A 107,074-nucleotide genomic window follows, 5' to 3' on the forward strand; every position below is an offset into this window, starting at 1 on the left:
ATCGAGCACATGCTCGCGATACTCCGGCTCCCGGCCGTTGGCTACCGCCGCGGGCACCATCCCGAGCGCGTCCTCGCGCGGATCACCGACCTGCTGCACGGCATTGAGCCCGAGGATCCGGACGGGCCCGAGCAGTTCACCGACGACCGCTATTGAATGGAACCGGCGCGGCCACTTACGCGTCCAACCCTGCATGAAGAAACGGCCCTCGCTCCACCCCGCCCCGCGCTGCGAACCGCCAGTCGACAACACGCCGACATTCCACCCGGACTTGTATGTGGTCCGGCAGTGGTTCGAACAACGCGACGAGGACGATCGCGAACTGCGCAATACGCCCTTGCCTTGACTGCCCGTCAGGTCGGCGAGACGTTGAGCCAGCGGGCGAACTCGCCCGTGCTGCCAGTGCTCCGCTTCTCGAGGGCTACCACCGCATTGAGGGTCTCGCGCACGGCCGGATGCAACTTCGTCTGCTGCGGCGCAATCCGGCGAGCCACATTCAGCGATTTCATCGCTTGCTCCGGCTTGCCGGACAGCACCCATGCGCGAGCGATGTCCTGCCACAGATGCCCAGCCCGCGTCTGTGCGATCGACTTAGGCAGGATCAAGGCGGACCCATCGCGAGCGGCTCTGCCTGGATCGCCTGCTTCCAACTCCACTCCGACGGCATGGATCTCGGTGTTGGCCGGACCGAACAAGGTCTCATACGCGCGCGTCTCGAAGCCGAGCCGAGCGCCGATCACGCGGGCCTCCTCGATGTGCCCGCGAGCAGTATCAAGTCGAAGCGCGCGCGACGCTGCCACAGCGCCGGCAAGGTGCGCTGCGCCGATCACTGACAGCGCTTCCTCGGAGTCACCGTGCGCATCTGCAATCGCCCGATCGACCAACATCAGCGCCAAATCGGTGCTGTCCTGATAAACCAGCAGACGAGTGCGCATGACCTTGCCGACTGCGACGGCCAGGGGGTCGTCGGCTCGGGCTGCGGCCCAGTCGTATCTATCGATCGCGGGGATCGTCAGGGACATGAACCCGAAGCGGCGGCACATGCGATCGGCGGCGTTGTATGCACGGCAGAGCAGTTCGAACACCGCAGGTTCCGGGCTAACGTGCATCGCGCCGTACAACTGCCGGATCAACTTGGGGAGCCTGGCCAATGCCAAGCGGCTCTTGCCTTTACGGTCGTAGTCGTCGATCGCCTTCATCGAGGCGCGCAATTCCGGTATGGGCGGCGGCTCAAGCGGACGAACGTACTCGCCCTCGCAGAGGATCGCACGCAGTTCGGCGATGCCCTCCAGCGTTCCTTCTTCCTCAAGGGTGTCGCGATAGGGCGTGCCGTTCAGCACTTCGGGCTCAATACCGAGCACTCGCGCGGCAGCGTTCACAAACCCTGGGGCGGCCGGTTTGCGGCCTTGTTCGACCGCCTTGACCATCTGGATGCTGTAGTCCATTTCCCGCGCTAGTTGCGCCTGGGTCTTGCCGCTTATCCTTCGCTCGTGCGCGATGCGCTCGCCAATGCCTGCCATGCGCGGTGTCGTCTTTCGATCGCAATGGAATCCCCTCCATCAAGCGTACCGGGGGCATGAAGTCAATACCAGTAGCCCTTTGGTGGTACGCGGTAGTCCTTTGGTAGCCCTCCAGCTCTGGGGCAAATGTGAATCTGGTCTCAGCACCCGATGCCGGGCCCGAGCTTCACCGGACCCCGAACCGGCAACGCGAGGCACAACCTAACGCCCCCATTCGACCCAGGGGCCGATGGGCCTCCCCGGCGTCGAGTGCCCTCCAACCACACACGCATCCAAGGGGTATCGCCCAATGCCCGCCGAACAAGTCCTGCTCATCATGGTCGTCGCAATCGTGGTCGTCACCGCGATCGCCGCCATCGTTCCCGGCAAATCCAGACCAGCACCGATCCATAGCGCCGTCGGCCCCTACACCCCCGACGAAGCCCACGTGGTGTGGCAAGAGCACGCAGACTGCGTCATGAACTCCTGCCCCGCCCTGCACACGGCGTACTGGACGCTGGTCGACAGCGGCAAGCTGGTCGCCGACGCGAGGGCCGTCCGATGACCGCGCGCGGGAAGACACCGCCGCGCCCGTCTCTCGCGACGAAGGGCTGGGTGAACGACCACTGCACCAATCCCAGCCTGCCCTCTAATCTCACACATGCCCAAGGCATCCTCGGCCTCCACCTCACCTGCACTCCGCCGTGCCCGCGCAAACGTTCCGCCCAATGGTGGATCGACCGGCACCCCGCGCCCGAGGTGCAGGGATGACCCGCAAGGCGCTCGTCAACGAGGGGTGCGAAGACCCGCATAGCATCGGCGACCGCGGGCAGGCGGAGGGAATCCTGAAGATCCACAAGCCCTGCGTCCCGCCGTGCCCACGCAAGCGGGCCGCGATGGACTTCCTCGGGTGGCAGTCATCGAATGAGGAGCGCTGATGGACGCGCGCGGGATCCTCGACAGCGACGAACTCAAGGCCGCTCGGAAGCACCGAGATGAGTTGGCGCGCAACCTCGCCGAGACTGCGCCGCTGTTGAGCAACTTCGAACGCCGGCTGCTCGCGGTCATGATCGTGGCGGAGTTCATCGCCACCGCATCCGTCGCCGTCATGCGCTGGCGTGAAAGCCGCCGCTCGTGAGCGGCATCTATCCGCCCGCGGGCTGGCACCTGCTCGTCGCGTCGATCGGTGCCCACACCGCTGAGGTAATCCAGTCCTATATGAAGGCCGAGAATGTGGACATCGACGATGCCGTGGCCGACTTGATCGAACTCGGGGAGACCGCGCTTAGGGCACGCCGCACAGCCGACACTGGACCTCGGACCTGATCGCCTTGAACGCACGAAACGCCCCGCCCCTCGCGATTGCGAGAGACGGGGCGAGTTCGTTGGACAAGCTACTCAGGGCGGTGGACAGGCTCGCTCGCGAGTACGACACGCATTGGAACGGTGCCGAACACCTCGCACGATGGGCGCTGCACCCCCGACCGATAAACTGGGTCAGTGACGTTTCAGGTCGGGGACCGAGTGCAAGTCAAAGCAAGTCCGATATCGGTGTTCGAGGTGACCGAGATCGACGTGGACGGCGACCCGCAACGCGTCAAGATCCAAGCCGCCGAACCCGCGCCGGGCCGCTACCCGTTCATCCACAACGTCGACGCCTTGATCGCCGCGGAGTAACGCCGGCAACCAGGCTGCGATTCCCTGGGCATGACGTGGCGATGACGCGTACCGTCACCGCACGGCCATAGCGAGGGGAACGCCTGTCATGAGTACACCGATCTGGAAGCAGACCAAAGTCCTGATCCCCGTAGGCGTGCTCGTAGTGGTGATGGCAGCACTAATTGCAGGGGTTTCGTTTCTCGGATCCCGGCCGATCGACCCAGACGCGGTGATGGTCTCTGCGTGCAAGGAAAGCGCGCTGTCAAAGGTCAAGTCGCCTTCAACCGCTTCCTTTGGTCCGATGCATACCGAACCGTTGACATCGCCCGGCGAGTACACGCATCAGATAACCAGCTGGGTAGATGCCCAGAACGGATTCGGGGCAATAGTTCGCGCAAAGGTCTACTGCCACATGCGCGTCACGTCTGACGGCGACGTGCGCGTTGTATCGACGGTGACCGAACGTTGAGGAAGTTCTCGATCACAGGATGGCGTAGGCCGCCCAGTCGTCCAAGTTGGCCGGCGGGTCACCACCGCCGCTGACTGCGGAGTCGTCCTCGCCGTGAACACCGCAGTAGTGGTTGGTCAGCGGGACCTGCCCGGTGGTGAACGTGCCCTGCAACACCGGCACGTTGTCGAGGAACGCCGTGTACACGGTCCCCCGTGCCTCGATGCGGATCTTGCTGCCCTCGGGCGCCGCGGTCGTGCTGATGATGTCGGCGAGCCCGGTCGCGGAGGTGAACGTCGTACCGTCCCATGAGTACATACAGATGCCGTGTTTGTCCGCGACCCGCCAATAGTGCACGCCACCATGGGAACTCGCCGGATCGGCGCGCACGCACACGCTCACGCTTGAGTGCAGCGGTGCTCGACTGTGCCAGCGGATCCGGGCCTCGCACGCCTGATCGTCGGTCGAGGATGCGTTGACGTGCCAGCCGTAGGAGATCGGCTCCGAGGCGTTCCCGACTGCGGAGAGTTCGTTGGACGCGATATACAGCGGCCCGAATCTGGTGGTCCAGGACGCGCCCAAGCTTGCTCTGGTGAAGTCGTCGCTGGCGAACAGGCTGTACGGGGTGACGTCCTTGCCGACGAAGTTGTCGAGGCTGTGGCTGTTGGTCGTCGAGACCCGCTGCACGTACAGGCCGAGGTAGCGGTGGCTGCTGTCGCCCCACGTCGTATCTCGGTAGCTGCTCCCGTTCTTGACGCCGTTGAGGTACACGGAATACACATTGTTCTCGTCGACCTGAACGCGAGCTGTGTTGCCGCTCGAGACGGTGACCGTTCCGGAGCCGATCGCGGTATAGGTGCCGTTGATGCCGGTGATCCGGCCCAACTGCCAGCCACCGTTGTAGACGCCGAACAGGACCATCTCGGTCATTGCCGCGTTGCAGCGCAACACCGCCCCCGCGACGGCGGTGCCGTTCGGCGCCGACCCCACGGTGAACTCCACCGACTGATACGGGGTGACGGTTTGACTGTTGTAGATCGCGGCCCGACGGCTGGCGGTGGTGCCCTGCACCGCGAGCTGATTGGAGATGATGCCGAGGTCGCCGCCGGTCTCGGTCCAGTTCGCGCCGAGGCTTGTGTTGTTGGCGCGGTTGAAGTCGTCGGTAAAGTACGCACCTGCGGACACCGCTGGCACCAGTGCCGCCGCCGTCGCGGCGGCCGTAGGCAGCGTGATCGATCCACCACCTCCGATGACCGGCAGGAGGGCAGCGGCAGATGCTTGCGCGCGCGGGAGGGTGATCGCCGCGCCTGCTGTGAACGTCGGTACCAGCGCGGCCGCCGCGGCAGAGGGGGCCGGCAGCGTGACGCCAGCTCCGCTGACGACCGTCGGGAGGAGGGCCTCGCCCACGGCGGTCGCAACAGGCAGGGCCACTTGAGCTATCACTGCGACCGACGGGAGCAAGGCGGTGGCGGTGGCCTCTGCGCGCGGTAGCAGGACCTCCCCGGCAACCACCACCTGCACGAACGGCGGAACCGCGCTCCCCGTCGCCTCAGCGGTGGGCAGCTCGATCGTTGCCCCGGCCGACATCTGTGGTGCAACAGCAGCCGCCGCGGCAGTGGCCGACGGCATCGCGACTGCACCGCCAGCAGTGATCGTCGGTGTGCGGGCCTCGCACACCGCTGTCGCGGTCGGCAAGACGACTGCCGCGCCGGACTTCACGTCCGGGACGTGAGCGCCGGCGGTCGCGGTGGCGCGGGGCAGCGTGACAACCGCGGGGGTCGTTCCGTCGAATACGACCTCCTCACCCAGGATGACGTGGGTGACCTGGGCGGTGCCGAGCCGGACGTATTTGGGTGCGCGGCCACCGCCGAACAGAGGCACAGGGACCGGGCCTAGGAGATGGTAACGGTGCAGAGGCCACCGGAGTTGACGGTGGAGCTGAAGGTGGAGGACGTGACCGGGATGTCGGCGTTGAACGTCACGTACATGATCAGCGGGCGCGTCGCGTCGCTGCCGGGGGTGGCGTCGTAGACGACCAGCGTGCGAGCGGTGAAGGTCGCGCCTGGCCCCCAGGAGAAGTCATCGCAATCCAGCTTGAGCGTGTTTGTGGCGCCGTCGTAGGAGATGGTGCAGTTGGCCAGCGTGAGACCGCCTGCGGTGTAGCCCGTGCCGGTGATCTCGCTGGTGACATCGGACTTGTACTGGTGAGTGTCCTGGTCAGGGGTATAGCTCGCGCTGCACAGCATCGCCTTCATGGTGTCGCTGTTGAAGTCGATTTCCTTGTTGAACGCGGAGACGAACGCCTTGCCGTAGAACTTCGCCACATCAGCCATTGGAGAGCCTTTCTCTAGTCTTCAACGACCACGTAAAGGGTTTCGGGGTCGGGTGCGGTGAGCGCCAGATAGGCGGACTCGGTGATGCGTTGGGCGCGTGCGACACCGCCGCTGTTCCGGACAGCAGCGATCTCGTCGCCGGGCAGCACGGGCAGGCCGGCCTCGATCAGCGGCATCAGCCGGATCGGTGTGCCCCAGTCGGGAATCTCGATGGCGTAGGTCTGCATGCCGATCCGGACCCGCGCCGGGCCGGGCTCGAGGTTGCCGGTGGTGATGACACCGTTGATCGGCAGGTACTGGTGGGTCGTGGTCGTGACAATCGCGCTACCGTCGGACTTGTCGCGGATCACGTAGGTGGAGAAGAAGACTGGGTCCTTCTCTGGCGCGCCCGCTAGATCGGTGAGGGTGTCGGTGATGACGGTCACTGCTTGGTTCTCCCGTCAGCTCAGGGCGTAGTAAGGGACAAACCCGTTGTCGAAGCTCAGCGAGCCGTAGGCGATCGAAGACAGCGGCGAGGAGGAACTCCCCGCTGTGGCGTAGAGCGCGGCGGGCTTGAAGCCTGCGGGGGCCGACAGCGGCCAGAATGTGAGCTGGCACAGCGAGTTGCAGGTCTGGGCTACCGAGGTGACTTGCAGTGTGGCCAAACCGAATATGTCGGCCTTCTTCGCCACGATCGAATTGTTCAGCCCGAAGGTATATTCGGTATTGGTGCCGCCAACCGCGGCCTTGATGTCGCCGGTCTGCGCCACCTTGGTCAACAACCCAGACCCTGGGGTCATCTTGTATACGACGAGATAGAAGCCCTGGATACCCAACAGTGTCCAGCTATCGCCGGTGATGAATGAGAAGTTGTTGTAGGTGCGGTCTTTTGAGCATTCGACGAATCCGAGCTCGGTCTTGTTGGCACCGTGACCGGCCGGTTGATAGTCCGGAACGGCGTACTGCAACGTTCCCGACCCGCTTACGCTGTGGTTGTGGGATCCAGCGGAGCTCGTGCTGCTACCGCTGACGCTGTGGGTGTGCGACCCTGAACTGAAGGTCGTCGCGCTGAGGTTCACACCTGATGCTTTGCGGGCAAGCATGATGCGCGGGAAGGTCGAGTCAGCTTCTCTGGTGAATGTGGCCCATAGCGGCGCGCCGGTTGGCAGAACGTTGCCGACTGGATTGTTGATGCTGTTCTGCACGTTGGTAAATGACACCTTCGCGCCGCCGGTGGTGATCGCCTTCACTGATGCTTCGTTCAAATCGGACCCGAATTCGGATCCGACGATGAACGCATCGTCCGGCCGAGACGCGCCGGGGGTGGTCATTCAGATGCAACCCAGCTTGTCGAGGCCGGCGGTGATGGTGTTCGCAGCGGTCTCGCGTAACTTCACCTGCTCGGCCGAGGCCACCGGCGATGGCGGGTTGGCCTTCAGGCTCAGTGCCAGGAATTGGTAGAGCGGGCACAGGATTTCGGTACTGGTCCGCTGCTGCACTTCCCGGACATCCCGCGTGTTGGTGTCCACCTGCCGATAGAGGAATCCGCCCGCGATCAGCACGAGCCCCATAAATCCCACCGCTATCCGAGTGGTGTTCAGTCCCTTCCGCTGTGCATCGGTCTCCTTGCGCTGCTCTTCGATCCTGGTGAGCAGGCCCTCATGCGTATCGAGTCGAGTAGACAGGGCGCCTACGGATTCGGTGAGATTGCCTACAGCGGCAATCAATTCAGACTGATCCGTCATGACCGTCCCTTCGGCAGGGATTGATCTCTGTTTCGAGATCGTTGATGTGGGTGGCCAGGTCGTCGAGCAGCGTCCGCAATTTGCCGACCGTCTCGTGCGTTTGACGGAGGGTGTCCTCGACGTTGTCGTGGTCGCGCTCGTATTTCGGCATCACTGCCGCCGACGATCGTGCATGGTTTCGAACGCCTCCCGAATGGCGTCTGTTGCTCGCACGAGCTCACCGGCGAGCTTGTCGTTGATGAGTCGATTCAGGTCACGCAGTTCGCTTTCCATCCGGTCACCGCGTGTGACTTCTTTTCCGTACGCCGAATCGGCTCGCTGTATTGCGTCGCGGTGCGCGGCCTCGATCCGCTCGATCTCCGCCTTGTGCGCGGCCTCGAGGTTGTTGAACAGTCGGTATGCGACGAATAGTGCGATGACCGCCACCGCGCCTACCGCGCCGTATTGGAGCAACGAGTCGGTCCCTGGTGACACGTCGTTGCCTTGGAGATCAGTCGCCAGCAGCCAGATCAGCACTGCCGGAGTCCTCACCTGCCTTGAGGACTGGCGTTACGGCCGGGCGGATGAGAATTCCCGCGATGATCGGGCTCAGTACCGCGTAAACGGTGACGACCGATTCGATCCAGCTGACGTCGATCTGGTGGCCGAGGACGAACGCGATGACGCCGGTGACTGCGACCAGGGCCGAGCGGATGAGGGCGGGTTCGGGTACGCGGGTGCGATTCACTTAGTATCTCCTTCCAGGCCGAAGCCTTCGAGTCCGAGCTTCTCGCCGATAAGGGCGAGGGCTTCGACAACGGTGTTTCCGCCGAGGGCGTCCCAGCGGGTCGGCTCGCCCGCGCGCTCGCGGGCGCCGGGCCCGACGAGCTGGTCGAGGATCAGCCCGTTGTACTGGTCGACGTACTTGAGGACGTCGCGCACGCTGACTGTGTGGCCGGCCCAGTTCGTGATGGTCTCGTCGAGAAATGCCATGTCGGCTCCATTTGGTTGTGTGCCTGCGTATTTCGCGACGGCGGCCGTGAAGGCATCCCAAGGGAAACCGTCGCCGACGTCGGTGTGTGTGCCGATCCCAAGTCCCGCGGTGATGGCGTAGTGGTCGGCGATCCCTGCTTCTCCGCGGCCAAGTTCGTCGGGGGTGATGACCCGCGGCGGGATGCCGTATCGGCGGCAGTCCTTCACCGCGAGGTATGCGGCGATGTCGATCGCCGGGCCCATGTTGTCGAGCCACTGTTGTCGCGACCAGCCCGCGCGGGATCCGGCGAAGCACAGGTTGATCGCTCGCGGGTTGGCGTTGAGCACGGACCATGAGGAGAGGTCGGTGTCTACGACGTCGACTACCTCGTCGTTGTCGACGGTGTAGTGGTAGGACACACCAGAGTTCGGGTTCTGCAAGAATCCCGCCAACGACTGTGCGGTGCCGTTGCCCTCTTGGGTGTGGAGGAGGAACCAGATCGGCTTCGATCCGCCGCGTGGGCTGCAATTCGGCGAGACGTCAGTTTCGTCCAGCTCAAGGAAGTCGGGTTTCACGGAGTCTCCGATCGGTCGGTCGGCCGACCATTGGCCGTAGTCGGGCTTGAGGACTTCGTTCACGTCGACACCGACGCCGCCGACGGTGCGTTTGTCGATCTCGATCTGGTGCAGATGGGCGGCTGCGTGGTGGCCGTTGCTCGCCGGGTCGCCGGACCAGTTGTGTTGCCAGAACCAGCGGGCCGCGTCGTCTTCCAACGCCCAGTCGATGCACCTCGCGTTGCCGTACATGCCCGTCCACTCGAGGCCGACGACCGATGCCCAGCCGCGCAGGAAGGGGGCGATGTAGGTGTTCCACTGCCCTAGATCCGGGTTCGCGTCGACGGGTGCGTAAATCGGTCGCCGGTCTGGGCCACCGGCTTCGTAATGCAGCCGGAGAGCGATCTCGGCGTGACGACACCCACCGTCGTAGCCGCCGAACCAGTCGGAGGTGGAACCCTTGCCGTACTGGTAATTCGACACGATCTCGAGCCCTTCGGCACGCAGCCGGTCGCAGTAGTCACGGCGCAGCGGTTTCGCACCGAAGTTCGCGCCTGGACGGGACTCCGAGACGTAGCCGATCACCCCCGCGTATCCAGCTGCCTTGATCGCCTCGGGGTCGATTAAGGCAGCTGAGAAGTCGAGCAGTTGCATGGTCACCCCTTGTGGCGCTTCAGGATTCCGTTGCGGGCTTGACCGTTTCGTTCGGCATAGAGCACCCGCCCCCGTTCGACGTCGTCATCGAGGTCACGCAGGTAGGCGTTCACCTCGGTGACCGAGTGGGCGGCCGGGTCGAACCGCGGCGGCTCGTCGAGCGCGTCGACCACTTGCGCGGTCGGCTGCTCGGGTTCGGGTTCGTTGATGCGGTAGCCCTGATATCGGAGGCGTTCGACGACGGCCTCCCGCTCGCGGACGGTCATCGAGGCGGGGTCTTGGATCACGACGGGGTCCGGTTCGGCCTCGCCGACCGGTCCCCAGTCGCCGAGGCCGTTGAACGGTGTCTGCTCGCCGCGGTAGGGGCGACGCAGCGTCTTCGTCGCCAGGTCCGGATCGATAGGCGGGCAGCCGACTTCGGCGAGATGTTTGGAGATCGCGCGGGCGATCGCCTCCGGCCAGACGATCCGGTTGCGGCCGCCGGCATCGGACCCGAATCCCACGGGAATGAACTGGAGTGCGTAGAGGAACCGTTCCTCTGGGTTATCGGGGTCGCAATCCTCGAGCCGCCAGATCTTGCCCACTACAGCACCCCCAGATCGCGGGCGATGGACGCGACTTCTTGCAGCATTTCCAATGCTTTCTGCACGGGGTCTTCGGGTTCGCGGTGCCCGATGGTTATGTCCCAACGCGGCGTGGTCTTGCGATCCCAGCTCAGGGTGAGTTCGGTGATGCGATCGACGTAGACCTTCCCCGGCGGACCCCAGTCCTGCACGGTCGTACCGATACGTGTGCCGAGGTAGGCGTTGCCTTTGCCGCGCTGGCCGATCCGCAGGTTCTCCACGCCGTCGGCGACGGTGACCTGGTGGGTGGTCTGCTCCCGGGTCCGCCACATCCCGGTGCGTAGCGCGATCAAGGCCGACAAGGTGTAGGCGCGGTCGGCGCCTTCGCACCAGGTTTCCTGGTAGTGGCTCCAGCCCAATCTCTGCGCTCTTCCGATGTCCTGCCACTTCATGAACGCCAGGAACACGTCGGTATACAGGGGTTTCAGCAGGGCGTCGACCATGCCGCCGATCGGTGGCACGAACAGTGCTGCGGCGATCAAGTCGCCGAGCATGTTGATCGCCGCGCTGATGAGCTCGTTGACGCCGGGCATGCTGTGGCCGCCGGTGACGAACTCGGTGTCGGTCGCGGGCTTCCAATGAAACGAGTTGGATTGGATGCCCGTGCGGTCGCCGTCGCGCAGGATGATCCCCGGCGCCGAGGGCACCGTGCCATACCAGCCCGGCTGGCCGTACTCAGCGGGGAACGTCGGGTCGTCGATGACATCGACGCCCTGGGTCATGCCGTCGGAGCCGATGGAGGTGAACGCCCGGATCAGGCCGTCGAAGATGTTGCCGCCGAACGAGGTTTCGGTGTCCCAGCCGGAGTTGTCGACGAGGTCCCAGACCAGCGTGCCGTGCCGCAGGTTCGCGCCCGGCCACGGTGGCGGGTCGCCTTGCAGCCAACGCCGCGGCTCCCACGTCAACTGGCCATCCGCGACAATCCGTTTGCCGGCGTCGTGCATGTATTTGAAGCGGCTATGGAAGATCGCGAATTGCGAACTGTCCGAACCGATATCGAGCGGGGCGACGACCTGCGACCAGGTCGACTGGTTCAGGTTGAACCACTGGCTGGCGTCCATCGGATCGTCGGGCAGCGTCCACAGGTTGCCTTCGAGGCGAAGGATGTTCAGGAACAGGGCGAGCTTGAGGCACCACTTCGCTGGGCCGAACAGGATGAACAGCCGCGGGAACTGGATCTCTGGAGGCAGGAACGGGTTGCTGTAGGCGAGGATGTGCTTGAGGTGCTCGTAGTCGCTCTTGAACGTCGCGCGGACGATGCGCCGGCCGTCGGTGTCCTTGGCGAGCTCGAGGTCGTCGAGCATCCCGCCCCAGCGGGCGCCGTCTTTGTCGACGGTGACGAATACGTTCGCGGTGGAGCGGGCGTCGTGGTCGGTCAGCCACCGCGACAGGTAGTAGTGCGACGGGAGTTCGATTGTGCCGACGCCGGTTTCGTTCTCCGGCAGGGTGAATTTCGCGCTGATCTCGTTGTGGACTTCGCCGACCAGAGTCCAGTTGCCGTCCCAGATCTGTACCAGTGGCGGCTTGATGCGGCGATCGTGGTCGCGGGTGAGGCGCTCGGCGATCTCGCCGAAGACTTGATCGAAGTCGATCGTTGCGACGGTTGTCATTCGAGCCCCCAGGGTCGTGGCCATGGCCGCGGGCACAGCACCTGGATGCCGGTGCCGGCCGGGGCGCCGGTGACGGTGACGGGAACTTGCGTGGGCGGTGTGCCGCCGGGCAGCGAGTAGGCGAACCGTTTGCCGCCCATCCGCTGATAGAACTGCGTGTCCAGGCTGGAGTTGAATTGGCCGTTGAGCGCCATCTTGTCGGTGTCGACCAGCAGGTGTTCGTTGAGCAGCAGTGGCGCGAGCTGTACCTTGCGGGTGGCGTCCTCGGTGGCGCGGTCGTATTCGTCGCTGCCCCACGAATAGTCCGGCAGGGTGACGACCATCCCCGCGTGCGAGGCCTGGATGCGCCACTGCGGCCAGATCTCGTAGTCGGCCGGCAGCGGGTTGGACACGGTGACGTAGCCGGTCTCGGTGCCGCCGCCGGTGGTGTCGGTCTGCGTGATGAACGTCGACACGGCCGGTGTTTCGATCCAGCGCGGGTAGGCGCCGACAACCGGGATCAGCAGCAGCCCATACTGTTCGGAGTCCGGATCGTTGACCGCCTTGATCTTCATCTTGGCGCCGAGGCGCACCGGCAGGCACCGGCGCGAGTCCGATGTCGACACCCACAGCTTGGAGTCACGCTTGAAACTCCACGCTTTGCGGAACTCCGAATCGACGTAACGCCAGGGCTTTTGGGGTGTGCCGTAGACGTGGACGGCGAGGATGAAGTCGTACTTCTCCTCACGGATTCCGCCGTAGGTCGCGCCGACCTCGAACGCCGTGCTGTTGTACAGGGCGGTGACGGGCGGGTCGTACATGCCGTCGAAGTCGAACCCGGCGTCCTCATCGGCCAACGCCACACCGCGGTCCCACTGCCCCACCCCGGCCAGTGGCCACAGGTCGTTCGGGCTGCCGCAGCCCTCGAGCTCGATGAGGGTTCCCTGGGGCGGATCGATCATGTGCGGGGCACCAGGCCGCGGACGCGGTCGCGTTGGTCGATCTGCATCATCTTCCATTCCCGCTGGAACTCGCCGGCGGTCATGCCCGTGTACAGGTTGTCGATGCGGACGCTGCCGTCGATGTTCGGGGCGACTGGCGGGCGGGCGGTCGCGGCGGCGCGCAGCTGGCTGCCGTTGAGCACCCATTCGGTTTCGCCGCTGGTGTTGATCGCGGCGGTTCCGTGGGGCAGCGGGCCGCCCTGGTCGCGGATGACCGCGGGGATGGCGAGGGTTTTCATCATCTCCTCGAGCCAGTTCGGGGTACCCGGAACGACGGGGCCTTGTGTGGCGAGCTCGTCGGCGCTGGGCGATGCCGGGGTCGGCTTGGACTTCGCGGTGTTCTTCTGGCTCTTCTTCGCGTAGTCGCCGGCGATGCCGATCGCGGCGCCGGTGACGCCTTGGATGTCGCCGCCGAGCCCGGTGACGTTGAGAACGTCGCTCACCTGTCCGGTGACGAATGCCTTCGCGGCATCGCCGAGCAGTTCGACAGGGCTGCTGTAGCTGCTGCCGGATCCGGACGCACCGGAGGTGTCCTCGTTCTGCTTCTTCTGCTCGGCGGCAAGGGCGTTCATCGCCTTCTGGAGGTCGAGGTCGGCGGCGCGGCGCTCGTCCTCGCCTGCCTCCGGATCGGCGTAGACGTCATCGCGGTCGGCCTTGGCGTTGCGGATCGCGATCTGCAACTCTTCGAGCCGGATCTGATCGTCGGTGAGGTTCCCGGTCAGGGCCGGCGCTTCCGCGACGGGACCGCCGGTGCTGTTCGCCTCGTCGCGTTTGCGCTCGAGTTCCTGAATGCGGAGCTCGGCGCGCTGGACATCGATCTGGGCTTGCCGCTTGTCGTCCGCGGTCTTCTTCGGATCCTTGAGATCCTCGTCGCGCTGGATCTTGGCCTTGTTCAGGCTCAGCCGCGCCGACTCCAGCTCGAGGTCATCGCTGGCGTCCCACTTCGACGCGCCCGCACCGGACTTCGATCGGGAACTGCGGCCGCCGGAGGAGGATTCGGGCGGATTCCACTGCGAGGTCGGGAGATAGAACTTCAGCGGCAGGTTTCCGCTCGACGCTGGTTGTGCTCCCGCACCGACGCGCACACCGTTGGAGCCCGACTCCAGCGGCGTTCCGGCGAGGGTGCCGGCCATGTGGCTGTACTGGCCACCGCCACCGCGGTAGATGCCGATCGACAGCCCGCGCCCGGTCGGGTCGAGTCCGCCCTTGAATTCCAGTCCGGCGAAATCAGATTCGGTCGTGAACCAGCGCGTACGCGGGTCCAGCCCCTTCAGCAGGGCGTAGGCCGCGGAGATGAACCCGGAGCAATCCCAGCTCGGGTTTCCGGTGCCTCCGTACTGGTACGGCTTGCCGGACTCGCCCCGCAGGAATCCCATCGCCCGGCTGAGTGCGATACCCCCGTCGGCCATCTTCGTGAGGCCGAACCCGAAGTGGCCGGCCACCTGGCCGAGGATGTTCACCGACCGGGACCGCTTTGCGGGGGCGAGCGGGATGAACGCCTCTCCGCCGGTCTCCGGCTCTGATACCTGATAGAGCCTGGTCTGAGGCGTCCATACTGTCGCCTGACTTGGCAGGTTGTCGATCCCGCCGTCGGCGCGCGGGGCGATCGGGATGTCGTCGACGTTCTCGTGCAGCTTCTGCAACGTCGAGAGCGGTAGGCCCTCGTATTGGAGCTTGACCTTCTGGGTCTTGTCGGGCAGGTTCTTCGCGATCAGCTCGTCGAGCTTCGCGTTCACCGCGGGGACGTCCGGTGCGGAGACGTGGATGACGCCCGGCTTGCCGTTGACCTGATCGATCAGCGCACCGGCCTCGGTGAGCCGGGCCTTGGCCTCGTCGGTGAGTGCGTCGATGGGGATGGTGATGCCCTGGGCGTTGGTGCGAAGCAAGCCTTCCATGACAACGAGCTGCTGCTCGACGCTGTCGGCGCCCTTGAGTTGCGCGAGGATCTCGATGTCGCGGGGCAGCAGGCCGAGCTGCTCGGCCATCACCCGCACCTGGTCGGCGGTCAATCCGCTGGCGTTGGCAAGCTCCTGGAATTTCTCGCCGTTCTTGGCCAGGATCGGGCCCATGTCCGCGCCGGATTCGGCGACACCGATGGTCGCATCCCGGATCGCGGTGAGCTCGTCGTAGAGCAGTTTGCCGTTCTCGGTGGCGGTGTTGACCTGACCGTTCTGGCCGATGAGTGCCGCGCCGAAACCTTGTGCGGCATCCCAGGTTTCGGCGGTAGCCTTTGCTGTCTCGCGGACCTGCTCGTTGTATTTCGCGAGTGCTTCCTGCGCGGCGATCGGCTTGCCGGAGAGAATGTCGAGCGCGGACTTCATCGCGTCGACCCGGTCGGCCGCAGACGCGGATTCATCCGAGAGGGTCTTTACCGCTTGGGTGAGCGTGGCGAATCCTGGCGTCGTATTCTTCGCGACCTCTTGGGCTTTGACGATCCCGTTCCGTAGCTCGGTGAGCTGGGCCACCGCGAATCGTCCGTCGACGCCCATGGCGTTGAGCTTGGTGGAGAGGGTGTCGAACTTGGACTGATCAGCCAGGGTCGCGGCGAGTTCCTGATCCGACATTTTCAGGTCGTCGATCAGCTTCTTCGCCCCGGCCCACCGGTCGGCGTACCAGTCCTTGTCATAGGCATCGCCCAGACTGAAAGTTATTGTGCCCTTTGCCTTCTCGAAGAACCCGGACTTGTACTTGCCTGCCTCGTCCAGGCTCTTCTTCATGATGTCGATCTGAGACACCACATTGCTGACCGCCTGGTCATTGAACGCACCGTCGTTGATCGAGAAGATCTCCGACAGTTCACTGCGGGTTTTGGTGAGTTCGTTCAGCGACGCCTTCATCGCCTTCGCGTGGTCTTCACCCTTCTTCATTTCCGACCACAGCTGATAGATGGCCACGCCAGCGGCGAGCACACCGACCACCAGCGGGCCGCCGAGGAGATTGACCAGCCCACCAGCTGCCGCGCGGGCGCCGGTCGTGGCGGCGGCGACGGTTCCTTGTGTGCGCGCGAAGGTGGAGGCCGCGGTGGCGGCGTTGAGGTAGGAGGTTTGCATTCGGGTGATGACCGGTGCGTGTGTGCCGAGCTGGGAGACCGCGGACCCGAACCGGCCGAGGCCGACCGCTCCCATGCCGGCGACTTGCACAACGCGCCCGGTGGCGGTGGCGACCGCGACGGTGGCGGCGCTGAAGGCGCGCATCGCGGCGACACCCGAAGTCAGCCAAGCGCCTAGCGCGGTGGCGCGCAGCGCGACGAACGCCGCGACAGCTGCATACACCACCGGTGGGAGGTCAGTGAACCAGCCGACGACCGGGCCGATCGCGTGCCCGACGTCGACCGCTGTATCCGCGGTGGCATGCAGAGCGCCGACGATCTTCGGGGTGGCCTCACCGATCTTGTCGGCGGCGCCGGTGGCGAAACTTTCCAGCGGGCCCTTGACGAGGTCGTAGATGCCGAGCGCGAGCACCTGGGCGGCGTTGGTCGCCATCTGCATCGCGCCGGGCAGCCCTTGCATCTTCGCCGCGGCGACCGCGGCCGCCGAGCCTTGGCGCGACATCGCGTTGTGCAACTGGTCGTAGCCGGCGACGCCCTTCTCCGCGGCGATCGCGGCCAGGCGCATCGCGTCGGACCCGAACAGGGTGGCGGTCGCGGCCTGATACACCTCGGGTGTCATCCGTCCGGCGGCGGCGTCGAGCTGCTCGAACATCGCGCGCAGTCCAACGAACTTGCCCTGGGAGTCGTAGACGGTGAGGCCGAGCTGCTTGATCGCGGCCTGCGCGGGTTTGCCCTGGTCGGTGAGCGCGAGCATGGCGGTCTTGAGCAGTGTGCCCGCGTCCGAGCCCTTGATGCCGGAGTTGGCGAACAGGCCGATTGCCGTGGCCGCGTCTTCGACGGTGAGGCCGAACTGGTGAGAGACCGCGCCGGCCTGCTGCATCGCCCATGCGACATCGGTGATTTCCGCGCTGGAGGCGTTGGCGGTGTTGGCGAGGACGTCGGCGACCCGGCCCGCATCGGAGGCTTGGAGGCCGAAGGCTTGCAGTGCCTGGCCTTGGATGGTCGCGGCCTGGGCGGCGTCGATCTGCGCGGCGGCGGCCAGCTGGAGTGACCCCTTGGCGGCATCCATGGACTGCTGTACCGAGAACCCGCCCTTGGCGAGCTCGGTCATCGCCGCGGCGGCGTCCGATGCTGAGGTTCCGGGCAGGGTGACGTCGGAGCCGAGCTGTTTGGCGCGCTCGGAGACCTTCGCCATCTGGTCGGCGGTCGCGCTGGCAACGGCTTTCATCGTGTTCAGCGATGTGGTGAAGTCGTTGCCGATCTGGATGATCTTCCCGAACGCGACGGCCGCGCCGCCGCCGACAGCGAGGCCGATACTCGAGCCGATTGCGCCGGCGGCGCCGAGGGCGGGGGCGAGGCCGCCGCGCATCTCCGGGATGAAGCGCCGCAGGTCGGGCGCGATGAGGATGTCGATCCGTCCACCGGCCATGGGCTCACCTCCCCGCTTCTGCGCGTGACCTGTTGAGCAGGTCGAGTTTCGATTTCGGTTTGTCGTCCGGGATCCGATAAGGCTGCTGCGCGGCCCGATATCGCTCGATCAGTTTGGTGGTGATCGCTGGGTCGCGTTGAGCGACCGGGGCGAGGATCGGCAGCGGTGGTGGCCGGATGCCGTGTTTTTTGCGCAGTGCTCGCTCCCGCACGACTTCGGGGTCGTCGTGATCGGTTGTGCTGGAGACGTATTCGAAGTTGACGTCGAAGTCGGTGCGGTCGACCAGCATCGCGAGATTCTCACTATCGCGGGCCGCGCGAGCGTCGCGGTCCTCGGCGTCGACGATGAGCGCGGCGACGTCGGTGAATGGCATCGTCGCCAACGCGACTCGAAGGTTTACTCCGTGGTGGTGTTGGACTCTGGCGAGGGTTGCGCCCCAGCGGGATTCGGACCGTAGCCCGGCAAGGGCGCGAGCAGGTTTCCCTCATACAACTCGCTCAAGTTGATGAGTTTGTTGAGGATCTTTGACGCGTACTCGGCCGTTTGCTGCCCGATGAACGCCCACAGACCCGCGCCGTCGGTGGTGATCAGCTCCAGCACCTGCTCGAGCTGCGCCGCGCCGACCAGGCGATGGAACTCCACCGCCTGGTCGCCGGAGAATCCGCGCAGAACTTCGCACTCGATCGTGCCGACCTTGATTGGCACCGGAGATTTCTCCTCGGTACCGAACTCGGCCAGGATGTCGATCGGTTCGGGGGCGGGGACCGCGGCCAGTTTCGGCCGCCGGGCAGCCGCGGGCATGGTGCGCCGCGCGGCTGCCTTCCTCGGTGTGGTCGCTGCCATCAGGCCGGGGCCACCGTGACCGAACCGGTCGGGGTCAGCGACGCGCCGGTGGAGGACAGCACGCCGGGCACCGCGATGGTGACGACGTAGTTGCCGGCGGTGCCCGTCACGTCGACGTTGCCCGAACCGATTGTCGACAGTCCTTCGAGTGCCGACTCGACCGCGCTGGGGGCCGCGTTGTAGGCGAGGCCGGTGGCGGTCTGGCCGTTGAAGGTCAGCGGGAAGCTGCCGGCCGTGGTGCCCACGGGCACGGTCACGGTGAACGACACCTGCAACGGGTTAAACGAGGTCAGCGGCACGAACGGCTCGAGGGCGAGCAGCTCGAACTCGAACCCGTCCAGGTCTTCCTTGCCGAAGGTGCGCGGCGGCGGCGTGGTCAGGGTAACGCGCGGCGACCAGAACGCCTGGTTCGCTTCCTCGTCACGCAGCACCAGCAGGATGGCGAAATCTTCGTCGTCGCCCTGATTCCAGCGGAACACGCCAGGGGAAACGACGGAGACCGAGCCGCCCTGCAAGGTGGTGAGCGCGGTGGCGACCGAGTAGTCCACGGCGCGCAGCTTGACCCGCTCCTCCGAAGGGCTCTTGATGACCTTGTACGGTGCCAGCCGCCTGTTCCATACCCGTTTCGGTGAGACGTCGCGGGTCGGGGTGAGTTCGAACCCTGCCTCGATACCGCCGTAGGCATCCCAGGTCAGGGAGCTGGTTACGGGGTTGGTGGCGAATGGGTTGGTGGGGATGCCGGTGCCGGTCGGGGCGCGGTACGCATCCCCGTCCAGCCACACATAGGCCTTGTCGGGATCGGCGTGAGTGCTCACGATGCCTCCATAACTGTGCAGTGCTCACGCGGGTGAGCAAGGGGTTTCAGGTGGTGCGCGGGGCGCGCAGTTTCATCTCGAGGCGCACCAGCGCGCGATACAGCGGCTGATCGGGCCCGCGGGTGGTGTCGATGCTGCTGATCGGGCCGTCGGTCCAGCGCGCCGTCCAGGCCGAGGCGCGGAACTCCTGGGCGCGGGCACGGGCGAGCAGGGTTGCAGCCATCGCGGCTATATCCCACGCGAGTTCCTCGGGATCGGTTGTGCCGCCGAGGATCTCGATCTTCGGCGTCCACACGTCGATCTGGATCAGTGGCTTGCGCAGCAGCGGGTCGACACCGACATTGCCGGGCGCCCGGATTGTCACGAACGGTCCGGTGATCGGGTCCGGCGCTTCGCGCGTCGTCACCGAGGAGGCGGGCACCAGGGCGGTGAACTCCGGCTGTGCGATCAAGAACATGCGTGCCGCGCCGGGGGCGAACGGCACCGGCTGGGTCGTCATCCGCCGAGCCCGGTGTTGGCGGTGAACGCACCGCGCTGGTTGTATTGCGCCAGTTCCCGGGCCGCGTCGGTGAGGATCGCGTGCGCTGGGGTGTCGATGGTGCCGAACTCCTTGATGAACGCCAGCGGGTCGTTGTCGACGAGGAACACGTCGTCGCCGTCTTCTTCGACGCCGACTCCGTCGCGGTAGGCGCCGCTGACGACGGGGGCGAGCTGGCGGGCCTTCGCGGCCGCGCGTTTCGCCATCGTCTTACGCTCCGGCTTGGAGCCCTTGCTCGCCTCCCGATGGGTCTGGGCGGCGAAGATCTCCAGCCGAGCTCGCCCACCGCCGACCTCGTTGGCGCTGACCATCAGCTCGGCGAATCCTCGCCACGCCGCGGCCGCTTCACCGTCACCTCAGCCGGCGCTTCGCTGGCAGTTTCGGTCGGCGCCGCAACTTCGGTGGGCTCGCCCGCACGTTCGCGTTCTTCCCGCTTGCGGTACGCCTTGCTGTGTTCGTCGGCGTAGTGCTTAACGCCGGTTTCGGCGTCGATCCATGACTTGATCACAGGAGATCACTCCCTCATATCGGTCGAATGCCGCACGATCGCGGCGACGTAGGCAGGTCGGCGCGAGCCCGTCGCGGGACGGCGCACGCGGGGCGTGCCTTGCACGGTGACGGTGCCGTTCACCTCGACGAGGTCCGACACCGAGGCAGGGCCATCGAACCGCCAGACATCGCGCCGGGAGGTTCCGCCGGGCAGCCCCGGCATCAACAGCAGGGTCAGGCGTTCGCTCACGTGGCCGTCGACGAACTCCTCCGCCTGCTCGGCGACGAGGTCCCGTTTCTGCAACAGGCCCCACCACGGCACAAGAACCGGATCGCCCGGAATCTTGTTGCCGGTCAGCGGGTCTGTCGTCGTGGGACCTGGCCGGAGCAGGGTCCAGCGCTCGGGAAGACGGTTCACGCTCGCGGGCCCGGCATGATCGTGAATGCGTCGCCAGTGTTCGCGTCGTCGATCAGATCTTCCACGTCAGCGTCGGAGACATAGACCAGCGGACGCCCGGAATCGCTCACGGGCTCGTACTCGGTGGTCCACTCCGGATACTCGGTGCGTCGCACACCGAGGCCGCGGCGGAAGATCGACAGGGCGCGGATGACAACGTCGGCGCCGACACCCTTCACCAGTTCGGGATCCAGTGCGCCGGAGGCGATCCGGTCGTCGATCTTCGAGACCTTGTTCCGGATCTTCGCCGAGGCGATCACGATGAACCGGTTCACCTGAGTGAGCTCCGGCTCGGCGTAGGTCTCGCCGGAGATCTCCTGGACGTCGGTGAGATCAAACAGCGGTGTTGCCATCGTCCGATTCGGTCGCGTCGGTGATGGCGGCCAGGATGTCGGCCTTCTTCGTGGCGTCGCCGAGGTCGATCTCTCGCCGCTCGGCGTGCGCGCGCAGCTGCGCGACTGTCCACGACTCCGAAGGTTCGTCGTCGGGCTCGGTGTCCGACTCGGTTTCGGTCGCCCAGACCGCGGGGTTGCTGATCTTCTTGACCGCCCAGCCTGGCACGGTGTCGTCCGGGCCGAACACATGAGAAGCGCCGTCGTCTCCGTGGACGTGCACGTAGGTTGCGAGCTTCTTCATCAGAGCACCTTCACGACCATGGTGGCGTTGGGGTTCAGCAGCAGCGGCAGCGCGATGCCGGACGCCTTGGTCCAGCGGGCCACCGGATCGTTGTCCATGTAGGAGCCGATGACGAGGCCTGGCGCTTCGGCGGCGTCGATGCCGTATTCGGGCTCGATCGCCTCCGCGGTGGTGCCCCACTGCGTCTCTCCGAGCCGCGACCCGTTGGTGTACAGGATGCGGTCGTCAGGGATGAGCCGAGCCGTCGCGCCTGCGGCGTCCTCGACCTGAGCGTCGAAGATCTCGAACGGCGGATGCCCGAACGCGGTGAACAGCGCGTTCACCGCGTCCACGGTCACGATGCCCGACGTCGAACCAGGCGGCAGGGCCATGGCGCGGATCTTGTCCTGGCGCATGAGCGTGGACATGACGCGCTGGCTGGTGATCGCACGGGTCGGGTTGGACGAGTTCGTCACCCGGTAGGTGCTGAACCAGGACTCCTGGTCGATGACCGGGTCCGCCGCGCCGCCGCCGGTCACGCTCCACAGCACCGACGCTGTGATGGTGTGGCCGGCCAGCCGCTGGAAGTCGGCCTCCAAATCGAGGCCGTTCTCCGCCAGGGTGACCTTGCCGGTGACCAACGCCTGCGCCTTGGCCATGATGATGCGGGTCCGGATCGCCTGCGCGAGCTCGACCGCGTCCTGGAAGATCAGATCCCGGATCGATTCCGACGCGTTGCGCAGCCGCAGCCGGTCGTATTCGCCGAGTCGCCGCTTCTCCGACAGCGGAGGGAGCTCGCCGGAGACCCGCGCGATTCCCTTCCGGCCGGAGATCCGTGCCTCGGTGTCCCACGACCGGAACTGACCGGCCTTGCGCAGTCCCCGCTGAGTGGTGTTCGCACGGAACTCCACGTCGTCGACCGCAGTGTCGGGCAGCAGATCGTCGACCAGGGTCAGGTCGTTGATGGGCTGGTCGCCCAGCGCTTCGCGGACATAGCCGGTCAGCTCGCCGGGGGTGACGTAATCGCTATTGAGCACGAGTGCCATGACTTACGCCTCCTCTCAGAAGTAGCTGATGGCCTTGGCCGTAGCCTGGCCGGCAGCGTTGACGGTGTGTGGGCACTTGGCAGCGAGAACAGCGCCGTGCCAGAGCAGCGCGCCGGCGACCTTGGTCGCGCCGGTGGGAACTTTGACCGGGGTCAGCAGGTGACCGGCGATCACAGCCGCGGATTCGTCACCGGCGGTGAACAACCCGTACTTCCCGGAGCCCAGCTTCTTGAGCGCGAACCCGGACTTGAGCCAGCCATCCGGATAGTGGGTGCCGGCGGTGAACGTCGTCAGGTCCAGGGTGATCGTGCGCGCACGATCGGTACCTTCGGCCGAGGCCAGCCAGTCCTGGTTGTCCTGCGCGAAGGTCTCGTTCTTGACGGTCAGATCCATTGCTACTCCCCTCCTTCACATGGGGGTTGAGTCACTTCTTGATGCCCTTTCGGGCCTGGTAGGCGGCGCGCCCCGCAGCGAGCGACCCGTCCTGCTGAACTTCTCCACCGCCTTGGCGGCGGTCCGGTTTCGGGCCCGGCGGCGGATCGGCCGGGCCTGCGGGTGCGGCCGGGATCAGCTTCTTGAGGTCCTCGGCGTCGGCGAGCAGTTCCTCGAGGGTGGAGCCGTTGAGACGGCCGGCCAGGGCCAGCGGGATCTCCGACTGTGCTGCGGCCTCGTATCGGAGCGCCTTCGCGGCGTCCTTCTCGAGTTCGGCGATCCGGTCGGCGGTCCGCTGAGCTTCGGTCTTCTGTGCGTCCTCGAACGCCTTGACCTTGGCTTCCAACGCTTTCTGCGCCTTCTCAGCCTCGCCGCGCAATCGCCGCTCGTCCTCGAGCGCCCTCTTGCCCCCCTCGCCGAGCGGTTCGTCCGCAGGTGCGGGGGGTGTCGTGGGCGCGGGTGGGGTGGTTGGGGTCGTGCCGGGGTCGGGAGGATCGCCCTCCGCTGCTCCGCGGATCGGCCAGATCGGTGCGCCGTTTCGGCGCAGCCCGAGCGCTGTCCCGAATATCGGATGCACGGGCAGGGTTGCGGTGTTCAATGGGTCCTCCATCGCGGGGGATATCCGCCTGGCCTCGCGCGAGGCGGAAGTCTCGGCTACTGGATGTAGCTGTAGGTGCGCAGCAATTCGAGGGCTTGCGCGCGGTTCTCGGCGATCTCGTAGATCGCTTCGGGCATCAGCCGCGGTGTGGTGCGCGCGGTGCGTCCTCGTCGCCGGAGCGCGGCGCCGGCGGCACCGCGGCGGGTGGTGCCTTCGCGGGTGGTGAGCAGCTGGCGGCCGTAGACCTCAGTGCGTTGGGCGCGTCCGCCGATGATCGTCAGCCCTCGCCGGGCGTTGACGACTTGGTTGATGTCAGCACCGTCCCGGATCGCTTGTGCGCCAGCGACAGTGAAGACTCGCCGCTGCTCGACCTCGGTCAGGGACTCGAAGTACTTCTTCGGGTCGGTGCGCTGGTCGTCGGCGTGGTCTTCCCGGGACGGGATGTGGCGGCAGTTGCATTTCGGATGCCGCCGGAACCCGCTCGACCAGTGGTAGTAGCGGCCGGCCAGCACCACGCAACGGCTACACGAGGGCGGGGTCAGCATCCGCACGTACCCGACGCCGAGCCGGGACACGATCCCGATGCCGGTGGCGGCCCGGCCGGCGTCGGCCAGTTCGTTCTGGATCACGCGCCGCACCTCGAGCCCAGCGTCCTGCCATGCCCGGTAGGCGGGCATCCCTTCCGCGATGCGCGCCCGCGCGCCGATCACCGACTGGGCGAGCAGTCCGTCGATAGTGCGCCCGTCCGCCGTGACCCCCACCAGTTGCACGGGGTTCGGTGTGGCCAGGCGAGGTGCGCGGATGTTCTGCTCGTCCAGTGCATCCCCGACGTAGCTGTCGGCTCCTCGCACCGCGGCGGCTTGCCCGGCGGTGACCGTGGCGACGAGCCGGTCGACGTTGCGGGCGAACCAGGCGTCGAAATCTTTCGGCGGGGTCCGTGCCCAGGTCTTCGCGATCTCGTCGATGGCGTCGACCGCGGCTTTGCGCTGTGCCCGGTCGAACTCGGCCGCCGATTGCAGCACCACCGGCTACTGCGCCAGGACGCCGACCGGTAGCCCGGTCTGTGGATCGTCGGGTTGCGGCTGTGACGGATCGTTCGCGAGCTCCCGCTGGATGCGGGCGACCTCGGGGTCGATTGCCTCGTTCTCGAAGTAGGCGCGCTCGCGCTTCTTGCGCGCTTCTTCCCAGCCCATCTCGTCCCAGGAACCCTCCCGAGACAGCACCGGCGTGCCGCCGTTGAGTTTGACGATCGCGTCGGCTTCCTCGGCCTTCGTCGGCGTGGCCGGGTCGCGCCATTCGACCGCGATCGGCTCCCCAGCGTTCGGCCATTCCCCCGTGCGGAACTTCTCGTACAACCCCAGCACCCAGCCGAGCCCGACGCCGAGCACCGTGTTCTTCTCCTCGGCGTTGGAGATGACACGGGACTCGTCGGCCCGGATCGCGCCCTCCGCAGCGGGATTGGCGGTGTTGGCACCGAAGTACCGGAACGGAAGGCCAGTCACCGAGCTCGCCAGTTCGGCGTACATCTTGACGGTGTTGTGGAAATTGGACAGGTCCGCGCCCGCCAGCTGTCCGATCGAGACGTCTTTCGAGGACTTCTGGGTCGCCCACAACGCCTGGTAGTAGGACTGCCACGCAGGTAGTGGGTTGCCCTCCTTGTCGACGAAATCGCCCTTGCTGACGCCGATCGCGTATCGCTTCGGTACCGCGACCGTCTCCACGCCGTACTGCAAATCAGTCAAGGTGCGGGCGCAGGCGTCGGTGATGGGGATGACATCGCGCATCTCCGTCGTTCCGGCCCGCCACTTCCCCAGTCGCCGGCGGTTCAGGAACAGCACGACCGGAACCCTGCCGAGATTGTGCGGGTCGACATCGGCGTCGCCGCCGACCTCGTCGATCTCCCAGCCGCTGCTAGTCATCGACAGCTGAATTGTCTTGTCGGGCAGGAACAATGTCGCCACCCACGTGCCGTCCTCGTCCTGATATTTCCGCAGCGCCGCCACCATCCGGCGCTTGCCCTGGTTGACCAGGCACGCCATTTGCAGCGGCGATTCGACCGTAATCAGCGGATGTTCCTTGTCGTCTTCGTTCGCGCCGACCGCCGCGAAGCAGCGCCCGAAGATCATGTTCTCTTTCGCCAGGATCGGCACCTCAGCCGCGAGGTTGTTGGCCGTGAACGCCTCCTGGAGCGCCGGATCGGCGATCTCGCTACCCGGCCGGTAGATGCTCTTGACCTTCTGGCGGCGAGCCACCTCGTCGACGTAGGAACACGGCCAGTTCACCACCAGCTCGAACATTCGCAGTTCCTCAGGAACTGCCAATCCGATGTGCTTGAGCCGTTGCGCGCCTTCGTAATACGCGTCGTGGCGTTTGTCGGCCTGGAGCTGGTTGGCCATCCGGCCGATCAGCTTGTTGAGCAAGGTGCGCTCGTCGTCGGTGAGCTTCGTACGCAAGACGATCGCCACGCTCACCTCCTCCTCAGCTGAAACAGAACATGCGGCCGTCGACGTCTTCCCAGCCCGCTTCGCGCGCGTCCGCGGCGGCCTCGTGGGCGAGGATGGACGCGATCGAGGCGTCGATCTTCTGGTGGTCTGTCGGTTTGCCGAGCACGTACTTGTCGCCTGGCTTGGGCACCTTGATGGCGTTCCTCATGTGGGTCTCGGTGATCGGGCACCCGTCGTGGCGGATGCGGGTCTTCATGTCGATCTCGAAGCGCCGGATCGCGTAGTACATCGGCGTGATGCGGTTGGTCGCCCACTCGAACACGTGCTCCTCGCCGTGGGCCAATGCCCAATCTCCACCCTCGGAGCGCCAGTCCTGCGGGTCGAAATACAGCCTCGCCACCGCGTAGGTGGTGAAGATGTGCTCGATCGCCGCGTGGACCTCACCTCGCGGGATCCGCCCGTTCCACTCGGCGGGGTTCCAGATCGCGGGCCGCTTATCAGGCCCGTAGCGGGGGGTGAACTGGAATCCGTCGCGTGTCTCGCAGCGCAACGCCGACCAGTCGTTGTTCTCCGACCCGTCGAATCCCGCACAGATCGCGGTGCCCGGTGGCGGGTTAGGAAGCCAGAGCTTCGCCATACCGACCGTCCCACAACCCGTCCGGCAGCCAAGCGCCGGCCCGCGCGACCAATCGGTTGCCGAAGAACCGTTCCGCCTGTGCCGGGTCCAGCTCGTTCAGCTCGAGGGCCTCGGCCTCGATGGAATCGAGGTTCACCCACGGGCTTCCGTCGTAGACGTAGCGCAGGATCTTGCGGCGGTCCCGCTTGTTGCCCCACGACAGCCCCGCGGGAGGCTGGCGGAAGAACTTCCAGATGTCCGTCGCCCGCGACTCGTAGGTGCGCTGCGCCGTGCTGTTCTCGGCCGGATCCCAGGCGTTGCTGGTCTCCATCGTGCGGCCATTCATGCCGGCGGCGCCGCGGCGTTGGTGCTCGGCGATGGCGACCATCTTGTTGCGCTTGGTGTACAGGCCGGTCTCGTCCTGGAACGCGAAGGAGATCGGGTTTCCGACTCGACCGGTCGCCGAGGACGTCACCGCGTCGATGCGGTCGAAGTCATCGCCGCCGACATCGCCCATGATCCGGATGAAGCCCTCACGCACGGCCATCAGATCCGACAGTGGCCCCAGCTTGATCATCGCCGTCAGCGGGCGGTAGATGTTGCCGACCTGGTCTTCATTGGTCGCGGTGAGCTGGATAACCGGGCTCGGATGGCGCATCGCCATCGGTTCACCCGGCAGATAGTCATACTCCCAGCCGCAGCCACAGCCCCAGTCCGCGCACGCCCAACCGTCCCCCGGCCTCGCCCAGCCGAGAAACTCCGCCGGGCCGACCGCCTGAATGCAGGCCATCGACGCCGTCCACGGACCCTTGCCGGTCTTCTGCGGTGCAACGATCTGCGCCCGGCGATAGACGAACGCCTGGTTCAGCAGCGGCTCATCGGGACTGCGCCACTGCGCGCCCGAGCGGATCCGACAGAAGTTCGCCGAGTTCCAGAACTGCCAGTCGCTCCACACGAATTCCGCGCCGCGGCGGTAGCCGTCGGGGATGCAGCAGTGGCGACGGACCCACGCCTCGCCGATGTCGCCGAGGGTGGGGAAGTCGACGAGGTAGCCGTCAGTCGGACCCACCGGCCACCGGCCTCAGCCGACGTTCCGGCGCGCCCGAGCGCGGCGCGTTCGCCTTTCTGTCCGCGCGAGCCGCTGCCACTTCGTCCGCGGCGATCGCCCAGCCATTCTCTTTCAGGCCGGCCGGAGTGAGCCCGATCTGATCAGCGAACCGGTGCAGCGAACCGCGGTCCGATGCCATCGCTTCGTCCGATTCGCAGATCACCGACGTCCGAACCCAGTGCGCCACAGCCTGCCAGCGCCACGACTCCTTCGACCACGCGACGGCCTGGGGAGTCGACCACGCCCATTCCCACAACTCGGCCTCGCGGTCGCGCACCAGCTCGGTCGACTCCTCGTCGACGACCTGCCAGCGGGCGCCCTTCTCGCCGTACTCCCACCGCATCACCCGCCGCGGCGACAGCGGAAATTCCGGCGCCGGCTCGGCGTACCCCTCGGCGGGAAGGGTCACGTACTGCAATCCGCGCCGGTCCGATCGGCCGGACTTCGGGTCGTGCTGCGGCCCTGACCGGTTACGTGCACCACCACGCATAACGCACCTCCTCGACAGCATCGCGCCGTCCTCGAAGATCCAGCAGCATCGCGCCGCTGGAATCGGCTCTGTTCGACCACGCGGCCGGAGCTTGAGCCGATACGCTCCAGCCGTGAAACTCGCTCTCGCAGGGCTGCTCATCGCGACGTCGGCCGCGCTCGCCGCTTGCGGTTCCGACAAACCAGCCGCGCCGGCCAGCGCTAGTCCCACCGCCTACACGTGGGCACAATTCGCGGCCGAATACCAGACCGTCCTCGCAACAACATGCGACGACAGCAACCAGCAGAAGTGGGTGCTATGCCTCGGCACCCAATCCATCGGCGTCGAGTCAATGAGCCGGGCCGCCGCTTCCCTGCCCGCTGGCAAGGGCCGCGCTGACCTACAAGGCGTCCTCGACAACTGGAAGCAGGACTACTCCGAATTCCAGCGCAGCCGCTGCGAGGGATCCGCCGCGACCAGCGATATCACGTGCATCGGCAAAAGGGCCACACTGCCCACACGGTTCTCCACCATTCAAGCGATCGTGAAGCGCGAGAACCGCTGACCCACAATCCATTTCAGCTATCGAAGGGTTACCCTTCGGGTGGACGCGCTGCCCTATTCGGGTGATGCGAGCCAACGCCCGATTAAGACCAGCCGGTCCTAATGGGGTGAAGATGCTCGAGGCCCCCGCAATCTGAACCCTCCGCACCATCGAGCGCCCTCCCCGAAGGTGGGCGGCCGGCCCCTGTCAAGGGGCACCCCCCTGGTCTTGATGAGGTCTCGTCCGACTTCACCCCATTAGGACCGAGCGGTTCGGTCTCGCTATTCGGGTGTTGTCGGCCTTCGCCGCATTAGTGGTTACCGATCGGCTACCAATCACGTGGCGCTGGCCATGTCATCCCTGTGGATAACGTTGCAGCTGTGGATAACTCGCTAATCAGGTGTTGGTGATGAACGCCTGATTAGCGATCACCCTTGGACGAGTTGCATGCTCGGCACAGCACCTGGAGCGGTCCGTCGGGCCGGCCACTGTTCGCGATGGCGTCGACATGGTCCGCGGTCAGGTCCGTCGCCGGGTGTGCGGGGCGCTGCCATCCGGGGCACCAGTTGCCGTGCTTCCGCTTGTGGTCTGCCACTGCGGCTGCTCGGCGTTGGCGTTCGGCGTGGGTGCGCGTCGCCTTGGTGGGTGTGGTCGTGCGGTAGTGGCGGTCGCGTTCGGTGCGGTGCTTGGGGCATCGCGGCTCTGCTTGGATAGCGGGGCATTCGGGCACCGCGCACACCCGCTTGGTGATGCGGGCCATGACCTACGGGTTGGTCGTGCGGATACGGATGCGGTTCACCCGTACATCCTCGGGCTGGTAGTGGATGGATTCGGAGGGGACGACGTGGATGATCGTCTCGCCCTGCGTGGTGACCTCTCTACCGATCTCGCTGTAGCGCTGGTCGTTGAGGATCCAGTCGTTGAGAGGCTGCACGGGCTGCTCAGCCTGCCGAGCCGGTCACCGCGCCGATGATGGCGCGCGGGATGGCGAAGCTGTTCCAGGAAATGACCTCCCAGAGAACGCCGAAAAGGAATCCAGCCATTGTTAACTCCTGTCACGAAACATACCGGCGGATGGATTGCGACCAGCAACGATGCAGCCAATGCGGGTCAGTGGTTGGTGATGCCGAGGCGGTCGAGCAGGTACTGCACTACTCGCAGCACGCATGCGTCGATCCAGTCAGGCATCAGCAGGGACCAGTTCCCAGCACGGCCGGCAGTACGGGACCGCGGTGTAGACCTCGGGGTCCGGGTCGGAGTCGAGGTAGCCGATGTGGTCGCCCACGTTGATCTCGACGGTGCAGTCCTGCGACTTATCCACAGGAGGACAGGCGCATTCGGTTTCTTCGTGGGCGATGACGAGGTCGGACTTCGAGGTCATCGGTCACCCTCCAGTACGAATCGGCCATCGTTGGAGGCGCTTGAGATCCTTACGCCGTCGAGCCACGGTGGCGGCTTGCGGGACCAGCCGCTGTCGGCCTTGAGGTTCCAGTCAGCGTCCCAGAGGCGCACGCGCGGCCTAGGCCGGTGGCCTCCGATGCTGTACGCCCAACGGCGCAGCAGGGAGGCGAGGCGGTTACGCACGCGCCAGTGCCTGCAACTCGCAGAGACGAAGGTTGGCATCTCGCAGATCCAAGGCTGCCTCGCAGCTTCCATCCTGCGCGTCTGCTATGCGGTCACGTTCACGCACCAGATCGGCAATGTGGCAGTCCAGCAATTCCTGGTGATCAGGGAGGCCGCGCCGGACCCCGTCCGCCAGCCACCGGGGGAGCCTCACCACAGCTCCATGTACAACGGGATGGCCTTGTACACCAGCGGGGCTGGGTGGCACCACGAGCGGATCAGCGCGGCAAGATCGAACATCAGGACTCCCGCTGGCTGGCGAAGTAGTCGTAGGCCGCCTGGACGTCATCGGCGAGCGGGGTGAGGATCTGGTCGATAACGGTGTACAGGTCCATCAGGACTCCTCGACGTTGAGGGCGGCCACGCGGTCTGCTGGCGTGGGCATTTCGGCCAGGCACAAGGCTCGTGCTCTGGCAGCACCTGCTGCGGCGACATGTCGTCACGCTTGTACAGGTAATGCGCGTTGATGCGCCTAGTGTTGGGCACGTCGACTCCTAAACAGTCGGCCAAGCCCCCGGCCTGTTACAGCAGGCGCGGGGGTCATTTGCTTCAGGTAGAACGCGGCGTCAGGATCGTCCGGCAGCGTGCCGGGTTTCCTTCTCGCACTGCGCAACATCGCCCAACCGGTAGAGCTTCCGGTTGCGGCCATCGATGCCGACGGCATGAATCCTTTTCAAGGACGCCCACTTACGGATAGTCGCTGCCGTGACTTGAAAGATTGCGGCTGCTTCCACGGCCGTGAGCTTCGAATCCACCCCATCGGTCGTTAGGACGGCGTTCATGATCGCCTCCGAAAACGACGAAACCCCCTTGAATCAGAGCTCAAAGGGGTTTTGGGCATGCCGAACTAGTGGCACAAGTGTGAAAGTACCAGGTGACGCACCCGATTGTCATGCTGCGTGGTCGCTGGCGAGGAGCGTGTCCAACACGACGCGCGTGTAGAAGGGGTAATGCTGCTCCTGGATGGCGTGGCCGCAGTTGCCGCAGTCGATCACGTCGCGGCCTACGTCGACTGCCCGGAACAACGTCCGCAGCTCGCAGACAGGACATGGGGTGGGGAGCAGTTGGCGGGGTCGGGTGAGGCCGAGGCGGGACCTGATCTGTCCGTGGAGGTCACGGATATCGACGGCAGCATCCCCACCGAAGCTGGAGGCGGCGAGACGGTCGATACGGCATTCCAGGTAGTCCCAGGCGGCCCGTACACGCACGTTCTCTGCCGTGGCGGGCAGTGGTGGCCGGGTGTCACCGAGGTGCTCAGCGAGGGCGTCGTGGTGTTCGTTGAGGACGCCGGCGATCAACGCCGAGGTGTCGGAGGCCCATTCGGCGGGGTGGCCGAAGACTTGGCGGCCGCGGGCGATGCGCTCCTGCGGGCGTCTGGCCGGGGTGGGGAGGTTGGTGGACAGGTGCACCCAATCCATCACCAGCCAGCCCAGCAGGCGGGTGAAGCGACGCTGGCACGGTTCACACATGCCCAGGGAGGTGAGGACGGGGTCGCCGTGGAGGTCGGCGCATCCCGGGTACGTGCACGGACTGATCCCCATCGAACACCTCGCTGCCACTCGAAATAGCCGACCAGTTGCGAGAGTAGCGATTTCCGGTCCCGATCTCGAGTCGCCGCGCACGCGTTCGGGGTCGCGCAAACGATCGCGTGCGAATTGCCCTAGATCGGCACACCGCCCTCGCAGAACTCCTGGATCGACATGTACATGCGATCCGTGCCTTCCACGGTCCTGAAGCCGTAGCCCTCATATAGGTTTCTGAGCCATGCCTCATTGTCCATGGGCTCGATCACGATGTAGACGCCGCCGATGATCCGCATAGCCTCGATCGCCATGTAGATCGCATCGCCCACCAGGTCGAGGCTCAGCCCCTGGCCCTGGAGCGATTCATCCAATGCGAGCTTGCCGATCAGGACCCCGTACACCTCTTTGGCGAGGAATTGTCCGCTCGGCTTGAGGCGTTTCCACAGGCTTGCACTTTCAGCTTCTCGGACAACCGTGGGCAGCAGAGTGAAGTAGCCGACGACCATTTCGCCACCATCATCGACGAGCACATACGTGCACGACACGCCAAGTTCCTGGTCCTTCAGCGCCCGCTTTTCAAGCCACTCGTTCATTCGCGGCTTGCCGCAGTCGAACCAGCTCGTGATGTGCTCTGCTGTTATCCGTTTCGCGTATCGAGTCAACGCCGACGGTCAGCTGCCCGCAGGATCGCGGCGCGGAGCTTTGGGCTCGGGACCGCGTTCGACTTGGCCATCTTCTCTAGCTGGCCAGGCTTGACGATCGTCACGTCAACTTTGCGCGACCCCTCGTGGGTTGTTTCCTTGGCCATAAGGCCACGATAGCGTGCGAATGTCACGGCAATGTTGTAACGCGCGTAACACTCCGAATGGTCCGATCTTCACAATCTCGGCAGAGCCCCGGTGGACTCCTCGTCGAGTCCGGCCGACAGCCGGGCGAGGGCAGCCTCGATATCAGCCACTGGTCTTGCCTCTCCTGATGCGGTCGAGGTGCTGGCGGGAGTAGATGCCGCGGCGGACGAGTTCAGCTTGGATGCCGTGCGGGCCGGCCTTGAGGATCTTGCGGATCCATTCATGTTCCGCCTTCAGGGCGTCCTTCGCTGCTTCGTCGGCCTGTTCCCTCGCTGCCTTGAGTCGTTCGAGCTTGGCCATGGCCCCCTCCAGGTCATCCATGAGGAAAGGGTATCCCTCGGGTTGCATTGCCTCCCTAAGGTTACTTCATGACTCCCCAGGGTTGCAATTGCCTCCCTAGGGTGTCATACTGGAACTATCAGCAGGACAGGCAAGGAGATTCAGATGACCGACATGGTGACGAACATGATCTGCGGATGCTGCACCACCTCGATCAGCCAGATACCTGCCGACTGCCACACCGCGCGCCGAATTCTCGACCGCGTCGTGAAGATTCAGAGGAATCCACTCGACCGATGCGACGACTGCGCCACCCACGACGTTTACAGCGCGCCGTGCGTCCCCGCCGACTTCGAGCGTCCGCACTGCCGGTGTGGATGCGCCGATCGCCAAGACAATGGAACACGGGGCAATGCCGCTGCCTAGTCGTTTGCATCGCGCCCAACGGGGGATGGGCGCGATGCAATCCACTCGGCACCGATCTTGATTGATGGGGCGCGGGCACAACCAGGCGTGCCCAGGACGACAGCGTGGTCGCCCGTGCAGCCCCGAAAATCCTTGCCTGCCATGCCCAGCCGAACCGAGCCCCACCACGCCGCGCCATGAGCAGCCGCGCCTAGCCCAGTCAACGCCTGGATCCTACCTGCTGACGAACTCGATGCGCAGCGGTGTACTCCACGTCGTTGCCGAACTTTTCGGGGTCCGCCGCAGCCGAGTCCTCGCACCAACCACGATGGTTGTCCACGGGCTCACGCTCATCCCAGATACCGCCCGCCGTGGTGTAACGCGGGACGATCGTGGGGGTCATGCGCTTGGCGAGGACGACGTACCCGAGTGGGGGACGCTGCGCGGCCTCCAGTTCGGCGACCCGGGCGCGGGCGGCTTGCAGCTCCCGAGCTACGCGCTGCTGAACACCAGGTGCCCATACGGCACCCGGGTTGATGACGAGAATCCGGAGATCGTCGTCGGACAAGGGCGCTGTCTCACTCATCGGCCGTCTCCGTCCTCGGGGAGTGGGCGGCGGCGGTGCGGATCGCCTTTAGGTTCGACTCCTCGAGCGAGGCAAGCCGGGCAGATGTCGCCGAACTTCTGGGCGACGAACCAGCCCCGCTCCTGGAACAACTCCAGCGGCGGCTGCGTTCTCGGGAAGGGCTCGGACTGGGTGGTGCAGCCGTCTTGGTCGCACCTCATCACCCAGTCATGGTTGGTGTTGCTCACCCAGTCGCGGGTCACTGGTCGCCGTCCTCGGGGAGTGGCCACGTCGTCGTGGCCGGGCACACCGCGCACCCGACAACACCGGGCGGGGTATCGACATCGGCCTGCCAGGCATGAGCGCCGTTGATCTCTATCGACGGGCACCGCGCCCCGGGGAGTGGGAGTTCGGTCCATGGCGGGATCGGCGCCGACACCGGGACAGCGGTCACCGGCTGCCCCTTCTTGCGTTGCTGGGCTCGCATCTCCAACGCCAGCGCCACCGCCCGCCCCTCACTGTGGGCGTGGTCGCGGCGCAACTGCCCCTCATGAGTCCACTCACAGCCGTAGCGGGTACCGAGGAGGTCGGAATGGGGGATGACCAGGAACTCGGCGAGGATGGCGTCCGCATAGCCTTCGAGGACCCGGTCGCATTCTCGGCAGCGTCGCGTCTCGTAGTCGCAGTCCCCGCAGTAAGCACCACGCTTGTACAGGACCTCAGCGATCTCGTCGCGGATGTCGCTCATCGCTCCTGCCCCTTCGGGTCGAAGGTCTCCAGCGCGGCGAGCATCGCCGCTTTGTCGGCCCCGAACTCCGGGCCGGCCGGTTGGCTCCGCGCGATCGCCTCGGGGTCGACGCGCTTGGACATCCGTTCCACGGTTTGCTGGATACGGTCGGGATCGTTGCTCATTCGGTGGGCCTCGCCTTCTCTGCGAGCCGCCAGCCGATCGAGCCACGCACCCACCGACAGCCACACGAGCACTCGACGAGATCGCCACGCGCCCGGTCTATGGCGTCAGGGAGTACACACGCATGGATCGGCAGGTCACCCAGCATTGCGTTCAGTTCGCTCATTCGGTGGGCTCCTCGGTGATGTCGGCAGCCTCGCGGTCGAACAGCTGGAGAACAGCCAGGTACTGGGCTGCGAAGTAGGGGCGGGTCGCTTGGATGAACCAGCGTTCGACCTCAGCGCGACCGACGTTCCGGCTGGCAACGGCCAGGCCTTGGCCGCCCCTCAACCGGATACATCCCTCGCTGTCGCGTCCGGCGCGGAAATGATCCGGGTCGGCTGACACCATCTCGGCCGCCATCGTCTGGGGTGTACGCGCGATCTCGGTGACCGTGTAGTGCCGCCACGGGTCGTTGTGCAGCGTCTGCCAGTGACGGCGGGACTCCCACAGCCTGGCGATCAGGCGGCGGTATCGAGGTGTCCGGTAGGCGACGATCGCGTCGAGCAGCTCGGTGTTGCGCAGGATGCCGTGCGTGACCGCGAGGGTGTCGAGCTCGAGCCCATCACGTGTCGAATCCCAAACCTGACCCATGAGTGCGTGGACGAGTGCCGCACGCTGCCCATTGCTGACCGCTGGCTGCTCCGTGGGCGGATGTTGGGCCAGCTCCCACCAATCCGTTCCGGTGAGCGCGAACTCCCACACGCTGCGGTCGCTGGCGGTGTGCCGTTCACCGCGGCGGGGCAGTGCCGGGAATCCGAAGTGGCCGACGGCGAATCCTCGGTCCATCGTCCGATACCACCCTGCGGGCTGGTTCGCGTGCGGCACAGGGCCGCCCATGCGCCCGTCTGGCTGGCCCGTGGCGGCGTCAATGGGTGGCGTCTTGGGTCGTTGCTGGGGTGAGTGACATTCGCAGCGGCAGGGGTGCTTACAGGTCTTGCACTCCAGTCGGCAGTCGCCGTGCCGCTCATGCCAGCAGTACGTCGACAGGTAGTCGTGGACACGACGGGTTGTTTGCGTCATGCCACGGCCTCCGGGGTGATCGCCTCGATGTACGCCGCGAACATGGCGTGCACCCGATCCCGCACCACGCCGAGCTCTGCCACCGTCAAGCCCACCCGGCCCGGTTGACCGTTCAGGATCATCTCCACCTCGACATGGGAGACACCGCGAGCGAGCTTGGCGGCGATCACCTCATGGGCGGCCGTGTCGATGTCATTGGGTGACAGGGTCATTCCGACACCATCGCCTCAGCCGACTCACGCTCGAGGTCACTCTCGGTGGCCTCGCCGCGTGGCGTCATCACCCGATCCCAGATGGCCATGGCGGTGAGCGCATCGCCCATCGCTGTGTGTGCAGCGGGATGCTCGATCTCGAACGCGGCGGCGCAGTCGGACAACCCGCCGACCTCGCGGCCGAAGTGTCCTGCCGACAACGACTCGACGCAGCGGAGCCGGTGATGCCATGACGGGCACAGACCATGGCGGCGCAGCATCGCGGCAAGGGTCTCGGTATCGAAGTTCGGGACCGCGCCAACGATCTGGGCACCGTGGGTCCAGCGGGCGATACGCATCGCGGCCTGATTCTTCGGCAGCACGCGGGCACGCCAGTCCGCCTCCTCCCAAGCCTCGCCTGCCGCTGAGTCGTTGCCGCTGGCGGCGGAAACCTGACGGCCGAGTGGATGGCGATCGTAGAAACGCCCGATTTTCAGGCCGAATGGGTCGGCAGTCGTCAGGTCGATATCGACGAAGAACTGGGTTTCGCGTTGGCCGTGCTCGTCGCGGCGCACCATCGCCACTTCCCATGCCTTGCGGTCGGGATGGACGCCATCGGTTTCCGTATCCAGGAATACCAGGGGGACAGTCACTTTCGGTTCTCTCTTTCGATTGCTGCTCGTGCTCGGGCGGACGGTTCCCGCTCGGCGTAGTCGTGGACATCGGACCGGGTTATCGCCAGATGTGGTTTGCAGGCAGGGCATGGGATGGGGCGCTGCTCGTCGTCGGTACCGAGCCAGCCCCGGCGGCAGCGTGGGTCACGGCACTTCGGCGGATCGTGTTCGCCGTAGCGATCAGGCATGGTCTGCCACCGCCCCGAAGCCAAGGTCCAACGTGGGGTCCGACCTGATCTCGCGGTTGGACCACACCACCTCAGTGCGGGCGCCGAGAGTGGCGTTGCCGTTGAAGGCGGCGATCTCCACCCGTGACCACCCAGGAAGGGCGTCGTCGTACAGGTCGGAGGCGTAGCCCGACAGCACCACCGAGGCGCGTGCCCGGAGCAGCGCTTCGAGCAGCTGCTCGTGCTCGGCGGCGGACGGCATCTCGTGCGCGTAGTTGGTGCCGTTGCGTGTCGTCCCGAGATACGGCGGGTCCACGTACAGGCACACCTCGGGGAACCGGCCATATGCGTCGATCACCTCGAGCGCCGGCCTGCATTCCAGGCTCACTCCACGCAGTCGCTCGGCGGCGGCCGCGAACCGCGCCACGTATCCGGCGAGGTAGTCCGGCATCGACGAGCTGCTCCCCGCGGGGTCGATGTAGAACCGCCAACCGGTCTTCTTGCCGAGCAACCCGCTTCGTGACTGTGTCAGCCGCGCCCATACCCGCCGCGCCACCTCGAGATCGTTGCCTGCTTCGAGGTCGCCCGCCGCGGCGTACTCAGCACGTGAGTGCGGGGTCAATGCACAGACGCGGGCGAGGTCGGTGGGGCTGTCGCGCAGCACCTTCCAGAACACCATCAGTTCGTGATGCAGGTCGTTGACCGTCTCGAACTTCGCGATCGGTTTGGCGAGCAGCACCGAGAGCGAGCCAGCGAACGGCTCGACGTAGTGCTGATGCGGCGGCAGCAGATTCACGACCGCCGTGGCCACGGACATCTTCCCGCCGTAGTACGGGAACGGTGGCCTCATGACTGGCCCGCCGATGACCCAACGCCGCGAGAATCCATGCCTGCTCGGGCACGCGATACGAAACGTGAGATTCGCTCCCAGGGTGAGAAACGTCTTACGTAAGTTCCGTCCGTCCGTCCGTGCCATTTAGGCATCGCCGAATCAGGCAGTGCTTCAGGCAGCTGCTTGTTGGATGCTTGATGCATTGCTTAATCCGTCCCGTTTCGCTTGGCCCACAACGCGTCAGCGCCCTTACGCCCGCGCTCGCTTAGCCGCTGTCTTCGCGCTTCGTGCTCATCGCTGGAGAACTGGTAGTCCTTCCAGCCGTGCACATCCCAGCCCCCGCCATCGTGCTCGTCCCAGAGGTCAGCGGCGACAAGCCGTTTGACGTCTGCGGCTGTCCCTCCGATGACCCGCAGAGCAGCCTTGGGGATGTAGCCATCGAGGCCGTGCTTGCCGCTATAGGCCATGCCCGCGAGGTGCACGACGATCGCCCGGTACTGCTTGTCATCCATCAAATCGAGCATCTTCGGATGGTCAAAAGTGCTGGTGTCGAGGCGTATCCACGGAAGGCCCATCAGCGCACCGCCTCATTGACCGCGTGCGCAAGCTCCGCGGCCAACCCACGGTCGAGGTAGGCCGATGTGTGCTGGCCGTCGACGAGATACCCGCGGGCATACGCAACAGCACCGGTCCAGGTGCGCCAGTTCTCGATCGACCACCAGCGTTGCCACCGGCCACGCACAGCCCGCTCCAGCAGGTCTGCACCCCACCGTTGGGCATCGCCCGGCGAGGCGAGGGACATGAAGGTGGTCAGGTCGGCGATCGACCGCAGCGGGTTGCCTTCGGGCAGGGACGAGATCGGGTCGCCCTCGGCCGCGACCCACCACACCGGCGTGGCCCGGTTGGCGAACATGCCGTCGATAGGTCGCTCCCCCGCGATCCCATACCCGGATGCCATCGGCGCATCAGGGATTCCGGCGCCGCGGGGAAGGAGGGGGTCCGCGATCAGAGCGCACCCGACGATGGGGTCGGTGGGCCAGCTTCGCCAGATCTCGGCAGCTACGTCGCCGGCTATTCCCGCGCCCTGGCTGTAGCCGCCGATGATCACATCGTTCTCGCCATCTTCGACGGCATCGAGCAGCACTCGTCGGCCAGCGGCGACGCTGGCCGCGTAGGACATCGTCGTGCCGTACGCGGCGGGGTATCGCAGTGGGACGAACCGGAACCGATCCGGATCCAACGCGGCGCCGAACGTCGAGCTGATCCCGTCAGGTCCGGTGCTGAATCCTGTTCCCGGAAGCCAGAAGACGTCGATGGTCATGAAGCGGCTCCTTCGATAGAGGCAGGCGACTCGGCGTGCAGGACAGCGCGCAGACGCGCCCCGATCCACGCGCCAACAGCGGGAGATACCGCGTTGCCGAAGCCGTCGCATTGATCCCTTGCCGATCCCCACACCACGAACTCGCCGGGCTGGTCTGGGAAGGTGGTGTCGAAACCGCACCCGCGGCCTACCTCGTGCGGACCCAGCATCCGGAAGTGGCAGTCCTCCACCGCCAGCTCGGCCAGCGCCGCAGCCCACTCGGCAGTGAGAAGTCCTGGTATCTGATCGGATGTCACAGTCGGCATCGGTTCGCAGCTGACGGTCGGAGTCGTGTTCCGGCGGAACGGAACAACACCGGCCATCAAGCTCAGCGTCTCCGACGCGACCGACGTCGGCAGCGGCTCGCCGACGCTGCGGGGGCCGCCCTGGTAGTTGTTGACCGCGGCGAACAGCATGGCCAGTTCGTGTGTCGAGGTGACCGTGTCCATGGGCTGGCTGAAGTGCTTGCCGTCACCGTTGTGCCGATGCGCGGCGAACACCGCTCCCGCCGAGAGCAGAGCCGTCTCCTGCTGGCTGGTTTGCGTAGCTAACGGCTGCCAGGGATGACGCTCGCTCCCGTGCACACCCTTGGCGGGCATGAGGATCGCAGGGAATTCAGCGAACCGCTGCCGACACCGTTCGATCCGTGCCATCGTCGCCGGCTTCAGCGGCTTCGATCGGTCCCCGATGCGAGCGCCAAGACTGGTGAGGTCCAACGCATGCAGCGACGGGCTCATCGGTGGCACGACCTCGCGGCGGCACCGCGGGCACCGGTAGTCGTATTGGCGGCCGTAGTTCACCGACCCGCTCGGCGGGACGCCCGTGCGCCACGTCCACACCGCCTCGACCGGCTGCTCGCAGTAGGCGCACCACGAGACCGGGCGATGCTCCAGGTCTGGGACCGGGAGACGCCGATCCCACATGGCGATATAGAGCCGGTTGCGGGACTGCGGCACACCGAAGAACTGGGAGTTCAGGTACAGGACCTTGTATCGGTAGCCCTCATTCTCGAATTGCCGCAGCCACCACCGATACGTAGACCCATCACCGACCTTCGTCCTGCCGGGGAGCGCGGGCCCCCACGACGCCAGCTCGGTGGTGCATTCGACCAGGATCAGCCGGGGGTGATGCTGGGCGGCGTAGTGCAGCACACAGTTGGCGGTCGCGCGGTCGCGTTCGGACCGGGTGACGCGCTCATCGAAGTCGGGGTCATCCAGGTCGAACAGTGAAAGCCCTTGCCGGTACGCCTTTTTCGTGTTGGCCTGCGAGTGGTTCACGCAGCTGACACCCGCGACGAGCAGATCGGCGGCGGGGAGGTCGCGCGCCGAGTGGTAGTCGGAGGAGTCCGGGTCGACGAGGTCGGCGATCCAATGCTCGGCATCCGGGTGGTTGGCTTCGTGCACCTCGACCTTGTAGGTGTTGTGGTTCGCGGCCATGATCGTGGTGAAGCCGGCCACCTCGATGCCGCGGGTGAGGCCACCGAACCCGCTGAACAGATCGACAGCGATCAGTTCGTCGTGCCGGAACCGGCGCCGCCGAGCGGCGGGCCGATGCGTTGCGGTCCGGGTCGGCGCGCTCACGCGTCACCCCCGACCGGCTGGACGCTGCCGTCCTCGGCGAGCAGCACCACGCCGTGCAGCGCGGAACGGATCGGCCGCATCCCGGGAATCTCCCACGGCCGCAGATGGAAGCCCTCTCCCCATGCCTCGTCGGGGTGGGTGGTCGCCCAGCCATGGCATTTCGTCGTGCCGTCGCCGCAGAGCCGGACACAGTTATCGGGAGACCATGTTCCGCCCTGACCTTGGTTCCGCAGGTGGTGAGTGGAATTGCCTGGGCCGCCGCATCTTTCACATCGGCCACCGGACCTGATCCCGATGAGACGCAGGGTCCGGGACTTGCCGGGTGCCTTCACCTTCAGCCGGCGCGGCTGCTGCTTCGGCCACGATCGGCGTGTGTGACGAAGTACTTCCCGCAGTGGGGGATTCACACTCATCGACCGGCCTCGATTCGATCGAGTTGGCCGCGAACGAAAGCCTCGATGTCCTGCTGCTGGTATCCAGTGAGCGGTACGCCGGTTTTTCGGGCGGCGATCAGGTTCGCCATCCGTTGCTCGTCTGCGAGATAAAGCAGGGCGTGGACATTCGCCGCGGCGAAGTCACGGGCGTTCAGCGCGGACTGAGCCGCCTCCCGATGGCTACTCACGCGCCATCACCGCCGTAGCCGGCCAAGCGCATCGCCTCGATGGCCAGCTTCGCCCTGGTCTGCAACGATGACCGCTCCGAGCGACGCTCCTCGACCATGTCGGCGCCGTACTTCACCTCGATCTCGGCCAGCTCCGCCTTGTACTGGTCTTCGTTGGTTTGGTCGTCGACCCATTCCGCTCGAGCCTTGTCGGAGCTCCGCGGTGCGGCGGCCCGCGCGTGGGCACGGGCCTCGCGCAACGCCTTACGCGCGTCGGCCTGCTCCACGCGAAGCCTCTTCAGCTCCAACGCGGCGCGGCCGCCGGTGGCCTCCAGGCGCCGGAGGTTGCGGGCGATATCAGCGAGGTTGAATGCCTCGTCCAAGTCGCCGCTCATGAGGTCGCCGCCGCGGTGTCAGGGGCATGCTCGGCGGGTGGCTCGCTATCGGGTTGTGTCTCGCTGAAATCCGACGGCGCGAGGTCGATGACCTCGGCGTTGCTGCGTTCGGCGACACGTTCGCGCAACAGATCGCTGCCGTCGCGCTCGTCGGCGTCAACGGCCGCGATGAACCCGGTCGACTTGGGCAGCAGCTTCGCCAGCTGACGCACCGCGGTGTTGTGAGTCGGCACCATGTCCCAGCCAGCGAGATATGTCCGGGTGGGTGAGTCGACGCCGATGCACCGTGTGGGCACAGAAGCGATGCGCTCGATGTTCTTGACGGTTCGGTAGTTGGCGATGGTTCTGCTGCGGAACCTGTTCGCCTTCTTCGTCAGGGTGAATGGGCAAACTGTCGGCTGCCACATCACGATGTACGCCTTGGCGGTCTTCCCGAATCCCTTCTTGATCTGGACGTTTCGGCTGACTTGCTCGCCCAGGCTTCGGGCCAGCTCGGCGACGGCATCGGCCAAGTGCTCGTTGGTATTCGTGAAATAGACGCGACCGCGCGGTGCATCGATGCAGCCATCTGCGTCCATCAACCCCCGCAGTATCGCCAGCCGCTGTTCAGAAGAGGCGCGTAGATAGGTGCCTGGTACGTGCTTGTGCCCGAGCACTCCGAGTTCGGCGAGGGCCTTCGAAAGGTTGCTGCGAATTCCTATGTTGGCCGCACCGTTTCGCGGATCAAGCCGCACCTGACCGACCACGTATCCCCCCCGCTCGATGCCAGCGCTCACTTCCTCCACCTCACTGACATGGACCGTGACCCTGGCCGCGCCGGTCGAGCCGTCACCGAGCCAGAACCCAAGCGTCCACGGATCAACGGGGAGCGCGCTCGGTGGCAAATCCAGCGGTGCCACCACGGGCATCGTCACCGGCTTGCCGGCCTGCTTGGCATCGAACAGTTCGCAGATCTGCAAGGTGTCCCAGCGTGTGCGTCCCCGCTTCCAGCCGACACGAGCGAGCCAGTAGTGCTCCTCGTCGCACACGATGGACTGGCCGTTGCCGAACGTCACTCGGTAGCAGCCAATGTTCTTGACAGGGCTGGTCTCTCGAACGCGCACCGGACGGCCGTCCATGTCGATGACCATCTGACCTTCGACGAGTTCGCCCATGGTCGCCCACCCGTTGGGCGTTGGAATCGGGGTATCGACCGCGAGCCCTTTCCGTTCCATCCAGCGTTGCGGGTCGGGGATATCACCGGACGAGCCGACCTTGCCGCGGCGCAGCACCTTGACCTCGTCGGGTGAGAGGACGACGAACGGTGTCGCGCCGCTGGTGAGCCTTGCCAACGCGTAGTAGTCGATGACCTCACCACGGTCGGACTGGCGGGAAGGCTTGTGGTGCAGGAAGGCGCTGGTGCCGTACTGCCAATCGAATTCGTCGGCCTCATAGACGGCGTGCGCGGTGAGGTCCAAGGCGAGGGGGTGCTGATAGAACTGCTTGCTGTAGCCCTGGTATCCGATGATGAGCTGGCACTCGACCCACCCGCGGCGCTGTTCCTTGTCCCACATCTTGTACGGGACGAGGTAGCACTCGTCGTTGACGCCGGGCTCCAGCCCGAGGGCCGCCGCGGTGAGCAGCGCGCCAGCGAACGACTCCGTCGAGCAGCCGGCGAGCTTGGTGTTGCGGCGCAGCACCGTCATGGCGTGGCGGGCCATGCGGTCGGCATCCATGTGCTTGGGCAGGGCGCGCGCCATCTGGCCGCGCAATCCGTTGATGAAGTGCGCCATCGTGGTGACGGCGTCGTCGTTCTGTTCGACTTGCCCTTCGCTGTTGGGCCGGGTGCCGCGCTGGGCGGCGTTCTGACGGGTGCGGGCTGCGAGGTCTCGACCCATGATCATCCTTCGTTTCTGGTCAGGGGGTATGCCTTGAACACCTGGCTCTGGTACTTGCGCCACAGCTCGGGGTCCTCGGCGCGAAGCGCCGCCGAGTCGATGACGTCGACCTTCTTGCGGTAGTGCGCGGCGGCGTCGGGTTCGGCTTCTTCGAATTTCTTGGGTGCCCATGTGCCGCCGATGATTTGGGCGACGGTCTGGTTGTCGACGGTCAACCGGTTTGCGCCCTGCATCAGCAGCCGGGACGCGCTCTCGGCGCGGCGCTTCATCGCATGCCCGGCTGCTTCTTGCCGTTGGCCGGCTTTCCACTCCGCCGCCAGGTCATAGGCTTGGGCGATCAGGTCGGGGTCGGTCAGCTCGACCGCTCGGTCCTCGACCGGCCAGCGCCGCCGCAACGCGGCGAGCGTCGCGGTCGACGGATCAGCTGGGGGCGGGGTATCGGTGAGGATGTGCTCGTGCCAGAGCTGGTCCTCTTCGGCGTTGATCGCCTCGATCAGTTCGGGGTCTCGGTCGACGCGGGCGATCCGTAACCTGTTCCCGCCGACCAGCCCGGCGACCCACGCATGCGTTGCGCCGGTGACCGCCATGTTGTGCTGGCACTGCAACTCGGCGTGGTCGGGGACTTGCCCGTCCCAGTCCGGTGCCATCCACGACCCGGTGTTCTTGCACTCGATCACCGCGTTGTCAGATGCCCAGCCGTCGAGATTGGCTTGCTGCCATGGCCTTTCGAGCGACCGCAGCGTGCCCAGCAGGCCGAAGGTCAGGCCGAGCCGGTTCATCGCCTCTTCGCGGATGACCGGCTCGAGCAGGTTGCCCCACCGCATCGCCTCGGATTCGTCCACCGCGGACGCCCGGCCGGTCTTGTCCTCCCACACCGTGTACGGGCTGGCGTAGCTCGACATGCCCATCACCGCGGAACAGTCCGACCCGCCGATGCCTTGCCGTCGCACACGAAGCCACTGGTCGCGGTCGGCATCCTGCGCCAGCACCTCGACGCAGTGATCCAGGTAGATGCCGCTCATCGCCGTAACTCCTTGTCATCGCGCGGGTCGTACTGGTCACGCCAGTAGTGCGCCGGGTCGGTCGGAAACAGGTGCTGTCGTTCGGTCGGGGGCGCGGGCCGGCACGAGCAGATCTGGCGGTCGAGGTCGCAGTGCTGGCAGACGTCGCTGGTCAAAATCCCTCCCTGATGAATGCGGCGATCTCCTCCCCCGCGGTGCGGCCGAACGACGCGGCGAACCCGTCCTTCTTGACGTCATCGACAGCGATGAACACCCGGCCGCCGTAGTCGTGGGTGACCGTCAGCACCGAATCTCCGTCGCGCCACGTGCGCCGCCACGGCTCGTCCTCGCGGATCGGCTTGGTCACGACGCCACCCGGGCAGGAACAGGAATCGCACAGATCCGGTCTGCGATTTCCTTGGACACGTGCAGCGGCAGCTCGCCCTTCTTGCCGGTGAACAGGTGCCACATGGAGTGCTTGGACATGCCCACCTGTGCCGCGATCTGTGTGCGCGGGATGTCCGCGGCGTTGAGCGCCAGGATGTGATCGCGTACCGGTCCGGCGTCCACCAACCCGCGGCAGGTCGGGCAGATCCGATAACCCCGGCGCGTGATGAAGACTCCGCCGCAGTCGCCGCAGGTGAACTCCAAGTACTCCGCCTTCGGTGACACCCGGCCCAGCGCAATCCGCAGCCTCGTACGTTCCGCTCGCCGCGACATGTCGAACCCCGCGCGAATCCCGATCCGTTCGTCGGCGTCATCGGCCTCAGCCCCGCACAACCGCCACACCGGGCAGCCCTGACAGATCCTCTTGGCGTCCGGCGCCAACGCCGGCGCGAACCACATGTCGGGGTCATGCTGGCGACACGCTCCGCGGCCTTGCCATCCCGCGGTGACCTCCGAATCGAAGGCCACCTTGTTCACGTTGAAGCCGGTCATTGCCGCCTCCCGTCGTGCTTGTCGCACAACACCTGGCCGTGGGATTGCTGGACCAGCGTCGATCGGCGGGTCACGATGACCGGGTCGGTCGGGCACATCACGCACGCCACGTCGACCACGGCCGCGTCGGCGATGTCGAGGTTCGCGTCACAGCGAGCCCGCACCCGACACGACGGGCAGTGGCACGGCTTCTTCTTCGTGTGCGTGATGTCCAGATATGACTGGCCCATGAGGATTTCGCGGACCGTGGACTTGTGCCCGTACCGCGCGACGATGTAGGCCATGTCCTTGCCCATCGCGTGTAGGCGGACGATCTCGATGGCCTGGTCGTCGGTGAATACACGGGTGCGCCCCATTACAAACCCACCTGCCGATCCACGTACTCGTCGTGGCCGCGGTCCCACGCAGCGGTGTCGTCAGGCTCGTCGTCTTCGGGTTCGGTCTCGAACGGGTAGATGTCGGCGAGCGCGGTCCACACGATCGCGCCGAGCACGAACCCCGCGGCCGCCACGCCGGCCAGAGAGACCCCGCCGGTAAGTACGCCGAGCCATTGCCGGGTCATGACCGCACCTCCGGACCGAGGGTGGCCAAGGCGGGGCCGGTGATGTTCGCCAGCTCCACACCGAGGTCGGCCAGCTTCTTGTCGCGGTCCAGCATCAACCGGTCGGCCTTGCGGGCGATGGCCCGTAGGGCAGCGATGTGGGCTTCGTCGGCGGCGATGTGCTGCTGCGCTCGGACGACGAGATCGTCCGTCCCGCTGCCGAATTCAGTACGGGGGGTGTCCATCATGCTGGCGCCTCCGCCGGATCGGCCCGCAGGATCTCGAGGATCCACTCGACGAGATACGAGGTCGGGGCAGGCATCCACGGGCGGGGGTCGACCGCCCTGACGCGGCCATCATCCGCCGACCAGGACAGCGCAAACTGTCGATCGTCCTGAGTAAACAGCGTCGCGAGGCCTACCCGGTCTATCACCCAATTGTGTTCCAGCGCAGCCTTTTCGATTACCGTGCGCTCGGTCAGCTCAGTTGCCATCGTTGCCTGCCTCCATTCGAGACGGATAGGTAGCCACCGGGTCACGGCGACCACAGTCGATGCACGCGCAGATCACGGCACCGGTGTGCATGTGCGACGGGTGATGTGTTGTGCGCTCGAAGAAATGGAAGAACGGCTCACGCCGCATGGCGGACCTCCTCGCGTTCCCAGCCCGCTTCCCGCAGCACCCGCGTGTGGTCGGTGCCGACCATGCAGGCCAGCAGATGCCACGACAGCAGCAGCCCGGTCTCGTCGCACGGGTACACCCCGACGTCGTGACTGCTCGCGTGAACCAGCACGTAGTTCGTCACGCCGTGCAGGTGGATGGCCGGCGGGTACACCGCATACACGGCAGCGTGGCCGTCGAAGGTGTTGTGTTCGGTGTGCGGGACAGCGGTGGTCCGATAGGCGGAGCCCGTCATGGCGCACCATCCGTGCACTCGGCGTAGCCCGGGCCGTCACCCCAGCGGTAGGGCTCCCAGTCGTGGCCGTCCGCCACGATCACCGGGCCGGTCTCGTGATGGAACATCCGCGAGAACCAGCCCTCACCGAACGACTCGATGAACCGGTCCGCGATGTGCGGGTGCGGCAGATGCAGGTGGCGGGTCATGGCGTCACCTCGGCGAGCAGGATCGGCTCCCACAGAGCGCGGACGGTCTCCGCGCACTCGGTCAGCCACGCCCGCACCTCGGGCTCGTCCGCTTCGGTAACGTTCACATACAGCGACCGGCAGAACGCCTTGCGCTGCAACATGAAATAGAGCTTCAGCTCGTGATGCTCGGTGCGGCCCTGCTCGTCGGGGTAGAACTGCGGGAACTCAAGGTGCCATGCCGTCCAGTCCCATCGGTACAGCAGGTTGTAGTCCCGGTCGGCGGCGTAGAAGCTGTTGTCGTCGGCCTTGAACGCAGCCCAGGACGGCACCTCCTCGTGCACGACGATGCCGTCGGCTTCGTGCAGGTAGGGGGCGTACAGGTAGTTGCCCTCGTGACACTTGTACGGGTGGTCGTATTCCCACAGGTGCTTCATGCGGCACCGGCTTCCGGCCAGCCGAGCACGATGGCCCGCAGGTCCCAGCCGATCTGCCACGGCCGCGACTCGGCCGGGTTGTCTTCGAGCAGGGATTGCAGATACCGCCACCGGTCCTGATCGGCGATCAGCGCGAACGTCCTGCCGATCTCCCACTCAGGGCTGCCGGCTGGATAGGTGAGCAGTGCCGCTACGTAGCGCAGCAGGTCATCCAGGTTGTCCTGGTATTCCACGATGCTCATGACTGCACCTCGCCGAGGTCGGCGCGAATCGCGTCCTGCACCAGGACGATGGCGGCGCGCACATCGTCATCGGAGATGGACGCGTCCCCCTTGTTGAACAGGATGTGCCGGAGGATGTCATCGGTGTCAGCGCTGAACGGCAGGTTGCGGTTCCAGTCCTGTTCGACGGCGAAGCCGATGCCGAGGGTCCAGAACTTTCGAAAGCCGACGATCGCCTGGTGCTCGCCGAGGCGGACGCGATACGCCCAGTAGTTCTCGTCGATCGGCGGGGTGATGTGGACGGCAGCATTGCCAGCATTCAGCGCGGGCTGGTCGCGGCGCTCGAGGATCAGGTCGGTCATGACTGCGCCTCGTATCCGAGCAGCGCCAGGTCCTGGGCGGGGGTGCCGTGACGTTTGGAGAGGAGGTGGCCGGAGCCGAGGAGACGGCACAGGGCGTCGCATCCCCAGATGCCACCGAGGGTCACCATCGCGTACCGGTCTGTGCGTCCGTCGTGGCGCAGGGGCGGGGTCAGCTCGTAGCAGGCGGCCAGTGGGATCGTCTCGTTGTCCTCGTTGTATGCGACGCCGGACATCGGTCTTGCGGTGCCGGGCGTGGGCAGGGTTGTGGCCATTCGGGTAAACTCGCTTCTCGTGTGTTGATGGATCTGTCGGCCGTCGGGCTCCCACCCGGCGGCCAGTCCTCTGTTCAGGGGACGTTTGGAGCACCCCCCGGACCGCGGGCATCGCCAGCACGTAGCGGTCCGGGGGATGTGACCTCACCGCAGGGGTCGGTTCGATCGACCTGCGACGAGGGGGTTTCGGGGGTGTTGCGCCGCCAGCCATTTGCGAGGATCAGGTCCGCGATCGCCTTCAGGTCCAACAGGCAGAGCGCACAGGAGCCGTGGTAGATGTGCTCGTTATGCGCGGTGCGCGGCCATGATCGCCACGGGTTCGTGTACAGCAGGTCCACCAGCTGGTCGCGCTCCCGCTGCGCGTTGGCGCGGCGCACGATCTCCGCGCCGACCTCCACCGGTACCGACTCACGCAGTGCGCGAGCCTGCGGGGTGCCGAGGGAGCTCGCCTCGATCTGCGCGTGGATGTCCGCCGTCAAGCTGGCGTCGGCCGCCGCAGCGGACTCGGCGAAGAACTCCGCGAAGTCATCGGCGATGTCGTGGCTCATCGCTGCGGCTCCCGCCACTCGAACCAGAACACGATGTCGTAATCGCGGACGGTGACCTTCAGCCAGTCGTCATAGTCAGGCTTCTTCGGATCCCCGGTGAGCTCGACATGCCTGCTTGCTGCCATGGCGATCGCATCGCGGATCTCACCCACGACCGCGTAGTTGAACTGCTCAGTCGGCACGATCCACTCGTAGACGGTGCTGGTGAGGACCCGACTGGTTACGTTCGTCATGGCTGCACCTCGTTGTCGTATGTGGTCGCCTCGACCTGCTCGGCCATAAACCGCATCTGGTCGGCGCGCATCGCTTGGAACGTGACGGAGTCCGGGTCTGGCCGGTAATGCGGGTTAGGTCGGGACGCGTCCTGCGGGGGCACGGCACAGGGGGATATGCCGCCGCTCTCGCTCGCAGGACGCGCCCCGGTTCCCTCGGCGGCGGGGTGATGAGGGGTTGCCGCGCCGAGGGAGTTCGTGGAGCGAGGCTGCTCCTTGTGGATGGCCTTCGCGACGAGGATCGCCAAGGGGAGGTTCGCAACCAACGCAGCGAGGATGATCAGCAGGGTGGTCATGACTTGACCGCCCGCCGGTTCCGCTTCAGTTCTTGCGTTCTACGGAAGTACGCGGCGGAGACCTGCGCCTCCGTCGGCACCTTCTCCTCGCCGTCCTCTGGCCATTCGATCGCGGCCGAGCGCTGGATGATGCATCGCGCGCCGAAGGACTCGATCAGGTTCTTGCGCTTGACCGCTGGCCCCCGAGATCGCCATTCCTTGTAGGTGGTCGGCCAGAAGAACTCCGTCGATCCGCGACCATGGGTGTCAGTCCAGTACTCGTCTGGATCCCAACCTTGCGGCTCCCAATCCGGGTCCGGCTCACCGCAACGTGGATCCCTCTCGTCCGCGATGAGTGCGCCTTCGGGATACTCGACGATCCGCACGCGGTACAGGAATCTGCCGATCACGCTGCATCACCACCGTCGAGACGCAGCTGCATCGGCAGCCCGCACCGGCCGGCGATCTGCAACGCGAACTGCTGGCGCACATACAACGTCGTGCGCACCTGCCCGTTGTGGAATCGGGGGGCGTTGTGCTGCGGCCGCGGATCGAACCAGTCGATGAACTTCGCATACGCCCGGTACTCGTACTCTGTGACCTTGCGCTGCTCGGACTCCGACCAGCGCTCACCGATCGACACCCGATAGATCAGCTTCTTCTCCAGCAGCAGCGCGAACGCTTCCGGCTGAGTCAGCCCGAACTGTGCGCCCCACACCTTCACCGTGACGGCGTCACCGTTGGCGACGTACCGATCGTGGTAGGCGATCGCGGGCGCGGCGGATTCGAGCGCGGCGGCCAGAACCACCTTCTCCTCTTCGATCTCCAGCACCATGCGGGCGAGGTCGGCCTTTGTCACAAGCTCCGCCTGGCGGCGGGGATCGATTGAGACGGCCTCGGCCTCACGGGTGCGGATCGCGAAATACTGTTGCGCCGCAGCGATTTTCGGTTTGCGAGGGTCGCCGTTCATGAGCACCATGTACGCACCGAACCGCGACAGTTCGTAGTCCTCGCTCTGAACGCTGCCGCCCTGTGGCCGCTCGACCAGCTTGCTGGCGTCGGCAACGTGGCTGGTCAGATCAAGATTCTGGTTCGCGATGGCGATCTTGGCGCGGTCGATGGCGGCGACGAAGTTCCGCCACGTCTCGTACTCGACGAGCTTGCACAGGTCGCGGGCCAGCCAATACTCAGTACCGTTAGGCCGAGTGCGACGTATCGCGTCGAACGGGGAGCCGCCGCGCGCCATCAGGTCGGCACTCATCGGGCACCTCCAGCCTGGAGGCGGCGCCGGCTGCGCGAACTGAGCCCGGACGGGTCCGCCTCTGGTGTGATCACCGGTACGGCCATCGAGTCGATCGCGGCCTGAATGTCGTCGTCGGAAACCCGCCAGAACCGGCCCGCCTTGCGGCCGGGCAGCTTACGAGCTCGCAACTGCTTGACGTACCAGTCCTCCGAGCGTTGAAGACGCTCAGCAGCTTCGGCCGTGGTGTAAAGGCGGGGAGTCATGCCGCCGCCCCCTCATTGCTCGCCAGCAACTCAGCGGTGCGGCAGTCGAGGGCGTGGGCGATCAGACCGAGTTCCCTCACCTTGAAGGAGCCCACGGTCAGGCGACGGGTGAGTGCTCGGGGCGTTAAGCTCACGGCAGTGGCTAGGTCGTCGAGATTCACGCCAGCGACGGACATTTGGCGGAGGACGTTCTCCGTCACCGTCCTGTCGGTTTTGTCCATACGGACTAAGATATGATCCATATGGACTAAAGTCAATGGCTAACGCCGGGTTACGAAACCGTCACGACGGATTCGCCACACTTCAGCGCGAGTCATTGACGTTTGGTCCATACGGACCCAAAATGACCACATGGACACCGAGGAGCTCGGCCGGCGGATCGACAAGGCGATCGGGGAAGAACTCCGCGCACACCGTCAGAAACAGAAGCTTTCACGGGCGGCGCTGTCCGACCTCAGCGGCATCAGCGCATCGACGATTCAACGCGTCGAGGAGGGACAGCGCTCGCCCGATGCTCAGCAGCTCACGAAGCTGACGGCCGCACTCGGCCTCAGTCTGCGCGACTTCGTGAACTCGGCCTTGCGGGACATCGAGGGCGCGAGCGGTCCAGAGAAACCGTCTCCCACATCGCAACGGGGTTAACCCCTAGCGAGATCGCCCCCACTATCAGGTCTGTCACCGTTGGCACTCCGCGCAGGATCCGCCACGCCGCGTCCACCCCGACCATGCTCCTCAGCTGATCCAGGGGCTCGGCGCACAGCATCGCCATGACTGCGTTCGGTCCCGCATACTCCCGGATGCGGGACGGGTCGCTCGGCGACATCGGAAGTGGAAGCCAGTTGGTATACGGCACACTCTCATTCATGCATTGACTCAGTTCTAACCGTTCCCGCCGCTAACGGTGAGCCCCGACAGACCCGCTACGCCCAGGTTGCTTTGTGTAACTATGCGTACGCGGGGACGCATGGCCTTCCGTTCGGCCCCTCCCCGCGTCATGCCGTGACGTCCGACCCGCGACGCCCCGCAACGTCCCCGGTCCGAGAGCGCCGCAGGGAGCGCAGCCGCCACGGCTGGTTCCCTCATCGGATGACCAGTTATCTACGGGTGCTTGGTAGTCGCTACGTCAACCAATGAAGTTTCCTACTGTAGTTATCGCAGGCCGGGAGGCATAGAGGTTTGGATGGTTTTCCTCCTCTAAATCCCGACCGCACGGTCTGCTAGATGGGACGCAAATCCGTAGCTAGCCTTCACTTTTCAGCTCATCGCGAGACGCAGACGATCAAACCCGCCGGTCTGACTTGCGATTACACAGTGTCCATATCGGGCGTTTAACGTACCTGCAATATTGCGTTGTCACAGATGCGCCGCTGTTGCAGCAAACATCCGGCGGAAGATAACAACTCGCTTACGTAGTTGAATCTGCAACCTTATTGAGAGCCTTCGCAACCGCTGCCGACGCCCGATGCCCGGACCTCCGATCGAGATGCCCGTACACATCGACCGTGGTCTTGATGCTCTCGTGACCCAGATGCGCGCTCACATCGGTGATCTCGGCGCCGTTGTTCAACATCCACGACGCGCACGTGTGCCGCAGGTCGTGCGGGCGGGGCTTCTTCCCGATCCGCTCGGCCACAGCCTCCATAGCAGGCTTCCACGCCAGGTTGTGAAACTGCTGCGGGATGATCCTCTTGTCGTTCCTCGTGCGGAACAGCAGTTGGTCCTTGCCGCGGCCGGCCAGTTGCAGCGCGTCGATCGTCTTCGTGGGCACGTTGATGGTGCGCCAGCCGCGCTTGGTCTTCGGGCCGCCGAGCTTGTATTCAGCTGTGCCGGTGTACTTCCACGCCTTCGAGATCCGCGCCGTGTAGAACGTGCCGCCCTCATCATCGACGTGGGTATTGATGTCGCCGACGTGGATCGCTGTCGCTTCGCTGTAACGCATGCCGGTCGTGACCAGCCAAAGCACCATCGGCTGCCACCGCTTCGGGACCGCGGCGTACACGATGTCGAATTCCTCAGGCTCGAGGAACACGCACTCGTGCCGGCGCTTGGGGAGTTTGGTGGAGTCGCAGGGATTGAACGGCATCAGCTGGCGCCGCACCGCCTCCTTCAAGCACCCGCTGAGGAACCCGTGTTTGTTGGCGATGGTCTTGGGCGAGAACCCGTCGGCCTCCTGCTCGTTGACCCACTGCTGCACGACCGAGTTCTGATCGGCGTCGGCGGCGCACAGAGCCGTGAGCGGGAGGTCTCCCATCGCGGGTCCGATGTCGTTGACCATGTACCGCCTGTACCGGTCGGTGGTGGCTTTCTCTACGCCGGTCCGGCCGGAGATGAAGGTCTCGGCCCAGTTGTCATTCAGTGTGACCTCACGTGGCCGCGCGGTTCGCCGAGCCGCGCCGATGAGCTCTCGGGCGCGATCGGGCCCGTGCTTGTCGAGGACTTTCTGCCAGGCGAGGGCTTTCTCGTGGTCGTCGAAGGTCAGCGATGCCTGCACACGCTTGCCCTTGGCGGGATCGAACTCCCGGAAGCAGACCGTGGTGGTGTTCGCGTTGATTCGGAGAGTGGACATCCGGGCGGCTCCGTTCGGAGCCCGTTCACTGCCGTTCGATTCCCCCGAAGAACCGTCGGGTGTTGATACGGGACTGTTGATGGGCTATTCGGTGATGCCGAATTATAGCCCTGACCAGCCACCTAATGGTGGAGCTAAGGGGAATCGAACCCCTGACCTTCTCGATGCGAACGAGACGCGCTACCAACTGCGCTATAGCCCCGTGCGGCTCCTGGGAACCGCGCTGTGTCACTGTAGCAAAGGTTGCCGCGAGACTCCGAATCGGGCGGTTCACCTGGGGTTATTCGGAGTTACGCGGCGGTGGTTATTCGCCTGCGGCGCGGCGCATGTCGCCGCCGCCGGTGCGGTCGCGCAGGGCGCGGGCGGTGGCGGGGTCGAAGGGGTCCAGGTGGTCGAACATCGGGTCTTCGTCGTCGGTCTCCAGGAGGGCGGAGCGGCGGCGTAAGGCGCGGGCGGTGTCGCGGTCCATGGCGGCGCGGGCGGCCTGGGATTGCCTGGGGCCGGTGGGTTCGCCGAGTTGTTCGGCGCGGCTGAGGCGGGCGGCGCGGCGGCGGCGGATGTCCTCTTCTATGCGTACCTGCTTGCGCAGGTAGGTGAGGTAGCCGATGAGGACGACGACGGCGAGGCCGCAGCCCGCCCAGAAGTTCGGGGACATGGCGACGGCGAGGCCGCCGCACAGCAGGCCGGCCAGCACGAGGCCGAGGACGGCGCGCTGGCGGAAGGTGTAGCGGGCGGCGCGGGCGATGGCGTCGGCCTCGGGGTCGTAGCCGCCGCGGCCGCGGCGGGTGGGGACGTAGTCGAGGTCGTCGGGGTCGTAGTCGTCGCGGGTGCGGCGGGCGGTGTGCTCGGCTTCGTCGTCGAAGTCGTCGTACTCGACGCGCGCGGGGGCGGTGGAGGGTGCGGGGGGTATCCGGGCCGCGACCGGTTCGGTGCGCTCTTCGCCCACCTCGTCATCATCGACGGTGTCGTCGATCCGCGCAGCGACTTCGTCATCGGAATCGGCTTCCGCGCTTACGGTTTCGTCGTCGGACGGCTCGGCGTCCGGGTCCGCCGGTGCTTCGTCGTCGAGTTCGGTGTGGTCGAGCTCGGCGTCAGCGATGTCTGGATCGGGGTGGGATGCCGCGGATTCGGCGATCGCCGGTAGGTCACCTTCGGTGACTGGTTCGTCGGCCGGTGTTGTCATCCGGTCCTCCGCATCATCGCTGTGGGCATGCTTTCTCTGTGCGCGGCGGGGCCGCCAGTTGGGATCGGTTTCGTGGCCTGCGGCCGGTCCACTCTTGGTGCGCCGCTTGGAATCTCCGCGGACGAGCACGCGGGTGGCGAGGGCGGCGTCGGTGGTCCGCCGGATCCTCGGGTGCCGGTCGGCGAGGATGGGGAACAGGACGAAGACCCAGAGCACGACCAGTCCGATCCACAAGATTGAATTCGGCATCTCGGTCAGCACCTCCGTCCCGGCCTGGTTTGGTCCGTTCGGCCGGCGAGCGGTGCGCAGCACGCCCCGCGTCCGTCCGGCTTCCGTCCGTCGCTGCGGCATGGATGCCGGTCGCCTCGCAGGCTCCCTGCCGAGGGTGCAGGACGCACCTCCGACGTCCGTAGGTTAATTCCGGGACGCGCCGAGATACGGCAGGCGCGCCGTGCACATACGCCACACCTGTCACAAAGCCACCAATTCCTCCGCGCGTCGGATGCGCCGGGCGTGTCCGTATTGCGCGGTTATCCGGGTAGAACGGCCCGACCTTCCCGTACCAGCCGGTCGACGACGGTGCCCATGAGCTCCTCGACGGTGATGCCGACCAGCAGGTGATCGCGCCAGGCACCGTCCACGTCGAGGTAGCGGCGCAACAGTCCCTCCTCGCGAAAACCGACATTGCGCAGGACCGCTTGGCTGGCCAGGTTTTCCGGCCGCACGGTCGCCTCGACCCGGTGCAGCCCGATCGGGCCGAAGCAATGATCGAGCCCGAGCGCCAAGGCCGCGGTCGCGACTCCTTGACCACTGAGATCCTTGGCGACCCAGTAACCGATCCAGCCCGAACGCAGTGCGCCGCGCACGATATTGCCGACGGTCAGCTGCCCGCTGAACGCGCCGTCCACCTCGATCACCAGCGGAATCATCGCGCCGCGCCGAGCCTCGGCCTTCAGGCTCGACCACAGCGACGGCCAGTTGGACGCGTGGTTGCGCGCCTCCCAGGCACCGCGGCCGGTCGGCTCCCAGGGTTCCAGATGCGCCCTGTCCTGCAATCGGATTCGGCTCCACGCCGCGGCGTCGCGCAACCGCACCGGCCGCAGCGTCACCTCCCCCGCGCCGACCCGGATCGGGCCGAGCCGCGCGGGCCAGCCGGGATGCTGGGTGACCCGGAACACGTTCATCGCCTCCACGCCTCAGCCGCGCTGTGCGAGGAAAGCGACCCGGACCTCGTCACCGGTGCGAATCTCGGTGTCGTCGGGATCTATCACGATCAAGCTGTTCGCCTCGGCCAGCGTGGCCAGTAGATGCGACGAGGCGCCCGCGCCGCCGCCGAGCGGTTGCACGAGGTAGTCGCCGGTGGCCTCGTCGCGCATGAGCTGCGCGCGCAGGTAGCCCTTGCGACCGGCCATCGAACTGATCGGCGTGATGGTCCTGGCCATGATGATCCGGCGCATGGGATGCCTGCGCCCCAACGCGATTCGGATCAGCGGACGCACCATCACCTCGAACACGACCAGCGCGCCGACCGGGTTGGACGGCAACAGGAAGGTGGGCACCTCGTCGCGCCCGAGCCGGCCGAAGCCCTGCACCGAGCCGGGATGCATGGCGACGCGGGCGATTTCGAGTTCGCCGAGCCCCTCCAGGGCCTCGCGCACCTGATCCGACGCCCAGCCGCCCACCGCGCCGGCGATGACGACGACCTCCGAGCGCACCAGCTGCCCCTCGACCACGTCGCGCAGCCGGCGCGGATCGGCGCTCACGATGCCGACTCGGTTGACGTCCGCGCCCGCGTCCCTGGCCGCGGCGGCGAGGGCGTAGGAGTTCACGTCGTACACCTGGCCGGGGCCGGGCGTGCGATCTATATCGATGAGTTCGCCGCCGACCGAGATCACCGACAGCCGCGGCCGCGGATGCACGAGCACCTTGTCCTGCCCGACCGCCGCTAGTAGTCCCACCTGGGCCGCGCCGATGATGGTGCCCGCGCGCACGGCGACATCGCCGGGCTGCACGTCGTCGCCGATGCGCCGCACGTAGTCGCCGCTCCGGACCGGCTCGTAGATCTTGATCTTCGCCCGGCCGCCGTCGGTGAAGTCCAAGGGCAGCACGGCATCCGCGAGGGTCGGCAACGGCGCACCGGTGTCGACCCGGACGGTCTGGCGCGGCTGCAACCGGATCGGCTGGCGGGATCCGGCGGTCACCTCGCCGACCACGGGCAGCGTCAGGTCGACGAGTTCGTCGTCCTCGTTGCGTATGTCGGTGCCCGCGGCGGCCACGTCCACGCTGCGCACCGCGTAACCGTCGATCGCCGCCTGATCGAATCCGGGCAGCGGTCGTTCGGTGACGACGTCCTCGGCACACAGCAGGCCCTGGGCCTCGGAAATCGCGACCCGGACCGGCCGAGGGGCGACCGCCGCGGCGGTCACCTTGATCTGCTGATCCTCAACCGAGCGCATCCAGCCCTTCCTGATCTCTCCGCACACCTGTGATTCCACCGCGCGATTTCGCTTCGGCACAACCATTTCGGCGCACGTGATGGTGAACCATCATTGGTACCCGACGGCCCACTATCGAGGAAACCCGACGCCTCAGTCGTAGGTCGTCAGCTGCGGATCCCAGTCGGGACCGAGCCGATGCTCCAACCACTCCCGGAGGGCGGGGCCGTATTCGTCGCGTTCCAAAGCGAAATCGACCGCAGCACGAAGATAGCCGCCCGGGTTGCCCAAATCGTGGCGCGACCCACGGTGCACCACGACATGAACGGGATGACCCTCGGCAATGAGCAGCGCGACGGCGTCGGTGAGTTGCAATTCCCCGCCCGCGCCGGGCTCGATTCGGCGCAGCGCGTCGAAAATGGCGCGGTCCAACAGGTATCGGCCGGCCGCGGCGAAGGTGGACGGCGCATCGGCGAGCGCGGGCTTCTCCACCATCCCCTTGACCCGCAGCACATTCGGATTCACCGCGTCCGGCACGGTCTCCACGTCGAACACGCCGTAGGCGCTGACCTCGTCCTTGGGCACGTCGATGGCGCACAGCACGGTGCCGCCGCGCTTGCGCCGGACCCGGCACATCACGTCCAGCACGCCCGCGGGCAACACCAGGTCGTCGGGCAGCAGCACGGCGATCGCGTCCTCGTCGTCGTCGAGGACCGCCTCGGCCTGCGCGACCGCGTGGCCGAGGCCGAGCGGTTCCTCCTGCACGACCGAGGTGACGTCGAGCAGACCCGGCGCCTTGCGCACCTTCTCCAGCAGCTGGAACTTGCCGCGCTCGGCGAGGGTGCCCTCCAGCACGAGGTCCTCGACGAAGTGCGCGACGACGCCGTCCTTGCCCGGCGAGGTGACGATCACCAGCCGCTGGGCACCGGACTCGGCCGCCTCGGCGGCGACCAGTTCGATGCCGGGGGTGTCGACCACCGGGAGGAGTTCTTTCGGCACCGTCTTGGTCGCGGGCAGGAATCGCGTTCCGAGCCCGGCGGCGGGCACCACGGCCGTGCGAAAGCACGACTCCAGCGGTGCGTCGCCGGGTTGTCCGGCCTTTGCTGTCATGCGCATACCCTATCCATCGTCGCAGCCCCTGACTCGGCGTCGAGCCGACCGGTAGTCCGGTCAGCCTATGGTGATCGCCATGGAGATGCCCGGTGAGCGCGATAAACATGCATGGCGCACCGAAATTATTGCTCGACGGGCGGCGATGACCGCCGAAGAGCAGGCGATGAACAGCCTCGCGCTGGTTGCGGCCGTCGGGCGGCTGGCGGTGCCGGAGTGGGTTTGCGCGTATGTTCCGGTGCGCGGCGAACCGGGGTCGACGCAAATGCTGGATGCCTTGCGCGCGGCCGGCGCGCGGGTGCTGGTGCCGGTGACCGGACCACCCGGGCCGCTCGATTGGGCGGAGTACACCGGCCGGGACAGCCTGCGGCGAGCCAGGTTCGGTCTGCTCGAACCGGTCGGCGAATCACTGCCCGCTACCGCGATCGCCTGGGCGGAGCTGATCTTGGTACCGGCGCTGGCGGTGGATCGGCGCGGGGTGCGGCTCGGGCGCGGGGCGGGCTATTACGACCGGACGCTGTCCGCGGCGCGCCCGGACGCGCGGCTGGTCGCGGTGGTCGGGGACGCGGAACTGGTGGACCAGTTGCCCGAGGAACCGCACGACTCGCGCATGGGCTGGGCACTCACGCCGGGCGGCGGACTGCAACGCCTTGGCGAAGATCACGTCCCGGAATGAAAGGTAGATTGGCAACGTTGGCACTGTCGGCTGTAGAGTGCCAGAGGACTAACTCGCGGAGGATGCTGTGCCAACTTACTCGTATGCGTGCACCCAGTGTGACAACCGCTTCGACATCGTTCAGTCCTTTTCCGACGATGCGCTGACGGTGTGCCCGGAGTGCTCCGGGAAGCTGCGCAAGCTGTTCAATTCGGTCGGCATCGTGTTCAAGGGCAGCGGTTTCTACCGCACCGACAGCCGCGGCGGGGCGTCCACCGCGAGCGAGCCGGCGAAGTCCGACAACGGCTCGAAGGAGTCGAGCCCGTCGACGTCGTCCAGCTCGGATTCCGGCGCGTCCAACGGCAGCAGCACCTCGGCCAGCACGGCCGTGGCCAGCTGATTCGCCGAGTTATCCACAGCCCCTCAGTTATCCACAGCTAGCCCTTTTCCTGGGCTGACGGGTGTGGCCGCGGTCATAGGATCCGGCCATGACTCGATCCTTCGCCGATCTCGGTACGCGCTTGCCGATGTGGCATCGACCACACTGGGCGGACAGTCTGCTGCTGCGGCGACTCCTCGCGGTCGGCCTGGTATTCCTGGCGGCGGTCTTGTTCCTACGTGGCGGCCCCGGCGCGGAACGAACCTCGGTCGTGGTCGCCGGGCACGATCTCGCGCCGGGACATGTCCTCGAAGCAAGTGATCTTCGATCGGCTCCCCGCGAATCCACCGCATTGCCCGACGGCGTCGTGCGGGACTCGTCCGAGGTAATCGGCGCCACCTTGACCGGGGCGATGCGCGGCGGCGAGGTATTCACCGATATCCGCGTCGTCGGACCGCGCCTGGCCGCCGTCGCGACGGGTGCGCGCGACGCGCGAATCGTGCCTATTCGGCCCGCCGACACGGCCGTCGCCGAAATCCTGCGCGCGGGTGACCGAGTCGATGTGGTCGGCGGCGAAGAGCAGGGCGCGCGACCCGCCCGCACGCTGGCCACCGACGCCGCGGTGGTCTTGGTGTCCGGCCCCGGTGACGGACGCGCCACGAAAGAACGCGTGGTCTTGGTCGCAATGGACGCTGAACATGCCACAGTTGTCGCGGCGGCATCTCTGCATACCGCGCTCACCGTTGTCTTCCATTGAGTTGTCCGCACATTTGCCATCAAGGTCAACTAGCATCGGCGATACCACGGGCGTCGACCGCCGAGCACGACTTGTCAGCTCCACACGTAGAGGAGATATCGGCAATGCTCAAGGGTTTCAAGGATTTTCTATTCCGCGGAAACGTTGTCGACCTGGCGGTGGCGGTGGTCATCGGCACCGCGTTCGTCGCGATCGTCACCGCATTCACCAATGGCATCGTCAACCCGATCCTGGCTGTATTCGGCGGCAACAATGAACTCGGACTCGGTTTCCAGCTCGTTGCCGACAAACCAGCGACCTTCGTTCAGGTCGGTCCGATCATCACCGCCGCGATCAATTTCGTGATCATCGCCGTGGTGTTGTATCTCGTGCTCGTGCTGCCCGCGCTGCACGTGAAGAAGCGGTTCAGCAAGGAGGCGGTCGAACTCAGCGACACCGAGCTGCTCATTCAGATCCGCGACCTGCTCGCCGAGGGGCAACGTAGCGCGGGCGGTAAGCACGAGTCCTGAAAGTGTTTGTGCGGGAACAGGAAACGGGCCCGCCGCGGTAGCGACGGACCCGTTCACCTCGAGCTGGTTGATATTCGATATCAGCCGAGGCTGAAGGGCATGCCCCACAGGACAACCCAGGTGATGACGTTGTCGGTCTCCACCTCGACCTTGACGAACGAACGAGCCTGCGCGTAGCCACCGCAGCCGGACAGACCGATGGTCTCGTCGGCCCAGGTGGTCGAAGCGCTCGCGCCCTTGAAGGCCCAGCTCTTCTTGTGCGTCTCGTTACCGAAGTCGTCGGCCTTCTCCCGGTCGATGACGTAGAACGAGGTCGCCTGGCCGGGGCCGAGCGACAGGTTGGCGCCGGTGGTGGCGCCGATCTTCGGGCTCTTGCCTTCCCAGTCGGTGCCGGCGGTCATGCCGCCTTCCGCGCCACCGCCGTCGATGTTGACCTGGCAGCCCACGGTGTAGCCCGGGATGATCGCGCCACCCTTCGCACCCTGGATGTCGACCGACGCGGACCCGGAGACCCACGCGTTGCGGTGCACCGGGGTCGAGCCCATGGACGGGCTGATGTTGGCCGATTCGCCGGTCAGGCGGACCGTCACCACGGTGCCGTCGGACAGCGTCTTGACGAGCTCGCCGCCCGGCAGCGGGATGAAGGTATCGGCGTTGGCGGCACCGGTGGAGAACAGCCCGACCGCCATCGTGGCGGCGGCACAGAGCCCGGCCGCCCGTGCGAGTTTCTTACGGTTGATCATTTTATGCGTGTCCTAAGGGATCGAATTCGCTTCAGCGAGAACAGAGATGACGGATCCGGCGCGCTCAGCCGATGCTGAACGGCGCACCGTAGAGGGTGGTCTTGGAGTAGTTGTCGCCGATGATCTCGACGACGGTGTAAGACCTGGCCTGGGCGTACCCGGCACAGCCCTGGATCTCGATCTCGGCGTCTTGGTACTCGACCGAGTAGACGCCCGGCTTGGTGATGTCCTTGCTGTCGATACCGACGAACTTGACTTGTCCCGGGCCCAGTTTCAGCCCGATGGAGCCGCCCGCGGTGGCGCCGCTGAGATTGATGCCACCGGAGACACCCGCGGAAATCGCGTTGTCGGCGATGCTCACCTGACAACCGACGATGTAGCCGGTGTTCAGCTGCGACGTTCCGTGGGTCGACGAATTGTTGGTGCCCGGGGCGCCGGTGGCGCCGTTGGTGGGTCCGGCCTTGCCTTCGGGCGTCACGCTGACATCGGCGACGGCGTTACCCGACACCCACACCACGCGACCCGCGCCGTTCGCCGACAGCGACGGCGAAATCAGGGCGTGCTCGCTGTTGCGCGAGATGGTGACGCCGGGTCCGATCTTCTGGCCGTCCGGCAACGGCACAAAGGTATCGGCGTTTGCGGCGCCGGTCGAAAGCAGGCCCATGGCCACGGCAGCCGCAGCGCCGGCGCCCGCGATGCGGACCCCTCGATGCAGACCCCTGGTGCGGATCTTGCTCATACTTCCCCTCATCAGGTTCTAGCGGTCGACCTCGGGTTGTCGAGGCCGAGTTAACCCCTTTCAGGTCGGCGTCACCTGGTGGAATGTTCTGTCCATCAAGTGAATTGCCGTCCATCCCGTCATAGGACGATCTCGGGTGGGGCTTATGTTATTGGTTTCCGCCGGAGTTCTCAGAGATTTCGAGTATGTTACTGCGAATATGTTCGCCAAAAATGTTGGGGGACAAGACGTTTGCACACGAAACTAGCCCGTCGCATAGGGCGCGACGGGCTGGTTTCGTGAACGTGCGAAGTGCTTACTCCACCGGGATCAGCCGAGGCTGAACGGGGTCCCCCACAGCGTCACCCAGGTGACCACGCTGTCGGTTTCGACCTCGACACTGACGAAGGCACGCGCCTGCGCGTAGCCGGCGCAACCGGTCAGGCCGATGGTCTCGTCGGCCCAAGTCACCGAGCCGCTGGTGCCCTTGAACTTGTTGCGCTTCTTGTGCGCCTCGTTGCCGAAGTCGTCGGCCTGCTCGAGGTCGAGCACGTAGAACGACTTGGACTGGCCGGGGCCGAGCGACAGGTTGCCGCCGCTGTTGGCGCCGACGCCGCCGGTGACGTTCTGGCCGTCACTCCAGTCGACATTGCCCTCGACGCCGCCGGTGGCGCCGCCGCCCGCGATGTTGACCTGGCAGCCCACGGTGTAGCCCGGGAAGATCGCGCCGCCGGCGGCACCGGACAGCTCGACCTGCGCGCTGCCGGAGACCCACGCGTTGCGGTGCACCGGGGTGGAACCCATGGACGGGTTGATGTTGGCGGATTCGCCGACCAGCTTGATCGTCACCACGGTGCCGTCGGACAGCGTCTTGGTGATTTCACCACCCGGCAGCGGGACGAAGGTATCGGCGTTCGCGGCGCCGGTGGAGAACAGGCCCAAGGCCATGGTGGCAGCGGCGCCGACACCGGCCATCCGTGCCAAGTTCTTACGGTTGATCATTTGTACTGCCCCTCGAGGGATTGAGTTCGCTTCAGCGAGAAGATTGTTCGTGGATTCGACGGACGTCAGCCGATGCTGAACGGCATCCCGTACAGGGTGGTCTTCGAGTAGTGGTCGCCGATGATCTCGACCACGGTGTAGGCCCGCGCCTGGGCGTAGCCCGCGCAACCCTGGATCTCGATCTCGGCATCCTGGTACTCGACCGAGTAGGTACCGGGCTTGGTGATGTCCTTGTAGTCGATCTGCACGAACTTGACTTCGCCGGGACCGAGGTTCAGGCCGATGGAGCCGCCCGCGGTGGCGCCACTGAGGTTGATGCCGCCGGAGACGCCCGCCGAGATCGCGTCATCGGCGATGCTGACCTGGCAACCGACGATGTAGCCGGTGTTCAGCTGCGACGTTCCGTGCGTCGAGGAGTTGTTGGTGCCCGGGCCGCCGGCGGGGCCGTTGGTCGGACCGGCCTTGCCTTCCGGGGTGACGGAGACATCGGCGATCGCGTTGCCCGAAACCCAGACAACCCGGCCTGCGCCGTTCGCGGACAGCGACGGCGAAATCAGCGCGCGCTCTCCGGTACGACTGATGGTCACGCCCGGGCCGACCTTCTGACCGTCCGGCAACGGCACGAAGGTGTCCGCGTTGGCAGCACCGGTCGAAAGCAGTCCCATGGCCACGGCCGCGGCAGCGCCGACGCCCGCGACGCGGACACCGCGGCGCAGACCGTTGGTGCGGTTCTCGCTCATACTTCCCCTCATCAGGTTCAAACAGTCAACCTCGACCTTCGAGGTGGACAATGGTCCTCTCAGGCCCAGCTCAGTGTGTCGTTACTTTGTTGCCGACGTGTAACCGGCTGTAAGTTCGGCGCAACGGGTAGCTGGCAACGGAACCGAGCCAGGTTCCGCCGGGTGACCACGTACGTGCCGACCCGGGCCTGCGGGGTCCAGTTGTGGGTTGGCTCGTGGCGAACATTAAACGCTAGGTAACGGCGCTGCAACGTAAGCTTTCGTAAAGATCAATGTGATGTAGATCACATTCGTTAACGTGCGCATTACCCTTGACGTGCGGAAATAGGTGACGGAGACAGTCGGACCGACCGGCCGGTGCTGACGAAGTCACTAAAGCGTCAACCGCTGAATACGGGCCAGGGCCGTACATATATCGATGGCATAACTCGGATCTGAAACAATCACAAGTAAATTACGGTTAGCCAAACTTATCAATACGTAGCTACTACGTAGATTTGGGCATTCAACCGTGATGCGGCGGCTTCTGCGCGCGCAGCCATTCGTCGGCGGAAGACTCGTTTCCGGAGTCATATCCGCGTTCGTCGCTCGTGGTGTCTGGGAGGGCGTCGCCGAAAATCTCGGCGAGACGCGCCGCATCCCTCGCCCGGCGAGCGGCCGGACGAGGGATGTCGTCGGAAGAACCGGAATCGGTGATCAGTCGACCAATCCGGACAGCTCGCCGATGACCTTGCTGGCGAGCGGGCCGAGGGTGGCCATGCCGTCGCGCACCGCGGCCCGGGTGCCGGGCAGGTTGACCACCAGCGTGCTGCCGGAGATGCCGGCCACGCCGCGGGACAGGCCCGCGTCCAGCGAACCGGCCACCCGGCCGGACGAACGCAGCGCCTCGCTGATGCCGGTCAGCTCGCGATCGAGCACCTGGGAGGTGGCCTCGGGGGTCACGTCGCGCGGCGACATGCCGGTGCCGCCGACTGAGATGACCAGGTCGACACCGCCGATCACCGCGGTGTTCAGCGCGTTGCGGATCTCGACCTCGTCGGCCTGCACCGACACCGACGCGTCGACGAGAAAGCCTGCCTCGGTGAGCAGCTCGGTGACCAGCGGGCCGAGCGAGTCAACACCTCCATGCGCCGTTCGATCATCGACGACCACCACCAGAGCACGCCCCGCCACCGGAGCATCGATTTCCATGGTGCTAACCGTAGCGTCTATGCCGAGAACCTCTGCGGCGGTGTCGAGCAGCGGCGTGCGGCCGCCTTGCAGCACGCGCATCATCTGCCACCGTCCGCGGGCGCACCGGTGAGGGTCACCTCGACGGTCTTGGCGTTGTTGCCTTGGGCATCGGTATAGGTGACTTTCACCTTGTCTCCTGGTTGGTGCGAACGGACCGCGGCGACGAGCGCGTCGCCGGTGGTGATGCTGCGGTCATCGAGCTTGGTGATGACGACACCGGACGGAATGCCCGCCTTCGCGGCGGGGCCGTCGGCGGTGGACTCCATCACCCTGGCGCCGTTGATCGAATCCTGGGCCTGCGCCTGGATCTTGACGCCGATCTGCGCGTAGGTGGCGTGCCCGGTCTTGATCAGCTCGTCGGCTACCCGGCGGGCCTGGTCGATCGGGATGGCGAAGCCGAGGCCGATCGAGCCGCTCTGCTGGCCTGCGCCCGGCTCACCCGCGCCGAGGCTGGCGATGGCGGTGTTGATGCCGATGAGCTTGCCGTTGCCGTCGACCAGCGCGCCACCGGAATTACCCGGGTTGATCGCGGCGTCGGTCTGGATCGCGTCGATCACCGGGTTCACGCCCGCGGCGCTCTGCTGGCCCTCGCCCTGGGTCGACACCGGGCGGTTCAGCGAGGAAACGATGCCGGTGGTCACGGTGCCGGCCAGGCCGAGCGGCGAGCCGATCGCGACAACCGGCTGGCCGACCTGAAGGTTGGCCGAGGTGCCGAGGTCGATCGGGGTCAGGCCGGTCTTGCCCGCGACCTTGATCACGGCCAGATCGGAGACCGGGTCGGCGCCGACGATCGTCGCGGGCGCGGAGCTGCCGTCGGAGAACAGGACATCCATCTTCGCGCCCGGACCACCGCCCGCGGCGACGTGATTGTTGGTCAGGATGAGGCCGTCGGAGGACAGCACCACCCCGGAACCCTCGCCCTCGGCGCGGCTGCTGGCCACCTTGATCATGACCACGCTGGGCAGCACCTTCTGCGCGACCGCCTGGGTCGAGCCGGCCGGTGCGTTGGAGACGTTGTTGACGTTCGGCTTCGGCTGATCGAGCGCGTTGGTGATGGTCGAGCGCCCGTTGTCCGAATGCGTGGCCAGCGCGCCGACCGCGCCGCCGACGCCGCCGCTGACCAGGGCCAGCGCGACCGCGCCGATGACCAGGCCGGTGCGGACCGGGCGCTTGGCGGGCGGCTGCTGCACCCCGAGCGGGGCACCTTGCTGCGGCTCGAAGGGCGGCTGCGCGTGCTCGAACGGGGCGCCGTAGTCCGGGCCGGGGAACGGCTGGGTGTGCTGATGCGGGGGCGGATACGGCGGCGGCGCCCCATACGGCTGATTCGGCGCCTCGTACGGCCCGAAGCCGGGCCCCTGCGGTGCGTAACCCGCCCCATACGGCGCGCCGGCGGGCCCCGTCGGTGCGGCCGGGATCTGATCGGTCGGGTTGGGCTGATCCGGTGCGGCGTTCGCCGTCTCCGGCTCGTCCCGCCGGTCCTTCGAATCCTCGGTCATGGACTCCTCGTTTCTCCTCAGCGTCTGCGCCAAGCTTGACGACGACTACTGAGAGCGGACTGAGACCGTGCTATCAATTGCCCGAGACCTGTCGACCCACCGCTCGCGGTCTCGCCGAGGCTGCGCACACCCCGACCCTGCAGCTTTCCAGCCAACAGGGTACGCAACCGGACTGCCGCGCGCCTGTCTCAGGCCTCGGCCGGGCGCCCGGCCTCGCCCGGCAAGACGATCCGGATCCGCGCGCCGCCGCGCCCGGACGCCTCGATGGTGATCGTGCCGCCGTGTTTCGTCACGACCTGCTTGACGATCGCCAAGCCGAGCCCCGAACCGGGCATCGACCGCGACGCGGTGGTCCGGTAGAACCGCTCGAACACCAACTCGCGCTCGCCCGGCGGAATACCCGGCCCGGCGTCGTCGACGGTCAGCTCGAGCAGACCCCGCCCGGTCTCGCGCATCTCGACATAGACCTGAGCGCCGGCCGGACTCCACTTCGCGGCATTGTCGAGCACATTGAGGATCGCCCGCTCCAAGCCGGCCTCGTGCCCGTAGACGAACCAGGGCCGGATCGCCGAAACGAACACCACCGATCCGCGTCGACGCCGGGCGCGCTCCAGCGCTCGCTCGGCCACCTCACCGAGATCGACTCGCTCGTAAACGGTTTCGGGCGCGTCCTCGCGAGCCAGGTCGACCAGGTCGCCGACCAGGTTGGACAACTCCTCGATCTGCGCCATCACATCCGAACGCAGCTCGGCCATGTCCTCGTCCGGAATGCGCGGTGCGCCCGGCCGGCTCGAAGCCATCAGCAGTTCGGTGTTCGTCCGCAACGAGGTGAGCGGCGTCCGCAGTTCGTGCCCGGCGTCGGCGACCAATCTGCGCTGCCGGTCCCGGGATTCGGCCAACGCGCGCAGCATCGTGTTGAAACTCTCGGTGAGCCTGGCCAACTCGTCGTCGCCGGTCACCGGGATCGGGGTTAGGTCATCGGTGCGCGCGATCCGTTCGGTCGCCGCGGTCAACCGGCCGATCGGCCGCAATCCGGTGCGCCCGACCGCGGTTCCCGCCGCGGCGGCCAGCACGACGCCGCAACCACCGACGACGAACAACAGCCAGGCCAGCCGATCCAGCACGTTCCGGGTCGGCTCCAGCCGCTGCGAGATCACCAACGTCGCACCCTGATTCGTGCGCAACGCGAGCACGCGCTGATTGGCGACCGTGCGCAACGACGAATTCAGCTCGCCGTGGAAGACCGCCATCTCCTGACTGCCGACCGGCGGCTCGGTCGCTTGCGGCGGCGAGTACGGGCCGATGTCCGGAAAGATCAGCGCGATGCCGGTGTCCGGATAGAACGCGGTCGCCAGCACCAGGTTCTGCAGATTGAACCCATAGGGATTACTGGCGATCACCGCGCTGGCTCGGCTGCGCAGTTCGGTATCGACGTTCGCGTACAACGCCCGCGCGACCAACGCGTAGGCCGCGATCGAGGTCACGGCCACGGCGATCGCCACCACGGAGGCAGCCAGCAGCGTCACCCGCCAACGCAACGACACCGAACGGGTGAGGGGGATCGGGGGCCGCATCTCGGTCGGGTCGGGTGGCCGCTGCGGCGGCCGTTGCCCGAGCCCGGCGACCACGGGCCGCTTGGGAACTGTTCGCGCCATGGCCTTCCCCTACGGGGGCGTCTCCCGCAGCACGTAACCGACGCCGCGCACGGTGTGGATGAGCCGGGATTCGCCCTCGGCCTCGGTTTTGCGGCGCAAATAGCCGATGTACACCTCGAGCGCGTTGCCGGAGGTGGGGAAGTCGTATCCCCAGACCTCTTCGAGGATGCGGCTACGGGTGAGCACCCGGCGCGGATTCGCCATCAGCATTTCCAGCAGCGAGAACTCGGTGCGGGTGAGACTGATCCCGCGCTCGCCCCGAGAAACCTCGCGGGTCACCGGATCCAGCGACAAATCGGCGAACGTCATTGCCTCGGAAACCTCGCCGGGATCGGCGGTCGTGCGTCGCAGTAGCGCACGCAAACGCGCGAGCAATTCTTCCAACGCGAAGGGTTTCGGCAAATAATCGTCGGCGCCCGCATCGAGTCCGGCAACCCGCTCGGACACCGAATCCCGTGCCGTCAAAACCAAAATCGGAAGATCGTCACCGGTGCTGCGCAGGCGCCGGCAGACCTCGAGCCCGTCCATCCGCGGCATCATCACGTCGAGCACCAACGCGTCCGGCCGCTGACTCGTCGCCTTGTCGAGCGCGTCGACGCCGTCCACCGCGAGGTCGACGGAGTACCCGTTGAAGGTCAGTGACCGGCGCAGAGACTCGCGGACGGCGCGATCGTCGTCGACTACCAGAATGCGCATGCGACCAGTTTGACCGTATCGACTGAGAGGCGACTGAGAGGGGACGCTCGACACGCCGCGTCCGCCTCCGCCCGGCCGACCGGCGGCCAGCACTCGATCAGCTATCCGCGATCTTCCGCCGTATAGATCAGTCGTCCAGGAACTATGTAGACTCACAAACTCTTACAACGCGAAACCTGTTCCGCGTAGCCATATTCGGCCACGAGCAGACCTGGTGCCTCGGATTGCCGACGGCCAGTCAGCACGGTATGTTCCGTGCGGTAAAAAGAAGACCTTGAGTTGGTTCTCGGCGGGTTGATCCAGACAGCTCCTAGACAGCCACCATTCGGGGACCATGCGCGAAGTGGAGGCGACGGAAGCGGAATGGAAGCTGCACCGCGTTCCTGGCAATTCAGCCTGTCCAACCTGTCGGTCACGCGCAAGGTCGGCATCGTGCTGTTGCTGCCGGTGCTGCTCGCCTCGGCCTTCGCCGGACTGCGGATCAAGGACGAGCTCGGGGTGATCTCGAAGCTCGACGCGGCTACCGAGCAGGCCCGCATCTTGCGCCCGATCCTCGAATTCAGCCAGGCCACCGAGCAACTCGCGATCGCGGCGGTCAACGCCCGGCCGGAGGATCCGATCGATACGGTCGCGGCCAAGTTCGACCAGTCGGCCATCGATCTGGAAACCGCGCTGCGGACGAAGAAGGTCGACGACAGCACCACCAAGGAACTGCCCGCGGCCATCGCGGTCGCCCGGACCATGCGCAACGGACTGCGCACCTCCTCCCCCGCCACCATCGGCGGCCAGGTCGACGAGGTCGGCACCCGCATCATCACCGCGATCTCGGTCTCCTCCTCGATCGAAGAGATCGTCATCCAGCGCTACTTCCTGCAGCTCGGCCTGATGACCAACGCCTCGCGCCTGCTCACGCAGGAGCAGATCATGTCCGCGACGGCCAGCGGCGGCAACAACCCGGCCGCGCTGGCCGGCATGCTGACCACGCTCGGCGCGGAAATGATGCTCACCTACTCCTATCCGCAGATGAGCCCGTCCTCGGCGACCAACGCGCAGGTCCTGATCGATCAGGTGCAGACCCGCATCGGCGCGCTGAGCCAGAGCCCGAACAGCCTGGGCAGCAACGGAGTTATCACCGATTCGCTGCACACCAGTTCCGAGGCCTACCGCCAGGCGACCACGGTGCTGCTGAACACGATCGACGACAAGCTGGCCGACCGGACCATCGAACTGCGCAGCGCCGTGCTGCGCGACGTCGCGATCGTGATCACCACGCTGCTCGCCGGCCTGGCCCTCGCGCTCGGCGTCGCCCGCTCGCTGGTGGTGCCGATTCGCCGCCTGCGCCACGACGCGCTGCAGGTCGCGCACGTCGATCTGCCGAACGAGATCGAGGTGGTGCGCACCGGCGGTGCGACCCCGAAGATCACCCCGGTCGACATCCGCACCACCGAGGAGATCGGCCAGCTGGCCCGCGCGGTCGACGACATCCACCAGGCCTCGCTGCACCTGGCCGCCGAGCAGGCCCGGTTGCGGGTGCAGATCGGCAGCATGTTCGAGACGCTCTCGCGGCGCAGCCAATCGCTGGTCGAGCAGCAGCTGGCGCTGATCGAGGACCTCGAGCACGACGAGGACAACACCGAACGCCTGCAAAGCCTGTTCCGCCTGGACCACCTGGCCACCCGCATGCGCCGCAACGGCGACAACCTGCTGGTGCTCGCCGGTACCGCGTTGCGCCGCGGCCAGCTGCACCCGGTCCAGCTCTCCGACATGCTCTGGAGTGCGGTCTCGCAGGTCGAGGATTATCAGCGGGTCGAGATCGGCGCGGTCCCGGACGGCATCGTGGCCGGCGAGCCCGCCATCGACATCGAGCATCTGCTCGCCGAGCTGATCGACAACGCGCTGCGCTACTCGCCGCCGACCACGCCGGTCACGCTGTCGGTGGCGCGCGCCGTCGACGGCGGCTACCTGATCGAGATCATCGACCGCGGCCTCGGCATGTCGACCGAGGACCTGCGCGCGATCAACGACCGGCTGAGCTCCGGTGGTGAGGTCACCGTCGAAACCGCGCGCCGGATGGGCCTTTTCGTGGTCGGCCGGCTGGCGAAACGGCACACCATCACCGCCAACCTGCGCCGCACCTCCACCACCGCGCAGCAGCCGGGCGTCACCGCGAGCGTGCACCTGCCCGGCGCGCTGGTCGCGCCGCCGCTGGACGCCACCGACCCGACCGGCAAGCCGCTGGAGCTGACCGGCGACTACGAGCTGCCCGCGCAGCCGCGCACGCTGGTGCCGGTACCGAGCCTGCCGCAGCACAATTCGCCGCGGTTCGAGGTGTCCAGCACCGGTCTGCCGCAGCGCAGGCCCGCGATCCGGGTCGCCGAGCCGCCCGGGCAGCCCGCCGTCTCGGTGCCCTCGCGGACCAACACGCCCGACACCGATTCCGACACGCAGCCGCCGACCGAGCCGTGGTCGATCAACACCCCGACCGACGATCGCTCCCCCTTCGGGCCGCCGACGGTCGGCGTGGCCGGCAGCGGCCCGACCCGTCCGGCCGACGAGGAACGGCCGACCGACTTCTGGGCCGAGTCCGAGGCGAACGGCCCGGAACCCGAACCGACCATCCCGCAGCAGCGGGTGCCGCGCGAGTCCGAGCAGCCGAACGCCGGGCGCGAACCGTCGCGCACCACGTCACGCTCCGGCCTGCCGATCCGGCGACCGGCCGCGGTGCCGGAACCCGAGCCCGTCCCGCCGCGGGCGGTCGAGCCCGCGATGGTGACCTCCGCGCGGCTGCAACCGGTGGCCGGCGCCTCGCCGACCCCGATCTATCAGCGCATGGTGTCGGAATGGCTGGTCGAACCCGCGACGTCGCAGACCGCGGAGACCACTTGGACCTCACCCGCCGACGTGGGCTGGTCGGCCGCCGAAGAGGCGACCCATCCGACGCCGACCGGCCGCACCAGCGGTGGACTTCCGATCCGAACGCCGGGCGCGCAACTGGTCCCCGGCGGCTTGGCGCAGGCAGACGAATCGGGAGCCCGTGATCCCGAGGAGATTCGGAACAACCTGACCAGGCATCTCAGTGGGGTCCGCAGTGGGCGGGCCAATGCGCAGTACGACGACGGAGGGCTTGCATGACAGACGCGAACAGCACCACGGATGAGAACCTGAACTGGCTGGTCGCCAGATTCACCCGGGACGTACCCGGCGTGTCCCATGCGGTGCTGGTCTCGGCCGACGGCCTGCTGCAGGCGACCAGCCCGCACCTGCCGTCCGATCGGGCCGAGCAGCTCGCGGCCGTCACCGCCGGCCTGGCCAGTCTGTCGATGGGCGCGGCGTCGCTGTTCGACGGCGGCAAGGTGATGCAGTCGATCGTCGAGATGCAGCGTGGCTATCTGCTGGTTATGAGTGTGGGCAACGGATCTCATCTGGCCGTGCTCGCCAACAAGTCGCACGACATCGGCCGGATCGGCTACGAGATGGCGCTGTTGGTCGACCGGGTCGGCACGGTGGTCACCGCCACCGCGCGTACCGCGGTTTGAGCGGGAGATGTCCAATCCCTACGGACCTGGACCACGACCGACCACGCGCGTCCGACCGTATGCCCTGACCTCGGGGCGCACCGAACCGGCGGTCGACCTGCCGCTGGAAGCCGTTATCGAGACCCTGTCCTACACTGCGCATCTCGACTGGCCAACCGGTGATGTCCGCACGGATATCCTTAGGCTCGGCACACATCGGCTTTCTGTTGCCGAGATCGCCGCTCACCTGGATCGTCCGCTCGGCATGATCCGGGTGATGATCGGTGACCTCGTGGTCGACGGCACTGTGCGTCTGCATTCGACACTGACTGACGAGGCGAGTTTCGACGAGCGCCGTTCTTTGATGGAGAGGACTTTGCGTGGACTCCGTGCCCTATAAGAAAATCGGGCCCGACACCAACCCCGGCCAGGCCGACGGGGACAACCGGACCGCGTCCACGAAGATCGTGGTCGCCGGTGGTTTCGGGGTAGGTAAGACAACATTTGTCGGCGCGGTGTCCGAGATCGTTCCCCTGCGGACCGAGGCCATGGTGACCCGGTTCTCCGACGGCATCGACGATCTAGCGGAAACGCCGGAGAAGGAAACCACCACGGTCGCCATGGATTTCGGCCGGATCATCCTGCCGGGCAACCTGGCGCTGTATCTGTTCGGCACTCCGGGCCAGCGGCGCTTCTGGTTCATGTGGGACGACCTGATCCGCGGCGCGATCGGCGCGGTGGTGCTGATCGACACCCGCAGGCTGGAGGACAGCTTCGCCGCGGTCGACTTCTTCGAAGCGCGGCAGCTGCCGTTCTTGGTGGCGGTCAACCGCTTCCCGAACGCGCCCCGCTTCCCGATCGCCGAACTGCGGGAGGCGCTCGCGGTGCGCGAGAGCGTGCCGATCGTCGACATCGACGCGCGCAACGCCAACGAGGTGCGCCAGTCGCTGGCCGCGGTGACCGAGTACGCCATCCAGCGCCTCGCCGCGCAGGAACGAGAACAGGCTGTTCTTTGACTTATTTCAGCATGGGCTACTGGATCATCGGGTTGTCGATCGCGGTCTCGCTGGTCGGCGCGCTGGTCGGGTTCAGTTGCATCCGGCAGTCGACGAAATCGGTGACGCCGAAGTTCCGGGTGGTGTGGCAGGCGTCGGCGGCGGTCTCGATCGGCGGGATCGGGGTCTGGCTGCCGGTGTTCGTCTCGATGCTCGGGGTCACGGTGCCGGGTAGCCTGGTGCGCTACGACGTGTGGAGTGTCGCTGCGGCGGCGGTGATCTCGATCCTCGCGGTGTGGGCGGCGCTGGTGCTGATGGGGCGGACGCTGCACATCGCGCGCCTGATCGGCGCCGGGGCGGTGATGGGCGGCGGGTTCGGCCTGATGCACTATCTGGCCTTGGACGCCATGCACATTCAAGGTTCGACCTCGATCCAGCCGTGGACGTTCGTCGGCGCGGTGGCGATCGCGGTGCTGCTCTCGCTGGCCACCCTGTGGTTCACCCAGCCGCGGCGGCCGCTGGCGCTGCTGGCCGCGGCGGCCCTGGTGTTCGCGGCCGGGATCGCGGGCATGCACTACACCGATCTGGTCGGCGTGGAAATCCACCTGGCCACGGCCAATTCGACGCCACCGGGTGAGGATCTGTTCGGATTCTTCGTGCCCGCGTTCGTGCTCGGCATGCTGTCGCTGGCCATCCCGATCAGCGCGATCCTGATCGCGCCGGACCGGCGCACCTCGGCGCCGGTGCGGGTGCCCGCGACCAACTCCGCGTTCTGATCCGCGGCGCCGGTTCGGCCCTGCCGCGGTAATCCCTCGATTTACAGTGAGAGACATGCGTTTCGGTCTGGACTACGCCGCGGCACGTCCGGGCGGCGCGGCCATCCGCGCGGCGAGTTTCGACTTCGTCGTCCGGTATCTGTCCGACGGTGGCGTCACCTTGCCCGGCAAGTTGCTGACCCCGGCCGAGGCCGACGATCTGCGCGCCCACGGGGTGTCGATCGCGGCGAACTGGGAGACCACCGCGACGCGCATGCTGGACGGCTACGGCGCGGGTGTGGTGGACGCGCGCGCGGGCCTGGCCCAGGTGCTGCGCTGTGGGGGCCGGTCGGATCGGCCGATCTATTTTTCCGCCGATTTCGATGTGACGCCGCAGGATCAGCAGCGGATCAATGCCTACCTCGACGGCGCGGCGACGGTGCTCGGCCGCGCGAATGTCGGGATCTACGGCGGATATTGGTCGGTCAGCCGGGCGTTGGACGCGGGCAGCGCGAGCTGGGCGTGGCAGACCGATGCCTGGTCCGGCGGCAATGTGGAGGCGCGGCGCAATCTCCATCAGACGTTGCGTCAGCAGGTCGTCGGTGGTGTGGTCTGCGATGTGAACGAGGCCGGGACGACCGATTTCGGTCAGTGGGATTTCTTTGCACAGGAGGACGCCGACGTGACACCGGAGCAAGAGGCAGTGCTGCGTGATATCCAGATCCAGCTGCGCGGGCCCGGCCTGACCGGCTGGCCGCAGCTGGGTGACGCGGGCGGTCCGGGTCGCACACTGGTGGACGGGGTGGCGGCCGCGCTGGCCCGGATCGGCGAGCTGGAGGGCGAGGTCGGCGAGTTGCGCACCGAGATCAGCGAATTGGAGGCGACGACGGCCGACCTGGCGGCGCAGGTGCAGCGGCTGAGTGGCCGGCATTGGCCGTGGCCGTTGTCGTTGATCGAGGGACCGGCGGCGTTGGTGGGTGAGCAGTTGGCCCGACTCGAGGCGATTCTGCCCGACTTGCCCGGTTTGCCGGGACAGGGTACGAGTACGCAGCACACATCCAGTAGCGATGCGGTGGATTCGCGTTCTACGCGGTGACGTCGGCTGGTGCGGTGAGTGGTTCCGCATGCGCGGGACAGAGGTGCCGCGGCCGGGATTTTGGCGATGAGCGGGTTCTCCCAGGAACCGGAAGAACCCGCCCTCTCGCACGAGGATACTGACGTCCGGACACGTTCGCATCACTTCGCGGAGACTTTTCCGACTACCAAAAACCAACCAACAGTAGGTATTTCGCCCGGTAGCTATCGGGGCGCAATCGCATCGTGCACGAGGTGGCAACGTCGCCCTGACCAGGCCGGTAGCCAATCGATTGCCACAGGTTTCGGTGTCGCGGGAAAGTTGGTCATCAACCCGCCAGGACGGACCGATTCGGCCGACCGGCGCGTTCGCCTTCCGCGACAGCACCGTGCGAGTTATCGTCGGCTGGCACATGGCGCTCACTGGGCGCCGCACATCCAGGTTCGTTCGAAGGAGTTCGCATGGCCGTCAACGTGGTGCTCGACAAGGCTCTCGACAAGGCGTACGAGAACAAGTCGCTGAACGAAATCCTCTCCGCTCCGCCCTCGGCCCTCGCCGGTCTCACCGAAGCGCACGACAAGCAGCTGCTGGACGCGCTCAAGATCAAGACGATCGCCGATCTGGCCAACAACAAGTACTTCCGGCTCGCCGCGACGCTCGCGGACCTCGCCGCCAAGGAAGGCTGAGCCGAAATCTCAGCTCCGAGATAAAGAGAGCGGGCCCGCGGCATTCGTCGCGGGCCCGCTCTCTTTTTCGTTCGTCAGAGCCGATCGAGGTCGATCAGTCCGCGGCGCACCGCCGCGACCAGTCGGCGCGGCACCTTGTGCACCACGCCGGCGACGGTCACCGGCACCAGATCCGGCGGCGTCGCCTTCCACTGCGCGCGCCGGCTGCGGGTGTTCGACCGCGACATCTTCCGCTTCGGGACGGCCATCTCAGCCCTCCCCGCGGCGCGGGCGCTTGCCGTACTTGCGCTCGAACTTCTCCACCCGGCCCTGGCTGTCCAGCACGCGGTGCGCGCCGGTCCAGAACGGGTGCGAGTCCGACGTCACGTCGACGGTCACCAGCGGGTAGGTGTTGCCGTCCGGCCACTGCACGGTGCGCGCGCTGGTCACGGTCGACCGGGTGAGGAACTGCTTGCCGGTGCCCGCGTCCTCGAACACCACCGGGTGGTAGTCCGGATGGATTCCTGTCTTCATTTCGCTTCTCCTCTCGGGCTTTTCACGTCTTCGATGGGCAACGCGGTATCGCTGCTCTCGCAGGGGTCGGCGTGCCACGCGCCGAATGGGTCCTCCCACTGGGCGACTCGCTCGGGTGCGCGTTCGACCAGGCGCAGCTCGTCGTCCTCGACCAGCGCCCAGTGCAGCGCCGCGCGGATCTCGTTGGGGTCGGCGTCGTGCACCAGGATCACCAGGGAGATGTCCCGATCGCCGAACTGGTCGTCCCAGCGCAGCGCGGCCATCGCCCGCCGATCCGGATCCGCCTGCGCCAGTTCGGTTTCCGACATGGATGCCAGCCAGCGACCCGCGCCGCCGACGCGCAGGCCGCCGCCCGCGGACTCCAGCCAGGTCACCTCGTCGGGCTGGGTGGCGAGCCACATCCGGCCGCGCGCGGTCACCACGCCGTCGAAGAGCACGTCGAGCGCCTCGTGCAGCCGGGCCGGATGGAACGGCCTGCTGGCGGCGAACTCCAGCAGGGCGACGCCGTAATCGCTGCTGAGCGGCGGCTGTCCGCGCAGCAGCGGCGCGTGCGCGTCGAATACCTTGCCGCGGCGGGAGTTTGCCGGAATCCGGGTCAGCAGGGCTTCGATGCGGGCCGCGGTGAGCAGCTGCGGATCGTCCACCCAGTCCACCGGCGCATCGGGGACCAGCCGGGCCAGCACCGCCGCCAGCTTGCCGCGATCGACGTCGCCACCGGGCAGCACCGCACCCAAAGCGATTACGGCATCGGCGAATTCGACCTGACCGACGGCGACCTGCGCGACCGTGCGCTCGTCGTCCGCCTTCGCCAGACCGCGCTCGGCGAGGGTCTCCTCACCGGTCGCGTCGGCGAGCCACGCACCGGCGTCGAGGAAGGTCAGCACGGCCTCGACGCGCACATCGCGCCCGGCCGGTCCGTCGACTCGGCCCAGAATCCCTTCCACCACAACATGTTCGATGGCATGACAGACCGCCTCGGCCTCGAACGCCGGATCCAGCGCCAGCACGATGCGCTCGACCGAATCCCGCGCGGCGAGCGTGCGCAGCAGCGGAAGCAGGTCGATCCGCAGCGTGCAGGACACACAGCCGTGCGCGAGCTCGAGCACGTCCGAGGTCTCGTAGGTCGCGCTGCGCACCGTGCGATGCACGATGCCCTCGCGCAGCTGGCCGAGGTCGTGATGGACGACGACGGTGCCGGGCGCGTCACCGCACAGCGCGGTAGCCGCGTGATCGGCGCCCGCCGCGGCCGGTCCGGCGAATCCGGCGAGCACCACGACCGGTGTGCGGCGGTCGGTCTCAGGTGCGAGCACTGACAGCACCCCTTTCGATAACGATTTTCATTTGCGTCAACGCAACGGTACATTGTCGATCAGCCGTTGTCGAAAATGATTGTCATCTACCGGAGGGAGTCCGCATGTCGGCCCACTGCCAGGTCACCGGGCGCAAGCCCGGGTTCGGCAAGTCCGTCTCGCACTCACACAAGCGCACGAATCGGCGCTGGGACCCCAATATCCAGCGCAAGACCTACTTCCTGCCCAGCGAGGGCCGGCGGATCACGCTGACCGTCTCGGCCAAGGGCATCAAGACCATCGACCGGGACGGGATCGAGGCCGTGGTGGCCTGCATCCGGGCCCGGGGCGACAAGATCTGACCAGGAGAAAGCCATGGCATCCAAGTCGACCGAGCTCCGCCCGATCGTCAAACTCAAGTCCACCGCGGGCACCGGGTACACGTATGTGACCAGGAAGAACCGCCGCAACGATCCGGACCGGATGGTACTGCGCAAGTTCGATCCGGTGGTGCGCAAGCACGTCGATTTTCGCGAGGAGCGCTGACATGGCGAAGAAGTCGAAGATCGCCCGCAACGCCCAGCGCGCGGCCGTCGTCGCGCGCTACGCCGAGCGCCGGGCCGAGCTGAAAGAACTCATCCGCAAGCCCGGCACACCGGCCGCCGTGCGCGCCGACGCCCACGCTGAGCTGCGACGACAGCCGCGGGACGCCAGTCCGGTACGATTGCGCAATCGGGACGCCGCTGACGGACGACCGCGCGGTCACCTCCGGAAGTTCGGATTGTCCCGTGTGCGTGTGCGCGAGATGGCGCACCGGGGCGAGTTGCCCGGTGTGCGCAAATCGAGCTGGTAGACAACCACCGTTCTCGTACGAAGGATCCGTATATGGCAGTCAAGCGAGCACCGTCGAAGAAGGTTCGCGCCGAACAGGCCCGCCGTCCGAAGAAGAACCCGCTCATTGCCGCAGGCATCGAGAAGGTCGACTACAAGGACGTCAACCTGCTGCGCACGTTCATCTCCGACCGCGGCAAGATTCGCAGCCGCCGGGTCACCGGGCTCACGCCGCAGCAGCAGCGCCAGGTCGCCGTCGCGGTGAAGAACGCCCGCGAGATGGCGCTGCTCCCCTTCACCAGCCGGTAGCCGCACTCTCCCGAACGCGAACGTGGGACCCCGCATGTTGCCGGGGTCCCACGTTTTGTCTTGCGCCGCAATAAATTACGGGATGGTCAGCACCTGGCCGGGGTTGATCAGGTCCGGGTTGTCGATGCCGCTCGCGTTGGCGATCTCCTGGTAGCGGTTGCCGTCACCGTAGAAGCGCTCGGCGATCGCCCACAGGGTGTCGCCCGGCTCGACCGTGTAGGTGCGCACCTCGGGGGCCGGCGGCGGCGGAACCTCTTCGGCGGCAGGCGCCTCGGCGACCGGCTCCGGCTCGGGGGCCGAGAGCGGGTTGTCCGACTTGGTGTTCGAGGCCCACAGCGCGCTGCCGTCCTTGCCGTACAGCACCACGTTGCGGTCGGCCTGCACGACCAGCCGGTCCGCGTCCTTGCCGTTGGTCTCGGTGGACCAGGCCGACGCGTCACCCTTGTACACCACGAAGTTGCCGTCGTCCTGCAGCACCGCGCGGTCGACACTCTGACCGTGAGTCAGGGTGGACCACACCACATTTCCGTCCGGCTCGGACAACACCAGGTTGCCGTCGTCCTGCAAAGTAAGGGTGTAAGCACCACCCTGCAGGGACTGACCCAGTCCGAGTTCTTCACCAACGCGCAGTGTGTCGCCCACGGTTCTTCCTTTCGAAGGTTCTGAAGAGCATCCGACAATCGACACGCGCCGAAGACACAGGCGCGCATCTAGGCCCGAAGATACTGGTCTGGAGGGGGTTACGGAGGGATTACGCGCATGGTTCGCCGAAAGTTCACTGTGGGGTGTGTCCTATTGCCGTGTCATGTTCGATGTGAGATGGCCGCGGGAATGCCCACTAGGGTGGTCGGCATGAGTCGGATGTCGGGCGGACGTAGTGCCGCAGCTGTTGCCCTTGTGCTCGGGTGCCTCGCCGCTACGGCGTGTGGCGGATCGGATGATGCTGCGCCGCAACCGAAAACCAGCACGAGCACCAGCGCGGCGCCGAGCACGCCGACCGAGGACACCGGCGGCAATCGCGGCCGGGAGTTCACCGCCGACCCGACCATCGTCAGCCCGCGCCCGATGGCGTTCAGCTCGTGGACGCGGCTGGCAGACGACCGGATCGCGGTCAACTTCCAGACCGGCACGCCCGAATGCTACGGCGTGGACGCGACTGTGCGCGAGACGGATTCGGCCGTCACCGTCGAGCTGCGGTCCGGCACCCGGGCCGACGCGGTGGGCCGGATGTGCACCATGAACGCGGTGTTCGGCTCGCTCGAACTGACGCTGAAGACACCTTTGGGCAACCGGCCGGTGCTCAGCGCGGCGTAGGCCGCGGGTTCGCTACGCCGGAGGTTCGCCGACGGCGTCGGCCAGCGCCGCGAATTCGAGGTAGCTACCGGCTTGCGGTGGACCCCAGGTCTGCTGTGCGGTGACCTTCAGCGGCATCGTGATGGCGGCGGCGATCCGGTCCGGGGTCTGCACCGTCGGGTCGTCGCACCAGACGAACAGGCCCGAGCCGAGGTTGTGCGTGTTCTGGTCCGCCGTCAGGCGGGTGCCGTCGACGAACAGCGTCGGATCCCAGATCTGATAGGCGACGGGCGGCGGCACGTTGCCAGCCGCGGTCGGCCCGCCCGCAACGTAGTAGGTCGGCGTGAAGGAGGCGTTGCGGAGTTCGTGCCCCGAGGCGATGAGATCGGCTGGGCTGCGCGCGTTTCCGAAGAACGGCAGGGGCAGTTGCGGGATGCCGGCCCGACTCCAGTAGTCGACGACGATGTCCCGGCCGATGGCGAGAGTGCCTGCGCCGGTGTGCAATCCGTCGTTCCAGATGCGCGGGCGTTTGCCGTGCGCGCGGACGAGGTCGGCACCCCAGTTGATCAGGCCGAGGAAGGCGTCGACGGGCTGGGCCTGCGGCCCGTAGGTGGCGCGGGCGTACTCGCCGATCTGCGGGTACTCGTCGAAGCTCGCGACCCGGGCGCCGTCGAGCAGGAACTCGTCGGCGCCGAGATGCCAGTAGGGGCCGGGGAACAGCGGCAGGAACTCGTCGAGGATGTCGCGCATCAGGTCATAGGCGCGCGGGTTCGCGATATCGATGGCCGCGTCGGAGACCCGGCCGCTCGCGCTGCGCAGCTTCAGATCCGGGTGGGCGGCCAAGATGCCGTTCATATGACCGGGGAAGTCCACCTCGGGCATGATCTCGACCTGATACCTGGCCGCGTACTCGACCAGGTCGCGGATGTCCTGTTTCGAATAGTGCTGCGCGGCGGTTATTTCCGGGTGCCGTTCGCTTTCGAGGCGGAACCCGAAGGTGTCCGAGAGGTGCAGGTGCAGCAGGTTCAGTTTGAGGTAGCCCATGCGGCGGATCTGCGCGCGCAGCAGATCGACCGGCATGAATTCGCGGCCGACGTCGAGCATGAGGCTGCGTTCGCGATACTGCGGCCAATCCGTCACGGTGCCACCGGATATCGTGGTCCGCTGCCGCAGTAGTTGCAGTGCCGAGCGGGTGGCGTAGAACGCACCCGCGAGGTCCGTGCCACGCAGGTCGAGGGTTTCGCCGATCGAAATCTGGTATGCCTCAAGCGTTTCCGGCGCTCCGGGCACAGTGCCGGTACTGAGCACTATGTCACCGGGATTCCCCGACGAACCAGCCTGCGCGACAACGTCATTGCCGGTCACCGAATGCAGTGCCGAAGCAAAGTCCGCAGCGGCGGCGCTTAATCCGTCCCCGTACAACACCCGCGCATGCGCACCGAGCGAGAACCCGGCCCCACCAGGATTCCACGCTTTCACCGAAGGAACAGTCTGCGGCACCCCCGGCTCCGCCTGAGCCGACTGCAGCCCACTGATCGACCCCGCCACGGCAGCGACCATCACAACCACCCCGGCAACCACCGCACGAATCGACATGCGGCCACTGTACGAAACCAACGCACCCACCACGCGCATTCGCGCCCAGCCCCGCCGCCGCACGCCACGCCGACGGACCGGCGTGGCGTTCGGGGTGGAGCAGGTCAGTGGGCGAAGTGGCGGGAGCCGGTGAGGTACAGGGTTACGCCGGCCTCGCGGGCCAGGTCGATGGTCTCCTGGTCGCGGACCGAGCCGCCGGGTTGGACGATCGCGCGGACGCCCGCCTGGATGAGCTGCTGCGGGCCGTCGGGGAACGGGAAGAACGCGTCCGAGGCCGCGACCGAGCCCTTGGCCCGATCACCGGCGCGCTGCACGGCGAGCTGCACCGCGTCCACCCGGTTGACCTGACCCATGCCGACGCCGACCGAGGCGCCGTCGTGCGCGAGCAGGATCGCGTTCGACTTCACCGCACGGCAAGCGCGCCAAGCGAATTCGAGATCGGCGAGGGTCTCGGCGTCGGCCGCGGTGCCGGTGGCCAGCGTCCAGTTGGCCGGATCGTCGCCCGCGGCGTCGAGGATGTCGCGCTGTTGCAGCAGCGCGCCGCCGCTGATCGGGCGCAGCTCGGCGCCCGCGCGCCGCGGCGGCTCGGCGATCAGGATGCGCACATTCTTCTTGCGCTGCAACACTTCCACCGCACCGTCGGCGAACGCCGGGGCCACGATCACCTCGGTGAAGATCTCCGCGACCTGCTCGGCCATCTCCACGGTGACCGTACGGTTGGCCGCGATCACGCCGCCGAACGCGCTCACCGGATCGCAGGCGTGCGCCTTGCGGTGCGCCTCGGCGATGTCGGCGCCGATCGCGATGCCACAGGGGTTGGCGTGCTTGATGATCGCGACGGTCGGCGCGCTGTGGTCGTAGGCGGCCCGCCAGGCGGCGTCGGCATCGGTGTAGTTGTTGTACGACATCTCCTTGCCGTGCAACTGCCGCGCCTGCGCGAGGCCGAGACTGCCGTCGTTGTTGGTGTACAACGCGGCCGCCTGATGTGGGTTCTCGCCGTAGCGCAGCACCGCGGAACGCTCCCAGGTGCCGCCGAGCCAGGTCGGGAACTGCACGCCGCTGTCCTCGGCCGGCGCCGCGACGCCCGGCGCGAGCACCGACGTCATCCAGCTCGCGACCGCCACGTCATAACTTGCGGTGTGCTGGAAAGCCTTGGCCGCCAACGCCGTCCGCTCGGCCAGGGTGAACCCGCCGGACTTGACCGCGCCGAGCACCTCGTCGTAGTCGCCGCTGTCGACGACCACGGCCACCGACGGATGGTTCTTCGCCGCGGCCCGCACCATCGACGGCCCGCCGATGTCGATCTGCTCGACGCACTCGTCCGGGCTCGCGCCGCTGGCCACGGTGTCGGTGAACGGGTACAGGTTCACCACGACCAGCTGGAACGCCTCGACGCCCAGCTCCACCAGCTGATCGAGGTGCTGCTGCTTGCGCGTGTCGGCGAGGATGCCCGCGTGCACCCGCGGGTGCAGCGTCTTCACCCGCCCCTCGAGGGTCTCCGGGAAGCCGGTGAGATCCTCGACCTTGGTCACCGGGATGCCCGCGTCGGCGATCTTGCCCGCGGTCGAACCGGTCGAGACCAGCTCGATGCCCGCGGCGTGCAGACCGGTCGCGAGCTCGATGAGCCCGGTCTTGTCGTACACGCTCACCAGCGCGCGCTTGATTTCCTTGCGGTCACTCACCGGATAACTCGCTCATCTGGGATAACTGCCTTTCGTCCGTCGGAAACAATGCCCCGCGTGGCGACGGCGGCGACGACCTGCGCGAGCAGCCGCCGTTCCACCACCTTGATGCGTTCGTGCAGGCTCGCCTCGTCGTCGTCGGGCAGCACCGGCACCGCCTCCTGCGCGAGGATCGGCCCGGTGTCGACGCCCGCGTCGACCAGGTGCACGGTCGAGCCGGTGACCCGTACCCCGTAGGCGAGCGCGTCGCGCACCCCGTGCGCGCCGGGGAAGGCGGGCAGCAGCGCGGGGTGGGTGTTGATGATCCGGCCGCCGAACCTGCCGAGGAAGGCGGGGCCGAGGATCTTCATGAACCCGGCCGAGACCACGAGATCGGGTGCGTAGCCTGCGACCGCGTCGGTCAGCGCGGTATCCCAGGCGGCCCGGTCGGGAAAATCGTTCAGCGCCACCTTGAAGTGTGCGACGCTCGCGGCGTCCGCGTGCTCGGTGGCCGCGCAGTTCCGGTCGACGCCGACGGCGACGATCTTCGCCGGGAAGCCGGCGGCGGCCGCCGCGTCGAGCAGCGCGCGCAACAGCGATCCGGTGCCCGAGGCGAGCACGACCACGGTCGCCGGGGCCGCGGCGGGGGTCCACGAGGCGGGCGGAGAGGTCAGGGCTCTACTCCTGCGAGTCGATCGGATGGCGGACGGAAGAGCTCCGCCGGGTTAGAGCCTAACGACCGTCTACCCGGTCACTTTCCGGCAGGTCCGCCTCGACCACCTCGGCATCGACGATGTCGGGTGTGGTAATCGGGTGGGCCGATCGCATGGTGTCGATCGAGGTCTGCTCCTCGACGAGTTCGCCGTCCAGCGCGACTTCCAGGTCCGGGCCGTCGTAGTCGGCGTAGTCGTCCTCGAAGTAGTCGCGGTTGTCCGCGTAGTCGTCGTCGGTGTAGTAGTCGTCCGCGTAGTCGTCGTCGTAGTAGTCGTCTTCGTCGTACGGATCGGCGTAGTCGCCGGGCGGCGCACCGTACGGGACGAGGAACCAGCGCGCGAACGCGAGACCGACGTAGCCGGGGATGGCCAGCCACGCGAAGGTGAGCAGCAGGAAGATCGGCAGGTCGAGCCCGATCCGTCCGAACGTGCCCAGGTCACCGCCCGCGACCACGCCGAGCAGCGACAGCGCGACGGCGGCCAGGCCGGCCGAGCACAGCGTCGCCCAGGGCGCGCCGATCCGGTCGGTCGAGCTGCGCGCCAGGTCGAGTCCGCCGAGCACGCCGATCGCGGCCGGGATCAGCAGCAGCACCGGCCACCAGCCCGCCGCCGGTCCGGTCGGCACCGCGGCCATCAGCGGCACCGCCGGAATCGGCCCGCCGACAACGGAAAACACGCCGAACGACGCGGCCCCGATCTGCGCGCCGGAACCGACCAGCACGCCCACCGCCAGCACCACGAGATTCGGCAGGTAGGCCAGCGAGAGCAGGGTCAGCCCGAGCACCCCGGCGGCGTTGCCCGCGCCGTGGTAGGTGTCGCCGATCCGCGGGATGTGGAACAGGAACGAAATCACGATGAGCGCGGCGGCGCAGCCGAGCAGGCGCAGCATCGCCCGGCCCGCGGCGTACATGCCGGAGATCGCCCATTCGGGCAGGCGCAGCAGCACGAACAGCTCGCGCCGGGTCCTGGTCGCGATACCGCCCAGCGCCGCAACCAGATACAGGCTGCCGACCCAGGCGAACGCGGCGAGGGTGTTCGGCGGTTGCAGCGCGACGACGCCGGACGCGTCCTCGGCGACCGCGAGGCAGATGGCGGTGATCAGCAGCGGACCGGCCAGCGCGGCGCCGACGATCCAGCCGAGATCGGCGCGCGTGCACCCGGGTTCGACGGCGCGGGCGCATTCCCGGCCCGCCAGCCAGACCAGCAGCACGGTCGGCAGCAGCGGCAGCAGGCCGAGCGAGGTCTTGCCGATCACCAGCGGAACCTGGTGCGCGCCAAGCCATCCCGCGGCGATTGCGCCGGAGGTGCCGGCCAGGTTACTGCCCGCGGTGAGCAGCGTCGCGAGGACGAGCACGATGATCGCGGTCAACGCGTAGGTGGTCGGACGGCCGGCGACCAAGACGAGCACCCTGGCGCGTTCCGGGGTCAACGACAGAAACCCGGCCTCTTCGGGCTCGGGGTGCGGCTCGGGCACAGTGCGAGATCCACCTGTCCGGCGCGCGAGCGAGTTTCGAGACGAGCTCACGACCGCGCCTCGCTGACGCTCGGCTCCGTCGTGCGCTCAGGCGCGCGGCATCCCTGACTCACTCGCTGACGCTCACTCATGACAATTCAGCGTGGCAGCTCCCCCGGCGCGAGCGGGTCAGGCGCGCCGCAGGAAACCGCGCGCCGGGGGAAGGGGATCGCTACTTGTTGTCGTCGGACGGACGGAACGCCTGGGTGGCATCGTTGGCCGGGTCGGCCCCCTGCTCGCCACCGAACGGCTGGCCCGGCTGTGCGGGCTGCTGCTGGCTCGGCTGCGCGTAGTTCGACGAACCGTACGGCGACTGCTGGGCCGGCTGCTGCGTGGAACCGAAGTGCTGGGTGGCTCCCTCGTCCGGGCGCGGCTGCGCGGTGCTCGGCGAGCCGTACGGCGAAGCCGGTTGCGCCCCACCGAAAGCGGTGGTCGGCGGCTGCTGGCCGTAGGCGGGCTGCCCGTAGGCCTGACCCTGCTGGCCGTACGCGGGCTGGCTCGGCTGGCTCTGGCCGTACGGCGAAGCCTGCTGTGCCGCACCGTAACCGGGCTGCTGACCGTACGGCGACTGCTGGCCGTAAGGCTGCTGCCCCGGCTGGGCCTGGCCGTAGCCGGGCTGCTGGCCGTAACCCTGCTGGCTCTGGCCGAACGCCCCCGGCTGCTGCTGGCCGTAGCCGCCGCCCTGGCCGAACGCGGCCGGCGCGCTGGCCGGTCGCGGTGCGGGCGCCTTGATCAGGCCGGCCTCGAACAGCACTGCGCCGACCGCGACCACGGCCTGCGCGAAGGACAGCACCAGCAGGACGTACGCGCCCCACTTCAGCTCGATGCCGTCGGACAGCGTGAAGGAGTGCAGCAGCAGTGCGAGGAAGCCCGCGAGCGAGGCCGCGGCGGCCGCGCCCGTCCAGCTCTGCTTGGGCAGCACCGACAGGCCGGCGAGCAGTCCGCCGAGCAGCAGGATGGCGAGCAACGCCGCGCCGCCGGCCTCGAACAGGCTCGCGGTCTCGCTACTGGCCACCCGGGCGCCGCCGAAATCGACCGCCTTGGTGCCGACATAGGGCAGGAAACCGAGCAGGAAGTTGATCACGCCGAGCGCCGCGACACCGACCACCAGGAAGAACGGCAGCCCCTTGGCCTCGGCGCCGGTCGCGCTCGCACCGGAACTGGCACCGCCCGCCGTCGAAGGTTGGCTGGACGGGGTGGAGGGCGCGGGTGTGTTGTACCCGGAGCCCCCGGACGGGTATGACATGTCGTCGTCTCCTAGGTCGAGTCATACGTGGTCTTCAACTGCTGGATCTGCACCTGACGCTACTGCACACATCCGTCCAGGTCACCCTTAACCAGCCCCTCTCAGGGCCTTATCAGCCCTTCCCGGCCAGGTCGCGAGGGGTTTGCCGGCTGCTAGCACCACCATCCGGAAGGGCTTTCGGGAGAATGCGTTCGGCCCGGAGCCACGCGGTTGCGGGTGCTCCGGGCCGAGGCGGATCCGGGTCAGTATCGGGGGACGAGCTGCCAGGCGCCGTAGCTGCCCACGCAGTCGAAGTCGGGCCATTCGCCGTGCTCGACGCCCTGGTTGCCGCGGGCCAGGCACTGGTGCTCGTATTCGAACGGGCCGCGGTCACCGGGCGCGGACGGGATCGCGGAGCCACTGTCGAACGGACCCGCGAACGCGGGGATGCTGGTGCCGAGCAAGGCCGCGACGAGCAGTGCGGCGGCCGTGACGCCGCGAGCGGCGGCAATGCGGGTGGAGGTCATGGTCTTCGCTTTCTTCGCTGGTGTGGTGCGTTGCGAAACCAGACTCCAGGGCGGCCGTCTCAGCGTGGTTTCATCCGCGTCTCATGCCGAAAGACCCGGCGTGACCAGCCGATCCGTGTAGCGCTGCCAGCCGAATCCGGCCGCGGCGAACTCGGCGCGGACCCGTTCGAGCAGCGAGTGCGCGCCCGCGTCGTCGCCCTCCGCGCGCAGCAGCGGGACGGAGATCGCGCGGGCGGCCAGCAGCGGCACGCCGCCGGGGGCCGCGGCGAAGAACTCGTCGAGCAGTTGCCTGGCGGCGGCGGTGTCGCCCTTGGCGAGCAGCACGTCGGCGAGGTCGATGCGGGCCAGGCCGGTCGCGTCCTCCTCGTGCGCGAGGGCGGCGCGGCAGTACGACTCGGCGGCGTCGAGGCTGCCCGCGGTCAGCGCGGCGGCGGCGCGGGTGAGGTCGTTGAGCGGCAGGATCTGCCGGTCGTCCAGGCGGCGGGCGTAGCGGTCGGATTCCTCGGCGGTGGCGAGAGCCTCGTCGATGCGGCCGAGACCGAGCAGGGCCTTGGCCTGGTTGCTCAGTCCGCGGGAGAGGCCGTGCTCGTCCTCGTAGGCCGCGTCCACCTTGCTGGATCGGGTGTAGGCGGCGAGGGCTTCGGCCGCGTCGCCCGAATACAGCAGGGCGGTGCCGAGCGCGTCGGCGAAGGACGAGCCCTGGGTTTCGCGCACGGCCAGCCGCTCACCCTCGCGCAGTCGGGCGACGGCCTCCGGCAGCCGGCAACGTTCGATGTCGACGATGCCTTGGTAGTAACGGACCGTTTGGGCCAGTTCCGGGTCGTCGAGCGGGGCGGCCAGCTCGCCTGCCTTGGCCAGTTGGACGGCCGCGGATTCGAGGTCGCCGGTCATCAGGGTGTGAAAGCCGTAGTGACTCAAGGCCTGTGCGAGTTCGTGTGCGGCGATATCGGCCGCGTCGGTGAGCGCCGCGTAGTGGCGTTGCGCCTCGCGGAACCAGGCTCTGGCGAGCCAGGGCACGTGCATCTCGACGGCGAGCCGCAAACCATCTGTGGCCCTTGATGTTCCGGGCGCGCGTTCCAGGGCGGCCACAATGTTCGGCCATTCCGCGAACACCGCGGCCACCGATTCGGCCGCGGCGAAATCGTCCGGCGTGCCGATGGTGCGCACCAGGTCCAGGCACCACAGCAGGTGCTGGGCGCGGAGCTCCTCGACCTCGTGCGCCTCGGTCAGCCGGGCCAGCGCGTAGTCGCGGACCGTCTCCAGCAGCGTGAAACGTCTTGTCGCGCCGTCGGTCTGCACGGTGACGAGGTTGCGGTTCACCAGATCCGCCACGGCCGGCGCGACGTCGCCGCGCTCCAGCTCGCCGTCCGGCACCACCGCCTCGGCCGCCTCCAGGGTGCACCCGCCCGCGAACACGCCGAGCCTGCGCAGCACCGCCCGCTCCCGCTCGGCGAGCAGTTCGTGACTCCAGTCGAGCGCGACCCGCAGACTGGTGTGCCGCCCGCCCGCCGCGCCGCGCGCGCCACCGACCAACAGCCGGACCCGATCGTCGATCCGTTGGGCCAGTTGGGAAATCGTCAAGGTTCGGGTGAGACCGGCGGCCAGCTCGATGCCCAGCGGCAGCCAGTCCACCGCCGCGCAGATCGCCACCAGTTCGTCGCGCTCCGCTGCCGTCACCAACCCGTGCAGTCCAGCGCGTTCGATGAACAGTGCTACGCCCACACTGCGATCCAGCGGGCCGAGCGGATACACCGACTCCCCCGGCACGCTCAGCGGCTGCTGCGAGGTGACGAGAACGCTGAATCCATGTGCTGCCGTTACCAATTCGGCAACCGATCCGAGCACATGCTCGGCGTTGTCGAGGACAAGCAGTGTGCGCTCGCGCTCGGCGCCGCCGTCCAGCGCGTCGATGATGCCGGGCAGCGGGCCATTCGGATCGATCGAGCCGTCGGCGGCCAGGCCGCCCGCCTCGAGTGCGGCGGCCACCGCGGGCAATACGTCTTCGGCGCGACCGAGCGGCGCCAGTTCGACGAGCACGACCGGGCGGCCGGACTGTCCGATCGATCGCGCGAGTTCGGCGGCGAGACGCGACTTTCCACTGCCCGCGACGCCGACCACCGTGGTCAGGCCGGGCTCGACGAGACGCGTGGTCAGCGTGGCGAATTCGCGACCACGGCCGACGAAGCTGGTCATCGGGGTCGACACCACCGGAGCGGACCAGGACTGCGGTTCGGGCTGCACCGGATCGCTACCGACCGGCGCGACGTCCGGCTTCGCCACCTCGGACGCGACCGGCGGGGGCGAGGCGCGCAACGCCGGATCATGGTCCAGGATCCGCAGTTCCAACGCGCTGGTGTCCGGCGCGGGGTCGACCCCCAACTCCTCGGACAACGCCCGCCGCAGCCGCGCCAACCGCTCCAGCGCATCGGCCTGCCTGCCCGTGCGATACAACGCCAACGCCAACAGACACGACAGCGGCTCATGCAACGGATGCCGCGCGACCAACCCGGTCAGCTCGGTCACCACCTCGCCCGCCGCGCCGAGCTCGAGATTCGCCTCCAGCCCCGCCACGGTCAGCGAGAGCCGCCAATCATCGAGCCGCTCGCCCTCGGCCGCCGCGAACGGAATCGTCCGCAGGTCGGCCAGCGCGTGCCCGCGCCACAGCGCGAGCGCCTCCCTGGCCGCCGCCGCGACGGCCGCGTAGTCACCGCCGCGCCGCGCGGTATGCAGCCGCTGCGCCGCCGCCTCCGCGGCCAGCAGATCCGCCGCCGACACGGTCGCCTGATAACCCGCGGGCGTTCGTCCGATGACGTTCGCCAACGGCCCGAGCGCGGCCCGCAGGCGCGACACCACCACGCGCAACCGCTGCACCGGCCGCTCGACCTCGGCCCCCCACAAATCCTCGGCCAGTCGTCCATCCGGCACCGGTACCCGGTTCGCCAAGGCCAACCGCACCAACACTGCCCGTTCCAGCGGCCGATCGACGGTCACCGCGACACCGTCGGCCCACGCCTGCACTGGACCCAACACCAGCACATCCACGCTGACAAGCATGCACTGTCCGGCGGCCCGCGTCTGCTCGCAGGCGGTGAAAAAAGCGCACTGAACCGAACATTCGGCCGGCTCGTATCTCATAGGCGGGCAGATGCGTCTCCCGCCGACGGAAATGCCGCGAATGGTTGGTCAGGATGCTCGGCCACTGCCCAGGCCGAGCCCACCGCCACACATGACGAAGGCCGCCTCTCTCGAACCAGGGGCGGCCTTCGTTCGGGTGGATGGACCGGCCCGCGGGCATGACTAAGGCCGCCCCCCGATTCGGAAAGCGGCCTCGGTCAGTACTGCGGATCAGGCGGTGACGCTTGCCTTCTCCAGGATCTCGCGAGCCAGCGCGGCGGTCTCGGACGGCGTCTTGCCGACCTTCACGCCCGCCGCCTCCAGCGCGTCCTTCTTCGCCTGGGCGGTGCCCGCCGAGCCGGAGACGATGGCGCCGGCGTGGCCCATGGTCTTGCCCTCGGGGGCGGTGAAGCCCGCGACGTAGCCGACGACCGGCTTGGTGACGTTGGCCTTGATATAGGCCGCGGCCCGCTCCTCGGCGTCGCCGCCGATCTCGCCGATCATCACGATCAGCTTGGTCTCCGGGTCCTTCTCGAACGCCTCGATGGCGTCGATGTGGGTGGTGCCGATGACCGGGTCGCCGCCGATGCCGATGGCGGTGGAGAAGCCGAAGTCCCGCAGTTCGTACATCATCTGGTAGGTCAGGGTGCCGGACTTGGAGACCAGGCCGACCGGGCCCTTGCCGGTGATGTTGGCCGGGGTGATGCCGACCAGCGCCTCGCCGGGGGTGATGATGCCGGGGCAGTTCGGGCCGATGATCCGGGTCTTGTTGCCCTTCTCCACGTTGTAGGCCCACGCGTACGCGGTGTCCTGCACCGGGATGCCCTCGGTGATGACCACGAGCAGCGGGATCTCCGCGTCGATCGCCTCGATGATGGCGTCCTTGGCGAACTTCGGCGGCACGAACGCGATGGAGACGTCGGCGCCGGTCTCCTTGATCGCCTCGGCGACGGTGCCGTACACCGGCAGCTCGACCGCGTTGCCGTCCTTGTCGGTGTGCGCGACGGTGGTGCCCGCCTTGCGCGCGTTGACGCCGCCGACGACCTGGGTGCCTGCCTTCAGCATCAGCGCGGTGTGCTTGGTGCCCTCGCCGCCGGTGATGCCCTGAACGATGACCTTCGAGTCTTTGTTGAGGAAGATAGACATTTCCGGATTCCTTACTTGGCCGCTGCCAGTTCGGCGGCCTTGTCGGCGCCTTCGTCCATTGTCTGCGCAAGCGTGATCAGCGGGTGCGCGGCGTCGACCAGAATCTGGCGACCCTCGTCCACCTTGTTGCCGTCGAGACGGACGACCAGCGGCTTGTTCGCCTCGGCGCCGAGGATCTCCAGCGCCTTGACGATGCCGTTGGCGACCGCGTCACAGGCGGTGATGCCACCGAAGACGTTCACGAACACGCTCTTGACCTGCGAGTCACCCAGGATGACGTCGAGGCCGGCGGCCATCACCTCGGCCGAGGCGCCACCACCGATGTCGAGGAAGTTGGCCGGCTTGACGCCGTTGTGGTTCTCGCCCGCGTAGGCGACCACGTCGAGGGTCGACATGACCAGACCGGCGCCGTTGCCGATGATGCCGACCTCGCCGTCCAGCTTGACGTAGTTGAGGTCGTTCTCCTTGGCCTTGAGCTCCAAGGGATCGGTCGCGTCCTTGTCCGCGAAGGCCTCGTGATCCGGGTGCCGGAACTCGGCGTTCTCGTCCAGGGTGACCTTGCCGTCGAGGGCGAGGATCTCGTCCTGCGGGGTGCGCACCAGCGGGTTGACCTCCACCAGGGTGGCGTCTTCCTTGACGAACACCTCCCACAGCTTCTGGATGGTCACGGCCGCGGCGTCGAGCACGTCGGCGGGGAGGTGGCCCTGCTCGGCGATCGAGCGGGCGAAAGCGAGGTCGACACCCTTGACGGCGTCGACGGCGACCTTGGCCAAGCGCTCCGGCTTGGTCGCGGCGACCTCTTCGATCTCCATGCCGCCTTCGACCGAGCACATGGCCAGGTAGGTGCGGTTGGACCGGTCGAGCAGGAAGGAGATGTAGTACTCCTCCGCGATGTCCTTGGCTTCGGCGACAAGGATCTTCTTGGTGATGTGGCCCTTGATATCCAGGCCGAGGATGTTCTGCGCGTGCGTGAACGCGTCGTCCGGGGTGGCGGCGTACTTGACGCCACCCGCCTTGCCGCGGCCACCGGCCTTGACCTGAGCCTTGACCATCACCGGCTTGCCGATTTCCTCCGCGATGGCGCGGGCGTCCTCGGCCGTGTCCGTGACGCGGCCCTCGGACGAAGGCACTCCGTGCTTAACGAAGAGCTCCTTCGCCTGATATTCGAAGAGATCCATGTACTCACCGTCTCGTCTGCGTTGTGATGACAACGTCTTTGTTGGCGGCCCGACGTCGGAAGCGGGTCGGGTCGGACTCTAATCAGTCACATGGACGGCCAATCGGCCACGTTCATCCTAAGTGGCGCAGGTCACGGGCCGATACGCGCGGCGGGAAAACCGCTGGCCAACACTACTCGTCAGTAGGTTGTTGACACCTCGCCAGGTAGAGCGTCAGAACCCACGGACACGGCCGGATCTACTACAAAACGTCGTGGATCTACCCGCCTCGCGTCCCCAATGCACAGATAGATATTCCGTGGTGTTACCGTGATCAATCTCACATGTTCGGACAGATAGGCCGCAGCGCTTGCGGACCCTGCAATCGTTTCGTTACCGTCATTGCGGTCGATGTCACAGCACGGTCACGACTAGGAGGACGGCAAGCTTGACGCAGCACAGCACTCCGCAGATGGAGAGCCGTTCCGCAGACGACTCGTCGACGCCGCTGATCAGCTGGCCGTTCGGCCCCGCGAACTTCTCCCGCTTCACGATGTGGCACAGCCGATGAACTATCGCTCCGCCCTTGTTCCTGAACATCGCGCCCAGTCCGGACATCGTTATCGCAACGATGACGAGGCGTTCGGCGCGCAGGCTGCGCACGGCAGGCCGGCCGGTCCCTCGGTGGATCGGCAACGGAACTCGCTGTACAACGCCGCGCCCGCTCGGCCGCAGGACGACTACAGCGCCGCGCCGCACGCCGACTACGGCACCGCCGCGCCGCAGGACTACAACTTCCACGCCGACTCCGGGTACGGCGACTCCTGGTCGCAGCAGGATTCGTGGGCACCGCAGGACTCCTGGTCCGACGGCGGCGCCTGGAATGCCGGCGAAGCCTGGGGCGAGAACGACTACCAGGCGCCGGACACCGGCTCCTGGGCTCCGGAAGAGTCCTGGGCACCCGACACCGAGTCGGAGAGCCCGGCCACCCCCACCGTCATCCCCGGCCGTCGCCCCGCCAAGCGCGGTGGCGCACACCGGCTTCCGGCACCGCCGGCCGCGCTCAAGGGCCGCGCCGCGGTCGCCGCGGTCGCCGCCGGTGCCGTGGTCGCCGCCGGACAGGCCGCGTTCGCCTCGCCCGAGCAGCCGTCACAGGCCGTCGACTACGAGGCCGCCGGGCAGATCCACGAGATCGCCGCGCAGTCCGTCAGCCTGGCCGACCCGAGCGCCTCACCGGAATCGCCGCAGGTGCTCAATGTTTCGGGCGCGATCAACCCCGGCGCCTTCAACGACATCCTGCAAAAGGGCCAGAAGTACGCCGAAGACCTGGCCGCTCAGGAAGCCGCGAAGCTGCGGCCGCTGTTCACCAAGTTCGCGGCAGGCACCTTCACCTCCGGCTACGGCGCCCGCTGGGGCGTGCAGCACCTCGGCGTCGACATCGCGGGCCCCATCGGCACCCCGATCGTCGCGGTCGCCGACGGCACCGTGATCGAGGCCGGCCCCGCCGCGGGCTTCGGCATGTGGGTCCGGCTGCTGCACGACGACGGCACCGTCACCATCTACGGCCACATCGACACCGCCACGGTGTCGCAGGGCCAGCGGGTGATGGCCGGTGACCAGATCGCCACGATCGGTAACCGCGGCTTCTCCACCGGCCCACACTGCCACTTCGAGGTTTGGTTGAACGGGTCGGACAAGATCGATCCGCTGCCGTGGCTCGCTACGCGAGGTATCAGCCTCGGGTCGCAGCGCGACTGAGGTTTCCGCTGCCCTCCGGGAGGGTTTGGCGGGAATGATCACGCGCTTGCGGGCGTGAGTCCTGTTCGCAGACATGGTCGGGCTTCGCATAGAGGGCGGGGCGCTGTCAGGTATGCGAACGGACAAGCCCGTGTGCGAAGCACCCCGTGGCCACACCAACAAGCAGGTCCCGATACGCGTTCGCGGGGTTGAGCTGGGGTTCGCAGACGTGGTCGGGCTTCGCATAAGGGGCGGGGTGCTGTCGGGTATGCGAACGGGCAAGCCCGTGTGCGAAGCACCCTGCGGCCATGCCAACAAACGGGTCCCGATACGCGTTCGCGGGATTGGTTGGGATTCGCAGGTCTGGTTGACCTTTCACATAGGCATCGGCTGCTGCTAGGTGTGTGCGAAGCACCCTGTGGCCACGCCAACAAGCAGGTCCCGATGCAGACTCGCGGGGTTAGGGGCAGGTTCGCAAGGCTGGCTGATTCCTCACATAGGCATCGGCTGCGTCTGCGTGTACGCGAAGCACCCTGTGGCCCTGCCAGCAAGCAGGTCCCGATGCGGGATCACGGGGTTGGGCGGGTTCGCAGGGCTGGTTGATCCCTCACATAGGCATCGGCTGCGTCTGCGTGTATGCGAAGCACCCTGTGGCCCTGCCAACGAGCAGGTCCCGATGCGGGATCACGGGGTTGGGGGCAGGTTCGCAGGGCTGGTCGATCCTTCACATAGGCATCGGCTGCTGCTGGGTGTGTGCGAGGTGAAGTGGGTGTGTGAAGGTGGCCGTCGTTGGTGGCGGGACTCGGGGGCTCGGGGTGGGTGACGATGCGCACGTGTTGTTCGGTGACGGTGGGGGCTAGCGTTTGAGTTATGGCACGTACAACGATGTACACCCAGTTCATTGCGCTTCCAACGGAACTCGTTTGGGGGGTGTTGGCGGATCCGACGCGGTGGCCGGAGTGGAATCCGGGTGTTACCTCGGTGCGGCTGCACGGGCCGGTCGCGGTGGGCACGACGGGTGACTACCTGCCTAGGGGGCGGGTCTACGAGACAATGCACGGGCGCACGGCGCCGCCGTTTGTGCTCAGCACGCTGGTTCCCGGACGGGAACTGAGCATCGAACAACCGGAACCGGTTGGGCGGATGCGGATGACCTGGACGTTGACGCCGCGCGACGGCGGGACCGAGATCACCCAGGCGCTCACGTTCAGCGGGCCGTCGGCGGCGGTCGCCAGAGCGGTGGTCGGGTCGCTACTGGAGCACGATGCGCGCGTTTGCTTCGCCCGACTGGCCCAGCTGGCCGGACTCGAACCGGCGAAGACCGCGCTCACCGCTGTAATCGCCGGTGGCACAGGCGCATTGGGTAAGCACATCGCCGCCGACCTGACCTGCCGCGGGCATCGGGTGACCATCCTCACTCGGCGCCGCGACCCCGGACTGCCGTTCAACCAGGTCGAATGGGACGGAAAATCGGTGGGCAATTGGGTTGCGGCGCTGCGTAATCCGGGACCTACCGCGATTATCAACCTGGCCGGAAAACTGGTCGACTGCCGTCCCAGCAAACGCAATGTCGACCAATTGCGGAGCAGCCGAGTCGATTCCACCCGCGCGCTGGTCGACGCGGCCGCCATCCTCGACCACCCCATCGACTACTGGGTGCAGGCCAGCACCACCGCGATCTGGTCGGACGCGGGCGAAACCCGGTGCACCGAAACAACTCCGCTGCCGGTGGGCCTGCCGCAGATGACCGGCGTGGCCGAGCCGTGGGAGCGGGCGTTCGACGGCGCGAACGCCGCTCACTCGACCATCCTGCGCACCTCGATCGTGCTCGACCCGCAGGCCCCTGCGCTGAAACGCCTGGGCCAGTTGACCAAGGCGGGCCTCGGCGGCCGCGTGGGCCCGGGTGACCAGTGGTTCAGCTGGATTCACGTCGAGGACTGGCTGGCCATCGTCCGCGCCGCCCTCGGCCTCGACCCGCAGGTCACGCTGCCGGACGGAATCCTGGTTGCCGCCACCGACTTCCCGGTGCGCAACCGGGAACTGATGGCCGCGCTGCGCAGGCATCTGCACCGCCCGGCGGCCCCGCCGACTCCGACGGCGATCCTGAAGGTCGGTGCCGTCTTCCTCCGCACCGACCCGGCCCTCGGCCTCACCGGCCGCCACGCCACCTCGGAAGTGTTGCGGGAGAGCAACTTCACCTTCCGCTACCCGACCCTGGACGAGGCCCTGACCGACCTGCTGCCGCGCTGAGCGAGCACCGCTAAGGAGCTGCGGGGATCGCCAACCCGATCAGCGCCACAACTTTGGCCACTTCCAGGCCGATGTACCAGAAGTGCGCATGCGACCGCGGCAGTTCCTCCCCGGCCAGCACCCGGTCGGCCCGGCGGCTCAACGGCGGCCGCACCAGCAGGACCTGCGCGGCGAGCAGCACCACCGCGACGGCCAGCCACGCCCAGGTACCGACGGCCGGCGCGACCACCAGCGTCGCCAGCACCAGCAGCACGGCCAGCACCGTCTCGACGACGTTCAACGCCCGGAACACCAACCGCCCGATGCCGAGTCCGAGCGCCACCGTGATCCCCGGCGCCCGGAACTTCAGCGGCGCCTCCAGGAACGAAATGGCCAGCACCATGCCGAGCCAGAGCATCGGAAGCAACCACAGGACGTGCTGCGCGACTGAGTCCACCGGGCGAACCCTACGGAACCCGTGCGGTCACAGCTTCACCAATGTCCGGCTGTACTGCGGGATCAGGCGGATCTTGCCCGCGCTACCGAAGTCGATGGTGACCGTGGCCAGCGGCCCGAAGCCCTCCGCGGCGACCACCTTGCCGAGGCCGTACTTGTCGTCGCTCACCCGATCACCCACGGCGAGAACGAGATTGGCGTTGTTGCGCGCGGGCGCACCGCCGGGCGCGGGACGCCGCCCACGCTCGCTACGAATGCCCGGCCGCTGCTCGGCCCACCCGTCGCCGCGGGTCCAATCGCGTTCCATCCGGTCGTCGTCCCCGCGCCGGCGCATGCCGCGGGTCGCCGCGGAACCGGTCGGCTCCAGCCGCCGCCAGTCGATCAGGTGATCCGGAATCTCTTGCAGGAAGCGGGATTCCGGATTCGACACCGGCTGCCCCCAGCCGGAGCGCACCACCGCGCGGGTCAGGTACAGCCGCTGCCTGGCCCGGGTGATGCCGACGTAGGCGAGCCGGCGTTCCTCGGCCAGCTCGGTCGGATCGCCGAGCGCGCGCATGTGCGGGAACTGACCGTCCTCCCAGCCGGTGACGAACACGACGGGGAACTCCAGCCCCTTCGCGGTGTGCAGCGTCATCATGGTCACCACGCCGGTGCCCTCGTCCGGGATCTGGTCGGTGTCGGCCACCAGCGAGACCCGCTCCAGGAACGCGGCGAGCGAGCCGGGATCCGGTTCGCCCTCGGCCGCCTCCGGCACCAGACCCTCTTCCCGGGCCGCCTCCGCGTTGTTGTGCGCCTCGGAACTGAATTCCCGTGCGACGCTGACCAGTTCGTTCAGGTTGTCCAGCCGCGCGCCGTCCTGCGGATCGTCGGACGCCTCCAGCTCGGCCCGGTACCCGGTGCGTTCCAGCACCGCGTCGACCACATTGCCGACGTCGGGGAAGTCCAGGTTCTCCTGCACGCCCGCCGCCCGGATCTCGTCCAGCAGATCGAGGAATCCGGCGATCTGCCGCTGCGCCCTGGTGTTCAACAGCGCGACCTTGCCGTCGGCCGCGTCCCGCAGCGCGGCGGCGAACCCGATCCCGCGCTGATCCGCGTGCACCGCCACACAGGCCTCGGCCCGATCGCCGATGCCGCGCCGCGGCGTGTTCAGGATCCGGCGCACGCTCACCGCGTCCTCGGGGTTCTCCAGCACCCGCAGGTAGGCGACGATGTCGCGCACCTCCTTGCGCTCGTAGAACCGGACGCCGCCGACCACCTTGTACGGCAGCCCCATCCGGATGAAGATCTCTTCCAGCGCGCGCGAGTTGTTGTTGGTCCGGTAGAACACCGCGACATCGCCGTAGTTGGCCTCGCCCTGATCAACGAGCTTGTCGATCTCGCGCGCCACGAACGCGGCCTCGTCGTGCTCGTTGTCGGCGACGTACCCGGTGATCAGGTCGCCCTCGCCGGAATCGGTCCACAGCTTCTTGTCCCGCCGGTTCTCGTTGCGCGAGATCACCGCGTTGGCGGCGGACAGGATGTGCTGGGTGGAGCGGTAGTTCTGTTCCAGCAGAATGGTTTCCGCGTCCGGGAAGTCGCGCTCGAACTCCTCGATATTGCGGATGGTCGCGCCGCGGAAGGCGTAGATGGACTGATCCGCGTCACCGACCACGCACAGCTCGCTCGGCGGCGCCTGATCCTCGGTCTGCTCTTCCCGATGGTGACCGACCAGCTCGCGCACCAGAACGTACTGCGCGTGGTTGGTGTCCTGGTACTCGTCGACCAGCACGTGCCGGAACCGGCGGCGGTAGTACTCGGCGACCTGTGGGTGATGTTGCAGCAGCGCGACCGTCTCGCCGATCAGATCGTCGAAATCCAGCGCGTTCGCCGCGCGCAACCGCCGTTGATATTCGGTGTAGACCCGCGCCACCAAGCCCGGCAGTTCGGTTTCGTCGGACTCGGCATCCGCGACCGCCTGTTGCGGGCCGATCAGCTCGTTCTTCAGATTCGAGATCGCGGTCGACAGGAGTCGCGCGGTGTATTTCTTCGTGTCGATGTCGAGGTCACGACTGATCATCGTGAGCAGTCGCCGCGAATCATCGGCATCGTAGATGGAGAAATTCGAATTCAAGCCGGGCAACAGCGCCGCTTGCATGCGCAGGATGCGTACACAACTGGAGTGGAACGTGGATACCCACATGTTGTTCGCACGCGGACCGACCAGTCCGATCACCCGCTCCCGCATCTCCGCAGCAGCCTTGTTGGTGAAGGTGATCGCGAGGACCTGGCCGGGGGTCACGCCCCGCGCGGCCAGCAGGTAGGCGATGCGGCGGGTGAGCACGGCGGTCTTGCCGGAACCGGCGCCGGCCACGATGAGCAGCGGTGCGCCACTGTGCACAACGGCGGCGCGCTGCTGCGGGTTCAGGCCGTCGAGCAGTTGCTCGGCTTCCGCGGCGCGCCGACGCTCCCGTTCGACACGCCGCTGTTCGAGTTCGGTGGCCGACGGCGGTGGTTCGGGGACAGCGGCCCGCTGGGGTTCCCGCACCGCACGCACCTCCTCCACAGGCCCGACCGCTGCATCGGCGTTACCACCGGTGACCTGCGGTTTTTGCGTCGAATCCGGCTGCAGGGCGCGACCGGCCTGCGTCTTGGGAGCCACCGTGATGTCCATCGCCCATCCACGCTACCGGCGCACACCGACAGAGTTGAAGCCCCGGGTCATGTCCATTGCGGATCGGCGCCGCTCCGGTGAACGGCGGGCGAACTCGCCAGGTGGGCGCCGCGCGGAAACCGGGTCCGGCTTCTCAGCAGATTCACAAAAGGAAATGTTTTGCATACCTACCGGCCCGTGGCAGACTGGCGACATGATGAGTGCCCGCGCGATACATCCGTTTCGGTTAACGACCGGATATCGTGATCGCGGCCCCTCTATCTGAGCGCACCATCCTGGGGGACAATTCGATGGCCCTACCAGGTCTGTTTCACGGTGAAAGAACCGATCGGTAACGAGCCGGGCTCACCCGCCGATCCATGTTCTGACACGAGGAGATGAATGATGAGCACCCCCGCCACGACGACCGGGTCCGATTCGGCGTTGCCGCAGAGCGACGCGGAGATCGACAAGCTCCGTAAGGAGATCGATCACCTCGATGCCGAGATCCTCGCCGCCATCAAGCGCCGCACGGAGATCTCCCGGATCATCGGTCGTACCCGAATGGCCTCTGGCGGGCCCCGCCTCGTGCACAACCGCGAAATGAAAGTGCTGGAGCGATTCAGCGAACTGGGCCAGGAAGGCCACACGCTCGCGATGCTCCTGCTGCGCCTCGGGCGCGGCCGCCTCGGCCACTGACGGCCCCCTCCCCTGTCGGCCGCTACCCGCGGCCCTAGACCCATGCGGCAAAAAGAACGACAACCGCATCCCCAAGGCCGCCCCGGGTGTTCATCACCCCGGGGCGGTCGTTTCGTCTGCGCGCCCGCTCAGCTGAGCGCGATGTACTTGGTGGAGAGGTATTCCTCGATGCCCTCGGTACCGCCCTCGCGACCGAAGCCCGAGGCCTTGACGCCGCCGAAAGGTGCTGCGGGGTCGGAGATTACGCCGCGGTTGACGCCGACCATGCCCGACTCCAGGCCCTCGGCGACGCGCAGCGCGCGGTCCAGGTCCCGGGTGTAGACGTAGCTGACCAGACCGAATTCAGTGTCGTTGGCCGCGGCGATGCCCTCCTCCTCGGTGGCGAAGCCGACGATCGGCGCGACCGGGCCGAAGACCTCCTCACGCAGGATCCTGGCCTGCGCGGGCACCTCGCTGAGGATGGTGGCCGGGTAGAACCAGCCGGGCCCGCCCGGCGCCTTGCCGCCGAGGCGAACCTTCGCGCCGGCCGAGACCGCGTCCTCGACCAGCTCGCTGACGATATCGAGCTGCTCCTCGTTGATCAGCGGACCGAGCGTGGTGCCGTCCTCGGCGCCAGGGCCGAGGACCACGCTGCTCGACATCGCCTCGACGAACTTGCTGGTGAACTCCTCGAGCACGCCGTTCTGCACGTGGAAGCGGTTGGCCGCGGTGCACGCCTCGCCGCCGTTGCGCAGCTTGGCCAGCATCGCGCCCTGCACGGCCGCGTCGATGTCGGCGTCGTCGAACACCACGAACGGCGCGTTGCCGCCGAGTTCCATCGACGTGCGCAGCAGCCCGTTCGCCGACTTCTCCACCAGCTTCTTGCCGACCTCGGTGGATCCGGTGAAGGTCAGCTTGCGCAGCCGCGGATCGTCGAGCAGCGGCTGGGTCACCGCGCCGGAATGGCTCGAGGTGATCACCGAGAGCACCCCGTCGGGCAGTCCGGCCTCGCTGCACAGCTTGGCCAGCAGCAGCATGGTCAGCGGCGTCGCCGACGCGGGCTTGACGATCATCGTGCAGCCGGCCGCCAGCGCGGGCCCGATCTTGCGGGTGCCCATCGCCAGCGGGAAGTTCCACGGCGTGATCGCCAGGCACGGCCCGACCGGCTGCTTGTGCACCATGATCCGGCCGGTGCCCGACGGGGCGTGCAGGTAGCGCCCGTGCACCCGGACAGCTTCCTCGCTGAACCACCGGAAGAACTCCGCGCCGTACTTCACCTCGTTGCGGCTCTCGGGGAGCGCCTTGCCCATTTCCAAGGTCATCAGCAGCGCGAATTCCTCGGCCCGGGCGGTGATCTGCTCGAAGACGGTGCGCAGGATCTCGCCGCGTTCGCGCGACGGGCGGGCGGCCCAGTCGGCCTGCACCGCGACGGCCGCGTCCAGCGCGCGCACCGCGTCTTCGGGGGTCGCGTCGGCGACCTCGGCCAGCACCTCCCCGGTCGCCGGGTTGTGCACCGGGAACGTGCCGCCACCGGTGGCGGCCACCGGCCCACCGATCCATAGCTGCGTCGGGACGGATTCGAGAACTTCGCGTTCGGACACCATGAATGCCAGCGTAGGCCGCGCCGCGTCGGTTCTCACCGAGTCCGCGGGGGTGTTTGCCGTGCGCGGCGGTCGAGCGGTGAGTAACCTCGGCGAGCGTGAGCAGCGACATCACCGCGACGGCGGCCTGGCGGAAACTGCACGAGCACTTCGACGCGATCGCGGGGCGGCACCTGCGGGAGCTGTTCGCCGACGATCCGTCGCGCGGCCGTGCGCTGACCCTCGACGTGGCAGACCTGCACATCGATTTCAGCAAGCACCGCGTCACCCGGGAAACCCTGGACCTGCTCGTCGAATTGGCGCGCGAGGCGCGGGTCGCCGAGCGCCGGGACGCGATGTACCGCGGCGAGCACATCAACACCTCGGAGGACCGCGCGGTCGCGCACATCGCGTTGCGCGTGCCCGCGGGCGAGTCGGTGCCGGTGGACGGCGTCGACGCGGGCGCCGAGGTGCACGAGGTGCTACGGCGGATGGGTGAGTTCACCGACGCGCTGCGCTCCGGCGAATGGCGCGGCGCCACCGGCGAACGCATCAGCACCGTGGTCAACATCGGCATCGGCGGTTCCGACCTCGGACCGGTGATGGTGTACCAGGCGCTGCGGCACTACGCCGACGCCGGCCTCAGCGCCCGGTTCGTCTCCAATGTCGATCCGGCCGACCTGGTCGCCAAGCTCGACGGACTCGACCCTGCCACAACGCTTTTCATCGTCGCGTCGAAGACCTTCTCCACCCTGGAGACCCTGACCAACGCGACCGCCGCCCGGCGCTGGCTGGTCGGCGCGCTCGGCGAGGACGCCGTGGCCAAGCACTTCGTCGCCGTCTCGACCAACGCGGAGAAGGTGGCCGAGTTCGGCATCGACACCGCCAACATGTTCGGCTTCTGGGACTGGGTGGGCGGGCGCTACTCGGTGGATTCCGCGATCGGCCTCTCGGTGATGGCGGCCATCGGCAAGGAGCGCTTCGCCGAGTTCCTCGCTGGAATGCACGCCGTGGACGAGCATTTCGCGAACGCGCCGCTCGAGGCGAACGCGCCGGTGCTGCTCGGCCTGCTCGGCGTCTGGTACTCGAACTTCTTCGGCGCGGAATCCCGTGCGGTGCTGCCCTATTCGAACGACCTGGCCCGCTTCCCGGCGTATCTGCAACAGCTCACGATGGAGTCGAACGGCAAGTCGGTGCGCGCCGACGGCAGCCCGGTCAGCACCTCCACCGGCGAAATCTTCTGGGGCGAACCGGGAACCAACGGCCAGCACGCCTTCTACCAACTGCTGCACCAGGGCACCCGCCTCATCCCGGCGGACTTCATCGGCTTCGCCCGCCCGACCGACGATCTACCCACCCGCGACGGCACCGGCAGCATGCACGACCTACTGATGAGCAACCTGTTCGCGCAGACCAAGGTGCTCGCGTTCGGCAAGACCGCCGAGGAGATCGCCGCCGAGGGCACCGACCCGAAAGTGGTGTCGCACAAGGTGATGCCGGGTAACCGGCCGAGCACCACCATCCTCGCGCCGCTGCTCACGCCGTCGGTCGTCGGCCAGTTGATCGCGCTCTATGAGCACCAGGTGTTCGTCGAGGGCACCATCTGGGGCGTCGACAGCTTCGATCAGTGGGGCGTGGAACTCGGCAAGCAGCAGGCGCTGGCGCTGGCTCCGCTGCTGACCTCCACGGAAGAGCCTGAGCCGCAAGGGGATTCGTCCACCGACGCGCTCATCCGCTGGTATCGCGCGAAGAAGTAGACCTCAGTGCTGTACCTCGTAACGCCGACCGCGTTGCCGTAGCACCAGATCGGCGCGCGCCTTTGTGGTGTCGATCAGGTCGGCATTGCGCAGATCGCTCTCGTGCACCTTCGTCCGGGCGGCCGCCGGAGTGCGACCGCCGCGAATGTGGCGGCGCAGCAAACGGTGCTCGAGCAGTTCCCGGGCCGCATCGAGGTACCAGCATTCGTCCAGGAGTTTGCGCACCGCCGACCATTCCCGGTCGCCGACATCGTCGAGCAGCAGATAATTTCCCTCGGTGAGCACGATCGTCTGCCGATCGAAGACGAGGCCCGCGGGGATCGGATCGGGCACGGCGCGGTCGAAGATCGGCCACGGCACCGGCTCGCCGATCGGGGTGTCCCGGAGCCTGCGCAGATTGGCGAGGAAGGCCGCGGTATCGAAGGTGTCCGGTTCCCCTTTGCGCGCAAGGCTTCCGGCGGCGCGCAACTGCGCGTTCGTCAGGTGATAACCGTCCATCGGCGCGATCTCGGCGACCGGCGACTCGACATTGAGCGCATTACGCAGCCGCACCGACAGCGTGGACTTCCCCGCCCCCGGCGGCCCGACAATACCGAGCAGATACCGGCCATCGCGCCCGGCCGCGTGCTCACGCACCCGCCGGACCAGCGCGCTCAACGAATTCTCGGCGTACGCCCCGTCCACCGGAGTCACAGTACAAAAGAACGTCTCACCGGGCTCGTGAATGAGCCCGGTGAGACGTCCGGTTACTACCGATAGTGAGGGTTAGTCGCGAGTTGCCAGTTGCGGCAGCTTGGTCGCCTTGGTGGCATTCGCCACCTGGACGCAGTCAGCGGCCGTGGTGCCCGCGGTGTTGTTCCGGACATTGGTGTTGCACGCGTTCTTGAGCGCGCTGGACAATGCGCCGTAGTTGGAGTTGGACGACAGCAGGGTCTGCGTGGTCCAGTACAGCGCGGCGGTCTTCGTGATGCCGAGCCCGGTGACGGTCACGCCGTTGAGGGTGCCACCGTCGGTGATGATCGACGCGGTGCGGTTGCCCACGCCACTGTTGGTGTGCACGCCGCCGCTGTCGCCGCTACCCGAGTACCAGTAGGTGCCCCGGTAGGTGTCGGGATCCTGGTAGGCGTTCGGGTTCTTCATGTCCCGGATCACGCCGATCGAGCTGCACACACCGAGCTTCCACCGGTTGGCGGGGGTGTTGCAGGTGTTGGCGGTGTCCACCAGGAAGGTGAGCTCGCCGAACACATCGGACATGGACTCGTTGATCGCGCCCGGCTCGTTGCGGTAGACCAGACCGTTAGTGTTCTGGGTCACGCCGTGGGTGAGCTCGTGTGCGGTGATGTCCTCGGTGGTCAGACCCGTACCGTAGGCCATGTAGCTGCCGGACCAGAAGGCGTTCTGGTACGGGCATTCGGTCGTGGTGCAGAGCCGGACGGTGGCGCGCAGCGCCTTACCCTTGCCGTCTCCGGTGTCCGAACCGATCAGGTTGGTCAGGTTCGCCACCTTGGTGTACTGAGCGTAGAACCGCTCGGTGTTGCCCAGGTAGTCGTAGATCTTGTCGACGTCCGCGATGCCGCTGGCCGCCTGCCCCTCGGACCTGGTGGAGCGGATGCTGCCGGTGCCGCAGCCGGCCCGGTTCGGGTCGATGCGCCGGTTCGCGTTGTCACACACGACTCGGTTGAGGTGCTTGGTCTCGCTCCAGCTGTCGAGGACCTTGCCGGTGCTGTTCGCGTCGACGAAGACGACCCAGGTCGCGGGCTCGCCCTTCTTGTCCGCGCTGACACCGGTGATGTCGACCTTGAAGGCCGGAATCGCGGTGCTCTGCGCCTCGTCCTTGGCGGCCAGCTTCGAGTCGTACCAGTAGGCCTTCGTCTCGGTGACGGAGAGCTGGTCCGGGGCGGCCTTGCTCTGCTCGGCGACCTTCTTCAGCGCGGTCGCCTGCACGGCGGCCGACGGTGCGGTGCTGGAGAACTTGCCCTGCGACTTCTTCGCCAACGAGCCGGTCACCGAGATGAGCGAACCGTCGGCGGACAGCGACTGAGCTGCCGAGGCGCCGAACACCGGTACCTTGTCGATCTCCTGGCGCAACCGGACCGTGGATCCCTCACCGACCTGGAACACAGACTCCACGACCAGATTGCCCGCGGTATCGCCATTGCCGCCGAGCGCTTTCTGCACACCGTTCGCGTGCGCCTGCGCCGCGGCCGGTGCTTCGGCAGCCGTTCCCGCCGGAGCCTTGATCGGCTCCTTCGGGACCACCTGCTGAACCGAACCCTGCTGATCCGTGGTGACTTCTTTCGGCACGGAGGAAAGGTCGGAACCCGTGGGTGCGGATGGACTAGTCGGCGGCGCTCCGCTGGCACCAGGGCCGGACGCGAAGATCATTGCCCCGACGGCAATTATCGCAAAGGCGGTATTTCGACCCGCCCGTTTATGTGTGGGTTTCATGACCAAGTAGAACCACATACGAGCGGCCAACTCGACTGGAGACGAGACTGGGGAAAGGCCGCGAATAGCCCAGGAATCTTTTAGCTATCGGTGCAATGTGCCCTTAAAATGTTATGCGCGAATATCTTTCGAATTCGCCGAAGATAGGCGCAGCCGGGAGTTACTCGCCGACCGATTGCATTGATCTGCCGCGAAATCGGCGATACGCATGCCTAACATCCTCAGGGAGAACACATTTCGACACCGTATGATGATCGGCCTACGACTTCATGATCGCCGACGAGATCGCTACCATCGGCGTTGATTCCTCCAGAACTCCTGTAACCCAACTTATTCCGCAGTAGCCGAACTTCAGACCAATGCGCGTTCCAGGATGGCTCCGGTGTCCACACCGGTCGGTAGGGTGCCGAACGCGATGCCCCAATCGTCGCCGAGCCTGGTCGCGCAGAACGCGTCCGCGACCGCCGGGTGACCGTGCCGAACCAGTTGCGCCCCTTGCAATACCAGGGCCATCAGCTCGACGATCCGGCGCGCCCGGAACTCGATGTCGCTGAGATCGGACAGTTCCTTGCCGACCCGGGCGATGGCGTCGTCCAGCCGCGGGTCCGCGCCCCGGGCCAGCGAGACCTCGTTGAAGTAGGCCTCGACGGTCTCCGGCTGACGCCCCATGGCGCGCAACGCATCCAGCGCCGCGACGTTGCCGGAGCCTTCCCAGATCGACATCAGCGGAGCCTCGCGATAGAGCCGCGGCATGCCCGATTCCTCGGCATAACCGTTGCCGCCGAAGCACTCCAGCGCCTCCGCCGCGTGCGCGGGCGCTCGCTTGCACACCCAATACTTGGTGACCGCCAACGCGATTCGCCGCAGCGCCGCCTCGGCGGGGTCCTGGTTCGC

Annotated in this window: 134 protein-coding genes and 1 tRNA gene (2 of these 135 cut by a window edge); 30 read left to right on the forward strand and 105 right to left on the reverse strand. The window is 66.9% G+C overall.

Annotated features, from left to right (window positions below; genetic code table 11):
- Positions 1-156, forward strand: partial view of a hypothetical protein gene (locus AB0M22_RS09030; protein ID WP_364722830.1) — the 3' portion only. 126 nt of this gene lie to the left of the window's left edge; 156 of the gene's 282 nt are visible here — the last part of the coding sequence; the start codon falls outside the window, past its left edge; its stop codon occupies positions 154-156.
- A 197-nt stretch (positions 157-353) separates the two neighbouring features.
- Here AB0M22_RS09030 and AB0M22_RS09035 read toward each other — a convergent pair whose 3' ends face one another.
- Positions 354-1,520, reverse strand: a complete 1,167-nt coding sequence (locus AB0M22_RS09035; protein WP_364722832.1) for a helix-turn-helix transcriptional regulator — start codon at positions 1,518-1,520, stop codon at positions 354-356.
- 289 nt (positions 1,521-1,809) lie between these two features.
- On the opposite strand from AB0M22_RS09035, the gene AB0M22_RS09040 reads away from it, so the two are divergent.
- The 6 genes from AB0M22_RS09040 to AB0M22_RS09065 all read left to right on the forward strand — a co-directional run bounded on the left by AB0M22_RS09040 (position 1,810) and on the right by AB0M22_RS09065 (position 3,627).
- The gene (locus tag AB0M22_RS09040) at positions 1,810-2,064 is read left to right on the forward strand and encodes a hypothetical protein (RefSeq protein WP_364722834.1); all 255 of its coding nucleotides are present in this window, start codon (positions 1,810-1,812) and stop codon (positions 2,062-2,064) included.
- Between the two features lie 202 nt (positions 2,065-2,266).
- Entirely contained in the window at positions 2,267-2,437 is a 171-nt protein-coding gene (locus AB0M22_RS09045; protein ID WP_364722836.1) for a hypothetical protein, read from the forward strand.
- A complete protein-coding gene (locus AB0M22_RS09050) occupies positions 2,437-2,637 on the forward strand; it encodes a hypothetical protein (RefSeq protein ID WP_364722838.1) in 201 nt (66 codons plus the stop codon). Before AB0M22_RS09045 ends, AB0M22_RS09050 begins: the two co-directional genes overlap by 1 nt.
- Entirely contained in the window at positions 2,634-2,825 is a 192-nt protein-coding gene (locus AB0M22_RS09055; RefSeq protein ID WP_364722840.1) for a hypothetical protein, read from the forward strand. Before AB0M22_RS09050 ends, AB0M22_RS09055 begins: the two co-directional genes overlap by 4 nt.
- Before the next feature lie 174 nt (positions 2,826-2,999).
- A complete protein-coding gene (locus AB0M22_RS09060) occupies positions 3,000-3,176 on the forward strand; it encodes a hypothetical protein (RefSeq protein WP_364722842.1) in 177 nt (58 codons plus the stop codon).
- 88 nt (positions 3,177-3,264) lie between these two features.
- Positions 3,265-3,627, forward strand: coding sequence for a hypothetical protein (locus tag AB0M22_RS09065; protein ID WP_364722844.1), 363 nt, complete (start codon positions 3,265-3,267; stop codon positions 3,625-3,627).
- 12 nt (positions 3,628-3,639) lie between these two features.
- Here AB0M22_RS09065 and AB0M22_RS09070 read toward each other — a convergent pair whose 3' ends face one another.
- From AB0M22_RS09070 to AB0M22_RS09215, 30 genes are read right to left on the reverse strand one after another with little or no spacing between them, the layout of a single operon-like run.
- Positions 3,640-5,487: a hypothetical protein gene (locus AB0M22_RS09070; RefSeq protein WP_364722846.1), complete on the reverse strand. Its 1,848-nt coding sequence runs from the start codon at positions 5,485-5,487 to the stop codon at positions 3,640-3,642.
- A gap of 11 nt (positions 5,488-5,498) precedes the next feature.
- The gene (locus AB0M22_RS09075; protein ID WP_364722848.1) at positions 5,499-5,939 is read right to left on the reverse strand and encodes a hypothetical protein; all 441 of its coding nucleotides are present in this window, start codon (positions 5,937-5,939) and stop codon (positions 5,499-5,501) included.
- 14 nt (positions 5,940-5,953) lie between these two features.
- Complete coding sequence (locus tag AB0M22_RS09080) at positions 5,954-6,364, reverse strand: hypothetical protein (protein WP_364722850.1); 411 nt, start codon at positions 6,362-6,364, stop codon at positions 5,954-5,956.
- Between the two features lie 15 nt (positions 6,365-6,379).
- Positions 6,380-7,249: a hypothetical protein gene (locus AB0M22_RS09085; RefSeq protein ID WP_364722852.1), complete on the reverse strand. Its 870-nt coding sequence runs from the start codon at positions 7,247-7,249 to the stop codon at positions 6,380-6,382.
- Positions 7,250-7,663, reverse strand: coding sequence for a hypothetical protein (locus AB0M22_RS09090; RefSeq protein WP_364722854.1), 414 nt, complete (start codon positions 7,661-7,663; stop codon positions 7,250-7,252).
- Complete coding sequence (locus tag AB0M22_RS09095; protein ID WP_364722856.1) at positions 7,647-7,814, reverse strand: hypothetical protein; 168 nt, start codon at positions 7,812-7,814, stop codon at positions 7,647-7,649. Before AB0M22_RS09095 ends, AB0M22_RS09090 begins: the two co-directional genes overlap by 17 nt.
- Entirely contained in the window at positions 7,814-8,179 is a 366-nt protein-coding gene (locus tag AB0M22_RS09100; RefSeq protein ID WP_364722858.1) for a hypothetical protein, read from the reverse strand. Before AB0M22_RS09100 ends, AB0M22_RS09095 begins: the two co-directional genes overlap by 1 nt.
- On the reverse strand, positions 8,154-8,390 hold the full coding sequence (locus AB0M22_RS09105; RefSeq protein ID WP_364722860.1) for a hypothetical protein: 237 nt from the start codon (positions 8,388-8,390) through the stop codon (positions 8,154-8,156). The genes AB0M22_RS09100 and AB0M22_RS09105 overlap by 26 nt, the downstream gene beginning before the upstream one ends.
- The gene (locus AB0M22_RS09110) at positions 8,387-9,823 is read right to left on the reverse strand and encodes a DUF1906 domain-containing protein (protein WP_364722862.1); all 1,437 of its coding nucleotides are present in this window, start codon (positions 9,821-9,823) and stop codon (positions 8,387-8,389) included. Before AB0M22_RS09110 ends, AB0M22_RS09105 begins: the two co-directional genes overlap by 4 nt.
- 2 nt (positions 9,824-9,825) lie before the next feature.
- Complete coding sequence (locus AB0M22_RS09115) at positions 9,826-10,407, reverse strand: DUF2744 domain-containing protein (protein ID WP_364722864.1); 582 nt, start codon at positions 10,405-10,407, stop codon at positions 9,826-9,828.
- The gene (locus tag AB0M22_RS09120; protein WP_364722866.1) at positions 10,407-12,056 is read right to left on the reverse strand and encodes a phage tail protein; all 1,650 of its coding nucleotides are present in this window, start codon (positions 12,054-12,056) and stop codon (positions 10,407-10,409) included. Before AB0M22_RS09120 ends, AB0M22_RS09115 begins: the two co-directional genes overlap by 1 nt.
- Positions 12,053-12,997, reverse strand: coding sequence for a phage tail protein (locus AB0M22_RS09125; RefSeq protein WP_364722868.1), 945 nt, complete (start codon positions 12,995-12,997; stop codon positions 12,053-12,055). The genes AB0M22_RS09120 and AB0M22_RS09125 overlap by 4 nt, the downstream gene beginning before the upstream one ends.
- Complete coding sequence (locus AB0M22_RS09130) at positions 12,994-17,514, reverse strand: phage tail tape measure protein (RefSeq protein WP_364722870.1); 4,521 nt, start codon at positions 17,512-17,514, stop codon at positions 12,994-12,996. The genes AB0M22_RS09125 and AB0M22_RS09130 overlap by 4 nt, the downstream gene beginning before the upstream one ends.
- Before the next feature lie 4 nt (positions 17,515-17,518).
- Complete coding sequence (locus tag AB0M22_RS09135; RefSeq protein ID WP_364722872.1) at positions 17,519-17,887, reverse strand: hypothetical protein; 369 nt, start codon at positions 17,885-17,887, stop codon at positions 17,519-17,521.
- Positions 17,888-17,910: 23 nt separating this feature from the next.
- Positions 17,911-18,357 carry a hypothetical protein gene (locus AB0M22_RS09140; RefSeq protein ID WP_364722874.1) on the reverse strand — a complete coding sequence of 149 codons (447 nt, stop codon included), beginning with the start codon at positions 18,355-18,357 and terminating at the stop codon, positions 17,911-17,913.
- Positions 18,357-19,172 (reverse strand): hypothetical protein, encoded by an 816-nt coding sequence (locus tag AB0M22_RS09145; protein ID WP_364722876.1) that lies wholly within the window; start codon positions 19,170-19,172, stop codon positions 18,357-18,359. The genes AB0M22_RS09140 and AB0M22_RS09145 overlap by 1 nt, the downstream gene beginning before the upstream one ends.
- A 46-nt stretch (positions 19,173-19,218) precedes the next feature.
- On the reverse strand, positions 19,219-19,671 hold the full coding sequence (locus tag AB0M22_RS09150; RefSeq protein ID WP_364722878.1) for a hypothetical protein: 453 nt from the start codon (positions 19,669-19,671) through the stop codon (positions 19,219-19,221).
- Positions 19,668-20,021, reverse strand: a complete 354-nt coding sequence (locus AB0M22_RS09155; RefSeq protein ID WP_364722880.1) for an HK97 gp10 family phage protein — start codon at positions 20,019-20,021, stop codon at positions 19,668-19,670. The genes AB0M22_RS09150 and AB0M22_RS09155 overlap by 4 nt, the downstream gene beginning before the upstream one ends.
- Positions 20,021-20,218 carry a hypothetical protein gene (locus AB0M22_RS09160; RefSeq protein WP_364722882.1) on the reverse strand — a complete coding sequence of 66 codons (198 nt, stop codon included), beginning with the start codon at positions 20,216-20,218 and terminating at the stop codon, positions 20,021-20,023. Before AB0M22_RS09160 ends, AB0M22_RS09155 begins: the two co-directional genes overlap by 1 nt.
- A gap of 6 nt (positions 20,219-20,224) precedes the next feature.
- Positions 20,225-20,617, reverse strand: coding sequence for a hypothetical protein (locus tag AB0M22_RS09165; protein WP_364722884.1), 393 nt, complete (start codon positions 20,615-20,617; stop codon positions 20,225-20,227).
- Positions 20,614-21,009, reverse strand: a complete 396-nt coding sequence (locus tag AB0M22_RS09170) for a hypothetical protein (RefSeq protein WP_364722886.1) — start codon at positions 21,007-21,009, stop codon at positions 20,614-20,616. Before AB0M22_RS09170 ends, AB0M22_RS09165 begins: the two co-directional genes overlap by 4 nt.
- Complete coding sequence (locus AB0M22_RS09175) at positions 20,990-21,292, reverse strand: hypothetical protein (RefSeq protein ID WP_364722888.1); 303 nt, start codon at positions 21,290-21,292, stop codon at positions 20,990-20,992. Before AB0M22_RS09175 ends, AB0M22_RS09170 begins: the two co-directional genes overlap by 20 nt.
- Positions 21,292-22,317, reverse strand: a complete 1,026-nt coding sequence (locus AB0M22_RS09180; protein ID WP_364722890.1) for a major capsid protein — start codon at positions 22,315-22,317, stop codon at positions 21,292-21,294. Before AB0M22_RS09180 ends, AB0M22_RS09175 begins: the two co-directional genes overlap by 1 nt.
- 15 nt (positions 22,318-22,332) lie before the next feature.
- Positions 22,333-22,710: a potassium transporter gene (locus AB0M22_RS09185; RefSeq protein ID WP_364722892.1), complete on the reverse strand. Its 378-nt coding sequence runs from the start codon at positions 22,708-22,710 to the stop codon at positions 22,333-22,335.
- A 31-nt stretch (positions 22,711-22,741) separates the two neighbouring features.
- A complete protein-coding gene (locus AB0M22_RS09190; protein WP_364722894.1) occupies positions 22,742-23,347 on the reverse strand; it encodes a hypothetical protein in 606 nt (201 codons plus the stop codon).
- Positions 23,348-23,403: 56 nt separating this feature from the next.
- Entirely contained in the window at positions 23,404-24,372 is a 969-nt protein-coding gene (locus AB0M22_RS09195; protein WP_364722896.1) for a hypothetical protein, read from the reverse strand.
- Between the two features lie 3 nt (positions 24,373-24,375).
- Complete coding sequence (locus tag AB0M22_RS09200; RefSeq protein WP_364722898.1) at positions 24,376-25,812, reverse strand: phage portal protein; 1,437 nt, start codon at positions 25,810-25,812, stop codon at positions 24,376-24,378.
- A 13-nt stretch (positions 25,813-25,825) separates the two neighbouring features.
- Positions 25,826-26,428 (reverse strand): terminase, encoded by a 603-nt coding sequence (locus tag AB0M22_RS09205; protein ID WP_364722900.1) that lies wholly within the window; start codon positions 26,426-26,428, stop codon positions 25,826-25,828.
- The gene (locus tag AB0M22_RS09210; protein ID WP_364722902.1) at positions 26,406-27,476 is read right to left on the reverse strand and encodes a terminase; all 1,071 of its coding nucleotides are present in this window, start codon (positions 27,474-27,476) and stop codon (positions 26,406-26,408) included. The genes AB0M22_RS09205 and AB0M22_RS09210 overlap by 23 nt, the downstream gene beginning before the upstream one ends.
- Positions 27,463-28,005 (reverse strand): hypothetical protein, encoded by a 543-nt coding sequence (locus AB0M22_RS09215; RefSeq protein WP_364722904.1) that lies wholly within the window; start codon positions 28,003-28,005, stop codon positions 27,463-27,465. The genes AB0M22_RS09210 and AB0M22_RS09215 overlap by 14 nt, the downstream gene beginning before the upstream one ends.
- A 112-nt stretch (positions 28,006-28,117) precedes the next feature.
- On the opposite strand from AB0M22_RS09215, the gene AB0M22_RS09220 reads away from it, so the two are divergent.
- Positions 28,118-28,549 carry a hypothetical protein gene (locus AB0M22_RS09220; RefSeq protein ID WP_364722906.1) on the forward strand — a complete coding sequence of 144 codons (432 nt, stop codon included), beginning with the start codon at positions 28,118-28,120 and terminating at the stop codon, positions 28,547-28,549.
- Between the two features lie 400 nt (positions 28,550-28,949).
- On the opposite strand, the gene AB0M22_RS09225 is transcribed toward AB0M22_RS09220, so the two are convergent.
- The 7 genes from AB0M22_RS09225 to AB0M22_RS09255 form a co-directional block, all read right to left on the reverse strand.
- Positions 28,950-29,288: a hypothetical protein gene (locus tag AB0M22_RS09225; protein WP_364722908.1), complete on the reverse strand. Its 339-nt coding sequence runs from the start codon at positions 29,286-29,288 to the stop codon at positions 28,950-28,952.
- A 3-nt stretch (positions 29,289-29,291) separates the two neighbouring features.
- Positions 29,292-29,462: a hypothetical protein gene (locus tag AB0M22_RS09230; RefSeq protein ID WP_364722910.1), complete on the reverse strand. Its 171-nt coding sequence runs from the start codon at positions 29,460-29,462 to the stop codon at positions 29,292-29,294.
- A 246-nt stretch (positions 29,463-29,708) separates the two neighbouring features.
- Positions 29,709-29,909, reverse strand: coding sequence for a hypothetical protein (locus AB0M22_RS09235; RefSeq protein ID WP_364722912.1), 201 nt, complete (start codon positions 29,907-29,909; stop codon positions 29,709-29,711).
- 808 nt (positions 29,910-30,717) lie between these two features.
- A complete protein-coding gene (locus AB0M22_RS09240; protein WP_364722914.1) occupies positions 30,718-30,933 on the reverse strand; it encodes a hypothetical protein in 216 nt (71 codons plus the stop codon).
- A 108-nt stretch (positions 30,934-31,041) separates the two neighbouring features.
- On the reverse strand, positions 31,042-31,692 hold the full coding sequence (locus AB0M22_RS09245; RefSeq protein ID WP_364722916.1) for a hypothetical protein: 651 nt from the start codon (positions 31,690-31,692) through the stop codon (positions 31,042-31,044).
- Between the two features lie 119 nt (positions 31,693-31,811).
- Positions 31,812-32,267 carry a hypothetical protein gene (locus AB0M22_RS09250; protein ID WP_364722918.1) on the reverse strand — a complete coding sequence of 152 codons (456 nt, stop codon included), beginning with the start codon at positions 32,265-32,267 and terminating at the stop codon, positions 31,812-31,814.
- Positions 32,268-32,624: 357 nt separating this feature from the next.
- A complete protein-coding gene (locus AB0M22_RS09255; RefSeq protein WP_364722920.1) occupies positions 32,625-32,843 on the reverse strand; it encodes a hypothetical protein in 219 nt (72 codons plus the stop codon).
- Positions 32,844-32,966: 123 nt separating this feature from the next.
- Here AB0M22_RS09255 and AB0M22_RS09260 point away from each other — a divergent pair, with 123 nt between their 5' ends.
- On the forward strand, positions 32,967-33,227 hold the full coding sequence (locus AB0M22_RS09260; RefSeq protein WP_364722922.1) for a hypothetical protein: 261 nt from the start codon (positions 32,967-32,969) through the stop codon (positions 33,225-33,227).
- Positions 33,228-33,426: 199 nt separating this feature from the next.
- On the opposite strand, the gene AB0M22_RS09265 is transcribed toward AB0M22_RS09260, so the two are convergent.
- The 33 genes from AB0M22_RS09265 to AB0M22_RS09425 form a co-directional block, all read right to left on the reverse strand.
- On the reverse strand, positions 33,427-33,792 hold the full coding sequence (locus tag AB0M22_RS09265; protein WP_364722924.1) for a hypothetical protein: 366 nt from the start codon (positions 33,790-33,792) through the stop codon (positions 33,427-33,429).
- A 238-nt stretch (positions 33,793-34,030) separates the two neighbouring features.
- Positions 34,031-34,519, reverse strand: a complete 489-nt coding sequence (locus AB0M22_RS09270; protein WP_364722926.1) for a hypothetical protein — start codon at positions 34,517-34,519, stop codon at positions 34,031-34,033.
- On the reverse strand, positions 34,516-34,683 hold the full coding sequence (locus AB0M22_RS09275) for a hypothetical protein (RefSeq protein WP_364722928.1): 168 nt from the start codon (positions 34,681-34,683) through the stop codon (positions 34,516-34,518). The genes AB0M22_RS09270 and AB0M22_RS09275 overlap by 4 nt, the downstream gene beginning before the upstream one ends.
- A 160-nt stretch (positions 34,684-34,843) precedes the next feature.
- Positions 34,844-35,509, reverse strand: coding sequence for a hypothetical protein (locus AB0M22_RS09280; protein WP_364722930.1), 666 nt, complete (start codon positions 35,507-35,509; stop codon positions 34,844-34,846).
- Positions 35,510-35,739: 230 nt separating this feature from the next.
- The gene (locus tag AB0M22_RS09285; protein ID WP_364722932.1) at positions 35,740-35,955 is read right to left on the reverse strand and encodes a hypothetical protein; all 216 of its coding nucleotides are present in this window, start codon (positions 35,953-35,955) and stop codon (positions 35,740-35,742) included.
- Positions 35,952-36,587, reverse strand: coding sequence for a 3'-5' exoribonuclease (locus AB0M22_RS09290; RefSeq protein WP_364722934.1), 636 nt, complete (start codon positions 36,585-36,587; stop codon positions 35,952-35,954). Before AB0M22_RS09290 ends, AB0M22_RS09285 begins: the two co-directional genes overlap by 4 nt.
- 201 nt (positions 36,588-36,788) lie before the next feature.
- Positions 36,789-37,625: a DNA adenine methylase gene (locus AB0M22_RS09295; RefSeq protein ID WP_364722936.1), complete on the reverse strand. Its 837-nt coding sequence runs from the start codon at positions 37,623-37,625 to the stop codon at positions 36,789-36,791.
- Positions 37,626-37,813: 188 nt separating this feature from the next.
- Positions 37,814-38,182, reverse strand: a complete 369-nt coding sequence (locus AB0M22_RS09300) for a hypothetical protein (RefSeq protein ID WP_364722938.1) — start codon at positions 38,180-38,182, stop codon at positions 37,814-37,816.
- The gene (locus tag AB0M22_RS09305; protein WP_364722940.1) at positions 38,182-38,928 is read right to left on the reverse strand and encodes a PE-PPE domain-containing protein; all 747 of its coding nucleotides are present in this window, start codon (positions 38,926-38,928) and stop codon (positions 38,182-38,184) included. The genes AB0M22_RS09300 and AB0M22_RS09305 overlap by 1 nt, the downstream gene beginning before the upstream one ends.
- The gene (locus tag AB0M22_RS09310; RefSeq protein ID WP_364722942.1) at positions 38,925-40,547 is read right to left on the reverse strand and encodes a DNA cytosine methyltransferase; all 1,623 of its coding nucleotides are present in this window, start codon (positions 40,545-40,547) and stop codon (positions 38,925-38,927) included. The genes AB0M22_RS09305 and AB0M22_RS09310 overlap by 4 nt, the downstream gene beginning before the upstream one ends.
- Positions 40,548-40,956: 409 nt before the next feature.
- On the reverse strand, positions 40,957-41,169 hold the full coding sequence (locus AB0M22_RS09315) for a hypothetical protein (RefSeq protein WP_364722944.1): 213 nt from the start codon (positions 41,167-41,169) through the stop codon (positions 40,957-40,959).
- Entirely contained in the window at positions 41,166-41,543 is a 378-nt protein-coding gene (locus tag AB0M22_RS09320; protein ID WP_364722946.1) for a hypothetical protein, read from the reverse strand. Before AB0M22_RS09320 ends, AB0M22_RS09315 begins: the two co-directional genes overlap by 4 nt.
- On the reverse strand, positions 41,540-43,483 hold the full coding sequence (locus AB0M22_RS09325; RefSeq protein WP_364722948.1) for a recombinase RecT: 1,944 nt from the start codon (positions 43,481-43,483) through the stop codon (positions 41,540-41,542). The genes AB0M22_RS09320 and AB0M22_RS09325 overlap by 4 nt, the downstream gene beginning before the upstream one ends.
- Positions 43,423-44,442, reverse strand: a complete 1,020-nt coding sequence (locus AB0M22_RS09330) for a lambda-exonuclease family protein (RefSeq protein ID WP_364722950.1) — start codon at positions 44,440-44,442, stop codon at positions 43,423-43,425. Before AB0M22_RS09330 ends, AB0M22_RS09325 begins: the two co-directional genes overlap by 61 nt.
- A 151-nt stretch (positions 44,443-44,593) precedes the next feature.
- The gene (locus tag AB0M22_RS09335) at positions 44,594-44,788 is read right to left on the reverse strand and encodes a hypothetical protein (RefSeq protein WP_364722952.1); all 195 of its coding nucleotides are present in this window, start codon (positions 44,786-44,788) and stop codon (positions 44,594-44,596) included.
- On the reverse strand, positions 44,785-45,360 hold the full coding sequence (locus AB0M22_RS09340) for a WhiB family transcriptional regulator (RefSeq protein WP_364722954.1): 576 nt from the start codon (positions 45,358-45,360) through the stop codon (positions 44,785-44,787). Before AB0M22_RS09340 ends, AB0M22_RS09335 begins: the two co-directional genes overlap by 4 nt.
- On the reverse strand, positions 45,357-45,716 hold the full coding sequence (locus AB0M22_RS09345; protein ID WP_364722956.1) for a hypothetical protein: 360 nt from the start codon (positions 45,714-45,716) through the stop codon (positions 45,357-45,359). Before AB0M22_RS09345 ends, AB0M22_RS09340 begins: the two co-directional genes overlap by 4 nt.
- A complete protein-coding gene (locus AB0M22_RS09350; protein ID WP_364722958.1) occupies positions 45,716-45,922 on the reverse strand; it encodes a hypothetical protein in 207 nt (68 codons plus the stop codon). Before AB0M22_RS09350 ends, AB0M22_RS09345 begins: the two co-directional genes overlap by 1 nt.
- Positions 45,919-46,149, reverse strand: a complete 231-nt coding sequence (locus AB0M22_RS09355; RefSeq protein WP_364722960.1) for a hypothetical protein — start codon at positions 46,147-46,149, stop codon at positions 45,919-45,921. The genes AB0M22_RS09350 and AB0M22_RS09355 overlap by 4 nt, the downstream gene beginning before the upstream one ends.
- A complete protein-coding gene (locus tag AB0M22_RS09360; RefSeq protein ID WP_364722962.1) occupies positions 46,146-46,394 on the reverse strand; it encodes a hypothetical protein in 249 nt (82 codons plus the stop codon). Before AB0M22_RS09360 ends, AB0M22_RS09355 begins: the two co-directional genes overlap by 4 nt.
- Positions 46,395-46,531: 137 nt before the next feature.
- Positions 46,532-46,816: a hypothetical protein gene (locus AB0M22_RS09365; protein WP_364722964.1), complete on the reverse strand. Its 285-nt coding sequence runs from the start codon at positions 46,814-46,816 to the stop codon at positions 46,532-46,534.
- On the reverse strand, positions 46,813-47,004 hold the full coding sequence (locus tag AB0M22_RS09370) for a hypothetical protein (RefSeq protein WP_364722966.1): 192 nt from the start codon (positions 47,002-47,004) through the stop codon (positions 46,813-46,815). The genes AB0M22_RS09365 and AB0M22_RS09370 overlap by 4 nt, the downstream gene beginning before the upstream one ends.
- Positions 47,001-47,420 carry a hypothetical protein gene (locus AB0M22_RS09375; RefSeq protein WP_364722968.1) on the reverse strand — a complete coding sequence of 140 codons (420 nt, stop codon included), beginning with the start codon at positions 47,418-47,420 and terminating at the stop codon, positions 47,001-47,003. Before AB0M22_RS09375 ends, AB0M22_RS09370 begins: the two co-directional genes overlap by 4 nt.
- The gene (locus AB0M22_RS09380) at positions 47,417-47,662 is read right to left on the reverse strand and encodes a hypothetical protein (protein WP_364722970.1); all 246 of its coding nucleotides are present in this window, start codon (positions 47,660-47,662) and stop codon (positions 47,417-47,419) included. Before AB0M22_RS09380 ends, AB0M22_RS09375 begins: the two co-directional genes overlap by 4 nt.
- Positions 47,659-48,003, reverse strand: coding sequence for a hypothetical protein (locus AB0M22_RS09385; RefSeq protein WP_364722972.1), 345 nt, complete (start codon positions 48,001-48,003; stop codon positions 47,659-47,661). The genes AB0M22_RS09380 and AB0M22_RS09385 overlap by 4 nt, the downstream gene beginning before the upstream one ends.
- Positions 48,000-48,275, reverse strand: a complete 276-nt coding sequence (locus tag AB0M22_RS09390) for a hypothetical protein (protein ID WP_364722974.1) — start codon at positions 48,273-48,275, stop codon at positions 48,000-48,002. Before AB0M22_RS09390 ends, AB0M22_RS09385 begins: the two co-directional genes overlap by 4 nt.
- Before the next feature lie 74 nt (positions 48,276-48,349).
- Positions 48,350-48,823: a hypothetical protein gene (locus tag AB0M22_RS09395; RefSeq protein ID WP_364722976.1), complete on the reverse strand. Its 474-nt coding sequence runs from the start codon at positions 48,821-48,823 to the stop codon at positions 48,350-48,352.
- Entirely contained in the window at positions 48,820-49,056 is a 237-nt protein-coding gene (locus tag AB0M22_RS09400) for a hypothetical protein (protein WP_364722978.1), read from the reverse strand. The genes AB0M22_RS09395 and AB0M22_RS09400 overlap by 4 nt, the downstream gene beginning before the upstream one ends.
- On the reverse strand, positions 49,053-49,391 hold the full coding sequence (locus tag AB0M22_RS09405) for a hypothetical protein (protein ID WP_364722980.1): 339 nt from the start codon (positions 49,389-49,391) through the stop codon (positions 49,053-49,055). Before AB0M22_RS09405 ends, AB0M22_RS09400 begins: the two co-directional genes overlap by 4 nt.
- Positions 49,388-49,756 (reverse strand): hypothetical protein, encoded by a 369-nt coding sequence (locus tag AB0M22_RS09410; protein ID WP_364722981.1) that lies wholly within the window; start codon positions 49,754-49,756, stop codon positions 49,388-49,390. Before AB0M22_RS09410 ends, AB0M22_RS09405 begins: the two co-directional genes overlap by 4 nt.
- Positions 49,757-49,776: 20 nt before the next feature.
- Positions 49,777-50,616, reverse strand: a complete 840-nt coding sequence (locus tag AB0M22_RS09415; RefSeq protein WP_364722983.1) for a phage antirepressor KilAC domain-containing protein — start codon at positions 50,614-50,616, stop codon at positions 49,777-49,779.
- A gap of 11 nt (positions 50,617-50,627) precedes the next feature.
- A complete protein-coding gene (locus tag AB0M22_RS09420; RefSeq protein WP_364722985.1) occupies positions 50,628-50,876 on the reverse strand; it encodes a helix-turn-helix domain-containing protein in 249 nt (82 codons plus the stop codon).
- Complete coding sequence (locus AB0M22_RS09425) at positions 50,873-51,097, reverse strand: hypothetical protein (protein ID WP_364722987.1); 225 nt, start codon at positions 51,095-51,097, stop codon at positions 50,873-50,875. The genes AB0M22_RS09420 and AB0M22_RS09425 overlap by 4 nt, the downstream gene beginning before the upstream one ends.
- 130 nt (positions 51,098-51,227) lie before the next feature.
- Here AB0M22_RS09425 and AB0M22_RS09430 point away from each other — a divergent pair, with 130 nt between their 5' ends.
- On the forward strand, positions 51,228-51,518 hold the full coding sequence (locus tag AB0M22_RS09430; protein ID WP_364722989.1) for a helix-turn-helix transcriptional regulator: 291 nt from the start codon (positions 51,228-51,230) through the stop codon (positions 51,516-51,518).
- A 763-nt stretch (positions 51,519-52,281) separates the two neighbouring features.
- On the opposite strand, the gene AB0M22_RS09435 is transcribed toward AB0M22_RS09430, so the two are convergent.
- The 6 genes from AB0M22_RS09435 to AB0M22_RS09460 all read right to left on the reverse strand — a co-directional run bounded on the left by AB0M22_RS09435 (position 52,282) and on the right by AB0M22_RS09460 (position 58,170).
- Positions 52,282-53,442 carry a site-specific integrase gene (locus AB0M22_RS09435; protein WP_364722992.1) on the reverse strand — a complete coding sequence of 387 codons (1,161 nt, stop codon included), beginning with the start codon at positions 53,440-53,442 and terminating at the stop codon, positions 52,282-52,284.
- A gap of 126 nt (positions 53,443-53,568) precedes the next feature.
- Positions 53,569-53,644: transfer RNA gene (locus AB0M22_RS09440), tRNA-Ala, on the reverse strand.
- A 102-nt stretch (positions 53,645-53,746) separates the two neighbouring features.
- A complete protein-coding gene (gene glpR / locus AB0M22_RS09445) occupies positions 53,747-54,874 on the reverse strand; it encodes a gephyrin-like molybdotransferase receptor GlpR (protein ID WP_364722994.1) in 1,128 nt (375 codons plus the stop codon).
- A gap of 281 nt (positions 54,875-55,155) precedes the next feature.
- The gene (locus AB0M22_RS09450) at positions 55,156-55,809 is read right to left on the reverse strand and encodes a GNAT family protein (RefSeq protein WP_364722996.1); all 654 of its coding nucleotides are present in this window, start codon (positions 55,807-55,809) and stop codon (positions 55,156-55,158) included.
- Positions 55,810-55,821: 12 nt separating this feature from the next.
- Entirely contained in the window at positions 55,822-57,081 is a 1,260-nt protein-coding gene (gene glp / locus AB0M22_RS09455; RefSeq protein ID WP_364722998.1) for a gephyrin-like molybdotransferase Glp, read from the reverse strand.
- 132 nt (positions 57,082-57,213) lie between these two features.
- Positions 57,214-58,170 (reverse strand): UTP--glucose-1-phosphate uridylyltransferase, encoded by a 957-nt coding sequence (locus AB0M22_RS09460; RefSeq protein ID WP_150402049.1) that lies wholly within the window; start codon positions 58,168-58,170, stop codon positions 57,214-57,216.
- Positions 58,171-58,249: 79 nt separating this feature from the next.
- Between AB0M22_RS09460 and AB0M22_RS09465 the strand changes: the two genes are divergently transcribed.
- The 4 genes from AB0M22_RS09465 to mscL all read left to right on the forward strand — a co-directional run bounded on the left by AB0M22_RS09465 (position 58,250) and on the right by mscL (position 60,470).
- A complete protein-coding gene (locus AB0M22_RS09465; protein ID WP_364723001.1) occupies positions 58,250-58,846 on the forward strand; it encodes a 5-formyltetrahydrofolate cyclo-ligase in 597 nt (198 codons plus the stop codon).
- A 67-nt stretch (positions 58,847-58,913) separates the two neighbouring features.
- Positions 58,914-59,225 carry an FmdB family zinc ribbon protein gene (locus AB0M22_RS09470; protein WP_364723003.1) on the forward strand — a complete coding sequence of 104 codons (312 nt, stop codon included), beginning with the start codon at positions 58,914-58,916 and terminating at the stop codon, positions 59,223-59,225.
- 88 nt (positions 59,226-59,313) lie between these two features.
- The gene (locus AB0M22_RS09475) at positions 59,314-59,961 is read left to right on the forward strand and encodes an SAF domain-containing protein (protein WP_364723005.1); all 648 of its coding nucleotides are present in this window, start codon (positions 59,314-59,316) and stop codon (positions 59,959-59,961) included.
- Between the two features lie 104 nt (positions 59,962-60,065).
- Positions 60,066-60,470 (forward strand): large conductance mechanosensitive channel protein MscL, encoded by a 405-nt coding sequence (gene mscL, locus AB0M22_RS09480; protein WP_364723007.1) that lies wholly within the window; start codon positions 60,066-60,068, stop codon positions 60,468-60,470.
- 80 nt (positions 60,471-60,550) lie between these two features.
- On the opposite strand, the gene AB0M22_RS09485 is transcribed toward mscL, so the two are convergent.
- The 8 genes from AB0M22_RS09485 to AB0M22_RS09520 all read right to left on the reverse strand — a co-directional run bounded on the left by AB0M22_RS09485 (position 60,551) and on the right by AB0M22_RS09520 (position 68,753).
- Positions 60,551-61,213 carry an MspA family porin gene (locus AB0M22_RS09485; RefSeq protein WP_364723009.1) on the reverse strand — a complete coding sequence of 221 codons (663 nt, stop codon included), beginning with the start codon at positions 61,211-61,213 and terminating at the stop codon, positions 60,551-60,553.
- 64 nt (positions 61,214-61,277) lie between these two features.
- Entirely contained in the window at positions 61,278-61,952 is a 675-nt protein-coding gene (locus tag AB0M22_RS09490; protein ID WP_364723011.1) for an MspA family porin, read from the reverse strand.
- A gap of 309 nt (positions 61,953-62,261) precedes the next feature.
- Complete coding sequence (locus AB0M22_RS09495; RefSeq protein ID WP_364723013.1) at positions 62,262-62,933, reverse strand: MspA family porin; 672 nt, start codon at positions 62,931-62,933, stop codon at positions 62,262-62,264.
- 65 nt (positions 62,934-62,998) lie between these two features.
- Entirely contained in the window at positions 62,999-63,673 is a 675-nt protein-coding gene (locus tag AB0M22_RS09500; protein ID WP_364723015.1) for an MspA family porin, read from the reverse strand.
- A 696-nt stretch (positions 63,674-64,369) separates the two neighbouring features.
- On the reverse strand, positions 64,370-64,864 hold the full coding sequence (locus tag AB0M22_RS09505; RefSeq protein WP_223885114.1) for a MogA/MoaB family molybdenum cofactor biosynthesis protein: 495 nt from the start codon (positions 64,862-64,864) through the stop codon (positions 64,370-64,372).
- A gap of 80 nt (positions 64,865-64,944) precedes the next feature.
- Complete coding sequence (locus AB0M22_RS09510) at positions 64,945-66,402, reverse strand: trypsin-like peptidase domain-containing protein (protein WP_364723018.1); 1,458 nt, start codon at positions 66,400-66,402, stop codon at positions 64,945-64,947.
- Between the two features lie 188 nt (positions 66,403-66,590).
- Complete coding sequence (locus AB0M22_RS09515) at positions 66,591-67,976, reverse strand: HAMP domain-containing sensor histidine kinase (protein WP_364724050.1); 1,386 nt, start codon at positions 67,974-67,976, stop codon at positions 66,591-66,593.
- Positions 67,977-68,066: 90 nt separating this feature from the next.
- Complete coding sequence (locus tag AB0M22_RS09520) at positions 68,067-68,753, reverse strand: response regulator transcription factor (RefSeq protein WP_150402038.1); 687 nt, start codon at positions 68,751-68,753, stop codon at positions 68,067-68,069.
- A 363-nt stretch (positions 68,754-69,116) separates the two neighbouring features.
- Between AB0M22_RS09520 and AB0M22_RS09525 the strand changes: the two genes are divergently transcribed.
- The 7 genes from AB0M22_RS09525 to AB0M22_RS09555 all read left to right on the forward strand — a co-directional run bounded on the left by AB0M22_RS09525 (position 69,117) and on the right by AB0M22_RS09555 (position 75,779).
- A complete protein-coding gene (locus AB0M22_RS09525) occupies positions 69,117-71,885 on the forward strand; it encodes an ATP-binding protein (RefSeq protein WP_364723020.1) in 2,769 nt (922 codons plus the stop codon).
- Positions 71,882-72,289, forward strand: coding sequence for a roadblock/LC7 domain-containing protein (locus tag AB0M22_RS09530; protein WP_150402036.1), 408 nt, complete (start codon positions 71,882-71,884; stop codon positions 72,287-72,289). The genes AB0M22_RS09525 and AB0M22_RS09530 overlap by 4 nt, the downstream gene beginning before the upstream one ends.
- A gap of 7 nt (positions 72,290-72,296) precedes the next feature.
- On the forward strand, positions 72,297-72,668 hold the full coding sequence (locus AB0M22_RS09535; protein ID WP_364723023.1) for a DUF742 domain-containing protein: 372 nt from the start codon (positions 72,297-72,299) through the stop codon (positions 72,666-72,668).
- Between the two features lie 4 nt (positions 72,669-72,672).
- Positions 72,673-73,284, forward strand: a complete 612-nt coding sequence (locus tag AB0M22_RS09540; protein WP_040739020.1) for an ATP/GTP-binding protein — start codon at positions 72,673-72,675, stop codon at positions 73,282-73,284.
- Positions 73,281-74,039: an MHYT domain-containing protein gene (locus AB0M22_RS09545; protein ID WP_364723025.1), complete on the forward strand. Its 759-nt coding sequence runs from the start codon at positions 73,281-73,283 to the stop codon at positions 74,037-74,039. Before AB0M22_RS09540 ends, AB0M22_RS09545 begins: the two co-directional genes overlap by 4 nt.
- A gap of 55 nt (positions 74,040-74,094) precedes the next feature.
- Positions 74,095-75,114 (forward strand): DUF1906 domain-containing protein, encoded by a 1,020-nt coding sequence (locus AB0M22_RS09550; RefSeq protein ID WP_364723027.1) that lies wholly within the window; start codon positions 74,095-74,097, stop codon positions 75,112-75,114.
- Positions 75,115-75,554: 440 nt separating this feature from the next.
- Positions 75,555-75,779: a hypothetical protein gene (locus AB0M22_RS09555; RefSeq protein ID WP_364723029.1), complete on the forward strand. Its 225-nt coding sequence runs from the start codon at positions 75,555-75,557 to the stop codon at positions 75,777-75,779.
- 74 nt (positions 75,780-75,853) lie between these two features.
- On the opposite strand, the gene rpmF is transcribed toward AB0M22_RS09555, so the two are convergent.
- From rpmF to AB0M22_RS09570, 3 genes are read right to left on the reverse strand one after another with little or no spacing between them, the layout of a single operon-like run.
- Positions 75,854-76,027 carry a 50S ribosomal protein L32 gene (rpmF, locus tag AB0M22_RS09560; protein ID WP_107659359.1) on the reverse strand — a complete coding sequence of 58 codons (174 nt, stop codon included), beginning with the start codon at positions 76,025-76,027 and terminating at the stop codon, positions 75,854-75,856.
- 1 nt (position 76,028) lies between these two features.
- Positions 76,029-76,292 carry a type B 50S ribosomal protein L31 gene (locus tag AB0M22_RS09565; protein ID WP_364723032.1) on the reverse strand — a complete coding sequence of 88 codons (264 nt, stop codon included), beginning with the start codon at positions 76,290-76,292 and terminating at the stop codon, positions 76,029-76,031.
- Entirely contained in the window at positions 76,289-77,611 is a 1,323-nt protein-coding gene (locus AB0M22_RS09570) for a GTP-binding protein (RefSeq protein ID WP_364723034.1), read from the reverse strand. Before AB0M22_RS09570 ends, AB0M22_RS09565 begins: the two co-directional genes overlap by 4 nt.
- 95 nt (positions 77,612-77,706) lie before the next feature.
- On the opposite strand from AB0M22_RS09570, the gene rpmB reads away from it, so the two are divergent.
- From rpmB to rpsR, 4 genes are read left to right on the forward strand one after another with little or no spacing between them, the layout of a single operon-like run.
- Positions 77,707-77,943: a 50S ribosomal protein L28 gene (gene rpmB, locus AB0M22_RS09575; RefSeq protein WP_364723036.1), complete on the forward strand. Its 237-nt coding sequence runs from the start codon at positions 77,707-77,709 to the stop codon at positions 77,941-77,943.
- 13 nt (positions 77,944-77,956) lie between these two features.
- Entirely contained in the window at positions 77,957-78,127 is a 171-nt protein-coding gene (gene rpmG / locus AB0M22_RS09580; RefSeq protein WP_150402028.1) for a 50S ribosomal protein L33, read from the forward strand.
- Position 78,128: 1 nt separating this feature from the next.
- Entirely contained in the window at positions 78,129-78,434 is a 306-nt protein-coding gene (gene rpsN / locus AB0M22_RS09585; protein WP_364723039.1) for a 30S ribosomal protein S14, read from the forward strand.
- A 32-nt stretch (positions 78,435-78,466) separates the two neighbouring features.
- The gene (gene rpsR, locus AB0M22_RS09590; RefSeq protein WP_040738992.1) at positions 78,467-78,721 is read left to right on the forward strand and encodes a 30S ribosomal protein S18; all 255 of its coding nucleotides are present in this window, start codon (positions 78,467-78,469) and stop codon (positions 78,719-78,721) included.
- Positions 78,722-78,796: 75 nt separating this feature from the next.
- Here rpsR and AB0M22_RS09595 read toward each other — a convergent pair whose 3' ends face one another.
- Positions 78,797-79,363: a LysM peptidoglycan-binding domain-containing protein gene (locus tag AB0M22_RS09595; protein ID WP_364723042.1), complete on the reverse strand. Its 567-nt coding sequence runs from the start codon at positions 79,361-79,363 to the stop codon at positions 78,797-78,799.
- A gap of 210 nt (positions 79,364-79,573) precedes the next feature.
- Here AB0M22_RS09595 and AB0M22_RS09600 point away from each other — a divergent pair, with 210 nt between their 5' ends.
- Complete coding sequence (locus tag AB0M22_RS09600; protein ID WP_364723044.1) at positions 79,574-80,035, forward strand: hypothetical protein; 462 nt, start codon at positions 79,574-79,576, stop codon at positions 80,033-80,035.
- A gap of 12 nt (positions 80,036-80,047) precedes the next feature.
- On the opposite strand, the gene AB0M22_RS09605 is transcribed toward AB0M22_RS09600, so the two are convergent.
- The 10 genes from AB0M22_RS09605 to AB0M22_RS09650 form a co-directional block, all read right to left on the reverse strand.
- Positions 80,048-81,610, reverse strand: coding sequence for a family 20 glycosylhydrolase (locus AB0M22_RS09605; protein ID WP_364723046.1), 1,563 nt, complete (start codon positions 81,608-81,610; stop codon positions 80,048-80,050).
- 104 nt (positions 81,611-81,714) lie between these two features.
- Positions 81,715-83,292 carry a bifunctional phosphoribosylaminoimidazolecarboxamide formyltransferase/IMP cyclohydrolase gene (gene purH, locus AB0M22_RS09610; RefSeq protein ID WP_364723048.1) on the reverse strand — a complete coding sequence of 526 codons (1,578 nt, stop codon included), beginning with the start codon at positions 83,290-83,292 and terminating at the stop codon, positions 81,715-81,717.
- Positions 83,289-83,945, reverse strand: coding sequence for a phosphoribosylglycinamide formyltransferase (purN, locus tag AB0M22_RS09615; protein ID WP_364724053.1), 657 nt, complete (start codon positions 83,943-83,945; stop codon positions 83,289-83,291). The genes purH and purN overlap by 4 nt, the downstream gene beginning before the upstream one ends.
- Before the next feature lie 58 nt (positions 83,946-84,003).
- The gene (locus AB0M22_RS09620) at positions 84,004-85,458 is read right to left on the reverse strand and encodes a DUF6350 family protein (protein ID WP_364723050.1); all 1,455 of its coding nucleotides are present in this window, start codon (positions 85,456-85,458) and stop codon (positions 84,004-84,006) included.
- Positions 85,459-85,669: 211 nt separating this feature from the next.
- The gene (locus AB0M22_RS09625; RefSeq protein WP_364723052.1) at positions 85,670-86,743 is read right to left on the reverse strand and encodes a DUF5336 domain-containing protein; all 1,074 of its coding nucleotides are present in this window, start codon (positions 86,741-86,743) and stop codon (positions 85,670-85,672) included.
- A 242-nt stretch (positions 86,744-86,985) separates the two neighbouring features.
- The gene (locus AB0M22_RS09630; RefSeq protein WP_364723054.1) at positions 86,986-87,249 is read right to left on the reverse strand and encodes a hypothetical protein; all 264 of its coding nucleotides are present in this window, start codon (positions 87,247-87,249) and stop codon (positions 86,986-86,988) included.
- An 81-nt stretch (positions 87,250-87,330) separates the two neighbouring features.
- Positions 87,331-90,291 carry a BTAD domain-containing putative transcriptional regulator gene (locus AB0M22_RS09635; RefSeq protein WP_364723056.1) on the reverse strand — a complete coding sequence of 987 codons (2,961 nt, stop codon included), beginning with the start codon at positions 90,289-90,291 and terminating at the stop codon, positions 87,331-87,333.
- A 303-nt stretch (positions 90,292-90,594) separates the two neighbouring features.
- Positions 90,595-91,509 (reverse strand): succinate--CoA ligase subunit alpha, encoded by a 915-nt coding sequence (gene sucD, locus AB0M22_RS09640; protein ID WP_069161670.1) that lies wholly within the window; start codon positions 91,507-91,509, stop codon positions 90,595-90,597.
- Between the two features lie 11 nt (positions 91,510-91,520).
- A complete protein-coding gene (sucC, locus tag AB0M22_RS09645; protein ID WP_150402017.1) occupies positions 91,521-92,687 on the reverse strand; it encodes an ADP-forming succinate--CoA ligase subunit beta in 1,167 nt (388 codons plus the stop codon).
- 393 nt (positions 92,688-93,080) lie between these two features.
- The gene (locus AB0M22_RS09650; RefSeq protein WP_364723059.1) at positions 93,081-93,218 is read right to left on the reverse strand and encodes a hypothetical protein; all 138 of its coding nucleotides are present in this window, start codon (positions 93,216-93,218) and stop codon (positions 93,081-93,083) included.
- A gap of 15 nt (positions 93,219-93,233) precedes the next feature.
- Between AB0M22_RS09650 and AB0M22_RS09655 the strand changes: the two genes are divergently transcribed.
- Complete coding sequence (locus AB0M22_RS09655; protein WP_364723061.1) at positions 93,234-94,424, forward strand: peptidoglycan DD-metalloendopeptidase family protein; 1,191 nt, start codon at positions 93,234-93,236, stop codon at positions 94,422-94,424.
- A gap of 849 nt (positions 94,425-95,273) precedes the next feature.
- Entirely contained in the window at positions 95,274-96,653 is a 1,380-nt protein-coding gene (locus tag AB0M22_RS09660; RefSeq protein WP_364723063.1) for a DUF1731 domain-containing protein, read from the forward strand.
- Positions 96,654-96,663: 10 nt separating this feature from the next.
- Here the strand turns inward: AB0M22_RS09660 and AB0M22_RS09665 are convergent, their stop codons facing one another.
- Positions 96,664-97,089 (reverse strand): hypothetical protein, encoded by a 426-nt coding sequence (locus tag AB0M22_RS09665; protein WP_364723065.1) that lies wholly within the window; start codon positions 97,087-97,089, stop codon positions 96,664-96,666.
- Between the two features lie 27 nt (positions 97,090-97,116).
- Positions 97,117-99,738: a DNA helicase PcrA gene (gene pcrA / locus AB0M22_RS09670; protein ID WP_364723067.1), complete on the reverse strand. Its 2,622-nt coding sequence runs from the start codon at positions 99,736-99,738 to the stop codon at positions 97,117-97,119.
- Between the two features lie 384 nt (positions 99,739-100,122).
- On the opposite strand from pcrA, the gene AB0M22_RS09675 reads away from it, so the two are divergent.
- Positions 100,123-100,416, forward strand: coding sequence for a chorismate mutase (locus AB0M22_RS09675; RefSeq protein WP_218471746.1), 294 nt, complete (start codon positions 100,123-100,125; stop codon positions 100,414-100,416).
- Between the two features lie 128 nt (positions 100,417-100,544).
- Here the strand turns inward: AB0M22_RS09675 and AB0M22_RS09680 are convergent, their stop codons facing one another.
- Positions 100,545-101,999 (reverse strand): NAD-dependent succinate-semialdehyde dehydrogenase, encoded by a 1,455-nt coding sequence (locus AB0M22_RS09680; protein ID WP_364723070.1) that lies wholly within the window; start codon positions 101,997-101,999, stop codon positions 100,545-100,547.
- 95 nt (positions 102,000-102,094) lie between these two features.
- Here AB0M22_RS09680 and pgi point away from each other — a divergent pair, with 95 nt between their 5' ends.
- On the forward strand, positions 102,095-103,732 hold the full coding sequence (gene pgi, locus AB0M22_RS09685; RefSeq protein WP_364723072.1) for a glucose-6-phosphate isomerase: 1,638 nt from the start codon (positions 102,095-102,097) through the stop codon (positions 103,730-103,732).
- Between the two features lie 3 nt (positions 103,733-103,735).
- Here the strand turns inward: pgi and AB0M22_RS09690 are convergent, their stop codons facing one another.
- The 3 genes from AB0M22_RS09690 to AB0M22_RS09700 form a co-directional block, all read right to left on the reverse strand.
- Positions 103,736-104,416 carry a nucleoside/nucleotide kinase family protein gene (locus tag AB0M22_RS09690; RefSeq protein ID WP_364723074.1) on the reverse strand — a complete coding sequence of 227 codons (681 nt, stop codon included), beginning with the start codon at positions 104,414-104,416 and terminating at the stop codon, positions 103,736-103,738.
- Between the two features lie 81 nt (positions 104,417-104,497).
- Entirely contained in the window at positions 104,498-106,036 is a 1,539-nt protein-coding gene (locus AB0M22_RS09695) for a M4 family metallopeptidase (protein ID WP_364723076.1), read from the reverse strand.
- Positions 106,037-106,531: 495 nt separating this feature from the next.
- Positions 106,532-107,074: the 3' portion of an acyl-CoA dehydrogenase family protein gene (locus tag AB0M22_RS09700; protein ID WP_364723078.1), read on the reverse strand. The gene runs 1,077 nt beyond the window's last position; the window shows 543 of its 1,620 coding nt (coding positions 1,078-1,620); the start codon falls outside the window, past its right edge; it ends in the stop codon at positions 106,532-106,534.

Origin of the sequence: Nocardia sp. NPDC051756 (assembly GCF_040681495.1) — a bacterium.
GTDB lineage: Bacteria > Actinomycetota > Actinomycetes > Mycobacteriales > Mycobacteriaceae > Nocardia.

Excerpts from the sequence above, each read along its gene's own strand:
- AB0M22_RS09035 (WP_364722832.1), bottom strand. The coding sequence starts at position 1,520 with ATGGCAGGCATTGGCGAGCGCATCGCGCACGAGCGAAGGATAAGCGGC.
- AB0M22_RS09040 (WP_364722834.1), top strand. The coding sequence starts at position 1,810 with ATGCCCGCCGAACAAGTCCTGCTCATCATGGTCGTCGCAATCGTGGTC.
- AB0M22_RS09045 (WP_364722836.1), top strand. The coding sequence starts at position 2,267 with ATGACCCGCAAGGCGCTCGTCAACGAGGGGTGCGAAGACCCGCATAGC.
- AB0M22_RS09050 (WP_364722838.1), top strand. The coding sequence starts at position 2,437 with ATGGACGCGCGCGGGATCCTCGACAGCGACGAACTCAAGGCCGCTCGG.
- AB0M22_RS09065 (WP_364722844.1), top strand. The coding sequence starts at position 3,265 with ATGAGTACACCGATCTGGAAGCAGACCAAAGTCCTGATCCCCGTAGGC.
- AB0M22_RS09075 (WP_364722848.1), bottom strand. The coding sequence starts at position 5,939 with ATGGCTGATGTGGCGAAGTTCTACGGCAAGGCGTTCGTCTCCGCGTTC.
- AB0M22_RS09085 (WP_364722852.1), bottom strand. The coding sequence starts at position 7,249 with ATGACCACCCCCGGCGCGTCTCGGCCGGACGATGCGTTCATCGTCGGA.
- AB0M22_RS09090 (WP_364722854.1), bottom strand. The coding sequence starts at position 7,663 with ATGACGGATCAGTCTGAATTGATTGCCGCTGTAGGCAATCTCACCGAA.
- AB0M22_RS09095 (WP_364722856.1), bottom strand. The coding sequence starts at position 7,814 with ATGCCGAAATACGAGCGCGACCACGACAACGTCGAGGACACCCTCCGT.
- AB0M22_RS09110 (WP_364722862.1), bottom strand. The coding sequence starts at position 9,823 with ATGCAACTGCTCGACTTCTCAGCTGCCTTAATCGACCCCGAGGCGATC.
- AB0M22_RS09120 (WP_364722866.1), bottom strand. The coding sequence starts at position 12,056 with ATGACAACCGTCGCAACGATCGACTTCGATCAAGTCTTCGGCGAGATC.
- AB0M22_RS09125 (WP_364722868.1), bottom strand. The coding sequence starts at position 12,997 with ATGATCGATCCGCCCCAGGGAACCCTCATCGAGCTCGAGGGCTGCGGC.
- AB0M22_RS09130 (WP_364722870.1), bottom strand. The coding sequence starts at position 17,514 with ATGGCCGGTGGACGGATCGACATCCTCATCGCGCCCGACCTGCGGCGC.
- AB0M22_RS09135 (WP_364722872.1), bottom strand. The coding sequence starts at position 17,887 with ATGCCATTCACCGACGTCGCCGCGCTCATCGTCGACGCCGAGGACCGC.
- AB0M22_RS09140 (WP_364722874.1), bottom strand. The coding sequence starts at position 18,357 with ATGGCAGCGACCACACCGAGGAAGGCAGCCGCGCGGCGCACCATGCCC.
- AB0M22_RS09150 (WP_364722878.1), bottom strand. The coding sequence starts at position 19,671 with ATGACGACCCAGCCGGTGCCGTTCGCCCCCGGCGCGGCACGCATGTTC.
- AB0M22_RS09155 (WP_364722880.1), bottom strand. The coding sequence starts at position 20,021 with ATGGTCAGCGCCAACGAGGTCGGCGGTGGGCGAGCTCGGCTGGAGATC.
- AB0M22_RS09170 (WP_364722886.1), bottom strand. The coding sequence starts at position 21,009 with ATGGCAACACCGCTGTTTGATCTCACCGACGTCCAGGAGATCTCCGGC.
- AB0M22_RS09175 (WP_364722888.1), bottom strand. The coding sequence starts at position 21,292 with ATGAAGAAGCTCGCAACCTACGTGCACGTCCACGGAGACGACGGCGCT.
- AB0M22_RS09180 (WP_364722890.1), bottom strand. The coding sequence starts at position 22,317 with ATGGCACTCGTGCTCAATAGCGATTACGTCACCCCCGGCGAGCTGACC.
- AB0M22_RS09185 (WP_364722892.1), bottom strand. The coding sequence starts at position 22,710 with ATGGATCTGACCGTCAAGAACGAGACCTTCGCGCAGGACAACCAGGAC.
- AB0M22_RS09205 (WP_364722900.1), bottom strand. The coding sequence starts at position 26,428 with ATGGCGAAGCTCTGGCTTCCTAACCCGCCACCGGGCACCGCGATCTGT.
- AB0M22_RS09215 (WP_364722904.1), bottom strand. The coding sequence starts at position 28,005 with ATGCGTGGTGGTGCACGTAACCGGTCAGGGCCGCAGCACGACCCGAAG.
- AB0M22_RS09225 (WP_364722908.1), bottom strand. The coding sequence starts at position 29,288 with ATGGCCCGCATCACCAAGCGGGTGTGCGCGGTGCCCGAATGCCCCGCT.
- AB0M22_RS09235 (WP_364722912.1), bottom strand. The coding sequence starts at position 29,909 with ATGACCTCGAAGTCCGACCTCGTCATCGCCCACGAAGAAACCGAATGC.
- AB0M22_RS09240 (WP_364722914.1), bottom strand. The coding sequence starts at position 30,933 with ATGAACGCCGTCCTAACGACCGATGGGGTGGATTCGAAGCTCACGGCC.
- AB0M22_RS09245 (WP_364722916.1), bottom strand. The coding sequence starts at position 31,692 with ATGGGGATCAGTCCGTGCACGTACCCGGGATGCGCCGACCTCCACGGC.
- AB0M22_RS09250 (WP_364722918.1), bottom strand. The coding sequence starts at position 32,267 with ATGAACGAGTGGCTTGAAAAGCGGGCGCTGAAGGACCAGGAACTTGGC.
- AB0M22_RS09255 (WP_364722920.1), bottom strand. The coding sequence starts at position 32,843 with ATGGATGACCTGGAGGGGGCCATGGCCAAGCTCGAACGACTCAAGGCA.
- AB0M22_RS09260 (WP_364722922.1), top strand. The coding sequence starts at position 32,967 with ATGACCGACATGGTGACGAACATGATCTGCGGATGCTGCACCACCTCG.
- AB0M22_RS09265 (WP_364722924.1), bottom strand. The coding sequence starts at position 33,792 with ATGAGTGAGACAGCGCCCTTGTCCGACGACGATCTCCGGATTCTCGTC.
- AB0M22_RS09270 (WP_364722926.1), bottom strand. The coding sequence starts at position 34,519 with ATGAGCGACATCCGCGACGAGATCGCTGAGGTCCTGTACAAGCGTGGT.
- AB0M22_RS09275 (WP_364722928.1), bottom strand. The coding sequence starts at position 34,683 with ATGAGCAACGATCCCGACCGTATCCAGCAAACCGTGGAACGGATGTCC.
- AB0M22_RS09280 (WP_364722930.1), bottom strand. The coding sequence starts at position 35,509 with ATGGACCGAGGATTCGCCGTCGGCCACTTCGGATTCCCGGCACTGCCC.
- AB0M22_RS09285 (WP_364722932.1), bottom strand. The coding sequence starts at position 35,955 with ATGACCCTGTCACCCAATGACATCGACACGGCCGCCCATGAGGTGATC.
- AB0M22_RS09295 (WP_364722936.1), bottom strand. The coding sequence starts at position 37,625 with ATGAGGCCACCGTTCCCGTACTACGGCGGGAAGATGTCCGTGGCCACG.
- AB0M22_RS09300 (WP_364722938.1), bottom strand. The coding sequence starts at position 38,182 with ATGGGCCTTCCGTGGATACGCCTCGACACCAGCACTTTTGACCATCCG.
- AB0M22_RS09305 (WP_364722940.1), bottom strand. The coding sequence starts at position 38,928 with ATGACCATCGACGTCTTCTGGCTTCCGGGAACAGGATTCAGCACCGGA.
- AB0M22_RS09320 (WP_364722946.1), bottom strand. The coding sequence starts at position 41,543 with ATGAGCGGCGACTTGGACGAGGCATTCAACCTCGCTGATATCGCCCGC.
- AB0M22_RS09330 (WP_364722950.1), bottom strand. The coding sequence starts at position 44,442 with ATGAGCGGCATCTACCTGGATCACTGCGTCGAGGTGCTGGCGCAGGAT.
- AB0M22_RS09340 (WP_364722954.1), bottom strand. The coding sequence starts at position 45,360 with ATGACCGGCTTCAACGTGAACAAGGTGGCCTTCGATTCGGAGGTCACC.
- AB0M22_RS09345 (WP_364722956.1), bottom strand. The coding sequence starts at position 45,716 with ATGGGGCGCACCCGTGTATTCACCGACGACCAGGCCATCGAGATCGTC.
- AB0M22_RS09350 (WP_364722958.1), bottom strand. The coding sequence starts at position 45,922 with ATGACCCGGCAATGGCTCGGCGTACTTACCGGCGGGGTCTCTCTGGCC.
- AB0M22_RS09355 (WP_364722960.1), bottom strand. The coding sequence starts at position 46,149 with ATGATGGACACCCCCCGTACTGAATTCGGCAGCGGGACGGACGATCTC.
- AB0M22_RS09360 (WP_364722962.1), bottom strand. The coding sequence starts at position 46,394 with ATGGCAACTGAGCTGACCGAGCGCACGGTAATCGAAAAGGCTGCGCTG.
- AB0M22_RS09365 (WP_364722964.1), bottom strand. The coding sequence starts at position 46,816 with ATGACGGGCTCCGCCTATCGGACCACCGCTGTCCCGCACACCGAACAC.
- AB0M22_RS09370 (WP_364722966.1), bottom strand. The coding sequence starts at position 47,004 with ATGACCCGCCACCTGCATCTGCCGCACCCGCACATCGCGGACCGGTTC.
- AB0M22_RS09375 (WP_364722968.1), bottom strand. The coding sequence starts at position 47,420 with ATGAAGCACCTGTGGGAATACGACCACCCGTACAAGTGTCACGAGGGC.
- AB0M22_RS09380 (WP_364722970.1), bottom strand. The coding sequence starts at position 47,662 with ATGAGCATCGTGGAATACCAGGACAACCTGGATGACCTGCTGCGCTAC.
- AB0M22_RS09385 (WP_364722972.1), bottom strand. The coding sequence starts at position 48,003 with ATGACCGACCTGATCCTCGAGCGCCGCGACCAGCCCGCGCTGAATGCT.
- AB0M22_RS09390 (WP_364722974.1), bottom strand. The coding sequence starts at position 48,275 with ATGGCCACAACCCTGCCCACGCCCGGCACCGCAAGACCGATGTCCGGC.
- AB0M22_RS09395 (WP_364722976.1), bottom strand. The coding sequence starts at position 48,823 with ATGAGCCACGACATCGCCGATGACTTCGCGGAGTTCTTCGCCGAGTCC.
- AB0M22_RS09400 (WP_364722978.1), bottom strand. The coding sequence starts at position 49,056 with ATGACGAACGTAACCAGTCGGGTCCTCACCAGCACCGTCTACGAGTGG.
- AB0M22_RS09405 (WP_364722980.1), bottom strand. The coding sequence starts at position 49,391 with ATGACCACCCTGCTGATCATCCTCGCTGCGTTGGTTGCGAACCTCCCC.
- AB0M22_RS09415 (WP_364722983.1), bottom strand. The coding sequence starts at position 50,616 with ATGGCGCGCGGCGGCTCCCCGTTCGACGCGATACGTCGCACTCGGCCT.
- AB0M22_RS09420 (WP_364722985.1), bottom strand. The coding sequence starts at position 50,876 with ATGACTCCCCGCCTTTACACCACGGCCGAAGCTGCTGAGCGTCTTCAA.
- AB0M22_RS09425 (WP_364722987.1), bottom strand. The coding sequence starts at position 51,097 with ATGGACAAAACCGACAGGACGGTGACGGAGAACGTCCTCCGCCAAATG.
- AB0M22_RS09430 (WP_364722989.1), top strand. The coding sequence starts at position 51,228 with ATGGACACCGAGGAGCTCGGCCGGCGGATCGACAAGGCGATCGGGGAA.
- AB0M22_RS09435 (WP_364722992.1), bottom strand. The coding sequence starts at position 53,442 with ATGTCCACTCTCCGAATCAACGCGAACACCACCACGGTCTGCTTCCGG.
- glpR (WP_364722994.1), bottom strand. The coding sequence starts at position 54,874 with ATGCCGAATTCAATCTTGTGGATCGGACTGGTCGTGCTCTGGGTCTTC.
- AB0M22_RS09450 (WP_364722996.1), bottom strand. The coding sequence starts at position 55,809 with ATGAACGTGTTCCGGGTCACCCAGCATCCCGGCTGGCCCGCGCGGCTC.
- glp (WP_364722998.1), bottom strand. The coding sequence starts at position 57,081 with ATGCGCTCGGTTGAGGATCAGCAGATCAAGGTGACCGCCGCGGCGGTC.
- AB0M22_RS09460 (WP_150402049.1), bottom strand. The coding sequence starts at position 58,170 with ATGACAGCAAAGGCCGGACAACCCGGCGACGCACCGCTGGAGTCGTGC.
- AB0M22_RS09465 (WP_364723001.1), top strand. The coding sequence starts at position 58,250 with ATGGAGATGCCCGGTGAGCGCGATAAACATGCATGGCGCACCGAAATT.
- AB0M22_RS09475 (WP_364723005.1), top strand. The coding sequence starts at position 59,314 with ATGACTCGATCCTTCGCCGATCTCGGTACGCGCTTGCCGATGTGGCAT.
- mscL (WP_364723007.1), top strand. The coding sequence starts at position 60,066 with ATGCTCAAGGGTTTCAAGGATTTTCTATTCCGCGGAAACGTTGTCGAC.
- AB0M22_RS09485 (WP_364723009.1), bottom strand. The coding sequence starts at position 61,213 with ATGATCAACCGTAAGAAACTCGCACGGGCGGCCGGGCTCTGTGCCGCC.
- AB0M22_RS09490 (WP_364723011.1), bottom strand. The coding sequence starts at position 61,952 with ATGAGCAAGATCCGCACCAGGGGTCTGCATCGAGGGGTCCGCATCGCG.
- AB0M22_RS09495 (WP_364723013.1), bottom strand. The coding sequence starts at position 62,933 with ATGATCAACCGTAAGAACTTGGCACGGATGGCCGGTGTCGGCGCCGCT.
- AB0M22_RS09500 (WP_364723015.1), bottom strand. The coding sequence starts at position 63,673 with ATGAGCGAGAACCGCACCAACGGTCTGCGCCGCGGTGTCCGCGTCGCG.
- AB0M22_RS09505 (WP_223885114.1), bottom strand. The coding sequence starts at position 64,864 with ATGGAAATCGATGCTCCGGTGGCGGGGCGTGCTCTGGTGGTGGTCGTC.
- AB0M22_RS09510 (WP_364723018.1), bottom strand. The coding sequence starts at position 66,402 with ATGACCGAGGATTCGAAGGACCGGCGGGACGAGCCGGAGACGGCGAAC.
- AB0M22_RS09515 (WP_364724050.1), bottom strand. The coding sequence starts at position 67,976 with ATGCGGCCCCCGATCCCCCTCACCCGTTCGGTGTCGTTGCGTTGGCGG.
- AB0M22_RS09520 (WP_150402038.1), bottom strand. The coding sequence starts at position 68,753 with ATGCGCATTCTGGTAGTCGACGACGATCGCGCCGTCCGCGAGTCTCTG.
- AB0M22_RS09525 (WP_364723020.1), top strand. The coding sequence starts at position 69,117 with ATGGAAGCTGCACCGCGTTCCTGGCAATTCAGCCTGTCCAACCTGTCG.
- AB0M22_RS09530 (WP_150402036.1), top strand. The coding sequence starts at position 71,882 with ATGACAGACGCGAACAGCACCACGGATGAGAACCTGAACTGGCTGGTC.
- AB0M22_RS09535 (WP_364723023.1), top strand. The coding sequence starts at position 72,297 with ATGTCCAATCCCTACGGACCTGGACCACGACCGACCACGCGCGTCCGA.
- AB0M22_RS09550 (WP_364723027.1), top strand. The coding sequence starts at position 74,095 with ATGCGTTTCGGTCTGGACTACGCCGCGGCACGTCCGGGCGGCGCGGCC.
- AB0M22_RS09555 (WP_364723029.1), top strand. The coding sequence starts at position 75,555 with ATGGCCGTCAACGTGGTGCTCGACAAGGCTCTCGACAAGGCGTACGAG.
- rpmF (WP_107659359.1), bottom strand. The coding sequence starts at position 76,027 with ATGGCCGTCCCGAAGCGGAAGATGTCGCGGTCGAACACCCGCAGCCGG.
- AB0M22_RS09565 (WP_364723032.1), bottom strand. The coding sequence starts at position 76,292 with ATGAAGACAGGAATCCATCCGGACTACCACCCGGTGGTGTTCGAGGAC.
- rpmB (WP_364723036.1), top strand. The coding sequence starts at position 77,707 with ATGTCGGCCCACTGCCAGGTCACCGGGCGCAAGCCCGGGTTCGGCAAG.
- rpmG (WP_150402028.1), top strand. The coding sequence starts at position 77,957 with ATGGCATCCAAGTCGACCGAGCTCCGCCCGATCGTCAAACTCAAGTCC.
- rpsN (WP_364723039.1), top strand. The coding sequence starts at position 78,129 with ATGGCGAAGAAGTCGAAGATCGCCCGCAACGCCCAGCGCGCGGCCGTC.
- rpsR (WP_040738992.1), top strand. The coding sequence starts at position 78,467 with ATGGCAGTCAAGCGAGCACCGTCGAAGAAGGTTCGCGCCGAACAGGCC.
- AB0M22_RS09600 (WP_364723044.1), top strand. The coding sequence starts at position 79,574 with ATGAGTCGGATGTCGGGCGGACGTAGTGCCGCAGCTGTTGCCCTTGTG.
- AB0M22_RS09605 (WP_364723046.1), bottom strand. The coding sequence starts at position 81,610 with ATGTCGATTCGTGCGGTGGTTGCCGGGGTGGTTGTGATGGTCGCTGCC.
- AB0M22_RS09625 (WP_364723052.1), bottom strand. The coding sequence starts at position 86,743 with ATGTCATACCCGTCCGGGGGCTCCGGGTACAACACACCCGCGCCCTCC.
- AB0M22_RS09630 (WP_364723054.1), bottom strand. The coding sequence starts at position 87,249 with ATGACCTCCACCCGCATTGCCGCCGCTCGCGGCGTCACGGCCGCCGCA.
- sucD (WP_069161670.1), bottom strand. The coding sequence starts at position 91,509 with ATGTCTATCTTCCTCAACAAAGACTCGAAGGTCATCGTTCAGGGCATC.
- sucC (WP_150402017.1), bottom strand. The coding sequence starts at position 92,687 with ATGGATCTCTTCGAATATCAGGCGAAGGAGCTCTTCGTTAAGCACGGA.
- AB0M22_RS09655 (WP_364723061.1), top strand. The coding sequence starts at position 93,234 with ATGAACTATCGCTCCGCCCTTGTTCCTGAACATCGCGCCCAGTCCGGA.
- AB0M22_RS09660 (WP_364723063.1), top strand. The coding sequence starts at position 95,274 with ATGGCACGTACAACGATGTACACCCAGTTCATTGCGCTTCCAACGGAA.
- pcrA (WP_364723067.1), bottom strand. The coding sequence starts at position 99,738 with ATGGACATCACGGTGGCTCCCAAGACGCAGGCCGGTCGCGCCCTGCAG.
- AB0M22_RS09675 (WP_218471746.1), top strand. The coding sequence starts at position 100,123 with ATGAGCACCCCCGCCACGACGACCGGGTCCGATTCGGCGTTGCCGCAG.
- AB0M22_RS09680 (WP_364723070.1), bottom strand. The coding sequence starts at position 101,999 with ATGGTGTCCGAACGCGAAGTTCTCGAATCCGTCCCGACGCAGCTATGG.